At 46.9% G+C, this 110536-nt stretch carries 81 protein-coding genes (1 of these 81 only partly in view); 47 read left to right on the forward strand and 34 right to left on the reverse strand.

Translation table 11 applies throughout. The features are described 5' to 3' along the window. Together NF543_RS11180 and NF543_RS11185 are read left to right on the forward strand one after the other, a co-directional pair. On the forward strand, positions 1-393 hold the 3' end of the coding sequence (locus NF543_RS11180) for a RagB/SusD family nutrient uptake outer membrane protein (protein ID WP_257668212.1). It extends 1206 nt beyond the left edge of the window; 393 of the gene's 1599 nt are visible here — the last part of the coding sequence; the start codon falls outside the window, past its left edge; it ends in the stop codon at positions 391-393. A gap of 181 nt (positions 394-574) precedes the next feature. Beyond that, positions 575-988 (forward strand): hypothetical protein, encoded by a 414-nt coding sequence (locus NF543_RS11185; RefSeq protein ID WP_257668213.1) that lies wholly within the window; start codon positions 575-577, stop codon positions 986-988. Between the two features lie 349 nt (positions 989-1337). Here the strand turns inward: NF543_RS11185 and NF543_RS11190 are convergent, their stop codons facing one another. Together NF543_RS11190 and NF543_RS11195 are read right to left on the reverse strand one after the other, a co-directional pair. Further along, entirely contained in the window at positions 1338-1511 is a 174-nt protein-coding gene (locus tag NF543_RS11190) for a hypothetical protein (protein WP_257668214.1), read from the reverse strand. Further along, positions 1501-1701: a hypothetical protein gene (locus NF543_RS11195; protein ID WP_257668215.1), complete on the reverse strand. Its 201-nt coding sequence runs from the start codon at positions 1699-1701 to the stop codon at positions 1501-1503. Before NF543_RS11195 ends, NF543_RS11190 begins: the two co-directional genes overlap by 11 nt. A gap of 477 nt (positions 1702-2178) precedes the next feature. On the opposite strand from NF543_RS11195, the gene NF543_RS11200 reads away from it, so the two are divergent. Then, on the forward strand, positions 2179-3339 hold the full coding sequence (locus tag NF543_RS11200; RefSeq protein WP_257668216.1) for an IS4 family transposase: 1161 nt from the start codon (positions 2179-2181) through the stop codon (positions 3337-3339). Between the two features lie 1796 nt (positions 3340-5135). Here NF543_RS11200 and NF543_RS11205 read toward each other — a convergent pair. Continuing rightward, positions 5136-6386 (reverse strand): ROK family protein, encoded by a 1251-nt coding sequence (locus NF543_RS11205; RefSeq protein WP_257668217.1) that lies wholly within the window; start codon positions 6384-6386, stop codon positions 5136-5138. Positions 6387-6738: 352 nt separating this feature from the next. Between NF543_RS11205 and NF543_RS11210 the strand changes: the two genes are divergently transcribed. The 17 genes from NF543_RS11210 (at position 6739) to NF543_RS11290 (ending at position 32458) form a co-directional block, all read left to right on the forward strand. Further along, positions 6739-10068 carry a SusC/RagA family TonB-linked outer membrane protein gene (locus NF543_RS11210; protein ID WP_257668218.1) on the forward strand — a complete coding sequence of 1110 codons (3330 nt, stop codon included), beginning with the start codon at positions 6739-6741 and terminating at the stop codon, positions 10066-10068. Between the two features lie 7 nt (positions 10069-10075). Beyond that, positions 10076-11842: a RagB/SusD family nutrient uptake outer membrane protein gene (locus NF543_RS11215; protein WP_257668219.1), complete on the forward strand. Its 1767-nt coding sequence runs from the start codon at positions 10076-10078 to the stop codon at positions 11840-11842. A 74-nt stretch (positions 11843-11916) separates the two neighbouring features. Then, the gene (locus tag NF543_RS11220; RefSeq protein WP_257668220.1) at positions 11917-13188 is read left to right on the forward strand and encodes a Gfo/Idh/MocA family oxidoreductase; all 1272 of its coding nucleotides are present in this window, start codon (positions 11917-11919) and stop codon (positions 13186-13188) included. A gap of 27 nt (positions 13189-13215) precedes the next feature. Further along, entirely contained in the window at positions 13216-16623 is a 3408-nt protein-coding gene (locus tag NF543_RS11225) for a 3-keto-alpha-glucoside-1,2-lyase-like domain-containing protein (RefSeq protein ID WP_257668221.1), read from the forward strand. A gap of 275 nt (positions 16624-16898) precedes the next feature. After that, positions 16899-17288, forward strand: a complete 390-nt coding sequence (locus tag NF543_RS11230; protein WP_257668222.1) for a response regulator — start codon at positions 16899-16901, stop codon at positions 17286-17288. Beyond that, on the forward strand, positions 17272-18357 hold the full coding sequence (locus NF543_RS11235) for a sugar transferase (protein WP_257668223.1): 1086 nt from the start codon (positions 17272-17274) through the stop codon (positions 18355-18357). The genes NF543_RS11230 and NF543_RS11235 overlap by 17 nt, the downstream gene beginning before the upstream one ends. Positions 18358-18517: 160 nt before the next feature. Next, positions 18518-19090 (forward strand): TolC family protein, encoded by a 573-nt coding sequence (locus tag NF543_RS11240; protein WP_257668224.1) that lies wholly within the window; start codon positions 18518-18520, stop codon positions 19088-19090. 25 nt (positions 19091-19115) lie between these two features. Beyond that, positions 19116-21254, forward strand: coding sequence for an exopolysaccharide transport family protein (locus tag NF543_RS11245; RefSeq protein WP_257668225.1), 2139 nt, complete (start codon positions 19116-19118; stop codon positions 21252-21254). A 2-nt stretch (positions 21255-21256) separates the two neighbouring features. Next, the gene (locus NF543_RS11250) at positions 21257-22675 is read left to right on the forward strand and encodes an O-antigen ligase family protein (RefSeq protein ID WP_257668226.1); all 1419 of its coding nucleotides are present in this window, start codon (positions 21257-21259) and stop codon (positions 22673-22675) included. Continuing rightward, positions 22672-23511, forward strand: coding sequence for a sialate O-acetylesterase (locus NF543_RS11255; RefSeq protein ID WP_257668227.1), 840 nt, complete (start codon positions 22672-22674; stop codon positions 23509-23511). Before NF543_RS11250 ends, NF543_RS11255 begins: the two co-directional genes overlap by 4 nt. 134 nt (positions 23512-23645) lie before the next feature. After that, positions 23646-24260, forward strand: a complete 615-nt coding sequence (locus NF543_RS11260; protein ID WP_257957473.1) for an acyltransferase — start codon at positions 23646-23648, stop codon at positions 24258-24260. Continuing rightward, positions 24245-25465, forward strand: a complete 1221-nt coding sequence (locus NF543_RS11265) for a glycosyltransferase (protein ID WP_257668229.1) — start codon at positions 24245-24247, stop codon at positions 25463-25465. The genes NF543_RS11260 and NF543_RS11265 overlap by 16 nt, the downstream gene beginning before the upstream one ends. A gap of 48 nt (positions 25466-25513) precedes the next feature. After that, positions 25514-26635, forward strand: coding sequence for a glycosyltransferase (locus NF543_RS11270; RefSeq protein WP_257668230.1), 1122 nt, complete (start codon positions 25514-25516; stop codon positions 26633-26635). Between the two features lie 7 nt (positions 26636-26642). Then, positions 26643-27779, forward strand: coding sequence for a glycosyltransferase family 4 protein (locus tag NF543_RS11275; protein WP_257668231.1), 1137 nt, complete (start codon positions 26643-26645; stop codon positions 27777-27779). Between the two features lie 85 nt (positions 27780-27864). Next, a complete protein-coding gene (locus NF543_RS11280; protein ID WP_257668232.1) occupies positions 27865-30186 on the forward strand; it encodes a hypothetical protein in 2322 nt (773 codons plus the stop codon). Between the two features lie 60 nt (positions 30187-30246). Next, the gene (locus NF543_RS11285; protein WP_257668233.1) at positions 30247-31074 is read left to right on the forward strand and encodes a glycosyltransferase family 2 protein; all 828 of its coding nucleotides are present in this window, start codon (positions 30247-30249) and stop codon (positions 31072-31074) included. Positions 31075-31099: 25 nt separating this feature from the next. Further along, positions 31100-32458: a lipopolysaccharide biosynthesis protein gene (locus tag NF543_RS11290; protein ID WP_257668234.1), complete on the forward strand. Its 1359-nt coding sequence runs from the start codon at positions 31100-31102 to the stop codon at positions 32456-32458. Positions 32459-32492: 34 nt separating this feature from the next. Here the strand turns inward: NF543_RS11290 and NF543_RS11295 are convergent, their stop codons facing one another. The 3 genes from NF543_RS11295 to NF543_RS11305 form a co-directional block, all read right to left on the reverse strand. Continuing rightward, positions 32493-34088, reverse strand: a complete 1596-nt coding sequence (locus NF543_RS11295) for a hypothetical protein (protein WP_257668235.1) — start codon at positions 34086-34088, stop codon at positions 32493-32495. A 295-nt stretch (positions 34089-34383) separates the two neighbouring features. After that, on the reverse strand, positions 34384-40023 hold the full coding sequence (locus tag NF543_RS11300) for a non-ribosomal peptide synthetase (RefSeq protein ID WP_257668236.1): 5640 nt from the start codon (positions 40021-40023) through the stop codon (positions 34384-34386). Positions 40024-40026: 3 nt separating this feature from the next. Further along, positions 40027-46665 carry a polyketide synthase gene (locus tag NF543_RS11305; protein WP_257668237.1) on the reverse strand — a complete coding sequence of 2213 codons (6639 nt, stop codon included), beginning with the start codon at positions 46663-46665 and terminating at the stop codon, positions 40027-40029. Between the two features lie 354 nt (positions 46666-47019). Between NF543_RS11305 and NF543_RS11310 the strand changes: the two genes are divergently transcribed. Next, the gene (locus NF543_RS11310) at positions 47020-47940 is read left to right on the forward strand and encodes a glycosyltransferase family 2 protein (protein ID WP_257668238.1); all 921 of its coding nucleotides are present in this window, start codon (positions 47020-47022) and stop codon (positions 47938-47940) included. A 5-nt stretch (positions 47941-47945) separates the two neighbouring features. Here the strand turns inward: NF543_RS11310 and dapA are convergent, their stop codons facing one another. From dapA to NF543_RS11340, 6 genes are all read right to left on the reverse strand, one after another. Further along, positions 47946-48830 carry a 4-hydroxy-tetrahydrodipicolinate synthase gene (dapA, locus tag NF543_RS11315; RefSeq protein ID WP_257668239.1) on the reverse strand — a complete coding sequence of 295 codons (885 nt, stop codon included), beginning with the start codon at positions 48828-48830 and terminating at the stop codon, positions 47946-47948. A gap of 1 nt (position 48831) precedes the next feature. Continuing rightward, positions 48832-49365 carry a DUF6913 domain-containing protein gene (locus NF543_RS11320; protein WP_257668240.1) on the reverse strand — a complete coding sequence of 178 codons (534 nt, stop codon included), beginning with the start codon at positions 49363-49365 and terminating at the stop codon, positions 48832-48834. 2 nt (positions 49366-49367) lie between these two features. After that, a complete protein-coding gene (gene ligA / locus NF543_RS11325) occupies positions 49368-51395 on the reverse strand; it encodes an NAD-dependent DNA ligase LigA (RefSeq protein ID WP_257668241.1) in 2028 nt (675 codons plus the stop codon). Between the two features lie 48 nt (positions 51396-51443). Next, a complete protein-coding gene (locus NF543_RS11330; protein ID WP_257668242.1) occupies positions 51444-52175 on the reverse strand; it encodes a hypothetical protein in 732 nt (243 codons plus the stop codon). Between the two features lie 232 nt (positions 52176-52407). Continuing rightward, complete coding sequence (locus NF543_RS11335) at positions 52408-53481, reverse strand: glycosyltransferase family 2 protein (RefSeq protein WP_257668243.1); 1074 nt, start codon at positions 53479-53481, stop codon at positions 52408-52410. Next, positions 53436-54266: a lysophospholipid acyltransferase family protein gene (locus NF543_RS11340; protein WP_257668244.1), complete on the reverse strand. Its 831-nt coding sequence runs from the start codon at positions 54264-54266 to the stop codon at positions 53436-53438. Before NF543_RS11340 ends, NF543_RS11335 begins: the two co-directional genes overlap by 46 nt. A gap of 119 nt (positions 54267-54385) precedes the next feature. On the opposite strand from NF543_RS11340, the gene NF543_RS11345 reads away from it, so the two are divergent. Together NF543_RS11345 and NF543_RS11350 are read left to right on the forward strand one after the other, a co-directional pair. Further along, positions 54386-54997 carry a WbqC family protein gene (locus NF543_RS11345; protein ID WP_257668245.1) on the forward strand — a complete coding sequence of 204 codons (612 nt, stop codon included), beginning with the start codon at positions 54386-54388 and terminating at the stop codon, positions 54995-54997. Between the two features lie 79 nt (positions 54998-55076). Then, on the forward strand, positions 55077-55733 hold the full coding sequence (locus NF543_RS11350; protein ID WP_257668246.1) for a hypothetical protein: 657 nt from the start codon (positions 55077-55079) through the stop codon (positions 55731-55733). A 40-nt stretch (positions 55734-55773) separates the two neighbouring features. Here the strand turns inward: NF543_RS11350 and NF543_RS11355 are convergent, their stop codons facing one another. Continuing rightward, a complete protein-coding gene (locus NF543_RS11355; protein WP_257668247.1) occupies positions 55774-56415 on the reverse strand; it encodes a hypothetical protein in 642 nt (213 codons plus the stop codon). A gap of 56 nt (positions 56416-56471) precedes the next feature. Continuing rightward, positions 56472-59105 (reverse strand): valine--tRNA ligase, encoded by a 2634-nt coding sequence (locus NF543_RS11360; protein WP_257668248.1) that lies wholly within the window; start codon positions 59103-59105, stop codon positions 56472-56474. Positions 59106-59315: 210 nt separating this feature from the next. On the opposite strand from NF543_RS11360, the gene NF543_RS11365 reads away from it, so the two are divergent. From NF543_RS11365 to NF543_RS11385, 5 genes are all read left to right on the forward strand, one after another. Beyond that, positions 59316-60674: a PQQ-dependent sugar dehydrogenase gene (locus NF543_RS11365; protein WP_257668249.1), complete on the forward strand. Its 1359-nt coding sequence runs from the start codon at positions 59316-59318 to the stop codon at positions 60672-60674. Between the two features lie 91 nt (positions 60675-60765). After that, positions 60766-61629, forward strand: a complete 864-nt coding sequence (locus NF543_RS11370) for an EamA family transporter (RefSeq protein WP_257668250.1) — start codon at positions 60766-60768, stop codon at positions 61627-61629. A 6-nt stretch (positions 61630-61635) separates the two neighbouring features. Then, the gene (locus NF543_RS11375; RefSeq protein ID WP_257668251.1) at positions 61636-62118 is read left to right on the forward strand and encodes an IMPACT family protein; all 483 of its coding nucleotides are present in this window, start codon (positions 61636-61638) and stop codon (positions 62116-62118) included. Positions 62119-62242: 124 nt separating this feature from the next. Then, on the forward strand, positions 62243-64696 hold the full coding sequence (locus NF543_RS11380) for a penicillin acylase family protein (protein ID WP_257668252.1): 2454 nt from the start codon (positions 62243-62245) through the stop codon (positions 64694-64696). 6 nt (positions 64697-64702) lie between these two features. After that, positions 64703-65071 (forward strand): hypothetical protein, encoded by a 369-nt coding sequence (locus NF543_RS11385; RefSeq protein WP_257668253.1) that lies wholly within the window; start codon positions 64703-64705, stop codon positions 65069-65071. Positions 65072-65165: 94 nt separating this feature from the next. Here NF543_RS11385 and rodA read toward each other — a convergent pair whose 3' ends face one another. The 5 genes from rodA to NF543_RS11410 all read right to left on the reverse strand — a co-directional run bounded on the left by rodA (position 65166) and on the right by NF543_RS11410 (position 70863). Continuing rightward, positions 65166-66437, reverse strand: a complete 1272-nt coding sequence (gene rodA, locus NF543_RS11390; RefSeq protein WP_257668254.1) for a rod shape-determining protein RodA — start codon at positions 66435-66437, stop codon at positions 65166-65168. After that, the gene (gene mrdA / locus NF543_RS11395; RefSeq protein ID WP_257668255.1) at positions 66430-68385 is read right to left on the reverse strand and encodes a penicillin-binding protein 2; all 1956 of its coding nucleotides are present in this window, start codon (positions 68383-68385) and stop codon (positions 66430-66432) included. The genes rodA and mrdA overlap by 8 nt, the downstream gene beginning before the upstream one ends. A gap of 66 nt (positions 68386-68451) precedes the next feature. Continuing rightward, positions 68452-68967: a rod shape-determining protein MreD gene (locus NF543_RS11400; protein ID WP_257668256.1), complete on the reverse strand. Its 516-nt coding sequence runs from the start codon at positions 68965-68967 to the stop codon at positions 68452-68454. Beyond that, positions 68960-69793 (reverse strand): rod shape-determining protein MreC, encoded by an 834-nt coding sequence (gene mreC / locus NF543_RS11405; protein ID WP_257668257.1) that lies wholly within the window; start codon positions 69791-69793, stop codon positions 68960-68962. Before mreC ends, NF543_RS11400 begins: the two co-directional genes overlap by 8 nt. A 47-nt stretch (positions 69794-69840) precedes the next feature. Next, positions 69841-70863, reverse strand: a complete 1023-nt coding sequence (locus NF543_RS11410) for a rod shape-determining protein (protein ID WP_257668258.1) — start codon at positions 70861-70863, stop codon at positions 69841-69843. Between the two features lie 243 nt (positions 70864-71106). Between NF543_RS11410 and NF543_RS11415 the strand changes: the two genes are divergently transcribed. Both NF543_RS11415 and NF543_RS11420 read left to right on the forward strand, forming a co-directional pair. Then, on the forward strand, positions 71107-73098 hold the full coding sequence (locus NF543_RS11415; protein WP_257668259.1) for a transglutaminase family protein: 1992 nt from the start codon (positions 71107-71109) through the stop codon (positions 73096-73098). Then, positions 73095-75002 (forward strand): DUF3857 domain-containing protein, encoded by a 1908-nt coding sequence (locus NF543_RS11420; protein ID WP_257668260.1) that lies wholly within the window; start codon positions 73095-73097, stop codon positions 75000-75002. The genes NF543_RS11415 and NF543_RS11420 overlap by 4 nt, the downstream gene beginning before the upstream one ends. Before the next feature lie 2 nt (positions 75003-75004). Here NF543_RS11420 and NF543_RS11425 read toward each other — a convergent pair whose 3' ends face one another. The 7 genes from NF543_RS11425 to NF543_RS11455 form a co-directional block, all read right to left on the reverse strand. After that, positions 75005-76663, reverse strand: a complete 1659-nt coding sequence (locus NF543_RS11425) for a M1 family metallopeptidase (RefSeq protein ID WP_257668261.1) — start codon at positions 76661-76663, stop codon at positions 75005-75007. Positions 76664-76676: 13 nt separating this feature from the next. Then, complete coding sequence (locus NF543_RS11430; protein WP_257668262.1) at positions 76677-78863, reverse strand: S9 family peptidase; 2187 nt, start codon at positions 78861-78863, stop codon at positions 76677-76679. 62 nt (positions 78864-78925) lie between these two features. Continuing rightward, positions 78926-80323, reverse strand: a complete 1398-nt coding sequence (locus tag NF543_RS11435; protein WP_257668263.1) for an aminopeptidase P family protein — start codon at positions 80321-80323, stop codon at positions 78926-78928. Between the two features lie 275 nt (positions 80324-80598). Beyond that, the gene (locus NF543_RS11440) at positions 80599-81747 is read right to left on the reverse strand and encodes a type II secretion system F family protein (protein WP_257668264.1); all 1149 of its coding nucleotides are present in this window, start codon (positions 81745-81747) and stop codon (positions 80599-80601) included. Continuing rightward, positions 81744-82253 (reverse strand): PulJ/GspJ family protein, encoded by a 510-nt coding sequence (locus NF543_RS11445; RefSeq protein WP_257668265.1) that lies wholly within the window; start codon positions 82251-82253, stop codon positions 81744-81746. Before NF543_RS11445 ends, NF543_RS11440 begins: the two co-directional genes overlap by 4 nt. Then, a complete protein-coding gene (locus tag NF543_RS11450) occupies positions 82250-82612 on the reverse strand; it encodes a type II secretion system protein (RefSeq protein WP_257668266.1) in 363 nt (120 codons plus the stop codon). The genes NF543_RS11445 and NF543_RS11450 overlap by 4 nt, the downstream gene beginning before the upstream one ends. A 5-nt stretch (positions 82613-82617) precedes the next feature. Then, positions 82618-83958, reverse strand: coding sequence for a hypothetical protein (locus NF543_RS11455; RefSeq protein ID WP_257668267.1), 1341 nt, complete (start codon positions 83956-83958; stop codon positions 82618-82620). A gap of 399 nt (positions 83959-84357) precedes the next feature. On the opposite strand from NF543_RS11455, the gene NF543_RS11460 reads away from it, so the two are divergent. The 7 genes from NF543_RS11460 (at position 84358) to NF543_RS11490 (ending at position 95024) form a co-directional block, all read left to right on the forward strand. Then, positions 84358-85029, forward strand: coding sequence for a hypothetical protein (locus tag NF543_RS11460; RefSeq protein ID WP_257668268.1), 672 nt, complete (start codon positions 84358-84360; stop codon positions 85027-85029). Between the two features lie 166 nt (positions 85030-85195). Next, complete coding sequence (locus NF543_RS11465) at positions 85196-85360, forward strand: hypothetical protein (protein ID WP_257668269.1); 165 nt, start codon at positions 85196-85198, stop codon at positions 85358-85360. 605 nt (positions 85361-85965) lie between these two features. Beyond that, positions 85966-86811: a hypothetical protein gene (locus NF543_RS11470; protein WP_257668270.1), complete on the forward strand. Its 846-nt coding sequence runs from the start codon at positions 85966-85968 to the stop codon at positions 86809-86811. Between the two features lie 64 nt (positions 86812-86875). After that, the gene (locus NF543_RS11475) at positions 86876-87511 is read left to right on the forward strand and encodes a hypothetical protein (RefSeq protein WP_257957474.1); all 636 of its coding nucleotides are present in this window, start codon (positions 86876-86878) and stop codon (positions 87509-87511) included. 25 nt (positions 87512-87536) lie between these two features. Continuing rightward, a complete protein-coding gene (locus NF543_RS11480) occupies positions 87537-91025 on the forward strand; it encodes an RHS repeat domain-containing protein (protein ID WP_257668272.1) in 3489 nt (1162 codons plus the stop codon). 36 nt (positions 91026-91061) lie between these two features. Beyond that, positions 91062-94523: a DUF6443 domain-containing protein gene (locus NF543_RS11485; protein ID WP_373275005.1), complete on the forward strand. Its 3462-nt coding sequence runs from the start codon at positions 91062-91064 to the stop codon at positions 94521-94523. Positions 94524-94526: 3 nt separating this feature from the next. Then, positions 94527-95024 (forward strand): hypothetical protein, encoded by a 498-nt coding sequence (locus NF543_RS11490; RefSeq protein WP_257668273.1) that lies wholly within the window; start codon positions 94527-94529, stop codon positions 95022-95024. Positions 95025-95057: 33 nt separating this feature from the next. On the opposite strand, the gene NF543_RS11495 is transcribed toward NF543_RS11490, so the two are convergent. Further along, positions 95058-95186: a hypothetical protein gene (locus NF543_RS11495; protein ID WP_257668274.1), complete on the reverse strand. Its 129-nt coding sequence runs from the start codon at positions 95184-95186 to the stop codon at positions 95058-95060. Positions 95187-95360: 174 nt separating this feature from the next. On the opposite strand from NF543_RS11495, the gene NF543_RS11500 reads away from it, so the two are divergent. From NF543_RS11500 to NF543_RS11510, 3 genes are all read left to right on the forward strand, one after another. Then, positions 95361-95579 carry an RHS repeat-associated core domain-containing protein gene (locus NF543_RS11500; protein ID WP_257668287.1) on the forward strand — a complete coding sequence of 73 codons (219 nt, stop codon included), beginning with the start codon at positions 95361-95363 and terminating at the stop codon, positions 95577-95579. Continuing rightward, on the forward strand, positions 95551-96099 hold the full coding sequence (locus tag NF543_RS11505) for a hypothetical protein (RefSeq protein ID WP_257668275.1): 549 nt from the start codon (positions 95551-95553) through the stop codon (positions 96097-96099). Before NF543_RS11500 ends, NF543_RS11505 begins: the two co-directional genes overlap by 29 nt. Before the next feature lie 260 nt (positions 96100-96359). Further along, complete coding sequence (locus NF543_RS11510; protein WP_257668276.1) at positions 96360-97061, forward strand: hypothetical protein; 702 nt, start codon at positions 96360-96362, stop codon at positions 97059-97061. Positions 97062-97614: 553 nt separating this feature from the next. On the opposite strand, the gene NF543_RS11515 is transcribed toward NF543_RS11510, so the two are convergent. Continuing rightward, on the reverse strand, positions 97615-97845 hold the full coding sequence (locus tag NF543_RS11515; protein WP_257668277.1) for a hypothetical protein: 231 nt from the start codon (positions 97843-97845) through the stop codon (positions 97615-97617). A gap of 365 nt (positions 97846-98210) precedes the next feature. Here NF543_RS11515 and NF543_RS11520 point away from each other — a divergent pair, with 365 nt between their 5' ends. Both NF543_RS11520 and NF543_RS25535 read left to right on the forward strand, forming a co-directional pair. Continuing rightward, positions 98211-98447: an addiction module protein gene (locus NF543_RS11520; protein ID WP_257957475.1), complete on the forward strand. Its 237-nt coding sequence runs from the start codon at positions 98211-98213 to the stop codon at positions 98445-98447. After that, a complete protein-coding gene (locus NF543_RS25535) occupies positions 98447-98746 on the forward strand; it encodes a type II toxin-antitoxin system RelE/ParE family toxin (RefSeq protein WP_373275004.1) in 300 nt (99 codons plus the stop codon). Before NF543_RS11520 ends, NF543_RS25535 begins: the two co-directional genes overlap by 1 nt. A gap of 350 nt (positions 98747-99096) precedes the next feature. Here the strand turns inward: NF543_RS25535 and NF543_RS11525 are convergent, their stop codons facing one another. Both NF543_RS11525 and NF543_RS11530 read right to left on the reverse strand, forming a co-directional pair. Further along, a complete protein-coding gene (locus tag NF543_RS11525; RefSeq protein WP_257670964.1) occupies positions 99097-99312 on the reverse strand; it encodes a DUF8507 family protein in 216 nt (71 codons plus the stop codon). A gap of 99 nt (positions 99313-99411) precedes the next feature. Continuing rightward, complete coding sequence (locus NF543_RS11530) at positions 99412-99594, reverse strand: hypothetical protein (RefSeq protein ID WP_257670963.1); 183 nt, start codon at positions 99592-99594, stop codon at positions 99412-99414. A 1417-nt stretch (positions 99595-101011) separates the two neighbouring features. Here NF543_RS11530 and NF543_RS11535 point away from each other — a divergent pair. The 3 genes from NF543_RS11535 to NF543_RS11545 are packed head-to-tail and all read left to right on the forward strand — an operon-like array spanning position 101012 to position 107011. Then, positions 101012-104302, forward strand: coding sequence for a SusC/RagA family TonB-linked outer membrane protein (locus NF543_RS11535; RefSeq protein WP_257670816.1), 3291 nt, complete (start codon positions 101012-101014; stop codon positions 104300-104302). A gap of 17 nt (positions 104303-104319) precedes the next feature. Further along, positions 104320-105687 carry a RagB/SusD family nutrient uptake outer membrane protein gene (locus NF543_RS11540; protein ID WP_257670815.1) on the forward strand — a complete coding sequence of 456 codons (1368 nt, stop codon included), beginning with the start codon at positions 104320-104322 and terminating at the stop codon, positions 105685-105687. Between the two features lie 34 nt (positions 105688-105721). After that, a complete protein-coding gene (locus NF543_RS11545) occupies positions 105722-107011 on the forward strand; it encodes a TlpA family protein disulfide reductase (RefSeq protein ID WP_257670814.1) in 1290 nt (429 codons plus the stop codon). 76 nt (positions 107012-107087) lie between these two features. On the opposite strand, the gene NF543_RS11550 is transcribed toward NF543_RS11545, so the two are convergent. The 3 genes from NF543_RS11550 to NF543_RS11560 form a co-directional block, all read right to left on the reverse strand. Next, positions 107088-107318: a hypothetical protein gene (locus tag NF543_RS11550; protein WP_257670813.1), complete on the reverse strand. Its 231-nt coding sequence runs from the start codon at positions 107316-107318 to the stop codon at positions 107088-107090. Positions 107319-107447: 129 nt separating this feature from the next. Next, a complete protein-coding gene (locus NF543_RS11555) occupies positions 107448-108002 on the reverse strand; it encodes a Crp/Fnr family transcriptional regulator (protein ID WP_257670812.1) in 555 nt (184 codons plus the stop codon). Positions 108003-108168: 166 nt separating this feature from the next. Further along, complete coding sequence (locus tag NF543_RS11560; RefSeq protein WP_257670811.1) at positions 108169-108552, reverse strand: hypothetical protein; 384 nt, start codon at positions 108550-108552, stop codon at positions 108169-108171. 181 nt (positions 108553-108733) lie between these two features. Between NF543_RS11560 and NF543_RS11565 the strand changes: the two genes are divergently transcribed. Then, on the forward strand, positions 108734-108964 hold the full coding sequence (locus NF543_RS11565; RefSeq protein WP_257957476.1) for a hypothetical protein: 231 nt from the start codon (positions 108734-108736) through the stop codon (positions 108962-108964). Between the two features lie 65 nt (positions 108965-109029). Here the strand turns inward: NF543_RS11565 and NF543_RS11570 are convergent, their stop codons facing one another. Then, positions 109030-110133 carry a hypothetical protein gene (locus NF543_RS11570; RefSeq protein ID WP_257670809.1) on the reverse strand — a complete coding sequence of 368 codons (1104 nt, stop codon included), beginning with the start codon at positions 110131-110133 and terminating at the stop codon, positions 109030-109032. Between the two features lie 206 nt (positions 110134-110339). Between NF543_RS11570 and NF543_RS11575 the strand changes: the two genes are divergently transcribed. Further along, a partial coding sequence (locus NF543_RS11575; RefSeq protein WP_257957477.1) for a hypothetical protein occupies positions 110340-110536 on the forward strand: 197 nt, incomplete at its 3' end.

Here is a 110536-nt window from a genome sequence, read left to right on the forward strand (position 1 = left end):
GCCGAGGCGAAAATCATGCTCAATGATATGGACGACTTGGCCAAAAGCTGCATCAACCAGATCAGGGAACGTGCCGGACTGGATATGGCCTACGCCGATGTAACGTTGCCGGAATTTGCAGTATACACACAGCAACAGTGGGTAGACCTGATCCGCAAGGAGCGCCGCATCGAATTGGCTGGTGAGGGCGTACGGTACGACGACATCATTCGTTGGCGTATTGCAGAAGATGTACTGAACCAACCTGCGCTGGGCCACACCCGGGAGATCGATGGTCAACTGCGATCGTTGCATATCGAAGACCGATCATTCGCGCCACACAATTACCTATGGCCACATCATGAACTGCAGTTGAAAGTTGAGCCCGATTTGCGGCAGAATCCAGGGTATTGAAAGGCGTCAGGAACAACGACAAGTATTGATGTCAATAATCAGTCTAACTTTAGGGGCTATCCAGATTGTGGATGGCCCCTTTTTTATCGTGTCTTGGTATGACCGAACAAGGATGTAAATCTTTAGGTTTTCAATGCCGATTTTGCTTTTTGGGAGACCCGCTTACCCGTGCTAGCCGGTGATGTTACGGCTATTCAGCAATATCCTTGAGTCGCTCCATGATATCACGGAACCCTCCAACAATACTGTTGAGCCTCTAAACAATACTGTTGAACGTTTCCGTGATATTGTTAAGCCATTCAGCAGTACCCTTGAGCTGCTCCATGATATCACGGAGCCCTCCAACAGTGCTACGGAGCGATTAAACAATACTGTTGAGCGTTTCCGTGGTACTGTTAAGCCATTCAGCAGTACCTTTGAGCTGCTCCATGATATCATGGAGCGTTCCAACAATATCGTTGAGCATCTAAACGATACCGTTAAGCCTCTAAACAATACTATTGGGCATTTCCGTGATACCGTTAAGCTATTCAGCGTACCTTTGAGCTGCTCCATGATACCATGGAGCGCTTCAACAATATCGTTGAGCATCTAAACGATACTGTTAAGCCTCTAAACAATACTGTTGAGCGTTTCCGTCATACTGTTAAGCTATTCAGCAGTACCCTTGAGCCGCCCAGGAATACTCCTAAGCTTTCCAGGAGTATTCCTAAGCAGCAATGCAGTACTACATAGGCGGGCATTAGGGTTCCAAAATGCTCGGTTTTTCGTTTGCGCGGTTGCGGCTTTCCAGTTTTAGGGCATGAAATAGAACGGGAGAACTCAAATGGAAAGGGGGGGCATGGAGCCATATGCCCTAAGGGAAATATCTATAAACAATTTTCCTAGGTAAGACACGTACTAATTCGATAACATTGTCTTGGAAATAAAAACAGATGCGATAGTCATCGATCCGCATCCCGCGCAGTCTTACCACCCTTCATGGCTTTCACGTTATTAAGTTCAGTCAAGGATTCTGCATTTGTCATTTCCCTGATGGCCTTTGCAATTGCTTCCTTCACCGTTTGTGTACACTTTTTTACATCGCGGCTAAAGGATTTGCGGATTTCAATCTGCATGGGTCAACGATCTCAAAAACGCATCTTTCTCGTCCTTAGTCAGCAGGGGGCTTTTTTCTCCCTCCTTCATGGCATCCAGATAGTACCGGTCGTCCTCAATCCCCTCTATGACTTCAATCTTAAGGGTCCTGGCCAGTTCAGTTATTAATGCCAAATGCTTTTTCTGTACCTTATCAAGAATAATCTGCATGATATTTGATATTTAAAAATCAACCGTTTGCTTCCCCTTAATATTCCTCACGTTACCATCCGTTGCCAAGACTTCAAGTGAGTGGGCTGCCAAGGGTACATACAAAAATACGAAAACTATTGGACATAATTTTGCTTACGCAGAATTGCGAATTTAATTGTTGCTGGATAATGGGCTAGGATTGGGCTTTAGCTTTTCGATTTCTTCCCTAAGCTTCTTGTTTTCTTTTAACAGGCGCCCGTATTCTTCACGCTAAAAGTCACGATCTTTTTCTAATTCAGCGAAAGTTCCAATTGGAGATGATTCGAATCGGCTGGAAGTCCTACCCGTGATTTTGCTTTTTTAGCGTCGAGATCATAACTGTCCCATTAAAATTTAAAATTGTTCTTTGAAATATTTGAAATATAGTTAGTTACAGGGCTTTTTCGATTAAACGGATTTCAATTTCAACCTTTGCAATTCTTATACAGATTTGCAATGCACAAGGATAAATTCGTTTTCGCTCAGCTTGTTTCGTTTTTGGATAGAAATAGGTTCAACTACATCGTTCGCACGTATTGTTGCGACAAATATGTGAAGCATTTCACCTGTTGGAATCAACTGCTTGCATTGATGTTCGGTCAATTATCCAATAGGGAAAGTCTGAGGGATTTGGTTGTCGCTCTTGATGCTCATCGGTCCAAGTGCTACCACTTGGGATTAGGCAAGAATATTTCTAAAACTTCCCTTGCAAGAGCCAATCAAACACGTGATTACCGTATATTCGAGGAGTTTGCCTACTTTCTTGTAAATGAAGCACAACGCAAGCGTTCCATAGACATTCCCAACTTAGGCGGAAACGTGTATGCCTTTGATTCGACCACAATCGACCTGTGCCTGAATGTGTTCTGGTGGGCCAAGTTCCGCAAGAAGAAAGGCGGCATTAAAATTCACACGTTGTATGATGTGGAGACTCAAATCCCTACCTTCTTTCACATTACAGGAGCATCCGTTCACGACACAAAGGCCATGGATGAGATACCTTACGAACCAGGATCTTACTATATCTTCGACCGTGGATACAACGACTTCAAGCGCTTGTACAAGATTCATCTTATTGATGCCCATTTTGTAATAAGAGCAAAAAAGAACCTTCGATACAAGCCTGTTAAGTGGAAACGAAGGTTAGCCAAGAACGTACTGTCGGACACGACTATTCTGTTTACCGGATATATGCCGGGCAGGAACTATCCTGGACAACTTCGTTTAGTCAGGTACCGGGATGAAGACCAGCAGCGGGAGTTTGTGTTTTTGACCAATGCCATGGACATATCCGCTCTTCAAGTGGCAGAATTGTACAAAAACCGATGGCAAGTGGAGCTCTTCTTCAAATGGCTAAAGCAGCACCTCAAAATCAAAAAGTTCTGGGGAACCACAGAAAATGCTGTAAGAATACAAATCTATGCCGCTATGTGCACCTATTGTTTGGTAGCAATCATTCAACACGACATGAAACTGAACAGAAGTACATACGAAGTGCTCCAAATCCTAAGCATATCACTGACGGATAAAACCCATCTGAAAGACCTCTTTAACAAAACTAATTTTCAATATGACAAAGAACGAGTTAGCCTTAATGGGCCAAGTTTGTTTGATTAATTTATAGCCCCAATTTTAATGGGACACTAATGCGTCGAGATAATTAAATTTACCTCATGGATACTATTTAGTTAGGAATCGTGCCAAAAAAAGTTGCCTGCTGTAAAAAAGTTGGCACGATAACGAACGTCGCTCTCCAATATTGTTCCGACCTTTATAATATACCCCGGGCCTGAAAGCAATTTATAGCGGAGATTCTTTGACATCCAGGTATGGCTTGGTAGCCACAGGCGAGCGAGTTGCCGCAAGCGGGGAGCACGATTCCGCTTTAAAGGGAAAACATGTTCCTTACAAGGTTTGGCGTTCCCCTTTAAAGGGAAGGGGCTCCGCTTTAAAGGGAAAACATGTTCCTTACAAGGTTTGGCGCTCCCCTTTAAAAGGAACAGGCCCCGCCTTAAAGGGAAAACATGTTCCTTACAAGGTTTGGCGCTCCCCTTTAAAGGGAAGGGGCTCCGCTTTAAAGGGAAAACATGTTCCTTACAAGGTTTGGCGTTCCCCTTTAAAGGGAAGGGGCTCCGCTTTAAAGGGAAAACATGTTCCTTACAAGGTTTGGCGCTCCCCTTTAAAAGGAACAGGCCCCGCCTTAAAGGGAAAACATGTTCCTTACAAGGTTTGGCGCTCCCCTTTAAAGGGAAGGGGCTCCGCTTTAAAGGGAAAACATGTTCCTTACAAGGTTTGGCGTTCCCCTTTAAAGGGAAGGGGCTCCGCTTTAAAGGGAAAACATGTTCCTTACAAGGTTTGGCGCTCCCCTTTAAAAGGAACAGGCCCCGCCTTAAAGGGAAAACATGTTCCTTACAAGGTTTGGCGCTCCCCTTTAAAGGGAAGGGGCTCCGCTTTAAAGGGAAAACATGTTCCTTACAAGGTTTGGCGTTCCCCTTTAAAGGGAAGGGGCTCCGCTTTAAAGGGAAAACATGTTCCTTACAAGGTTTGGCGCTCCCCTTTAAAAGGAACAGGCCCCGCCTTAAAGGGAAAACATGTTCCTTACAAGGTTTGGCGCTCCCCTTTAAAGGGAAGGGGCTCCGCTTTAAAGGGAAAACATGTTCCTTACAAGGTTTGGCGTTCCCCTTTAAAGGGAAGGGGCTCCGCTTTAAAGGGAAAACATGTTCCTTACAAGGTTTGGCGCTCCCCTTTAAAAGGAACAGGCCCCGCCTTAAAGGGAAAACATGTTCCTTACAAGGTTTGGCGCTCCCCTTTAAAGGGAAGGGGCTCCGCTTTAAAGGGAAAACATGTTCCTTACAAGGTTTGGCGTTCCCCTTTAAAGGGAAGGGGCTCCGCTTTAAAGGGAAAACACTTCCCCTACAAGGTACGGTGATCCCCTTTAAAGGAAAGAAGCACCGCTTGCAAGCAAAACCGAAAATCCTCAGAAAATGAAAAGAAACAAAACGAGCGATAGGCCGCCCAAACGGAATGCTTTATTATCAACGATGAGCCAGCCTTTTTTGATGGCGTTGCTTGCCTCCTGCCAATCTTTTTGGTGCCTCTTCGAAATATGTAAGTTTCCAAGCCATACGGACGATACAGTAAGCGATCGAGTTCGGCCAAAGGTCCTTCTATCGGAAGTATCTTGCTTTCGTCTTTTGTGATCGCATCCAAGCGTTTACCCATTCAAATGACCTGGTATTCGCGCGCCATGGACGGGAAGTTTGTGATTACTGCGGTCAGGCATATTAACGCAACGGGAATCCTTTGACAATCAAACACCGTTCCCATACGGACAACACATGTATACAACACAAGTGGAAACGTGAATAATACGTGGCTTATACGTGGATAAGGGGTGGGTATACCGGGTTGCATTACCTCTCCACATACGCAATCTGCTCGTTGAACAGCTGGTCAAGGAATACGCGGGCAGCTCCCATGGCTCCTGCTTCGGCTCCAAGCTGGGAAAGTTCCACTTTCACTATATCCCGAATGGGTTGCATGCAATAGGTATTGATGGATTGCTGGATCGGGATGGTAATGTATTCCTTCGCTTCTGCTATTTTACCGCCAAGGATAATTAGCTCTGGATTGAATAATTGGATGAGCGTAGCGATGCCCTTTCCTAGTTTTTCCCCTAAATAAGAAAGGATGCTGATGGCATATTGATCACCCTGATTGGCGGCATTGATCACCAAATGCGGTTCTATGTTTTCAATCTCCCGATCGGATAGCGCATTCAGTAAAGAGTCTTGTCCTGATTGAATACCTTCTTTGGCCATCCTTGCCAAGGCGATACCTGAAGCAACCGTTTCCAAACAACCCTTTTTACCACAATAACATAGTGTGCCGTCTTCTACAAAAGGCATATGTCCCATCTCACCGGAAAAACCTGCGGTGCCATTCATTAACTCCCCATCCGTGATAACCCCCAATCCGATACCCCAATCCATTAAAATCACCAATACATCTTGCTTGTTCTTGGCCAAACCAAATTTATGCTCTGCTATCGCGGCACATTTCACATCATTAATGATGAAGACCGGTTTGTTGAAATGTTTTGAAATGCGTTCTTGTAAGGAATCCTCTCCATCACTATTTACTAAATAGGTATAATTCTTGCCTTCTTTATGGTTTACCAAGCCTGGCATACTGATTCCTATTCCAACAATCCTATTCCAGGACAATTCGGAATACGCAATAAAATTTACGATGAGTTCGTGTAGCTTGGGAATAGACGATTGGTTTTTGGACAACAGAAAAGAATGAGACTGGGTGCTTTTTAGCCGATTATTGTTGTCCACAATGGTCAGTTTAACCTTGAACCGTTCAATTTCGATGCATAAAATAAGGAGGGACTCATTTTTTATGGTATTCAATACGGGTCTTCGACCTCCTATGGAACCCGCTTTTTCCTTTTGTTCGAGAATGCCTGCTACAATGAGCTCATTGATTAATGCAAGTGATTTTGGCGAACTGATATTGAGATGTCGGCAGATGTCGGCATTCGTCATGCCATTTTTTTCAATGATTCCCCTTACCAATTTGATTTTATAACTGTAGTTTTTCTTTTCCATTTTGGACATGCCGTCCAATTTATCCATCCCCAAAAAAAATGATTCCATGATTTAGCTTTAGTGATTTGACAAAAATAGTTAATATAAGTTTATTATAAAAACAACACTATATACATAATAAAAGATGTTAATATATGATACTTTTAGAAAAAAATTAAAAAAGTTTTTGTATTTCTAATAAAATAGTAATTTTGATGGACGGTTGCCGGTTTGTCATCGGTAGGGTAATTATAACCAATTTTTAAGCTGTATTAATTGAAACATAAGGTTTTGAGAGCATGTAATCGGATGCAACAGGTTTTGTCCATTGGTAAATCAGGTTGCTACGATTCATTAACAAGTTGCTTTATTCAAGGTATAGGAATATGAACAAGTTAAACAACTATTAATTCAAGCTTACATGATGGATTATTTATCTATTGGGCAATACCGGCACGGTGCGGGCAGGTATTCTTCAAAAAAAACGCGATTAATTATTAACCTGGTATGCACATTCTTCGTTTTGGTTTGCATTAGGGGGTATGCAAGTACTGCCGGAAAACCCATGGATAGCGCCTTCGAAAACGCTACCAAGAGCGGATTTCTTATGAGCAACTGGCAAGAAGAAGTAGTGGTAGGAAAGGTTTATAATGTGGAACGTTCACCCATGCAGGGTGTTTCTGTAAATGTGTCGGGAAAAAGTATTGAAACGGTAACCGATGAGCAGGGCGGGTTTAGGCTTGTCGCCACCATGGGAGATAGCCTTGTGTTTTCCTATTTGGGCTACCAGTCGACCACAGTGGTTGTGGATGGGAAACCGATTACGGTGACCATGATTTCCGCTGATGCAACGGACTTGGAAGAAGTAGTCATCGTGGGATACGGTACCCAGAAAAAATCAAATTTGACGGGAGCCGTCTCAGCGGTAGATGCGAAAGAATTGACGAATATAGCGCCTTCCAATTTATCCAACACCTTAGCTGGTCGGGCACCCGGAGTAAATGTGACCAATACTTCCGGTTTGGCAGGGGCTACGTCACAAATCCGGATAAGAGGAAGTTTTGGTGAACCGCTTTATGTTATTGACGGCATGGTAAGGGATAAAGCTGCTTTTGATGCATTGGAGGCTTTTGAAGTCGACCAAATGAGCTTTCTAAAAGATGCGGCAACGGCTTCGATCTATGGATCAAGAGCAGGAAATGGGGTCGTGTTGGTGACCACCAGAAAAGGTGTCGAACAAAAACCTACATTCAATTTCCAATCCAATTACACGACCGGAAGACCTACCCAGACCTTGTTATCAGATCTGACAACAGCTACCGATGAGTTGATCTACCAAAACCGAGTAGCGGAGTTCAATGGAACACCCATCCCTAATGGCGATGAAGAGTTTGATTATTTTAGCAACAGAAGCTACAATGTGCATGACTTTATCTGGAGAAACTCCAATAGCCATCGGCAGTCGATAAGCGTAACGGGTGGGTCAGATAAAATCACCTATTACTCACTATTGAGCTATCGTGGGGAGCAAGGCTCTTATAAATCATTGGACCATGGTAAGGTTAATCTCCGCAGTAATGTATCGGCCAAGATAAACGAAAGCATATCGATCGATCTGAATTTATCGGCCTACCAGCAAAATGGCGACCGGTTTTACTGGCCTTTTACCGATGATGATGATTACGATGTTTCGGATTTATATCGGGTCACCTTCAATTGGCCTAAGACGTATCCTTTCTACACGGAAGCGGATGGCACACCGGCCAATTATGTCACGGATTATCCAGTTCAGACCCCCATGGGGAGTTGGTTAGCCTGGAGCGTAATCGACCAGGTTATTGGTGACCGGTATATCAAAACCAGGGAACGGCAGTTTAACCCCATCTTGTCACTCAATGTTGGGTTAGATAAATTTATACCGGGCTTATCCACTAAGGTGGTGGGGAGCTATTTGGGTGAAGATTATATGCGGAAGAAATACCTGACGTTCCAGACCAACTATGTCTTCAACCAGGCGGATCCAGACGGCAATCGGTTTATTCCCGCGCCACCTGACCCCAATAGGACAAATACGTTCAATTTCAGTCAAGATCTACCCTTTGTGGATTATGAGATCACAACCAATTGGGCTTATCAGTTTAACTGGTTTGTTAATTATAACCGAACGTTCAATAAGCACAGTGTCGACGCCTTGTTTGTATATGAGCAAGCCGAAGATGGACTATATACAGCATACGCCAAGCGGGAGAGCCCACTGACACCATCAGACCAGATGTTTGCCTATCCCTATGGTCGCGCATTTGAGGAGGCTGATGGATTGGAGGAAATCGGTGCCAGGCAATCCTTTATTGGACGAGCCAATTACAACTTTGACAACCGTTATATTGCTGAATTTTCGTTTCGGTACGATGGGAATACGCTCTTTCCGGAACATAAACGCTGGGGTTTCTTCCCGTCGATGTCCGCGGCATGGCGTATATCAGAGGAAGCGTTTTTCCAAAATGCTTCCACAGCGGTCAACGAGTTGAAGCTACGGGCTTCTTATGGTACCACCGGTAATGACCTCATGATCAATACGGATGACAGGATAGAGCCTTTTTCGTATGTGAATAGATACCTCAATTCAGGGGGGTACATGTTTGGTGATCGCTACTACGGAAGCATTGCCGTCCCAGTGACACCCAATCCCAATCTGACTTGGGCAACTTCTACCAGCTACAATGCCGGGGTGGATATCGCGGTGTTCAATAACAAATTGACCGGCGCGCTCGATGTGTTTTTGCGAGAAGAGAAGGATATCTTGGGCACACGGTTGGTGACGTTACCCGATAATTACGGACAAGCACTTGCTCCTGAGAATTATGCGGCCCGATCATGGCGTGGTGGCGAACTGAGTGCCCAGTGGAATGATCAGTTGTCCGCTAACAACGAAATTAACTATTCGGTGATGGCTAATATCGGCTATTCAAAAGACAGGTGGGATATTTATGACGAAAGTGCGGCTTTTGGGCCAGGTGGGAACCGTCATTTTGAATCACGTATCGGACTGCCCCATGAGCGGATTATTGGATTGAAGGCACTAGGAATTGTTCGTACACAGGAACAATTGGATGAATTGCTTGCCCAGGGATTCAAACAATACGGCCGAGATCCTTATCTCGGAGGATTGTATTTTGAAGATGTACGTGGGGATGGTTATGCGCCAGGGGCAGACGGCAAAATTGATGGAAATGATATACAGCTGTTATCGACGAAAGCCGATCCCCGGATTAATTACGGCTTTGGCTTCAATATTTCGTACAAGAACTTTGCTTTGCAAACGCATTTTCAAGGGGTGATGAATTACGACCGGATCATCAGTAACCAGGAAGGAGCTGGGATGCGGCAACATGGCGGCGCCGTAAGGCCATACTATCCCATATGGGCATCGGATGATGTGTGGACACCGGATAACATCGATGGTAAATACCCCAGGCCCATTGGCCAGAATTGGTATGAGTCCGGCACGGGAGCCTCGTCCTTCTGGATAACGAATGGGGCTTATTTACGGTTACGGACATTGAATTTTGCATACAGCTTACCGGAAACATGGGTGTCTGCGCTGCAACTGGAGCATGTCCAACTGTTTTTTAACGGTACAAACCTCTTTGTGCTTTCCGCCATGACGGAATTCCATGACCCTGAACAGAAAAACTATGATTCATACCCCGTCATGAAGACATTCACCTTTGGATTAGATGTTAGATTTTAAAAAGACGATGATGAAGAAGATATTTTATATGATGATAAGCCTTGTTTGGATGTCGACATCCTGTAACAAGGTGCTGGATATTGAAGATTTAAATAGCTATGACCCAGATTTGGTTTGGCACGATGCGAATCTCGCCAATGCCTACATGGCCAATATCTACCCGATGTTCGGCAACTGGAGTACCACCGCCGAACAAAAAAGTGAACAGATCATGGGTATCCATTTCTACCCAGACCGCATCACCATTTCAAATGGTGAATATAAATCTTGGGATTACAATCGCATACGCTTGATTAATCAAGCCATTGTGGATGTAAACGAGGGGACGCTAGACCAAGATTTAAAAGACAATATTACAGGGCAAGCCTTGTTTATGCGCGCGTATGCTTACTTTCAGATGGTTATGTATCACGGGGGCGTACCCTATGTCACTGTACCTCAAGACCGATTTGAAGATGATTTATATGTTCCGCGCAACACGACCAAAGAATGCTTCGATTTTATCATTCGTGATTTGGATGACGCCATTGCCAAACTACCAGCCCAGCTAGCAAAATCATCGCCCGAATACGGCAAGATCGATGGCAAGTTTGCCTTGGCATTTAAGGCCAAAGTTTTGCTATATATGGCCTCCCCGCAATTTAATCCTTCCAATCCTTGGAATAACCAATATTGGGCAACGGCGTATGAAGTGAATAAGATGGCCTACGAGGATTTGCTGGCCAGTGGGTATGCGCTTACGGCGGAGTATGCCGATATCGCATTGGCGGAAAAGGGTCCAGAAGTTGTTTTTGCCGTCATCAATTCCTACCCCAATAAAGTAGCCGTATGGGACCATGGCGTACGACCTGGCTCGGAAAGCCGTGGAGCAGCCAATGCTTGCCCTACTTGGGAATACATCAAGGAATTTCCAATGAAGGATGGCAAGTTGTATAACGATCCCACCAGCGCTTATTATAAAACGGAAGATGAGTTTTTGCAAGGTTATTGGGAAGATCGCGATCCGCGATTTGATAAATCCATCGTGTGGAATGGAAAGCTGTATGAAGTATCAGGTAAAACAGGAAAGCGCCAATACACTTCCCTGGGGATTGCACATGAGTTGGATGATTTTGGAGTAAATCCTATAGCGGGTGTCAATTCTACGAATCTCAATCGTTATAGTGGTTTTTTCATTGAAAAAAATAGCTTACTTAGGCTTACCCAAGAGCAGGTGCAACAATATGATGTGGATTTTGTGCTGATGCGATTTGCAGAGGTGATGTTAAATTATGCCGAGACGGCCAATGAAATAGACAGGCTGGATGAAGCATTGGCCATAGTAAAGCAAATCCGGGAACGTGCCGGCATCGAACCCGGAGCCGATGGAAATTATGGAATTATCGCTACCTCTAAGGCAGCGATGCGGGAAGCCATCTTGGCCGAAAGAAACATTGAGTTTTGTTTTGAAGGTCATCGTTTTTGGGATTTGAGAAGGTTACGGATGTTAGATCGCCTAGATGGTACCACTAAACATGGTGTTGAAGCCATCGCCATCAATGCCGATGGCACAGAGATGGCTATGGGAACTGCAAGGGCCAGGGCAAACGATTATGAATTGGAAGCCCAGGATTTTAGATATAGCTTATTGCAAGTACCATTGTCAGGTGTGAAAGTCAACGCCGTACCCGATAGCTATTATTTCTTTCCGATTCAGGAAAGCGTGATTGACAGAAACCCGAATATCGAACAAAACAACAATTGGGGTGGAGCGTTCAACCCGACATTGGAATAGGTATTTTCACAAATAACTCCTATTTTAGACAGCGCAAATACTAAATAGTTCATATAAATACCTAAAACAAACGAATGAAAGAAAAAAGTACGTCCCGTAGGGAATTCATTAAGAAATCATTGGTGGGGGCAGCGGCGTTCAGCATTGTTCCCCGTTTCGTATTGGGGGGCAATGGCTTCCTTGCCCCGAGTGACCACCTCACAAAGGGTGTGATCGGGGTGGGAGCCATGGGTCGGGGGCATTTTGGATATGCTAGCACCAAAACCGTGGCCATTTGTGATGTGGATGCGCGTCACCTAGCGTTAGCCGTAAAACAACTAGGTGATAATGGGGTCAAGCAATTCGCGGATTTCCGAGAGCTGATCCAATTGCCGGAAGTGGATATCGTCCATATAGCCACCCCACCACATTGGCATGGTCTCATGGCCGCGGAGGCGGCGCGCATGGGCAAGGATATTTGGTGCGAAAAACCCATGACCCGCACCATCGGTGAAGGCAAGCGGGTGGTGGAGGCGGTCAAACAGCATGGCAACATCTTCCGCCTAAACACCTGGTTTCGATTTGATGCCAATTTCTATGGCATGAACGTGCCCGTAAAAAGAATCAAGAAATTGGTGGATTCAGGCATGTTGGGTTGGCCGCTCAAGGTAACCATCAGCAAACATACCGGATTCGATTGGAAGTTCTACTGGGTGGGACGTGAAGACCTGCCCGTGGAGCAGGTGCCAAGCGAATTGGATTATGATATGTGGCTGGGCCCCGCTCCCTATAAACCGTATAGCGCACATCGGGTGCATACAACATTCAGGGGTTATTGGGACTATGATGGAGGCGGATTGGGTGATATGGGACAACATTACATAGACCCTATCCAATATTTTCTGGGCAAGGATAATGAAAGTCCCATATCGGTAGAAATAGATGCGCCGCAGCAACATAATGATGCCGTAGGTACTTGGAGGCGTATCGAATACACGTATGCCGATGGTTGCAAGATTATCCTTGATGGGGAGGGTAAAGATGTGGGTATGCCCTATATCGAGGGGCCGGAAGGGAAGCTTTATCGCGGCTTCAAGTCTGATATTCCGGATATGGAACGTAAACTTGCTGCGTTTCCCGATCCCGAACCCCAAGTGACCGATTTTGTGGAGGCTGTGAAAACCCGCCAGAAATTTGCACTTAACGAAGAGAACGGACATCGTTCATGTACGATTGTTAATATGGGATTAGCGGCATTACGCCTTGGGAGGTCGTTGAAATTCGACCCGGAGAAGCAGGAATTTGTGAATGATGAAGCAGCAAACAGGTTGGTAGACCAGCCCATGCGCGGCCCATGGTCGATATAGGACAGATAATTATAAGCTAAAAAACCAATGGTAAAAATGATATACGCGCTTTTAGCGCTTTTCTTACTGCAACCCTATGTGTATGCCCAACAGGATGATACACGGACTGCCGCCACCAAGATAGCCGACCTCCTTGCACAGCAACCTTCGGAAACTTCCGAACGATTCCAAGAAGCGATGGGACAACTGGAGCGGTTTTCCGCTTCAGAAATTTCAGCTTTGCTCCAACGCCTTACCCCGCCAGGAGAAGGTGGCAATGCTGGCATCGAATACGCAACCAATAGTTATAGCTATTACGTGCTGCTGCCCGGCAAGGCCAGCCAACGTGCCACGTTCTTGAAGGGAGCCATGGAGGCTTTGGGGGCGATAGCCAATAAAGATAACAAAGGCTATGTCATCCAGTTGCTACAAAACGCCGGGGATGATACGGCAATAGAAGCACTTAGCGGTTACCTCATCGATGAATATTTGAGTGAGAAGGCTGCACGTGCATTGGCGTGCATTGGTACGGAATCGGCAGGTGCAGCCTTGTTGGAGTCATTGCCTAATGCCACCGGCGTTGCCACCATCCATATCATCAATGCACTTGGCTTCATGGCCTATGCACCAGCCGAGCCATCCATTTTGGCCATGACTGAAGCAACCGACGTGAACCTGCGTAGGGTTGTCCTTGATGCGCTTTCGAAGATTGGCGGAAAGGACGCTGAACAGACATTACGAAAAGCGGCGCAAGACGCCGGATTTGTGTATGATGTGACGGAAGCGACCTCGGCATACATCAATTACGCCCATTCGCTGATAGCCAAAGGGGAAGTCAGGGCTGCCGCCAAAATCGCTTCTCGGTTATTCAAAGCCTCTAAAGAAGCCAACCAAGTGCATACCCGTATTGCGGCACTGGGACTGCTCACCGAGGTAAACAGGACCAAGGGGGTCAAGTCACTTGTAAAAGTTGCAACCGATGATAATGGTATATATCGTAATGCTGCCTTGTCGTTATTGGTGCCCCACCTTGATAGCCGAGTATCTTCGCAATTGGTGAAGAGGTTATCGAGGACCGATGAGCAGGTGCAGGTTGATATCCTACGGTATTTGGGTAACAACAAGCAAAGCGCGGCGCTCCCTGAAGTCAGAAAAGCATTGGATACCGGTTCGCCCGCGGTGCGGGGAGCAGCCATAAAAGCCATACATAAACTCGCCGGTGATGCAGCTGTCCCGGAATTGATAGGCAGACTTTCATTGAACGACACAAGTACAAGACACGCAATCAAACAGGTATTACTTACTTCCAAAAACAAGCAATTGCCAACATTGGTTACCGCTGCATTATCAACGGAGAAGGATCCAACTACTCAGGTTTTGTTGATGGATGTGCTGGCCAGCAGAGGAGCTGGAGAAAGCGTACCTGCCATCCTTGACATCATCCAGGACGATGGGCCTAAAGAAGTGGAAACCACTGCATATAAAACCCTGCCGCAAGTGGCACGTCCAGAAGATTTGGGAAAACTGCTGGATTTGCTATCCACAGCAGGGGGCGAAAATGCAGTCTTTGTGCAGGAAGCAATCGTGGCTGCTGTAACCCGTAGCAACGATAAGGCCGGCCAAACACAACAGGTTATCGCTCGCATGATAACGATGGATGCCACCTCGCAACCGCTCTTCTTTCCAGCATTATCGGGAATTGGGGGCAGTGAAGCGTTGAAGGTAGTATCCGACTATACCCATCATAGCGACCCCAATTTGCAGGGCGCCGCGATAATTGCATTAGCAAACTGGGCAGATGCCGAGGCGTTACCAACGCTAATAGCGCTCAGCCGAAAGGAAGTGAGGGATTCCAATCAGCAGGATGCCATCATAAAGGGGTTGGTGCGGATAATTGGCATTACGGATGTCCCTGTTGACCAAAAGGTGCTGCATCTACGAGATGTGTTTGAAGTGGCCAAAACGGTAGACCAGAAAAAATTGGTACTGAAGTCGTTAGAAAGCAATAAAACCTATAACGCATTGTTGTTTGCCGGCAAATATCTCGATGATGAACAACTAAAAACAACAGCGGCGACTACCGTAATGAATATTGCGTTGGAGAACAAGCGATTTTATGGAGCTGATGTTACCCGGTTGCTGACCAAGGTCATCGAGCTGCTTTCCGGAAGTGAAAGCAGCTACCTTAGGGAAGCAATACGTAAACATTTGGATGAACTACCCAAGGGCTCCGGCTACGTATCGTTATTCAATGGGAAAGATTTGGAGGGCTGGAAAGGCTTGGTGGCCAACCCCATCAAACGTGCAGCTATGGATGCCAAAACATTGGCAGCTGAACAGGCAAAGGCTGATGAAGCCATGCGACAGGGTTGGTATGTAAAAGGTGGTGTGTTGCATTTCAACGGTAAAGGCGATAATATTGCCACGGTGAAGCGATATGGGGATTTTGAAATGCTGGTGGACTGGGAGCTAGCGAAGGAAGGTAAGGATGGCGATGCCGGCATCTATTTGCGGGGTACACCCCAAGTACAGATATGGGATACATCGCGTGTCAATGTAGGGGCGCAAGTCGGCTCTGGCGGGTTATACAACAACAAAAAGCATGAAAGCAAACCCCTCAACGTAGCCGATAACCCATTGGGCGAATGGAACACCTTCCGTATCACCATGGTGGGTGAACGGGTGACCGTTTACCTCAATGGTGAATTAGTGACGGATAGTGTGGTACTTGAGAATTATTGGGACCGAAGTTTGCCGATATTCCCAACGGAGCAAATCGAATTGCAAGCCCACGGCACGCATGTTTCATATCGGGATATCCACATCCGTGAGTTGCCGCGTAAGGATGTATTCACATTGAGCGAGACGGAAAAACAGGAAGGTTTCGAAGTGTTGTTTGACGGTACCAATTTGGATGCATGGACAGGTAATACCACGGCCTATGTTGTGAGTGATGAAGGTACATTGGCTATCTATCCCACGGAAGGGTCGGGAGGCAACTTATATACCAAGGAAACATTTTCGGATTTTGTATACCGCTTTGAATTCCGGTTAACACCCGGGGCCAATAATGGCATAGGCATCCGTACACCGATGGAAGGGGACGCAGCCTATGCAGGGATGGAAGTGCAGGTGCTTGACGACAACGCCGACATGTATAAAGATTTAGCCGAATATCAATACCATGGATCTGTCTATGGAATTATTCCGGCAAAACGTAGACACCTAAAACCCGTTGGTGAGTGGAATGAGCAGGAAATCCATGTGCGGGGCAACAAAATCAAGGTCACATTGAATGGTACAGTAATCGTGGATGGAGACTTGGCCGAAGCGACTAAAAATGGAACCTTAGACAAAAAAAACCATCCCGGTTTAATGCGTAAATCAGGTCATATTGCCTTCCTTGGACATGGTTCAGAGGTGCATTTCCGACGTATCCGGGTAAAGCATTTGTAATATTAGGCTAATAAGGGATTTGAAAACCGGTATCGCTGAATAGGTGATACCGGTTTTTGCGTTTTTATCGATGATACCTATCTGAAGATTTTGTATTTACTCCAACAGTAATTCTTTTTTGAGCACCTAAAAAGTTTTTTATATGATGTCTCTTCCTGTCTTGCCCAATTGTAGCAGAATGGCTACAAATGGACTTAATTGTGCGTTTTCCCCCTTGTTTTTATAAAAAAACGTGGAGATTTGCGGTGATAAATTACCCAGATCCTAGTGCAGGCATGAAGAAAAAAATACTTCTAGTAGAAGATGAACCAACGATACAAAAACTATTGCACTTCGTGCTTTCCAAAGAATTTGATTTGGAAATAGCCAGCAATGGATATGAAGCATTTCTTTGGTTGGAAAATCGACAGATTCCCGATCTGATCATCATGGACTGGATTATGCCCCAAATGGATGGGAAGTCTTTTCTCAAATGCATTAAAGTAAGTGGTTTATACAGCGAAATTCCCATTATCGTATTATCCGCGTCCGATGATGTTGCCGATGAATTGAGTAACCTGCCTTATTCGGTAAATCAATGCCTCAGCAAGCCTTTTGACCCCACCGTACTTAAACAAACAATAGCAAACATTTTTAAAGACAAAGTACATGGACTTATTAACTGAACTAAGACTGCAAAGCAAATTTCTGACAATTTCTATTGCATATCTTGGGACGAAATTTGTTGATGAACTTGATTACAACCTCAACGAAGATATTGATGTCAACAGATTTGATAGTTTAGAGAACCTGAAAGATCATATTAACAGTCAATCCTTATTTTCTGTGCCAGATGTTTTTTTGCTCGAAATAGAGGACAATATTTCGGAGATTTTGTCATTTGTGTTGGACCTAAGGGAAAACCCATTGACAAGGGGAATCAGTGTCATCCTGCTCGGATTTAAAAGCAATAAATCAATTGTGACCCAAACATTCAGTCCATATGTGAATGATATTTATTTCTATCCCTTTAATGTACTGAATATCCAAGAGCGCCTTCAATTTATCTTTAAGTTTAAGATTATAGGGAATAAAACCTCATTATTGGACAAACAAATGGCAAGGGAGGAGTATAAAATGCCCTTAGCCAAACGTTTTTTTGATATCATGGTGTCGGCTCTGGCCTTGTTATGCGCTTCACCACTTTTGGTGATTATCGCACTCTTGGTGAAACTGGATTCGAAGGGTCCGGTAATCTATAAAAGCGAAAGGGCCGGATGCGGCTATAAGATTTTTGACTTCTACAAATTCAGATCCATGAAGGTAAACGCCGACAAGGAATTGGATAAACTGTCGGCATTGAATCAATATGCAATCAATGGCGGCAATAGCGCTTTCATCAAAATCAAGGACGACCCCCGAGTTACCAAATTGGGTGCTTTTCTCAGGAAGACCAGTTTGGATGAGCTACCTCAGCTTTTCAATGTGCTCAAGGGAGACATGTCTTTGGTAGGTAATAGGCCTCTGCCATTGTACGAGGCCCAATTACTCACATCGGATGAATGGGCCATGCGGTTTCTAGGGCCGGCCGGCATCACCGGCCTTTGGCAGGTAAGCAAACGTGGTAAAAGCGAAATGTCCGATGAGGAACGTAGACAATTGGACAATTACTACTCCAAACATTTTTCGTTTTGGGTAGACGTGAAAATTCTGTTGAAAACGGTACCGGCGTTGCTGCAAAAGGAAGCGGTTTGAAACAGGGCGATAGACGCCTTGGCATTTCATTAATGTAACTGAAAAATATAAGATTTTGATGAGAAAGATTATTGCACTGCATATATTCTTGGCCGCATACTGTATGGCATCAGCCCAAGAATCATTAATTACATCAATTAATCAGGAACATTTAAATCGAATGATTGAGCTGGCCAAAGAACATATGCCCCAGCGGGAAATCATGGCGTTAAATGAAGAGAAAGCCAAATCCGCTGCAAATGCCGAAGTGGTCAATTACCTTGATTTATTGAATGTATCCTATTTCTACAGGCCCGACGAGAGGGCTGCGCTGGGCATGGAGAATCCATACGTCGTCAATGGTTTCCAGTTTGGTGTCAACCTTAATTTGGGGTCGTTCCTGCAGAAGCCATTCCAGGCCAAACAAGCCAAGGCCGATTATAAAATTGCCCAGTTGGAACGGTTGGCTTATGAAAGTGAACTCGAGAACGAAGTGAAGCGTCGATATTATGTATATGTCCAGGCATTCAACGAACTGCGCATCAGATCCCAAGCGCTGCAGGACAACAAGGCGCTTAGCGATGATTTACAATTTCGCTTTGAAAAGGGTGAAGCAACCCTCAATGAGTACGCTGAAGCCAAATCTGCTGTCTCGGAGGCAAGCTCAGCCAAGCTAGAAGTAGAAGTCAATTACCTTGTCGCCAAGGACGCCCTGGAACAGCTTATAGGTGTCAAGGTAGAAGACGTGAAGTAAGAATGGATTTTTGCCAAACAACAGCATGATCAATATCCCAGATTTTTTGAAATATGTATGGCGGTACAAATGGTTGGTTGCCATCGTACCATGCATCTGTGGGGTTACTGCCTTTTTTATCGCCAAAAATTTGCCGAGGACCTACAAATCGAACGTACAGCTATCCACTGGCATCACAGACAGGTCGCAGGAGATTTTATCGGGTGATCAATTGGATTATTTCCGTGTAAGCCAGCAGTTTGGAAATATCATTGAAATGATGAACACCAAACGTGTATTGAATATGCTTTCCTTGCATTTGATATTGCATGATTTGGAAAATCCATCATCAGCACTGGGTGCGCTGCCGGAAGATGTAGCCAAGCTCCCTGAAGGTGAAGTATCCGAAGTCGTTACGTTATTAAAGGAAAAGCAAGTTAACAATGAATTTATAACACCAGCCGACAATGGAAAGTATGCATTGTTTGACTGGATTGAATACATGGGGTATGACGAAAAAACCATTGCGGATCAGCTTACTATTTATCGGCATGGGGAGAGTGATTTTATCAATGTGGAATATACTTCTGAAAACCCCCAGTTATCTGCGTTTGTGGTTAACACATTCGCCAGGGAGTTTATCTACTATTACGGCCATGTGACTTCTACCAGCAAGCAAGCTACGCTGCTGCTGCTCGACTCGATACTTACGGCCAAAAAGGCGGTAATGGACGAGAAGAACACGCAATTGAAAAGTTTTAAGGCCGGAAGTGGGGTGTTGAATCTTAGTGCTCAGTCGGATATGATTTATCAGCAAATTGCCGAACAGGAGGGCAGGAGGTCGCAGCTCATCGGCGAGATTCAATCCTTGCAGGGCGGCATCCGAAATATCAATGAGAAGCTGAACGATGAATCACTAAATGGTGGCAATAGCTCCATCAAAGAAAACAACGAAATCGTCCAAATAGGCCGGCAACTGGAGCAGGCAAATAAGCGCTATTTTGACAATAATTTTGATCCTGCCGACAAAAAAATCGTTGATTCATTGGAATTGCTTCGTACCACCAGGATCGCCTCTATGTCCAGGCAGTCGACAACGAGTCCATACGAAGTCAGACGTGGCCTGTTGAAGGAGAAATCTGACCTCGAAATCGCTTTGGCTAGGGCCGAAAACTCGATTTCTTCCATCAATGCCGAATTGGGGAGCCTGCGGGCAAGATTTGGTGCGATGATGCCGGCTGACGCAGGGGTCCAAAATCTGGAGCGGGAAGTGGATCTGGCGGTTACCGAATATACGGAAGCGATGAAACGATATAACCAAGCAACGCTGGAAAATTCGGCGTCGTTAAATCTACGGATCGTCGAATCTGGTTTCCCCGGCATGGCCGAACCTGCTAAGGTCATGCAACTTACTGTTATATCGGGGTTTGCAAGCCTGATGTTTGTCATCACGGTATTGCTGTTGCTGTTTTTGTTGGATAATGCTATTCGGACTTCAAATCAATTGGCAGCGGCAACAGGAAACACTGTAATCGGCGGAATTAATCTGATACAAGGAGGAGATAAGGATTTAAGGGTAATATGGGATGAAGAAAACCCTAGAAATGATTACGCCTTTTACCGTGACCTCCTGAGATCCCTGCGCTTCGAGATCAACAAGTCGTTAAACGGCAGCGCTAATAAGGTGCTTGGCATTACCAGTCTTTCGGAGGGCGAAGGGAAAACCTTCATAGCATCAAGTTTAGCCTATGCATTTGCATTGATAAATAAGAAAGTATTACTGATCGGGGATGATTATCCCAATCTTACCGAATTGATTTCCAATAAGCAACAAAATGGAAGCCAAGCATTTGAATCCTTTTTGGTAAAGAAGGAGATAAAAACGGAAGATATGATCACTGTCTTGAATAAAAATCCAAACAACAAGTCATTGCTGGAAATCAACGGTTCGAACAACCTGATGGCGGCATTCGATGTCTTGAAAGGCGAGTTCGATATCATTATCATTGATTTGAACAGCCTCAAAAATATCAATCAGGTGAAGGAATGGCTTCTGTTCGCAGAAAAAAGCGTGGCGATTTTTGAAGCTGGAAATAAGATAAGTGCACATGATAGGGAATTTTTGAAACAAGTGAATGCTCACGAAGGATTTTTGGGTTGGATAATCAATAAGGTTCACATATAGCGGTGGAAAGCATCAGGAACATAAAGAGAGATTCGGTTATTTGGCTTTCCCTTACCGGATTGTTAGGAATAGCCATTGCTTTTCTCGTCGCCTTCAATGGTGCGCTACCCATTCTCGTCATCCTATCCTGTATTTTTGTTATGTATGCCATTGTTGTGTACCATAAGCCCATTATAGGGCTTTACACGCTTACAGGATACTGCTTCATGTTTGGATTGTTTGGGCGTGAGTTCTCCAGTATTCCGTTCGGGATCGGCATCGAGTTTTTGGGCATTTTCACATTGAGCATCGTATTGGTTCAATATCAGCGATTTAATTGGAATAGGCTTAACTGTAGCCTTTTCTGGTTATACGTATGCTGGTTTATACTTAGTTTGCTTCAGTTATTCAATCCTTCAGGTCCGAGCTTTATGGGATGGTTGCAGGAGTTTAGGAGTGTGGCGTTGAATCCATTGATTATTATTGTATTGTCGTTGTTGTTGTTTGAATCCAAAAAGGAGTTGCGCACGTTTGTCATACTGGTATTATTCTTTGGTTTCTTGGCTGTACTTAATGGGATAAAACAGAAACACTTCGGTTTATTCCCCGGCGAACAACTTTTTGCCGAAACATCCCCCACGCACATGATTTGGGGGAGGTTACGCGTGTTTTCATTTTTCAGCGATGCCGGCCAATTCGGTGCTGCACAGGCCGTGTTGGCTGTGGCAGCGGTTGTATTGGCGCTTGGCCCCTTCAATTTCTTCAAGAAGCTGGTGTTCTTTATGCTTTGTGGATTGTTTTTGTATGGCATGTTGATTTCGGGAACTCGTGGAGCGCTGTTTGCACTTTTTATCGGTGGCTTTTTTGCGGTATTGCTGAGCAAAAACTACAAAATCTTGGTCAGCGGTATCTTGGCGGGTGCACTGTGTTTTGGAATGCTAAAGTATACAACCGTTGGCAATGGGAATTATGAAATCATGAGAATCAGGTCAGCGTTGGATCCCAACGAGGCTTCCCTAAATGTTCGTTTGGAAAACCAAAAGATACTCCGTGCTTACTTAGCAGATAAACCTTTTGGAGAAGGATTAGGGGTTATCGGTTTCTGGGGCCATGAATACAACGCCGACAAGTTTTTGTCCACAATAGAACCGGACAGCTATTGGGTCAAAATATGGGCGATGTATGGGATTACGGGATTTGTCTTTTGGTTTTGCATGATGATGTACCTGTTTGGGAAAGCAGGTGGAATGATCTTCAATATAAAAGAAACCGCACTCAAAGTAAAGCTTGTGTCCCTGTTGAGCATGGCCATGGGCCTGTTTGTATGTAGTTACGGCAATGAAGTGATGAATGCCATGCCCTCATCGCTCATATTTTTCACGGCATTATCTTGGGGGTTCTTGATCCCACATATAACTGATAAAGAAAGTGTGCAGCCATGAAGAACCTGTGGTTAATGCAAATTGCTTTACTAATAGTGACTTTTGTGCTTGGCTCACTTGCACACCGGTATAGAAGTCACTTGGTCGATGGCCAGTTCCTGAGGGATCATTTTCATTTCCGGCAATCGCTCCAAACCGCAGACAGCATTATGCACGCAGAGCGGCTGATGGTCTTTTTGGCTCTTGGCCAATCCAATGCGGCCAACTATGGCTTAGGTGATTACAAGCCCAGAAACGAGGTGTACAACTATTACAAAGGTAAACTCTATAAAGCGGAGGAACCTTTGCTTGGCTCGGATGGGAAAGGCTCAAGTGTATGGACCAGGGTAGCTGATATTGCCATAGACAGCGGATTGTACGATAGGGCCATTATTGTGCCCTGCGGTATTGGTCAGACATCGGTAAGCTGTTGGTCAGAAGGTAAATGTGGTGATAAACTCAACGGAGTACTTGATGATTTGGTAGCGGACGGGATAAACCTGACACATATTTTCTGGTGTCAGGGAGAAACAGACAATGTGGATAACACCACTACCGAAAGGTATGAAAGCGAGCTGGGTAAAGTTGTCAATATATTCAGGGATAGAGGTATTGACGCACCTTTCTTTATCGCCTTGACGAGTTACTTCCCTTTCAATAATGAAAACCCGAAAGGTATATCCCAATCCATCATCCAAGCGCAAATGGGTGTATTGGACAGTGCAAATAATATATTGCAGGGTCCAAATGTAGACGCATTGAATTTGGCTTACTACCGGTATGATGCGGTGCATTTTAGCGAAAAGGGATTGGATGCTTTGGCTATGAAATGGTTTCAGAAAATAAAGCGTTTTTAATAAATAGGAGTAGGTATGCCATTTGAGATTTTTTTAGTGCCCGGAGTGGTCTGTTTCCTTTGGGGGTTTATTGCAGCCGCTCGGAAAATGGCTAAGGCGGATAGCACCGACACTGGTTTTCAACGTTGATGGATATGGTATTCACGGAATATATCAAGCGCAATCCCGGGTTGAAAAGGTTGTTTTTATGGATGATGATTCCCGCCAACCAACAGCGTCCCAGGATATGGGTAAAATGGTTCATCAACCCTTTTGTGCACAAAAAAGGGAAAGGCGCGCTTATCCGGAGGCGAACCCGAACGGATGTTTTTCCCTACAATGCGTTCAGCTTGGGAACTCATTCCGTTATCGAGGATTTTGCAACCATCAATAATGGGGTGGGCGATGTGTCTATAGGCGCACGGACGATTGTTGGCATCGGCAATGTAATCATCGGACCTGTATCAATTGGCAACGATGTCATGTTGGCCCAGCATGTGGTGTTATCCGGCTTGAACCACGAATACGAACGCGTGGACGTGCCACCAAGCAAGCAAGCGGTTGAGCGACAAATGATCTCCATTGAGGATGAGGTATGGGTTGGCGCAAATAGTGTGGTGACGGCGGGGGTGACAATAGGTAAACATGCCATTATAGGTGCAGGTAGCATTGTTACCCGTGATGTTCCTGCGTTCTCCGTTGCCGTTGGTAATCCTGCAAAAGTAATCAAGAAATACAATGAAGGAACCAAGCTATGGGAACGTGTCTAATGAATGGAGATAAGGCTGAGCTGAGTGGATTTGATATCGTCATGGTGGGCCAACAGGCTTGGGATACCGATATCGGCAGCAATTGCAAAAACATTGCCTTGGAATTATCCAAGACAAACCGGGTTTTGTATGTAAATTCTCCACTTGACCGGAGTACACGTTATCGCAAAAGAAACGACCCTGGGGTGGGCGAAAGGCTGGCGGTGATCAACGGTAGAAAAACGGGACTTGTAAAAATCCAGGAGAATCTGTGGACCCTTTATCCCAATTGCATGGTTGAATCCATCAATTGGCTAAACCACGCGTGGTTATTTAATTTTTTCAACAGGCGCAACAATACGAAGTTTGCACGGGCCATTAAAGCATGTGTGGCTACACTGGGGTTTAACGATTTCATCTTATTTAACGACAATGAAATTTTCAAGGCCTTTTATTTAAGTGAAATGTTGTCTCCAAAATTGAGCGTTTATTATTCTCGAGATTATATGCTCGCAGTGGATTATTGGAAAAAGCATGGGGAGGTATTGGAGCCGTTGTTGATTGCCGATAGCGATTTATGCGTAGCAAATTCGGAATACTTATCAGATTACTGCGGCCGCTATAACCCCAATGCCTATTACGTAGGGCAGGGCTGCGACTTGGAGCTATTCAACCCCGACCGGATTACCTCCGTTGCAGGTATGCTGCCCGCTGGTCGTGCGCTTATCGGCTATGTGGGGGCATTGCATGAATTGCGGCTGGATTTAGGGGTGCTGGAATACATCGCGCGAAGCCGGCCTGAATGGGTACTGGTATTGGTTGGTCCAGAAAGTGAGCTGTTTGAGAAAAGTCGATTGCATGATTTGCCTAACGTCATTTTTACCGGGAAGAAGCCCCCTGAGCAGTTGAGTGCCTATATACAGGCTTTTGATGTATGCATAAACCCACAGTTGGTAAATGAAGTGACCATAGGAAACTATCCCAGAAAGATTGATGAATATTTGGCAATGGGAAAACCTGTTGTGGCCACCAAAACCAGGGCAATGGAAATTTTCAGCGCACATATGTATTTGTGCACAAGTAAGGAAGACTATGTAAGCCAGATTGAAATGGCGCTTACGGACAATTCAGGCCAGAAAGAAAACATGCGAAAGGCATTTGCGGCCACCCATACTTGGGAACACAGTGTCAATGCCATTAAAAAAGCGATAGCAAATCATATTTAGTATATGAAGGTTTTGACTGTTATAGGTTTAATTTTTCAGCTGTGCATCATGATACAGCTGTTAATGCCTCTTTTTCTCTCAGTTCTAAGATTATTCAGAAGGAAAAGTAAAGCGGGGCACGCCATTTCTTCATCAGCCGATTATGCGATTATTGTAACGGCCTATCAGCAAACCGAACAACTGTCGTCCGTAGTGGATTCCATTTTGGAATTGGATTACAAAAATTACCTTGTTTACATCGTTGCTGATGATTGCGATGTGGCGGGTCTCGCATTCAATAGCGAGAAGGTAATCGTATTAAGGCCTCCACAAGTGCTTGCAAGTAATGTCAAATCTCATTTTTATGCCATTGAACATTTCCGGAGATCACATGAACGGCTTACCATCATTGATAGCGATAACTTGGTAGACCGTGCATACCTAACGGAATTGAACGCGTTCTTTGACATGGGCTATCAAGCCGTGCAGGGTGTGCGAAAGGCAAAGAACTTGGATACGCAATATGCCTGTCTGGATGAGGCGGGGGATACATACTATCGATTTATAGATAGGAAATTATTGTTCGAAGCCGGTTCATCCGCGGCCTTATCGGGTTCAGGGATGGCCTTTACTACTGCCCTCTATCGGCAATGCCTAGCGCATAGCGAGCTCAAGGGGGCCGGGTTTGACAAAGTGCTTCAATATGAGGTCCTGTCAAGGAATCATAGCATCGCTTTTGCCGAACAGGCCATCGTATATGATGAGAAGACTTCGCGGACAGGGCAGCTGGTCAAACAGCGGTCGAGGTGGATTAATACATGGTTTAAATATGCCTATTTAGGGCTAAAAATGTTTATTTCTGCTATCTATAAGCCTAGTGTTAACCGATTGCTGTTTAGTTTCATGCTACTTAGACCGCCACTGTTCATTCTCACCGGAACAGCTATATTCTGCATGGCCATCAATATATTCATTATACCTTGGCTGGCAGTACTGTGGGTTGCATCGGGATGCGTTTTCTTTGGTATTTTTGCCTATGCACTGTACTATTTCAACGTAGACCGCGGGGTATACCTGTCGCTGCTGTCAGCGCCGAAATTTATTTTCTATCAGATGCTTGCGCTGGTCAGGGCGCGTAGGGCGAACCAGTTGTCTGTGGCCACAGAGCATTATCATGATAAAAAGGATTAACTTATCTATGAAGAGAAAAAGACCAAAAAGGATTGGAATCGAGGTTCAACGGCTTTTCCGGCCCAAGAAACACGGCATGGAAGTGGTAGCGTTGGAGCTAGTCCGCGAACTTCAAGTAATGGACCGATACAACGAATACACCCTTTTCGTGAAGAATGATGCCGATTGGTGCATAGAGGAATCAGCAAACGTAAAAATCCGGGCGCTTGATGCACGGCCCTATCCGATTTGGGAACAGATAAGTCTGCCCCTTTCAGCAAAAAGTGCGCAGCTGGATATACTGCACTCCACATGCAATACGTCCACACTGTTTCCTCCTGTTCCTTTGGTATTGACACTGCACGATATCATATACCTCGAAAAGTTGGATATGGCCGGTACATTATACCAGAATTTTGGCAATGTTTACCGACGGCTGGTTGTTCCGGCCATTGCTCGGAAAGCAGCAGCAATCATCACCGTTTCGGAATTTGAAAGATCGGTCATGGTAGATCGGCTTGATATCCCTGAAGAAAAAGTCAAAGTAATCCACAACGCAGTTCACAATCGGTTTAATAATCGTTATGCGCATGATCAGGTGGAGGCTTTCCGGAAGTCAAAGGGGTTACCTGCTCATTTTCTGTTGTTCTTGGGTAATACGGCGCCCAAGAAAAACACCAAAAATGTGATAGAAGCATATGTCAGATATGTGTATATGGTAGCGTCGCCGCTTCCTATTGTTGTCCTGGACTACAGCGAAAAACTTGTAGTGGATCAATTACTGACATTGGGTGCTGCAGACCTCTTCAGTAACTTTATTTTTCCCGGCTACATTCATCCCGACAATATGCCATTAATATATAATGCGTCAACATTGTTTGTCTATCCATCGTTGAGGGAGAGTTTCGGACTGCCTATTTTGGAAGCAATGGCCTGTGGTGTTCCTGTTATTACGTCCAACACTTCTGCAATGCCTGAGGTTGCAGGCGATGCAGCGGTACTAGTAAATCCTTCGGATACTTTGGCTTTGGCAGAGGCGATGCAACACATTTTGGATAACCCTGACGTCAAAAAAGAATTGGTTGCGAAGGGATTGAAAAGAGCTACAGAATTTACTTGGCGGAATGCAGCACTGAAGTTATTGAATTTATACGAAACGATATAGATTAATTTGGTTTTTATGATCGATAGCATTCTTGCTGGATAATTTTGTATCCGACTGGCTTAACTAACATAAAATTAATCACATTATGAACACAAAGACTTTCAATGTTTCCGTAGCATTTGACACAGCACCTTCGATGTCAACAGCGAGTATAGCTGACTTGAAATATAATAAACAAGGCGTATTTCAAATGGATTGGGATGGCAATGTGCTCACTGCAATAGATGGGCGCACTCTATTTGATACGTTAATCTTTGATGATGGTACTGGTGCGCAGGTTAATTGGAGGGGAACCTTAGCGGTCATGGGGAAGGGTAATTGGACGGATAACGAGATCGGCGACGCACCAGGAACCTATGTGACATATGCACAAATGAGCGATTTCGTAAATTCGGGGTGGGATATTGCGAACCATGCGATGTACGGAACCGATACGGGTCCCTATAACAATGGTGGAGACTTGGAATGGGATTTATCGTCCTTAGTTGATTTGATAGCACTGAGAACCGACTATATTGTAAATACGATTATAAACCCCGCAAGCGCAACCGGCTATAGTATAGCTGGAAATGCCACGGGCCATATTGCAAATACGGGCACTAACAAGGAACCGGCTGACACATTCCCATGTCTTCCAGAGGAAGGTTGGATGCCTTTAACGGATATCTCCACTTGGCCTCCTGGATTCAAATATTTAATACGTGATTTTAGTGATTTATGGGATGCAAGTACGCTTGTTGCTTTTAAAGCAAAAATCGACGCTCTTTTGTCTGATTCTACAACATCCGTTCATAAATTATTTCGAGCTGGTACGCATGATTCATCACCTTCCGGGTGGGGAGATTTTATCGAGTACATTGTTTCCTCGGATACAACAGGCAAACTATGGATATGCTCCCTACGCGAGTTAATTGAATATTTGGCATTAAAGGATAACGCTGTTATACAAACCAACCTAATTGGCAATATGCTTAATATTCAACTAACGATTCCAGATATCACAAATTTTAGGTGGGATGATTTGACGTTGATTGTTAGTGGAGGCACTATTACAGAAGTCACTTGTGATGGATATGACAGGGTTACTTTTAATTCAAGTGGGCTAATAAATTTATTCAACGACAGGTTTGTGACAACACCTGCAAATGGTAGAGTGTTTGATGTTGGAATAGGTAGCGGCCATCTTGTAATCGACGGAGATTTAATAGGAGGAGGGGTGTTGGCCGATGATACCATACGAATATTGCCAGGAACGTATGACACAATAACTATACAGAATATCGAGCTGAATCTGGGGCGTGTGACGGTTTTTGGAATGCCCGCGACCAACGTAGCGGAAGGTACTATCTATGTGGGAAACGTAAATGGCCTTAATCTATCTGATATCAATATATACGGTGGCTATAGAGGCTTGGTGTTCACAGGCGAAACGCTTAAAAACGTAACTGTATCTGCTATTAACTTCAGTGACATACAAAACTATTGTGTGTATTGGGATGGTCGGGGAATTTCCTATGATGGTACAGATGGTACCTCAGCAATGAATGTTAAATTTGACGACTGCTTATTTGATAACACTTGGGGCATTACGTTCGATGGCAATGTGAATTTCGATGCCAATGTATATACCGGACACGCTAAAAATATCGAAATATCAAATTGTGTCTTTAAAAATCATGATGATTATTCTAATCAAGTAAAATTATATAATGCAGAGGACATTAACATCCACAATAACGTATTCGAAAACCTATATCCCACTAACGCCACACATTGCCGCATAATACATATACAAGGAAACGGCAGAATATATAACAATATAGGTAAGAATATTTACGGTAATCTAGCTGTATTTTGGGGGTTCTCTCATGGAACAACACCCATGAGCGCGATGATATATAACAATATTGTTTACAATAGCAGGTGGTATTCTCTAAGTGAGGTGCAGACACAGCTTAGTTTGATAGATTCAGCAAATAATAGATCCACATATGTTAATCCGATTATTGCATTTAATACAGCAGTTAATATGGGATTAGATGGCCCTGGCTTCCCAGCTGTTGTAGTCGACGTGTATATGTTGCAAGGAGGCATCCCTGAAATTTATAATAATGTCGGTGTAAATGCCTCGCCTGCGGGCAATGAGTGGGTTGGTTATAATTACGTGACGAATTTGGCTGGTTTCGTAGGTACTCCAATCCAATCAAATAATTTACCGGCGAATAACACTACGGGTATTAACCCATACCCAACTATAACCGACGCCGGTATAGCTGATACAATTTATTTTAAACCGCTTGTCACAAGCCCTTTGTTTGAATCCGGTATTGCAGTCGCTGGGATAGCGAGTGATTTCTATGGAAACGAAAGACCCATGTCACCATCAGTCGGAGCATGTGAGCCGTGATATTCCAAGAGGAAAATCAAATTTGGGCTAATTTTCATTAATAAACTGTTAAGGAATAATATGTTTTTAAGACCATTGATAACACCCGGCTATGTTAGAACGCATTTGGCGCAATCTAATCAGCAATACCTGGATCAGAAAGATTTGATCAAAGCCGGTATTTCCAAATTGTATTCCTCTTCACCTGATATTAGCGTTGTTATTCCGGCATATAATGAAGAACAAGGCATATTGAGAACCATATCCACCTTATCTCAATCCATTACCAATCAAAAAGTGGAATTTATCGTTGTGGATAATAATTCCAATGATAGGACACAGGAATTTGTAGAAGACACTGGCGTAACGTTATTGGTAGAGAAAAACCAAGGCGTGAAGCATGCCAGAAATACCGGCCTATTCTATGCAAGGGGTAAAGTGGTATTGAATGCAGATGCTGACACCCTGTATTCGCCGTATTGGATTGACCAGATGAGTGCACCGCTTTCAGACCCCAATGTGGCTTGTACGTATGGGTGCTTTGCTTTTTATTCCGAAGAAAACAAAGCTCGTTTCTTCCATTTTCTCTACGAGTCTTTTGGTGATATATATAAACAGATTATCAATAGAAACAAGGAGGAAGCCATGTATGTATATGGCATAAGTTCAGGGTATAGGAGGCAAGATGGGCTTATGGTTGATGGTTATGAGCATCCAGTAGGGGCCAATGAAGACGGTTACCTTGCCCTGAAATTGAGCAAGGCGTTTGGGAAATTAAAGCGAGTAGAAGGCAATAAATCACTGGTTTGGACATCAGACAGGAAGCTTCAGTTGGACGGAGGTGTTTTTCGCGCCTTTACCAAAAGAGCAAAACGCTTCTTGGATTTTTCCGGCAGATCAGACAACTAAATTTAGGGAAGGGCGCTAATTATAGATGATAAGCTTAATCGGGAAAGTCGCTGGACTCTTTAGGAATAAATACATGCTGTCATTGCTCAGCAATGGCTCCAATGCGTTGATTGGTCTCTTGACCATGATGCTGTTGTTGAGGAGTTTGTCACTCCATGATATGGGAGAATATGGTTTTTTTCTAACGGTACTGTTGTTTTTTGATACATTCCGATCTGGCTTCTTATCAACTGCATTCATTAATTTTTACGCTGGCGCCTCCGATGTAAAAAAGGATGAAACTGCCGGCTCGGCGTGGGTGATCGCCTGTTGCATCACCGTTTTATTCTTGTTATGTAATGGGGTCGCTTATTTTTTTATAGATCGGGTACAGGATTCAAGCATCCGCTTATTTCTGAAGTATTTTGGGATTATCTTTACCTTGTCATTACCCTTTTTTATGGCCAATTGTGTTTTGCAGGCAAAGCAGCTTTTTGGTAAATTATTAATCCTCAATCTGACGAACCAAGGTTCTTTATTGATCTTCATTATAACATTAACCCTAATTGATAACCTGGATGTCACTAAGGTAATCTATTGTTACATGGCGGCAAATTTACTATCCAGTATCGTGGCAATAGTTTGCGATTGGTCACTCCTGGGTAAACTAGGATCTAGCACCCTTGCTACGATCAGGGAGTTGTTCAATTTTGGAAAGTATAGTGTAGGCACGAGTATAACATCGACCTTGATGACGCTTTCTAGCACGTTGATTGTAAAATTCTTTTTAGGAGTGGCTCCTCTCGCCATCTATTACGCGGGATCCAAGTTGATTCAGATCGTGGAACTACCACTGAGGAGTGTCGCTTTCGCTGCAATGCCCGGCATGTCCGAAACATACAATAGGGGGGATCAATCCGGTGTAATAAAGATGATGCAAAAATATATCGGCGTATTTTCCCTATTATTGGTTCCACTATGTTTAGTAGTCATTGTTTTCGCGGATTATGCCATCCTTCTCCTTGCAGGAGAGAAATATGTTGATACAGAGGCCCCACAGATCCTTCGTATTTATATGCTTATCACGTTATTATATCCAGCGGAGCGGTTTTTGGCATTGACTATCGATGTGTTCCGTATGCCAAAAATAAATTTTATAAAAGTCGTCATTATGGTGGTTGTCGGTGTGCTTTGTAGCTTTGTTGCCGTTTACCTTTCCGGCAGTATCTATGCAATCACGCTTTCCTCGGCCATAAGTACCCTCATCGGCCTAGTTATCGGCCTTGGCGCATTAAACAAATATTTCCAATACATCCATTTTTGGAATATTTTTCGATTAGGGTATGCCGAAATAATGAGCAAAACCAAAGTTACTTGGCAGAAATGGTTTGCCCCTAATTCGTAGATCATGCCATTACTATCACTGAAGCAACCAGCATTTATAACACTTCCACAAATAGGGGTGTTTCGGTGACTTTCACTTCAATCGCTCCATTGTTTACCGATTTCTTTTCGGAGCTCATCGTGTCTGCACCTTTTCTGGGTGTATGGATGTTTACTTCCTTCACATTTGAATTTAGCTTAAGTGTGTAGTTTTCTTCTCGCCCAGTTTGATCAGGCACAGTGAGTACATACATCTTTTTTTCATCCATTACATAGACATCTACCAAGGGATCTTCATGAACGGTTTCTGAATATGAATACGCTCCCAATAGATTTCTGGCCTGTAACAGGAAATCCAAAGCAGGCCTTCTTTTGTTGTTTCCTGCCAGACCGGAAGAAGCGTATTGTGTTTCAATATTAATGTCCACATCGTTGAGCATATAAAAGAAAACCCGATCGATCCCCTTGCGCCCATATAATAAGGCCGTTCTGAGGATCCAATCCGCTTGGGTGTCGAATATGGTCTTATTACCAATAGTTAATGCCCGTTGGATGCTCCGTTCGTTCACATCGAACCCACATTCCGTTACCCAAACTTCCATGCTTCCTACTTTTTCCTTACTTAGGTTTACGAAGGCCGTTGCTACATTGCCTACATCCGTTAGTTCAGGAGCCATGCCGTGGTTTACAGTGAGGTCTGGATTGCCCCACCACTCCCCCTGCCGTTTACTGGAATATTCATGGTAATTAATGACATCAAAACATAGGGAATAATCGCCATCCTTTACCCGGTTTTTCTTGCACCAGGCAATCATTTTATCTACCCATTCAGGATTAGGAAATGCAATGCCCGCCATGACGACTTTCATGTCTGGGTCGGCATTTTTAACACCTACTCCCTCACCCAGTGTTCCCATATGCCCGTCATAGAAAGCGGAGAGCTGGGCAGCATATTCTTCAGGGCTTTGTTGTGCATTAGGACCCCTCCAGTCTTTATCGGGTTCATTACTGCATTCAATATATTCCAATGTGCCTAAGCCGATTTTTATATCTTCCCGGTCGCCCCAGGTTACTGCCTTTACCAGATTGCGTGGAATGTCTGTATTTTTTCCATACCTAGCCGCTACCTGGAACCCAAGTTTGGCCATAGCAGTATAGGAAGCTGGATCGCTTTTGTTGGCTCCTTTTGGAATGGGGGTATAATCCCTCAGGCTGTTGTATGGATCGGCAGGATTATATTCCCCTGGATAATATTTGGACCTAAACCATGTTGGTACAATTTGCAAACATACCAATGTGGCAATGTCATGTTGTTTATTCCGCTCATAGATTTTGTCATAGCTAAATCGGTAATATCCTTCTTTTTCCTCTATCCGTTCCCAATCAAGGTATTGCCGAAAGCCAGTAAAGGGCTGAATAAGCTGAAATTTCTGTTCATCAATGACATTTACACTACTGGTATATTCCCAGTCAAAACCATTGATTCCGAGCATGTTTTCAAAAGGGATACCTGTTGAAGGGGTGTTTCCGTTTTGCGGATTTTCAATTTCCCCTTCTTCATCAGATAGGCTAGGAGGGATGATTTTTGAACAACTTGCCGAAAAATTCATTCCGATGACAGCCAGGTATATGAAAATCTCTTTGTATAGCATTTTTTATGGTTTTATTAACGATTAACGTAAGCAGTTTTGATCAACCTATTCCATTGCGCCTACAGAAGGAGGGCTACTCCACATATTCCCGTAAAAGTCTTCTTTGAGCAATGGAAAAATTCTATTGTTAAGTGTTTTAAAAGAGTAGACTTCCTTAAAAGAACGTAAACATCGATATTTTATTTCAACAATCCATACAAAGAAAGGAAATTTATGATAAAAAATGTCTTTATCCTTAACTGGGTTTCGATTAAGTTTAGGTTAAGTTATGGGGGATCAGCGACAGTAAATAGCTTTATGCTATATCATGGGTAGTATGGTCTCGCTGAATCTTTTCATCTAAACACCGTTGGAGCGCAATTGCCAATGCTTGGTCATGAGGTGGGAGTATGAACGTCTTGTGGTCGCCCGGCACATCGTGTACCTTAACACCCTTTTTCGCGAAGTTATTCCATCCAAGGTATTCGGGATCGTCCAAGAAGTATAACCGTTTGGTCACCCTAAACAAGTCAATTTGAATATCCAATGGCTCAATCCAGTAATTGTCATAAGCATTGAGGTAGCTCACCAAAATCTCTTTGTTGTAGGTGAAAGACTCCAGTTCGTTGTATGTCTTTTCGGTCACCATATCTTTAATTTTTTCCAACAGGATCAGCCGCTGATAGGCTAGTGTCTCGGCTGGGTAGGCCATAAACGTCTTGACAAAGAATGGAATTTTCCTAAACTGCCTGACGAGTTTCTGCGTAAACCACTTCAACCGGTTTTCATGGTGGATGTCATTGCTGGCCACGGTGTCGAAAATACCGACCATCTCCACCTGTTTCCCCATGGCAAGTAGCTGGCGTGCCATTTCGTAGACGATTTTGCCCCCGAGGGAATAGCCCGCTAGGCAGTACGGTCCATCTGGGTTGCCGACCAAAATCTCTTGGATGTATTTGTCGGCTATCTGTTGCATATTGTCAAACAGCGTGGCCTCGCCGTTTAGGCCCAAAGCCTGCATGGCATATACCGGTTGGTCCTCGTCGAGGTACTTTGCCATCGACTGGAAAACCAGCACATTGAGGCCCCCACCGTGTACCAAGTAAATAGGGGGCTTAGTGCCTTCAGTCCGTATGGGCACTAGGGAATCCCACTTGACCTGCTCATCATCGCCGCTTATGAGTTTGGAGAGCTTGGCAATGGTGGGGTTTTCGAATAGGCTGGAAAGTGGCAGCCGGATACCGCGTTGTTTTTCGATGGCAAGCATCACTTTCACAGCTATTAACGAATAACCACCAAGCTCGAAGAAATCGCTATGTACACCCACCACCTCAAGCCCCAAAGCTTCTTCCCATATGTCGGCAAGGAACAGTTCGGTGGCATTACGAGGGGCAACAAAATCAGCAATTTGTTGGCTTTGGTCCACGGAAAGCAGCGATGGGGAAGGAAGCGCTTTCCGGTCAATTTTTCCACTAGGGGTCGTGGGGAAATGGTTGATAGCAACGATGGTATGGGGAACCATATAGTCGGGCAATGTCCGCGCAAGCGCGAGTTTCCATGTTTTAAGTTGCGTCTCCGCTATGGCCTCCGGCAAGATGGCGGGCGATGATCCGGGAGAAACGGATGTTGGATGGTTTTTCAATAAGACATAGGCTACCAATCGCTTCACGCCTGCGGTATCTTCGATCAACTGCACTACCGATTCGCCGATGCCTTCCAGTTTGGTCAGCTCCGATTCGATTTCACCCAATTCGACCCGATACCCTCTAATTTTCACTTGCGAATCGCCTCTTCCAAGGAAGACAAGGTTTCCCCCGCCATCGTATTGGGCAAGGTCCCCGGTACGGTAAATGCGCGTAGCCTTGCCATTGGTGGTGATCTCCATAAAACGTTCTGCGGTCAAGTGGGGTGCCCCGAGGTATCCATCCGCTAAGGCAACGCCCTCTACGCATAATTCGCCTATTTCCCCGGCACCTACGGGTTGCTGGTTTGTATCCAATAGGTGGATGCGGGTGTTGTATATGGGTGTTCCAATTGTGGGTATGGCTGGCCAATTGGCAGGATTTCCATCCAATTTCAATGCCGTCACCACATGGGTTTCGGTTGGTCCATAGTGGTTGCTCAGTGAGGCGTTTGGCAGGTGCGAAAAAAACCTAGCCACCTTGTCGGTAATTTTTAGTTGCTCACCAGCGGTAATCACTTCCCGCAGGCCGACTGGGAAGATATCGCTCGTACAGCCGTATTCTGCCAGTGCATGCAGCGCCACGAAGGGTAGGAATATCCGGTTGACGCTTTCCTTGTCGATATGCCTGAGCAGTTCCGGTATGTCGTAACGCATTTCCTCGGGGATGAGGCATAACGTGCCTCCTGTGGTGAGGGTCGAAAAGATTTCCTGAAAAGAGACATCGAACGTAATGGGTGCAAATTGTAGGGTCTTTGTATGCATATCTGCATTGGAATGTTCCCGATGCCATAGTAGTAGGTTGGTCAATGCGCGTTGGCCCATGGCTACACCTTTGGGTTTGCCCGTAGAGCCTGATGTGTGCAGCACGTAAGCCATCGCATCATCGGGGATTGCAATGTCCGAAAGTTGATCCAAAGCGGTTTGTGCTGCTCGGGCAAAGTCTTCCAACGACACGATCGGTTGGTCACAATCATGTTGATGGATCAATGCTTGGTGTACGACGATGCATTTCAAATCGGCTTGGGCCGTGATGGCCGCAATACGCTGCTTAGGGAATGTGATATCTAGGGGTACATAGGTAGCACCTATCCGGAGGATGGCGGTCACCATGGCCACCAGGTCAAACCCTCGGTACAGCGAGATGCCAACACGATCACCCGTATTTACCCCCATTGCCAACAGTTGGTTGGCATATCGGCCAGACATGGACAATAGCTCTCCATAGGTCATCGATTCGCCCTCATGTTCCAATGCGACGCGTTCACTGTATTGTTGCAGCGCAGTATTTATCCAGGTCGTTAACGAGGTCTCGAGTGCGCGTTCTCGGTAAAGCTGGTCTGCCCACCATGCCGATGTATGTTGTGTTTCCTTGGTTTTTGGTGGTAGGGGAAACGTGGCAGGGAAATACTTAAGCAACGCCCTGCGGTCTATTACGTCTGATTTGTTTTTAGGTAATTTATCGAGTTCGATCCATTTTTCGGGGATGGACAGTGTGGCATCATCTTCGCGCAAGGCCGATTTCCAGCCGTTAACGATTTCTTGTGGCAGAAACGGCGTGCTTCCATGTGGAAGATTGGTGAATGTATCCAATGCCACTCCTGCTAGTACGATGCCAGTAGGGGGGGCTGGAACGGCTTTTCCGAGGGACTGCGGAATGAATACGGCTTCTATAAGTCCGTCCGTACCGTCCGTCGACCAGCGTACATGGGTGTTGAACCCGTGTTTTTCGCCAACACGCCAAAGTGTATTGGGGAGAATTCCTTCACCTTCGGCAGTTGCTTGAAATTGGCCGATGGTATCGTCATCTGCCGCTGCCACCATGAAATGGTGCAATGCCACATCCCGGCGCAAACGCGGGTTGGGGATATGGGTAAGGCAGATGATCTCATTGTGGTTATGTGTCAATAAATGGTCTAGCGCTTCAGCAGACTGCCAAGAGTTGGTAAGAGTAGGGGAAACCACGCTTATTTCATCCGTGGTATGCAACCACACGTCATAGTGGTATTTGGTGGTTTCGTTATCCAGCATTCCCTTGCGCAACTGCACGTCCACCGCCGTTATTTCAGGTATAAATGTGGGCAATAGGTAAAAATATCCAGGGTCTATGGTCAACTCATGTTCAAGCTTCACCCGGTTTTGGACGATTTTCTTGAATTGGCCTACCATGGTCTTCGGATTGGAGCGCTGCAACTGGTCACCTGCGTGGAACAGGGGTAGCGAGTTTTTACCCTGCACATCCCCAATAAATACGCAGCCCTTTTCCATATGACTTACCGCCTGAATAATCAGGTTGTATAGATACTGGTAATTGGGGAAATATTGACTTACACTATGTACAAGTATAAGATCAGTAGGTTGTTCCGGAAGATGGCTGAAGTCATCCGCATCGCGCACGAAAGCGGTGATATGGTTTAACGGCCTATCCGCGTCGCTGGAAAGCTTGTTTTTCAGGTCGGTGATGGCCGTTTCCGCATAGTCGGTTGCGATATACGATGTCACGTGTGGAGCAAGCTCAAAAATGAGCTGCCCGGCCCCACATCCTACTTCCAATATATGCCGAGGTGCCACCGCAAGAATCCGCTCAATGGATTGCTGCATCCATTCTTCGGCTTGTTGCTTTACTGTTTCATCTTGCGACCCTAATTGTTCGGCCACGACCAAGTCAAGGTTCTGTCCCTTGTTCTCGGCCGTTCCACCGGCGTTGGCGGCCATGTCATACAGCAAGTTCCATTTTTCTTTCCATGAAGACTGCCCGGCCTCCAACGTATCATGCCTCATCGTAAAGTATGTCACCATCTGTCCACTATCCCGGGCAACAACCGCTTCGTTAATGCCTGGAAGTTTGGTAAGTGCCAGTTCGACGGTGGTGTCCGCTATACCGCTTTCAGATTGGTTTACGGAATTGGTAGATCCGATGGTTGAAATGCTCGCTTCGGGATGATCGGCAAGTTCTGCCAGGAAGTTAATGAAACGCCGTATCCAGCGTTGAATGGTTTGTTCTTTAAACAGGTTGGTATTATATGACCATTCCAATACCATGGATCCCGCAGACCCGGTCACATTCAAATACAATTCAAAATTCTCGAACGACCGTGGATTGGAGGCCAATTCGTGTTTCAGTTCCGCAAAAGCAACGCGGCTATCCATTCCCATATCCACATTGAAGACGACCGAGACCAACGGTATATAGCCGGGTTTCCGTGGGGGATTGAGCTTTTTCAACAAGCTACCGAAAGTAATCCGTTGATAATCGAGGTCGCTAAGCAATTCGGACTTTCGCTGTTTTATGTAGTGTAATACGCTCTTCGCTTGATCAATCCTGGCGCGAATGGGTAGGAAATTGACGCAATGGCCAACCAGTTCAAAGCGTCCGGTTGCGGCCTGCCCAGAGGCAGGCAAACCCACTACCAGATCATCCTGATGGGTGATGTCGCGAAGAAACAGTTCGAACGAAGAAAGTAGTGTGGTCACCAAGTTGGCACCAGCAGCTAAACCCAGTTTTTTGATCTTGTCGACTAGTTGGTTGTCCAAAGGCCGGTCTATCCGGTTGCCATTGTAAGTCCGCATAACTGGCCTTGGCAGGTCAATAGGCAATTCGACCACCGGTACGACATCCTCAAATTTCCGAAGCCAATACGCTTCTGTTTCCTGGTATTCAGGAGTACGGAGGTAGTTTTTTGCATCCAACGCATATAAGCGCATGGACTCCGGTGCATCCAATTGAGGTGCGTTAGCGCCCACAAGCGACGAATAGATTTTGCCAAGGTCTTCAAGGAGGATGCCGAAGGACCACCCGTCGCAGATAATGTGGTGTGCTGTGATGCGGAGTACGTGCTTGATTTCATGGAGTTTTATCACATGGAACCGGATAAGTGGCCCTTTTTCCAGATCGAATGGAAGGGAAGAGTCCTCCTCCGCCAGTTGCGTCAGTTCTTGTTGGCGATCGGGAGAATCGGCGAGATCCACGTGTGTAATTGACGGATGCTTTTCGTTATAGACGAACATTTCCTCCCCATCGTGGCTGAAGGTAGCCCGCAAGGCTTCATGCCGCCCGATGACAATAAGGATTGATGCCACCAGGCTAGGAATATCCAATACGCCGTCGAAGCGGATAGTTATCGATTCGTTATATGCACAGTTTGCGTCATCCGCACCCAAGGCGCATGCCAACCAGATTTCCTGCTGCGATTCGCTTATAGGGATGACTTTCTCCAATTCTCCGTCCGCAAACGGATTGAAATCAACGGGTATGAGCTTGTAATCCAGTTCCATGAGTTAATTAAGCTGTTCGACTTGTAGGTATTTGCCCGGATGTTGTTCATCCTCGATGAACCATGCGGGGTTCCCCGCCATATCCTTACCAAGCCTTGCGTTGGCTATGGGCGGTAGGTTATCCAAATCGAGCTCGCCCATGGTAGGGATAAATCCCACCTTCACCAATTCATGAACACTACCCTCGAAGGCATGGACGATCTGCTTGATATCTTCATCGGTATGTGCCGTGGTCAGGAAGCAAGGGAAACCATCAAGGATATGGATACCGCGGATACGCATTGCCGTAAACAGCAATTCACCATAGGCGTATTCCCCATGGTATTTTACTTTCCACAATGACCCAAATTGGGCGATGTATAACGGTATCTGGTACTTTTGGCAAACGCTATTCAGCTCATCGACGAGCGCTTTTGTTTGGTTAGTGAGGTTTTCTTGCAGTTGCGGGCCCTGAGCCTTGAGATATTCCAATGAGGCTTTGGTGGCAGCCAGTGCCAAGGGATGGCGCACAAAGGTGCCCGCGAAATAGGTAACACCTACTTCTGGCACGGAATCGTTGCCGTATTCCCAGTATCCGCCATCCAGCGCATCCATGAATGCCCGTTTCCCAGCGATTACGCCGACCGACATTCCTGAGCCCACCACTTTTCCGTAGGTAGCCAAATCGGCCTCGATTCCCCAAAGGTGCTGCATGCCATGTAGGTGCATGCGGAATCCTGTGATGACTTCATCGAAGATAAGCGCTGTGCCTGATTCCGTAGTGATTTTACGCAATTCCTTTACAAATTCGACCGGTTGAAATTCCGGTCTGCGACTTTGGACGGGTTCCACCAATACAGCCGCCAGCTCATGCGCGCGCTCACGGATAATTTGGAGCGATTCCGGTGTGCCGTAATCGAGGATGAGCATGTTTTGCACGGCTTCGGGCATGATCCCGGACGCAGCAGGGAAAGTTTTCAGTTTCTTCGTGCCCCGCACGATCACTTCATCCACAATACCATGGTACGAATTTGAAAAAGCGACAATCGTAGACCTTCCGGTTATGGTGCGGGCTATTCGCATAGCACCCAATACCGCTTCTGACCCGGTGTTGCATAAGGCTGCGCGGTCCATATGCGTCAATTCACATATCAATTCACAGACTTCGCCGGCCTTCTCGTGTTGCGGCCCGATTTCATAGCCTTCGTCGATCTGTTGGTGCAGGGCGTTAGCGATAAAGTCGGGCTGGTAGCCGAGCATGTTAGAGCCGAAACCATTCAATGCATCGATGTACTCATTCCCATCAATGTCCCACAACCTGCATCCTTTTGAACGGTTTACCACGATGGAATACACCATCTCCTTAGTGGCGGGCTTGAAGCCCGATACTACCCTCGGGTCGGCCATGCGCGTGCGATGCGCCTGTGCATAGGCTTTACTTTTTGCGGTTTTGGCTACATACCGAGCGATGAGATCGGCCAGGTACCGCTCTTGTTCTTCGTTTAGTGCGGAGGATTGCCTTTCAATGCGTGCTGTCGCCCCGAAAGGCTTCTTGAGCGCTGCCATTTCTTCTGCGGCCAACGTGGTATCGGTAGGTGTGGTGCGGGTTTCGCTCACTACAGATTGGATAACTGGTACCGGTTTCCCGTTTTGATGTGCAGCCATCGGCTGTTGGAAGCTCATCGATGCCGACCCTTGCAGTAAAGCAATCTGTTGAGATATTAAACTGATTTGTTGTGATATAAGGCTTATGGGATCCAGTTGTTGTGTAGCTGTATCGGCCACCTTTTGCGGAATACGGTTCATAGCGTTTGAGTACGAAGGCATTACGGGAGCCGTATTGAATTCCTGAGGCAATGGCGTCGACGGGCTCACCGGTGGTTGGTAAGACTCGGTAGGTAGGTGCTTATCTAAGTACTCGCCAAGCAAGTTAAGGTTGTGGTATTCTTCGTTTAGCTTACGGAATGTGATAGGCAGGCCAAATTCTTTCTTTAAGCTTTGGGCAATTTGGGTCAACAGGAGTGAATCAAAACCGATTTCGATAAAGGTGGCGTGCAGCGGTGCATCTGCGATATCTATGCCAGAAGCTTCCTCCAATAGGGTCTTTACGTTGTTGATTAATAAATCTTTCCTCATGATTATATTACCTCTTAATTTACTATCTTCTTTGATGATTTTGTCGGTATCTTTTTCTGGTCCTATCCAATGATACTTTCTATCATGCGCATAGGTAGGCGCCGTATGGATGGTCTTAGGTTGCGCTGGGAGATGAATTTCATCCCAATGCGGTACGATGCCATGTGTCCATAATTGTCCGAGCGATTGGTACATGGCGTAGTATTCGCCGCTTTCGTGAGCATATAGGCCTCCTATGGATTTTTGGGCCAATGCGGCTCCATGCTGTTTAGCCAATGTGGAGGTCACCTGGCCGGGCCCGGCTTCAAGATAGATGGGGTGTAATTCCTGTTCGAGGAAGAGGAGCGCTTCAGAAAACCGCACGGTAGCCACTATGTGATGCGCCCAATACGCGGGATCGGTAGCCTGCTCATCTTTCAGCCAGCTTCCGCTCACCGTGGATACGATGGGCATTTTGGGAATATGTAGGGATATGCGGGCTACCTCCGACTTGAAATCTTCCAAAATAGGCTGCATCATGCTGGAGTGGAACGCGTGACTCGTATGCAGCGGTTTGCAGGCAATCCCATGGCTTTCCAATAGCGCTGCGAAATCGGCAATGGGCTGGTCTGGCCCAGTCACCACACAGAGGTTTGGGGCATTGATGGCCGCGATGGATAGCTCGGCAGGTAATATCGTGGCTACCCGATCGGCGGCGGCGCGTACGGACAGCATGCTCCCGTGATCAACCGAACTGGTAAGTCTGCCCCTCGTGGTAATCAGCCTCAATGCATCTTTCAATGAAAACACTCCGGCAAGGTGGGCAGCAACGAATTCTCCGATGCTATGGCCAATGTAGGCCGTAGGCTTGATGCCCCAGCTCATCCATAGTTTTGCGGTAGCATAGGAGGTGATGAATAGCGCTGGCTGTGTATAGTACGTGTTGCGCAAGATTTCGGCGGCTTGTGCTTGATCGGTTACAGGGTCATCGGTGAAAATAACTGCCCGTATATCTTCACCCATTTCCTGTAAAAGGATTTCGGCACATTGGTCGATGGCCTCGCGGTACACAGGCTCATGGCGGTACAGTGTGAGCCCCATATTGATGTATTGGGCTCCTTGCCCCGGAAACATGAAGACGAGTTGATCGGTGTTTTCCTCCAGGTCGCCATAGATCCATTGGCCTCCAATCAATTTGTTGCTCAATTCTTCATGGCCTTCGGCAACGATCGCATATCTTTTATTAAGGTCTTCGCGCGTAGTCTGTAATGTATAGGATAATGCGTCCAAGGGTACCGTGGGATTTTTGCTCAGGAAATCCACCAACCTGCCGGCATACGACCGTGCCGCCTCATCGGTTTTTGCTGACCAGTTAACCAGCACCGGACGTTTGGCAAGCGGCGGTGTAGATTCATCAGTCGGTTCGTAGACATGTGCTTCCAATAGCACATGTGCATTGGTGCCACCTACGCCAAAAGAACTTACACCGGCCCTAAGGCGCTGGTCAATGTTCCAATGGAAAGGCCTTTCGTTTACGACAAAGGGGCTATTCGAGAAATCGATGTTTGGATTCGAACAATCGAAATTAATGGATGGGGGGATGACTCGGTGGTAAAGTGAAAGGGCTACCTTGATTAGCCCGGCGACTCCGGCGGCATGGGTGAGGTGACCCATATTGCTTTTGATGGATCCGATCCGGCAAAACTGCTTTTCCGGTGTGTCACCAAAGGCTAATTTTAGCCCTTCGACCTCTATGGGATCTCCCAACGGGGTGGCCGTACCATGGGCTTCGATATATCCAATGGTCTCGGGCAGGAACCCTGAGTCGTCCATAGCCATTTGGATGGCCATAGCCTGGCCTGTCGCCGATGGTGCCGTGAAGCTGCCCTTGCCGCCGCCATCGTTACTCAACCCAACACCGCTAATGATCGCGTAGATTGTATCGCCGTCAACTTTGGCATTTTCCAGATCTTTCAATAGCACCACTCCCGCACCATCGCTGAACACCGTACCGGTTGCTTGTGCATCGAACGGGCGCGTGTGGCCATCGGTGCTGAACATCGCTCCTTCTTCGTAACGTTGCCCGCTATGGATAGGTACTGTAATGGAAACACCCCCGGCAATGGCCATGTCGCATTGGCCATTTCGGATGGCTTCAACGGCTTGGGAAATAGCTACCAATGAGGTGCTGCAAGCGGTATTGAGGCTTACCGCTGGACCCTTCAAGTCCAGTTGGTAAGCAGTGCGCGTGGCGATGTAATCTTTTTCGTTGGCAACCATCACCTGAAACGCACCAATCTTTGCTATTTCTTCAGGATGGTGTTGCAGGTTGTTGATGAAGTAGGTGTTGTTGCCTGTGCCTGCATATACGCCAATCGAATGTTGGGCCCTTGAAGTGAGGTACCCCGAGGCTTCCAGCACATCGCGGCTAATCTCAAGAAATATGCGCTGTTGCGGATCCATAAGTCTGGCCATTGTTGGGTTGATGCCAAACAACGCGGCGTCAAACCATTCGGCTTGATCAACTATGCCCCGTGCCTTGACATAATCAGGGTCATTGAGCAACTCATTGGGGATGCTGCCGTCCAGTTCCGCATCGGAGAAAAATTTAACCGTCTCTTTTCCAGAAAGCAATATGTCCCATAGCTCTTCCACCGACGCGGCGCCCGGAAATTTTCCTGCCATGCCGATGATGGCAATAGCCTTATTTTTGTTCCCTTTCCTCACATTATGCCTTTTCGCCATCGGAGTTACCGATTCCGTGCCGTCTACGATGACAGCGAGTGCAGCCGCTGTGGGGTATTGGTAAATTTTGGTGACCGTTATTTCGATGTGGTGTCGCTGTCTAAGTTGCGCGACAGTCTGTTGTGCGAGCAACGAGTTGCCACCCAGCTCAAAAAAATTGTCGTTTACGCCTACCTTATCAATCAGCAACAACTCACACCAAAGTGCTGTGATTTCCCTTTCCCTTTCGGTAGACGGCTTTTTGAACAACGTGCCGATATCCGGTCGGGCCACCTCTGGCGTGGGAAACGCATTGCGATCCACTTTGCCACTGGTGGTCTTTGGGAAGGATTCCAGCCACACGAAAGCAGCAGGCACCATATAATTGGGGAGCTTTTGCCCGAGATATTCCCTGATGGGAGATATGTCATGCAGATTGCCGTCTTGGGATATGAGGTAAGCAACGAGCCGCTTGATGCCTGGAGAGTCTTCACGAAGAACAACGACACTTTGTGCGATTTCAGGCAACTCAGCAAGGCAGATTTCGATTTCGCCAAGCTCTACCCGATTTCCCCTGATTTTTACTTGGTGGTCGGCCCGCCCATGGAATTCGATTTCACCGTTTGGCAGGAATCTGCCTAGGTCACCGGTACGGTACAAACGGTGTTTATGACCTCGGGAATCCTTCCAGGACAGGTATCTTTCGCGTGTCAACTCCTCGCGATTCAGATAGCCTTTCGACACGTTGACGCCACCGATATAGATTTCACCGACCTCGCCCTTTGCCACCTCATTCATTTGCGTGTCTAGTAAGAAAATATCCGCATTGTCGATGGGTGCGCCAATGGTGGGGATATCCGGCCAGTTTTCCGCGTTGCCTGTAAGCCTCAAATCCGTGACCCAGATGCTTGTTTCCGTGGGGCCATACACATTTACCAAGGTGCAGTCCGGCTTTTGCACAAAAAACTCACGGATCGCGGGCGTAATTTTCAATAATTCGCCCCCAGTGGTGATTTCCTTGAGCGATGGTGGATAGCATTTCAAGTTCCGAGCTGCTTCAGTCAGGTATTGCAACACGACATAAGGCACGAAAATCCGGTTGATGGACTGCTGCTCGATGTACTTGAGCAACTGTACGGCATCAAGGCGGATGTCTTCGCCGATGACGTGTAGGGTGCCTCCAGATGTGAGACTTACGAATACTTCCTGGAAGGAAGCATCAAAACTTAGATGCGAGAAAAGGAGGTTTTTCGAACCCCCACTGGCCTTGCTGTCGCGCAATTGGTGTTCAATGAGGTTGCGCATGCCCACATGGGTCATGCATACCCCCTTGGGAATGCCTGTAGAACCCGATGTATACAGCAGCGCAATCAGTTCGCTGTCAACAGCAGGAGAGGGGGCCCCCAATTCTGAAGGGTCACTGCCTTCGCCAATAGCCCATGATGCGGCCAACGGTGTCAATTCGAATTTGGAGAAAAACTCGTTTTCAGCATGCTCGCAAACAACGAACTGTACACCGGCATCTTGTACCATCTGCCGTATTCGTTCTTCGGGATAAGTGATGTCTAGTGGTAGGTAAGCCTTACCGGATTTGATAATTGCCAGCATCCCCACGATGGTACCGATGCTTTTGGTAGCACTTAGGCCAACGAAGGAGGCTAGACTATTTTGTGAAATAATTAAATGCGCTAACTTATCAGCTTTTATGTTTAATTGATGAAACGTCAAGGCATCCTCCCCGCAGTGGACGGCAATACGGTCTGGTGTTTGTGCTACCCATCCATGAAAATAGTCTAGTATCGATACATAACTCGATTTTTCCATACTTTTCTTGGTTCTATATTGAACGGATGGTAGGTCGACGGTCATTAAGTAATATTTAATTTAAACAAGTCGCAAAGAACGCTATTGATCAACCGTATTTAGCACGTAGAGCTACCTAACTCAAATTACGATTGGTACTATATAGCTGCAAACCACCCCTGTTTTAATACAAGCCAAAAGTAAGGTCGATAGATAACAAAATGATTGAAATAGAGGCGGAAAATGTTGTTTTGTAGCGTATATGCTACATATAATGCATGGACAATCGACCGTACTATTTTCCGGTTAGCTTACTTCAAAAAAAACAATTAGTTTTGCGCCATCTGATAAGGAGCATCCTTTCGTTTTTAACTAATGACATTAACATCCATTATTACGGTCAACTACCGGCAACCAGCGCTCACTGAAGATTTCCTACGTTCACTATCGACGTGTGCCAATGAACAGGAAGTGGAAGTGATTGTAGTGGATAATGGCGCTGAAGAGGATAACGGGGAGCGTTTCAGGGTAATTTATCCATCGCTCATCTACATCCGCTCCGAAAAAAACCTAGGCTTCGCTGGTGGCAATAACCTGGGCATCCGGTATGCCCAAGGCGACTATCTACTGTTCCTCAATAACGATACGGAGATTACCGGAAATTTCATCCCTATATTGCGCGATGAGCTTCACTGCCATCCGGATATTGGCCTGCTTTCACCGCTCATCTTGTATTTCGAAGATAAACGCAAAATTCAATATGCCGGTTATACGCCGATGAATTACCTCACCGGCCGCAACAACGGCATCGGCGTTATGGACGATGACGACGGGCAATACAGCTATATGACAACCCAGACGGGGTATTGCCATGGGGCAGCCATGATGTGCCGAAAGGCCGATCTCGAAAGCGTAGGATTGATGGAGGAACATTTCTTCCTTTATTATGAAGAATTGGATTGGTGCGAGAAGTTCAAACGTGCCGGTCTTAAAATCGGTTTCACCGGAAAGGCTAAGATTTACCATAAGGAATCCATGAGCGTAGGCAAGGAAAGTCCCCTGAAGAGCTATTTCATGGTTCGAAACCGGTGGCTTTTCATCAGGCGCAATGCCAAATGGCCTGCGGCGCTCCTCTTTGGTTGCTATTACCTGTTTATAGCCATACCTTACTTAATCATCAAGCGCCTGATCCAGGGTAAGGTTGGATTAGCGAAAGCTGCGCTGAGCGGAATATGGTGGAACGTTACCCATTCTACTGATAGCAGCGACCTGGGCATAGAACTACCTGCAACCTGAGCAGATTAGGTAGTCAATATTTTCGCTAATTCGTCACGGACAGCCGTCTCCAATTGGGCACTTGCTTCCACCAATGGCAATCTTACCGCTGCGCTACATATACCCAACTGTTCGAGGATGGCCTTTACCCCGGCCGGGTTGCCTTCCAAGAAGCATAGCTCAGTCAATCGGATTAACTTGGAATGGATATCACGGGCCTGTATATAGTCGTTTTTGAGACATAGCTGTGCAAGTTTGGCCACTTCTGCGGGGAATGCGTTGCCCACCACGGAAATCATCCCTACTGCGCCCAATGCCATCATGGGGAGGGTCATCGCGTCATCGCCTGAAATCATGAAGAAACCATCCGGCCTATCCCGCATGATTTTACCAAATTGGTCGAAGCTACCGGACGCTTCTTTGGTGGCGATAATGTTATCACAATCTTTTGCAAGCCTTACGGTTGTTTCAGGGCTGATGTTGCTTCCAGTACGCGCCGGTACATTATATAGGATGATTGGTAGTGGGGATGCCGATGCCACCGCTTTATAATGCTGGTAGAGGCCTTCCTGTGTGGGCTTGTTGTAATACGGACTCACAGACAAGATGGCGATATAGCCACTGTAGTCAAAGGACTTGACATGGTGCACGATTTCGGCGGTGTTATTGCCACCTATACCAGCCACAAGCGGCACACGTCCGCTTACTTTTTCAACGGTAAACTTCCATATGGCCTTTCGTTCGCTCTCGGTAAGGGTAGCCACCTCGCCGGTGGTGCCCAATGAAACAAGATAATCCATTCCTCCATTGATCTGGTACTCAATGAGTCGTTCCAAACCCGCGAAGTCAATCGTTCCATCAGAATGGAAAGGCGTAATTAATGCAACACCTGCGCCGTGAAGCTCGTTCATGTTAATGTATTTTGACTAAATAGTGTTTTATTGCTTTTAATAACTCCCTGCTGTCCACAAATTCACCTTTCACCATCAACCCATATGCCTTGTTCAGCCTAGGCTCATAACGCCCTATTCGGAATGTAGCCGGTGTCTTGATGGCAACATAATCCAAGGCCAAGTGGTTTCCGTCTGTACAGAGGTTCAACAAGAGGTCAAAATTAATGGAAATAAATGATTTTATTGCATGCTCTTTAGGAATGAGGTTCCAGGCAAGGGCCTCAGGTTCGAGGATGATGATATTGGGGTTGGTTGGTATCTCAATAGGCGATTCCAACAGACCTAATACGACGCATTCCTTGCCGTCTTTGGAGAGTTGGTTTAACACGTCATCCACCCATTGTATGTCGTCATTTTCTCGTAAAGGCATGAGTAAACCGATTCGCTTAATCTCTTCATAAGCAATGGTTCGTTGAGGTTCGCTATGCCGACGAAGCATGGAAAGCAATGTTATTTCGCCAGCTTTCTTACGGAGGCCCATCAAGATTCCCATATTTAATCGGTATTGGCCACTAACTGAAGCAAATCCTGTTCGGAAATGATGGGGATACCGAGTTTTTCAGCTTTTGCCAGTTTAGATGGCCCCATTTTATCGCCAGCCACAAGATAATCCAGTTTGCCGGAAATGCTACTAAGCAGCTTGCCCCCATGGCCTTCAATGAGGGCGGTCAACTCCTCACGACTGAATTGTTCGAAGACACCAGAGATGACGAACGTCTTGCCCAACAGATTATCGCTAAGATGTTCGGTTTCATCGACGATGAGGGCCAATTGCAGACCATGTCGTTTCAACAGTTCTATTTGTGAATGGTGCACCTCTTCAGCGAAGTATTCATTAACACTTTCCGCAATCCGTTCGCCTATTTCATGTACTGATTCAATTTCCTCCTTTGAAGCGGAGGCCAAGGCATCGATGTTTTTAAAGTGGGCCGCCAGTTTTTTGGCAATGGTTTCACCGACATAACGAATACCAAGGGCGAAAAGTACTTTCTCAAAGGGCTTTTCCTTAGATTTTTCAATACCTGCCAACATGTTATCTATGGATTTCTGACCGAAACGTTCAAGTCGCACCAAAACATCCTGCTTATCCTTGAGCGTATAGATATCCGTAATGTTGCGGAGCAGCCCTTGTTTGAAGAATGTATCGATCGTCTCGTGACCCATCCCCTCGATATCCATGGCCTTGCGGCTAATGAAATGCTGCATGCGCCCCACGATTTGAGGAGGGCAGCCTTCGTCGTTAGGGCAATAATGTACGGCTTCGCCTTCTTTCCTTACTAGCAGGGTACTACATTGTGGACAGGTGCTGGGATAAATGATGGGTTGGGCACCGGCTACACGTTTCAAAAAGTTTACGCCCATGACCTTGGGGATGATTTCGCCACCTTTTTCCACATATACGGTATCCCCTTCGTGGAGGTCTAACCGGATGATTTCATTGGCGTTGTGCAGACTGGCTCTTTTCACTGTGGTGCCAGCCAATAACACGGGCTTGAGGTTGGCCACTGGTGTCACCGCCCCTGTACGGCCTACTTGGTAGCTGACGGATTGGAACACCGTTTCTACCTGCTCGGCCTTGTATTTATAAGAGATGGCCCAGCGGGGCGATTTGGCTGTAAAACCCAATTCTTCTTGTTGGCCATAGTCATTCACTTTGATGACAATCCCATCGATATCATAGCTGAGGCTCAGGCGCTGTTCTTCCCATTTGGTAATAAAAGCAAGCACCTCGTCGATGGAGCGGCATAGCAATGTATGTTCGCATACATGGAATCCCCATTTTTTTATGGCCTGAAGGCTATCCCAATGGTTTTTGAACAACTTGTTTCTATTGTCACTGTATAAGAAATATAAAAAGCAATCCAGTGGTCGGCGGGCTACTTCAGCAGAATCCTGTAATTTGATGGTTCCAGCAGCGAAATTTCGAGGGTTGGCATATGCCATTTCGCTATTTTCGATGCGCTCATTGTTTAGTCGTTGGAATGCTGGGCGGTGCATGAATATTTCACCCCTGATTTCAAAGAGGTCGGGATACCCATTGTTTTTCAGGCGATTGGGTATGCTCCTGATCGTGCGCACATTAGTGGTCACTTCATCACCCTGCGTGCCATCGCCGCGGGTCACTGCTTGTTTGAGGATACCGTTTTCATAGGTAATGCTGATGGATAATCCGTCGAATTTCAACTCACATACATATTCGAAGTCGTTGCCGATGGCTTTGCGCACGCGTTCATCAAAATCGCGCAATTCCTGCTCGCTGTAGGTGTTGCCTAATGAGAGCATGGACCATCGATGGCGCACGGTTTTGAAGCGTTGCGTGATATCACCACCTACCTGCTGCGTAGGGGAATCAGGATCAAGAAATTGCGGAAATTGCTGCTCCAGCGCTTCCAGTTCCTTGAGCTTCTGGTCGAAGTCGTAGTCCGAGACGGATGGATTTGCCAACACATAGTATTGGTAATTGTATTCGTTGAGTTCCCTGGTTAGCTCCTCAATGCGGATTGCTGCTTCTGCTGGTGACATGGCAGCGAAAATACGAATTTTATGGTTTTCAGCAATCGTTGACCACCACTATTCCTCGAGCTTACCCCATATTTCATAGATTGGGGCTCCCGCTGAACTCAGACCGGAATGGTGCCATTGGCCGTTTTCGATTTTGCCATCGAAAGTGAGTGAAGCGCCGACACGGTCGTTGTCTCGGGAGAAAAATTCGATGTTTTCAGTGTACTTGCCGTTTTCAAATGTGTATGTGCCACCCCCGGTACCCGAAAACTCACCGGTTTTGATGTTGATGGCCACCCATTGGAAGCGTTTACCGCTTAGTATTTTCAGGGTTCTTCTATCCCTTAAAGGCATTTGACTCATACCATCTTCTTGTTTTCTGCCTGATATGCGCCACACACCAGCCATTGAGCCTTCGTTGCTATCAATTCGATTCCATGTAGCATTGGTGCCAGATAGGTTGGTGGTTAAGGTATTCGCGACTTGGTAGTCAAAGGTGCTCGATTGGCCCAGCCAGTTTTCGATGGGGGTTTTGTTCGCTGCATTTTCGGTGTCATATTGCCAAGTGACGATAAGTTTGTTGCCATCGGTGGTATATGTACCACCTCGTGTAGCAATGAATTTTTTGTTTTTGACATCGTATGTGCTGTGCGATAAGTAGCCGTTAACAAAAACCGCTGTTTGTTCGATATCGCCCTGTTGTGTATGCCAGGACCCAGCTAAAGGGTCGGTTTGCCGTGCTTGGATATTCAGGCCAAATACACATATGGCCAACAAAAAAAGGAGTGCATGTCTTTTCATAATTGCGGTTGTTGAGTTGTTTTGGTTTACAATTTACAATACTGTTTACAATTTACAATACTTAAAATACATTGCGGAAGGAACGCGGATTTAACGAATCTATGTGCAGCATGCCAGCAAGATTGATTGGCAAACCAGCAAGCATCAGCCAGATCAGCGTTATCTGTGTTCAGTTTCCATCCATGCTAAAATAACAACTATTTATCCAAAAAGTTGCCATGTAGCCGGTATTTTACAAAAACCGCTTGAGATTGAGTTTGTTGAAACGGGTTTTGGCATGCATGTAGAACGCCCAAACAATGCTGCCCCGATACATGCCGGTAGTGTCGAATGTAGGGGGATACCGATTCCTTTTCTTTGCTGTTTTGAAAAAGTCGATAAAGAAACGTTGGTGGGAGCGACTGACAGCCCAAGCATCGCGGAATTTGCCGGTCAAGAGGAAATGGATGAGTGCCGTAAAGTCAATCCACATGCGGGCAAACACCACCCAAGTGGCTTCCAGAAAGGGTAGATTTTTTTGTAGCATAAATAGGCTATTGCGGAAGTTGAGGTAGGTCTTCCTGGGATTACTGGTATCTAGCGTGCCACCCCCAACGTGATAAACTACCGAATCCGGACAATATCCAATACGGTATCCCGCACGTTTAAGACGCCAGCAAAGATCTATTTCTTCCATGTGAGCGAAGAAATCCTCATCAAACCCACCGGACGATCGCCAACATTCACGTTTTATGAAAAATGCGGCGCCACTGGCCCAAAACACTTCACATGGGTCATCGTATTGTCCGATGTCTTTTTCCGTCACATTGAGTATCCGTCCGCGGCAAAAAGGAAAGCCATACCGATCGATATATCCACCAGCTGCCCCTGCATGTTCGAAGTTATCTCGCTGATAGAATGAGCGGATTTTAGGTTGAGCCGCAGCCATATCAGGATTGCTTTCCAACAAGTCGACAACAGGCTTTATCCAACGGGGTGTTACTTCTACGTCAGAATTGAGCAACACAAAATAATCGGCTTCTATTTGCGTGAGGATGCTGTTATACCCCCCAGCAAACCCTAGGTTTCGATCATTGCGGATAATGCGGATAGTCGGATAATGTGTGGTTACGAAGGATATCGAATCGTCCGTGGAGCCATTATCACCCACGACGAACTCGATGTTTGGGTAGCATGTGTTAAACACGGAAGGTAGGAATTTCTCTAGGAAAAACCGACCGTTCCAATTCAAAATCACGACAGCTACTTTTGGATAGTGTTTCATTGTTTGGGTTTCCTTTTCCATCGCCTGTGTGACCAAAGCCATAGTTCTGGCTTATTGCGAATGATATCTTCTGTGAATTTGTTATACAGATCAGTAACCTCATGCTCCGCTGTTTCGGCAGGATTCTCGACAAGCGTCGTAAATGTACAGCAATAATATCCCCGCTTAATTCGATCAATATGACAAAATATTACTGGGGCATTTGTCTTTCTGGCAATTTTTTCAGCCCCCATAAATACCAAGGTGTTTTGATTGAGGAATTGAACGTAATAGTCGGATTCTGTGTAACTCGGCGTTTGGTCGGCAACAAATACACTGATATGCGGCCTGTTACGGTATTCCAAAACTTTTCTTAACGTCTGTTTCATGGGCACCATAATCGCCCCGAATCGGCTGCGGATGCGGTTATAGATTTCGTTAATGGTTTTGTTGCTGAGCGGTTTATAGATGATCAGCGCTGGGTTTTTTGTGGATACACTAATTTTATGGATTCCCCATTCCCAATTGCCGTAATGTGCCGTAAGGGCGATGATGTCTTTTCCGAGCTCAAAATGCCTTTCAAGCTCTTCGGGTTGACGATATGCCATTCTTTTGTTTACCTCCTTCGCCGACATGCTACGCATCTTAATGGCTTCCACTATTAAGTCTGGCAGAAAGCGGTAGAATTTCCGGGCGATTTCCATACGCTCTTTATGGGTTTTGTCCGGAAAAGCGTTCGTCAAGTTTTCATATACCACCTGCCTTCGGTAACCGATGACATAGTATAGCAATACAAACAGCACATCCGAGCATGCATATAACACCCAAAAGGGCAATAAGGATATCAAGTAAATAAAGAAAGATAACAACGAAGTTTTTCGCATTACGGCCAATGATCGAGCGTGATGCTGCAAATATCCTTAATTTAAGTTATTTTTACGGCACAAAAATAGATTTCTTGCAATCCATGGATAACTATCTGATATTACCAGCATTATACCTTCCTCCGATATCTTTTTTCAGTACCATCCGGTCTTCCTCGGAACCGATTTTGTTGGACCGATATGAGCATTTTCCTAAGCAGACGTACCGTAACCGTGCTTCGATTTATTCAGCCAACGGGAAATTGGATCTGATTATACCCATACGGAAAGGACGTCATGAGCATACCAAAATGAAGGATGTGCGGATTAATGATGAGGCGGATTGGCAGCGACTACATTGGATGAGCTTGCAGACTGCATACCGTAGCTCAGCCTATTTTGAGTATTATGAAGACGATTTTGCCGTGTTCTACCAACAACAGCATGAACTGCTGTTTGATTATAACGTATCTCAAATCAAGCTATTATTAAGATTACTTAAAATAAATAGGCAGATCGGATATACTGATAGTTATCGGGAAGACTATGCGCCGGAAATTGATTTCAGGAAATCCATTCATCCAAAAAAAGAAAATCCCGGTGGGGCTAATAAACCGTATTATCAGGTATTTGACAACAAACATGGTTTCATCGCCAACCTGAGTATTGTGGATTTGTTATTTAACCATGGACCACAGAGCAAAGGGTATTTATAAAGGTTTAGTCCGCGTTCACTACCACTAAAACATTTGTACGCATTTTCTGTTGTAGCATACAATATTCATTCAAAATGATATGGTAAAACGACTATTATTTTTTTTACTGCTACTTGAGGCAGGAAATGCTATTTCGCAGACAGCCACTGATACTACGCTGCACCAGCGGAAAATTTATGTGGTCAGCGGGATGGGGTGGGGATTTGCTCTAGGAAAAACCAAGGAAGTGTTGCACGCTAAATTTTCCAGTAACCTGGGATTAGATATTTCGTTGGATAACCGTCATTACTTCATATATCCTTCGCTTGATTTCCTTACATTTGGGTATAACCAGCAGGTGCATGATCCCGACTATGCCTATGATTTAGAAGAGGGAAGGAGCAATTTTTATATTCTTAACCTTGCAGCGGGTGTCCGTAAACAATTTGAACAACTAAGTGTATATGCGTTTGCCGGACCGGGAGCAGGTGTGATGGTAGAGCCACGTGCAATGGTGCTGCCTGACCAACATAAAGTTACTATCGAAAATATTGTTCATGTTACGCCCTCCATGCGTAGTGGCATGGGGGTCGATTACAAACTGGGAGGGTTTTTCTTGTTCATTGAAGGTGGGTGGCTGTACAACTTCAGGAATATACAGGACAGACCGGTCAACGTGATTTCATGTTACGGAGGTCTAAAGACGGATGTAACACGCCTTGGAAACCGGGTCTCTCAGGCATTGGGGATTGAATAATAACCTAACAGGTTTCAAAAACCTGTTAGGTTTATCACGATTACTTCGCCGAAATACTCAGTTCCACTACTTCTACATCCAAGCTATTAAATAGCTTATGCGAAGATTTAAGCTCAGGGTCGCTCTTTACTTCATCCAATATCCGTACATCTACTCCACGTTGTTTCACAATATCCAATTTACCTCCCAAGCATGGGTTGTTCGTTTCGATATCGCCACCATTAAAACTAGTTATGTCGGCAAATCCATCCAGGCTATTGTAGAAATTGGTCATGGTCAATGGCATGAAATTGTTCAATTTCTTGGTTTCATCCAAGGTAGACCCAACACGCAATCCTTCGGCGGTTTGGTATGGTCCGAAATTATTGCCTACAGACAGTTTTGTGGCGGTTGAATAAGGTTCTTGGCTTTCCGCCCAATAAACGGCGATTTCTTCCGCCTCATTTGGAAATACCCTAGTGATATGTACGGTATTTCCGTTTACTTCTATCGTATCATTATCCAATTTATCCGCCCCGATTTCATTTACTAAATCGGCATAAGCATGGCTGAGTTTGACAGGGCCGATGCCCTCGCAGGTAATGGCATTGGGATCCGTAGCCGTTTCTTGGTCTTCTTCCTTTTGTCCTTGTTGGCATGCGGTAAGCAAGCCAATCAGTGTAATACTTAGCAATTTGTTCATAATTGTATGGGATTTTCAGTTAAGCTTGCTAAACTAATAAAAAAACCTCACAGGTTTCAAAAACCTGTGAGGTTTAAAAGATTTTCCTGAAGAATCTTTATTTTTATTTCGGCATCCGCCTTCTTGTTCCGTTCATTGGCCACGATTTCAGGCTTGGCATTTTGTACAAAGCGTTCGTTGGCCAGCTTGGCATTTACTGATTTCAGGAATCCATTGAGGTAATCAATTTCTTTACTGATACGTTCTTTTTCGGCTTCCACATCGATGTTTTGGGCAATGTCAATATAAAACTCATCTTTGCCCACCAAAATGCTTGTCGTGCCGGTTTGTTTTCCGTCGATAAAACTGATCTCGGAGATGTTGGCCATTTTTTGGATGCACTCGGCATAACGAGCAAAGTCGGTGTCGGAAGTGGCATAAATGGCCATAGGCAACGGTGTTTTCGTAGAGATTTGCTTGGCATTACGCAGGTTACGGATTTCAGACACCACCTGTTGCAATGATGCGAAATCGCCCAATTCTTTTTCGTCAAACACACCTCCTTTGGGGTATTCGGCCACAATACAGCAATCACGTTCGCTGCGTTGCCCGAAAAGCTCATCATGCCACAGCTCCTCACTGATGAAGGGCATGAAGGGGTGGATGAGTTTCAGTACCGCCTCGAAGAAACTCTTGGTTGTTTCAAAGGCTTCTCTGGCAATGGGCTGTTGGTAAGCTGGTTTCACCAATTCCAGGTACCAGGAACAAAAGTCGTCCCAAACGAGTTTGTAGATAGCCATCAGGGCATCCGATATGCGGTAATTGGAAAAGTGTCCATCGATCTCGGCCACGGCTTGGTTAAACCGATGGCCAAACCAATTGGCAGCCTCTCGTTGTGCGGAGGAAGCCGGAGCTTCCGCTACTTCCCAGCCTTTGACTAAGCGGAATGCATTCCAAATTTTGTTGGCAAAATTGCGTCCCTGCTCACAGTAAGCCACATCAAACATGAGGTCGTTGCCAGCAGGGGAGGAGAGCAACATCCCTACACGTACACCATCGGTGCCGTACTGTTGCATCAGCTCAATTGGGTCGGGTGAATTGCCGAGCGATTTCGACATTTTACGGCCCAGTTTGTCGCGCACAATGCCAGTGAGGTATACATTCTTGAATGGTGCTTTGCCCCTATATTCATGCCCGAAAATTAGCATGCGCGCCACCCAGAAGAACAGGATTTCGGGAGCCGTCACTAAATCGTTGGTGGGATAATAGTAGCGAATGTCTGCATTATCCGGATTCCGCGTTCCATCAAATACCGACATGGGCCATAGACCTGATGAAAACCAGGTGTCCAATACGTCATCTTCTTGCCGGATACCTTCGGTGGATTTACCCTCGGCTTGGAACAGGGCTTTGGCTTCATCACTGGTTTTGGCCACTACCCATTCGTTCTGAGCATTATACCATGCCGGAATACGTTGTCCCCACCACAGCTGGCGACTGATGGTCCAGTCCTTGATGTTTTCCATCCAATGTCGGTAGGTGCTGATGAATTTATCGGGAATGAGTTTCACCTCGCCATTGTTTACATACTCGAGGGCAGGTTTTGCCAATTCAGCCATCCGGCAGAACCATTGCATGGAGAGCCTAGGTTCAATGGCGGCATCGGTACGTTCGGAAAAACCCACTTGCGACGTGTATGCTTCGGTCTTTTCCAGGTATCCGGCTTCTTCCAGCAACTTCACGATGTGTTTGCGGGCCGCAAAGCGGTCTTCACCCACAAGAATCTGCGCTTTTTCATTGAGCGTACCATCGTCATTGAGGATATCGATGACTTCCAGGTTATGCTTTTGGCCCAGTTCATAGTCGTTCAGGTCATGGGCCGGAGTCACCTTGAGACAGCCTGTTCCAAATTCCACATCCACGTATTCATCTTCAATGATCGGGATTTCACGATTGATGAGCGGTACCAAGGCTGTTTTGCCCTTCAGGTGGGCATACCGTTCGTCATTGGGGTTGATGCATACCGCTGTGTCAGCCATGATGGTTTCAGGTCGCGTGGTAGCTATGGTGAGGTAAGTGGGTCCATCATCAATGCCTGGAACAGCATAACGTATATAGTACAGCGTCTGGTTTACCTCCTTACGGTTCACCTCTTCGTCTGATAAGGCGGTACGGCCTTGTGGATCCCAATTGACCATGCGTACCCCGCGGTAGATATAGCCCTCGCGGTATAGCCTGATGAATGTGTCGATGACTGCATCGCTCAACTCCGGATTCATCGTGAATTTAGTGCGGTTCCAATCACAGGAGGCGCCGAGTTTTTCGAGTTGCTTGAGGATGATGCCCCCGTATTTTTCCTTCCACTCCCATGCATATTCGAGGAATTGTTCCCGGGAGAGGTCTTTTTTGTTGATACCCTTTTCCTTGAGCATGGCCACCACCTTGGCTTCCGTAGCAATGGATGCATGGTCTGTACCCGGTACCCAGCAGGCATTTTTACCCTGCATACGGGCACGACGGATAAGCACATCCTGGATGGTGTTGTTGAGCATATGCCCCATATGCAATACGCCGGTTACATTGGGAGGAGGCATCACAATGGTATAGGGTTCGCGCTCATCCGGAATGGACCGGAAAAAGCCCTGCTGCATCCAATAGGTATACCACTTGTCTTCAGCTTCCTTGGGGTCATATGTCTTTGATATACTCATGTAATTGTCTGCATTTTAAAGGGACGCAAACTTAGGGAAACTTGCGAATTAAAGCAAATTTTAAGGGCCTTGCATGGTATCATTTCTTTTTGGTGGTTATTGTGTAGCACAATATCTACAATACAATTTTTCTATAAGAAAATATATAAACTTATTTATTATGGTGTCGTTACTTTGATGGGATTTATATAGTCATTAGAAATGTTAGTTATGTATTTCAGTAGACGTGTATTCCTTCAAATCCAGCGGCCTGCTACGCTGGGTATTTCCGTGCTATTGTTGTTGGCTTCCTGTGTGTGGGGTTCTCATCAACCGGCAGATCTGTCATACAAACCGAATCCGGGAGACCCTGTAGAAACGCGTCGCGGAAACAGTGCTGGGTATCAACCTGTGTTCGAGGGCCAGACTCGCGGACCAAGTGTTATCACCGCTACCCCGATTGAAATCTCATTGATTGCTGCGGACGCGGAGCTCTACAAGCCATGGAGCTTAAAATTTATTTCTCGCAGCGAATTCCTGGTTGCCCAGAAAAATGGTTTTATTCGTGTTGTTTCTACGGACGGCACGATTGGCACGCCTATCTCTGGTGTGCCGCCCGTATTTTTCAACGATGATATTCCCGGGAGTAATGCCGGATTGTTTGACATTGCCCTCGACCCCGATTTCCTAAGCAACAGAACAGTGTATTTTTCGTACGCCAAGGGGGATATTAATAGGAGCCGGCTCACCGTGGCACGAGCAACGCTTGATTCGGCCAATAATCGCTTGGAAGATGTCAGGGATATTTATCAGGTAACGCCCGCAATTGCTGGTGCAGCCGTGTATGGCGGTAGGCTGGTGTTTGACCCATCCGGCTTTCTCATGGTAAGTGTCGGCGACCGGCACCGAAACGATAGCCAGTATATGGCACAAAATCTCGATGCATCCGTCGGTAAGATTTTGCGCATTGATAAGGAAGGGAATCCCGCTCCAGGCAACCCATTTGTGGGCAAAGCAGGTGCACTACCAGAAATCTGGGCATACGGCATCCGCAGCCCGTTAGGACTGGCTTTCCATCCCATGACGGGTGAGCTTTGGGAAATTGAACATGGCCCCAAAGGTGGTGATGAGGTCAACATCATCAAGCCCGGTGTCAATTACGGATGGCCGGTTATTAGCTATGGCGTCAAGTCTGACGGTTCGATAGCCAGTAGCGGTATTCATAAGGAACCGGGTTCCAATCCGGCAAGCTACTACTTTGATCGGGAGAACACGACCGGAGGAGGCATCTCCCAGTTCGAGGGAATGGAACAACCGAGGTATTACTGGGATCCTTCCATCGCCCCTGGCGGCATGACATTCTATCGATCAGATGTGATTCGCGAGTGGAAAAATAACATCTTTGTGGCGGCATTGAGTGGGAAACACCTCATCCGGCTGATTGTGAGAGATGGGAAAGTCATCGGAGAAGAGCGCTTTCTTGCCGATCAGGGCGTACGGCTACGTGATGTGCAGGAAGGGCCGGACGGTGCGTTGTACGTCATCTGTGACATGGCGGAAGGCCGGATCTACCGGATTAGCAAAAAATAGATCCGTATTCTTTTAAAGAATAGGGTCAGCCACTTCCCTGGTTACCCTTTTTACATTAACTTCGCCGGCATAATATCCAACAAATATCGATATGGGTTACGTATTGCTCAGTGTTGTTTGCAGCGTCACCGTCTCCGTCATCTTGAAACTGGCCAGGCGTTATCAGGTAGATACGTTCCAGATTATCGTGTGGAATTACCCAATAGCGGTATTGTGTACCTGGTTTTTACTCCAACCCCAGTGGGAACCCGGCATCCTGTCGGCAGCTCCCATGGCTTTATACCTTGTGCTTGCCATCCTGTTGCCGACTATTTTTTTTGCGCTTAGCGCTTCCATTCGCTATGCGGGCATTGTACGCACCGAGGTAGCTCAGCGCCTCTCCCTCTTCATTGCGTTGGTGGCAGCGTTTTGGCTGTTCGGGGAAACCCCGCAAATCGGCAAGCTTATTGGCGTTGCCATCGGCATTGTGGGCATACTATGCAGTATCGGCTGGCATAAGGGGCACAATCAATATGGGCGCAACAACCGAATGTGGCTATTTCCCCTGTTGGTATTCTTCGGCTATGGCGTCATCGATATCCTATTCAAACAAATCGCCCAACATGCCGGTATACCCTATACCACCTCGATGCTCTTGGTATTCAGCATGGCCATGGTGGCCGCGTTTTGCTATTTGGGCTATCGGGTTTTCATTGCCCAGAAGCGGTTTTCGGTCCACGCTATATTTTGGGGGATGGTTTTGGGTGGCTTCAATTTTGCCAATATCCTATTTTACATGAAGGCCCATCGGGCATTGCCTGAAAATCCATCCATCGTGTTTACGGGGATGAACGTCGGGGTCATTACCCTTGGTTCCCTTGTTGGGATCTTCCTTTTCAGCGAAAAATTGTCGTTTATTAATAAAATTGGGATACTTTTGGCGATCATGTCCGTTTTAATCATTGCCTATTCGTGAATTTGTTTGAAGATACGTACAAGACAATCGCCACTCCTTCCGAGGGCCTATCGGATTACGCCCGACCGCACAGTTTTTCGCATCAATGACGATGGCGAACCCTCAGGAACCGCCGGCCGCCCCATCCTCAATACACTATTGTCTTATGACGTGACCAATATCCTTGTCGTGGTGGTACGCTATTTCGGCGGGACCTTGTTGGGGGTGCCGGGTCTTATCCATGCGTATAAAACCGCTGCGCAAGAGGCTTTAGCTTCGGCCAATATCGTGGAACTCACCGTTAATGATATTTATCGTGTATCCTTCAATTATGTACAATTAAACGAAGTGATGCGCATCGTGAAAACGGAAAACCTGGATATATTGAAGCAAAACTTTGACAACAACTGTGTCTTGGAGTTGCAAATCCGACAGACTCAAGTGAACAGCATTTTGGATAGGCTGGCAAAAATCGAAAGTGTGGAAGCGGCTTATCACTATACACGGTGATTCCTGAAATCGACCTGATTCAAACAAAACCATTTGTTACTAAAATTTATTTGCATAACTGTTTGGGTTTGGTTAAGTTTGGAGGTATAAAGAGACCTTACAAGATACAACGCCTAAAAAAATTATGAGATTCATCGCGCATTTTTGGCCATTGTTCATTGCGGTGGCCCTTATTTATTTGTTCCATCATTCCTGGGGTGTAGTGCCACCATTGGGGAAAGTATTCAACCCCTTTCAGGGTTTCCTCCAAAACGAAGGGACTAACCTCATCAAAGAAAATGAAGCCATCTTTATCGAGGGGTTAATGGACGAAGTGGTTGTCCGCTATGACGACAATGCGGTACCCCATATTTTCGCCAATAGCGATGACGACTTATATTTTGCCCAAGGGTATGTGGTTGCCCGTGACCGCCTATGGCAAATGGAATTCTACACGCTTGTCGCTGCAGGACGGCTCACGGAAGTGGTGGGTGAAGGTGCATTGGAGTACGACCGCTTTAACCGGCGCTTGGGTATGGCGCGCTCAGCAATTGCCATCACCAAAAATTTGGAAGCTGATACCTTGGCCAACCGGATCCTGCAGGCCTATGCGGCTGGTGTGAATGCGTATATTGACCAATTGGCGTATAAGGATCTGCCTGTGGAATATAAACTCCTGAATTATAAACCTGAGCACTGGTCTCCTTATAAGTCCATCCTGATGCTGATGAACATGCGCAACACGCTCAATGGTGGGAGTAATGATTACCGACTTAGCAATGTGTTGGCCCAGTATGGTCCTGATGTTGTGGCCGACCTGTTCCCGGACTATCCTGCGGTGGAATCGCCCATTGTACCCGAAGGGACAGATTGGACCTTTTCACCATTGGCCATCCCCGCCGTGCCGGACACCGTGTCGGCCTTGCCTGACAGCAACCTGCTGGCTTTAAATGTTCCGGCTCCCCGTCCCGAAGTGGGCAGTAACAACTGGGCGGTAGCGGGGAGCAAATCGGCCACGGGCCTGCCTATCCTCGCCAACGATCCGCACTTGCAATTGACCTTACCATCTATTTGGTACCAAATACAGTTGTCTTCACCCCATGTCAACGCATATGGTGTGGCTTTGCCGGGCACGCCAGCCATCATTGTCGGCTTCAATAAAGACGTTGCGTGGGGAGTCACCAACGTCGGATCGGATGTGATGGATTTTTACCATATCCGGTTCCGCGACACCACATTTGAAGCATATTGGCATGATGGGCAGTGGAAACCTACTACCATGCATATGGAAACCTTCAAGCTAAAAAACGGGAAGGAAATACAAGACACGTTATACTATACGCACCACGGACCCATTGTGTACCATGAAGCGAAACCGACCAATTACGCTAAAGGCCTACCAGTGGGCTACTCCATGCGTTGGGTTACCAATGAAACCGATGGTGCCGATGTGCTTACTTTCCATTACCTCAACCGTGCAAAAAACTATGGTGAGTATCGCCGGGCGTTGTCCTATTTCACCGCACCAGCCCAGAATTTTATCTTTTCGAGCAATGCCGGTGATATTGTCATCACCTCCAATGGGAAGTTGCCGTTAAAGTGGAAAGGCCAGGGCAAATACCTGTTGGATGGCACCTTGGCAGCGCATGATTGGCAAGGGTGGATTCCCAATGACCAAAACCCCGAGGTGAGAAATCCTTCCAGGGGGTATGTGAGTTCGGCCAACCAATTTCCCACGGACACCACCTATCCCTATTACCTCGACTGGAAATTTGCGCACTCCAGCCGAGCCATCCGCATCAATGAGCGCCTCGAAGCGATGGTAGGCGCCACTACCGATAGTTTACGCGCATTGCAAAACGATGTTTACAACGTGGATGCACGGCGGATTCTACCGCATTTGCTTCCAGTTTTATCCTCGAATGAATCCACTCGGAAATCGGAGGCATTCCAAGCCATTGAGCAGTGGGACTACCTGAATGCCGCAGATGCCGTAGGCGCTTCCATTTTCGAGAACTGGTTGGATGAATTGCTTGCTGGAATCTGGGATGATGAGTTCCCCAAGGATAAACGACTGGTATACCCGAGTCTCGACCGCACATTTGAGCTCATCAAGAACGAACCGGATGCCAAGTGGTTTGATAATGTAAACACGATGGATACGGTGGAAACCATGGACGATATCGTACGGGAGAGCTTTAAATCCGCCTTGATGATGTTGCGTGATCGGTATGGCAATATTTCCGAAGGCAATTGGGCCTGGGGAACCGTGAAACGGACACGGATTATGCATTTGGTACCCAATTTCACCTCCTTTGGCCGTACAGGAATTATTAATGGTGGCGGTGGTGGTATTGTCAATGCCACCACGGGTACCCATGGTCCTTCGTGGCGAATGGTGGTGCAGCTGGACACCGAATGGCCGGTGGCCTATGGTTTATATCCGGGTGGGCAATCTGGCAACCCCGGGAGTAAATACTACGATAATATGATTGACCGCTGGGCCAACGGCGAGTTGGATACGCTCCTGTTTATGAAACATGACGATGAGGAATCGGAAAGGCTGCAACATCACGTTTCATTGAAACCAAAAAAATGAGCTAACATGCTATATCTACTAATTGTGCTTATCGGAGGGCTGTTGTCCTATTTTGGTCCTTGGTGGGTCATTGCTCCTGTTTGTTTCGCCGGCTGTTGGTGGAGGTCGCCAACGGCATCCTATGCCTTTTGGGTATCGGCTCTGGCGGGACTTACCCTATGGTTAGGTTATTCAACCTATCTTCATGTGTTGTCCGAAGTGGATTTGGTAAGCAAGGTTGCCGGTGTTTTCACCGGCGGCGCGCCGGCATTAGCGAATGTGCCCGGCACTATACTGGTGTTCGTCATCGCCGCATTGGTCGTCGGCCTTGTAAGTGGGTTTTCCGGATTGGCCGGAATGAAAGTGGGCCGGTTTATACACCGGCCTGCCGAATAATCTCGAGATATACATGTGGCAGGTGTCCGGTATGATTAAGGCATCGGGATGATCGGCGTCAAGTGCTACGCCATTTGCGTAGTGTCCTGCATCCTTAAACAATCCCTTTCCTGTTCGAATCGAATTTAAGCATAATGAAGAGCAAAATGGTGAAACTCCATAGCGAGGACCCTCCATAGCTGAGGAAGGGTAGGGGAATGCCGATAATGGGCACGATGCCGATGGTCATGCCAATGTTAATGGCGAAGTGAAAAAACAGGATGCATGCCACTCCATAGGCATAAATGCGTGCAAAGGCCGTACGTTGTCGCTCAGCAATATTGACGATGCGTAACAATAGCGTGAGGTAGATGCCAATGACCACCATGGAGCCTACAAAACCCCACTCTTCGCCAATGGTGCAGAAAATAAAATCCGTGCTTTGCTCAGGTACGAAATTATATTTGGTTTGGGTACCTTGAAGGTAACCTTTGCCCCAAAATTGCCCGGATCCAATAGCGATTTTGGATTGATTGAGGTTGTATCCCTGTCCCCGAGGATCATCTATTTTGCCTAGAATTACATCAATACGGTTGCGTTGGTGCGATTGTAATACATTATCGTATACAAATTCCACACAGAATACATAGGCGGCGCAGATGGCAAAGAGTACGACCAGGTTGGTGATTATTTTCCGTTTCTTCCGAAAATAATATATGCCTAATCCACAAATGGCAGCCAAGGTGAGGATGACGGCCCAATGGCTGAAGGCCAGTGTAAGGACAAATAACATAATGCAAAGGCCGCCAAACAGCAACCAAGGGCCAGAGATATAGCCTTCTCTATAGAAAACGAACACGAGGGCAAAGAAAGCTAGCGCCGAACCTGTATCGGGTTGGAGCAACACCAGCAATACGGGAAGCAATACAATGGCCGCACCGAAAAACAAGGTTTTGAGATTGGGATTTCTATTGCTGTTGGCGCTCAGGTACCTAGCTAATAATAAACAGGTGGCCAATTTGGCAAATTCAGCGGGCTGTAGGCGGAAACTGCCGATGGGTATCCAGGCTTGGTTGCCCCCCACGTTGCGCCCCACAATGAGTACGGTCACTAATAACAGTATGGTAATGGCATAAAGGACGGGAGCAATGGAACTGTAAAACTTAGCATCGACAACGAGCATGGTTACGGCAATAAGCATCGCCGAAAAGATATAGATGGATTGCTTGCCGTAATTGGTATTCATGCTGAACAAACTTGGATAATTGGGGTCAAAAACCGCCGCCTGAATATTGAACCAACCAATGATACACAGCAATAGCCAAAGGAGGACGGTGAACCAATCCACGTCTCCGCCAAATAGTTTATTTCGATGCGGATTATTCATACCTGTTCATGATGGCACTGTGGTGAACAAATAAGACTTCTTCCTCTTTTCTCGGCTCTTCCTTAGGCTTGGCTTGCCGTTTGGGCGCTGCCATGGTAACCTCTTGCGGTTTCTCCGTTTCCAGTTTGGGCAAGAGATCGGCGTTATATATCCGGTCTTGGATATATTTGGGAAGGGTAACCGTGTCTTTCAAATACTTTTCGATTAGCATGCTGGCAATGGGGCCGGCCCATGTGCCGCCATAACCTGCATTCTCCACGACTACGGCAATGGCAATTTTGGGGTTTTCACGCGGGGCGAAGGCGAAAAATACAGCATGGTCTGCTCCATGTGGATTTTGCGCGGTCCCCGTTTTTCCACACATTTCGATATCAGCAATCCGTACGGCATATCCGGTGCCACCGGGTATATTTACCGCCCGGCTCAACCCTTCTATCACGGGTTCGTAATACTTTCCGTCTACACCGGCAGAAATTTTTTCCGTAAATTCCTCCTTAACGATTTTTTGCTCCCCAATGCCCTTAATCAGATGTGGGCGATAGTAAAAGCCCCGGTTGGCCACAATGGCCATGATATTGGCCATCTGTAAGGGAGTAATACCCATTTCACCCTGACCAATGGATAAGGATATGTTATAGCTCGAACCCCACTTGGCATTGCCGTACGCCTTGGTGTAGTAATCCGCCGTCGGTAGCAACCCTGACTTTTCTCCCGGTAAGTCAATACCAAGGGTGTGTCCGATACCAAATTTCATGACAGCTTCGCGCCACAACTCGTATGCCTCCGCGCTAGGCATATTGCGATGGTCTATCATCCGTGCATAGGTATGCCCGTAATAGGTATTGCAGGAGCGTTGGATGGATTTGATTAATGCGGTGGCCCCATCCACATGCGTGCATCGCATGATGGCCCTGCCACCACCATATCGGTATCCGCCCGGACAGTTGAATACGGTATGCTCGTCTATGAGGTTTGCTTGCTGGGCGGTGAGGGCGCTCACTACCTTGAACACCGAACCCGGAGGGTACTGTGCTTGTATGGGGCGGATAAACATGGGCTTGTGTGGATCATGGAGCATGGTCATGTAATTGTTGCCACGTTCGCGCCCCACCATCAGGTTAGGATCATAGCTGGGACTGCTCACGAATGTGAGTATCTCGCCCGTGTTGGGCTCGATAGCCACTACGCTGCCGATTTTATTACGCATCAGCTTTTCGGCTAGGATTTGCAGTTCCTTGTCCAATGAAGAAACCAAACCATCCCCAGCCATGGCCAAGGTATCATATTTCCCTTCAGCGAAGACGCCTTTGGGTCTGTTGAAAGCATCCACCAACACATTCTTCACGCCCCGCTGGCCTCGTAATAGGTCTTCATAGGCATATTCAACGCCGCTGGCACCAATGTAATCGCCGGGACGGTAAAAGCCGTTGGAGCGTTCGATATTTCGATCGTTCACCTCTTGGATATATCCCAAAAATTGTGCGGCAATACTATCGGGATAGCTGCGTACCGTCCTGTTCTGTACATAGAATCCCCTGAACTTATAGAGATGTTCCTGCAATGTGGCGTATGCGGTGGAAGGTATTTGCTTCTCAAATTGCGAGGCTTTGTATGGGGAATAGTTGCGCGCCGTTGTCATCCGTCGCTCAAAGCCTGCTTTGTCTATTCCCACCAGTTCACATAGCAGCGCCGTATCGAGGGCCTTTACCTCGCGCGGTGTCACCAGTAGGTCATATACCGGTTCATTTTGCACCAATACTTTTCCATCGCGATCGAGAATAACCCCCCTAGCGGGGTAGATGACCATTTTTCGTAACACATTGTTATTGGCGGAGAGCAAGTAGGACTGATCAATCAACTGAAGGTAAAACAGGCGGGCAGAAATGATGACCGCCACAACGATAAAAATGCCTTGAATGATGTATTTCCTTGCAAATAGACTATTCATTTATTGTAAAATGCTTATACCAATACCAAAAGGGCAATTGGCCGCCCAAATCCACTCCATTCCAAATTAACGCTGCTTCTTTCGATAAAACAGCAAACTGAATAACAAAATGGTAATGACCGTAAATATACAACTTAAAAGAATACGGATGATGGTGTAATGGAATTGATGGAAAGTAAAGGTTTCCATCATAAACAATACGGCATGATGGAATAAGGTGAGCACAAACACATAGAGGAAATACCATCTGAATGGTACGGTACCCCATGACGGGGTCATGTAATTTTCATAATGGTCTGTTTGCAACGTAATGCGAAGGAACATGATGCGACCCCAGGCGAGTGCTACACAGGCGGCTGCATTGACTCCTAAGGTATCATAGAAGGCATCGATGGTAATGCCGGTGACAAATGCGAGAAAATATAAGATGAAATTAGGAATGCCAACCGGTAATAACAGGATAATCAGGATATATGGAAATGGTGTAGCGAGGTTGTAATAGCCAATATTTTTGAACAAAAACACCTGCAAAATGACTAGCGCGATAAAACGGACAATATTGTATGAGAGTAGCTTAGCCATTGTCGTCGTTTTGGGCTTCTAAATCTGCTTTTTCCTCTGCAAACAAGTCTTCCACAATATATACCTGCTGCAGATTGTGAAACTGCGTGCTGAGTTCTATTTTGATGTTTAGAAAACTGTCGCCACCTGAATTCCCCGTTTCAATAACTTTACCCACCGGTATGCCTGGGGGGAAGAGGGAAAACCCCGACGTATAGACCGATTCGCCTTTCCTCACCTTCACATGGTTCGGTATATCTTTCAGGGTGGCCATACGGGCATCATAGCTGTCTCCCCAAACCAATGACCCAAAAGCCTGGCTGTCTTCCAGTGAAGCACTGATGCGGCTTTCGCTGTGCAATAACGATTGTACGGTGGAAAAATGGTCGGACACATTAAGGACAATACCCACGATGCCACTGGCGGATATAACCCCCATGCCTTTTTGGATACCATGTTTCTTGCCCTTGTCTAGGGTAATGTAGTTGTTTTTTTGGTGGATGCTGTTGTTGGTCACCTTGGCAACGATGTAATGATATTGCACATCACGTGCGCTGTCAATGACCAGATCACTTTCCACACTATCCGGTGCTATAAAGTACTGCAATTGTTTGCGCAGCATTGCATTTTCTTCGGCCAGTAGCGCATTTTCCTGACTGAGGTTTAGGTAGCTTTTCCATGCGTTTATCTTGGCGTAAGTAGCACCTATGAAGTGGTTTGATGAGTTGACGGCCGATGCGCGCTGGAATGTATTATTCCGTATAACTAGATAAAAAGCAAACCCAAAAAACCCAACAAAAAGAAAAAAAGCATTGTATTTATTGATGAGTATCCAAAGGTTCTTCATGATAGCTTAATAGCTTATATGCATACACCAAAAGCTGATCGCTGATTTTACTGCATCAAAAACTTAAACGTGCCGATATTTTTCAATGCGATACCGGTGCCTCGTACTACCGCACGTAGGGGGTCTTCTGCCACATGTACGGGCAGCTTGGTTTTGGCTTGAATGCGTTTGTCCAAACCGCGCAACAATGCGCCGCCACCTGTCAGGTAAATCCCTGTTTGGTAAATGTCAGCCGAAAGTTCGGGAGGAGTGATTTCCAAGGCTTTTAATATGGCCTCCTCTATTTTTGAGATCGACTTATCAAGGCAATGTGCAATTTCAGTATAGGAAACGGTGATTTGCTTGGGCACACCTGTCATCAAATCACGGCCTTGCACCGCGAAATCAGCCGGCGGATCTTGGAGCTCGGGAAGGGCAGACCCTACCTCGATTTTGATTTTCTCCGCTGTGCGGTCGCCAATCATGATGTTGTGTTGCCTGCGGATATATTGAACAATATCTGAATCGAAATTGTCGCCAGCCACGCGGATGGATTGATCACAAACAATCCCCGAAAGCGCAATGACTGCGATTTCCGTAGTACCTCCACCGATATCGATGACCATGTTTCCCATCGGTTCTTCCACGTCTATGCCGATGCCGACCGCGGCGGCCATGGGCTCATGCACAAGGTACACTTCCTTGGCACCTGCTATTTCGGCCGAATCGCGTACCGCTCGTTTCTCCACCTCGGTAATACCCGAAGGGATGCAGATGACCATGCGTAGCGAAGGAAAAAACCAACCTTTGCCATTGTTTACCATCTTAATCATCCCCCTGATCATGTGCTCGGCAGCGTTGAAATCCGCAATCACACCATCTTTCAATGGTCTTACGGTGCGGATATTGTCGTGTGTTTTACCCTCCATCTGCATGGCCTGCCGGCCAATGGCGATGATCTTATTGGTCGTGCGATCAAATGCGACAATAGAAGGTTCATCCACCACTACTTTATCATTATGGATAATCAGTGTATTGGCCGTACCTAAATCAATAGCAACTTCTTGAGTAAACCAGTTAAACAACCCCATTGGCAAGTATATAATGCAGTTTCAAAGAATGTGCAAACCTAACCAAAAAACTTATATAATTCATCAGAATTATATGATTTTTTTACCTCCGGATATCGATATCATCGGAACCTCGAAACCTAGAACTGCGCAAACCTGTCGAGTTTAGTCCAAATGGTATACAAGTGTTAAAAAAATGATAAAATTTAGCGATAAGCCTCAAGTTAATTATATTGCGAGCGAATCATCTTATACTATCAATAAATGAAGACAACCTATCTAACCTTAGCTCTTCTAGCGTTGCTCCAATTGAGTTTGCTCGGACAGGATTTTGAATTTGGCTCAGTGACCGCTGATGATGTCAAACTTAGCAAAAACGATCTGGATAGCTTTTCCAATGCGGCCGTATTGAACGAATACGGCAAAGCCTATATGATTTACAACGATGCAAAAAATATCACCGAATTGATTGTGGAGTACCATGTGCGTATCAAAATTTTCAATAGGGATGGGTATAAGTATGCCAACATTGTGATACCTACCTATCGGGATGATAGCGGTAACCGCGTGGAAACGCTAACTGAAATCAAGGCAACCACCATCAACATTGTCAATGGACGTATTGTATCTATTCCGTTGGATAAGAACCAGGTATTCAAGGAAAATGCTAACAAATATTTGACCAACAATAAGTTTACCTTCCCGGATCTGCAGGATGGGAGCATCGTCGAATACAGCTATCGTTTGGTTTCGCCCCATATTTTCAATTTCAAGACCTGGTACCTGCAAGACGATATCCCGAAGGTCAACAGTACATTTGTAGCATCCATCCCCGGAATGTATACCTACAATGTGATCCTGAGGGGACCGTACCCCCTCGCTACGCAAGATGCCAAATTGGATAGAGGGTGTTTCCGGATTGCGGGTCGGGACATTGATTGCTCGCGCATGACATATGGAATGCGCAATATACCCGCTTTTGTAGCCGAAGATTATATGACGGCTCCAAGCAATTTTAAATCAGCTATTTATTTTGAATTATCAGATATATATCGACTCAATGGAACGAACCTCAAGATCACCAAGGAATGGCGGGATGTGGACCGTGAGTTGACTAGTGACGGGGATTTTGGCGGGCAGATGAAACGTGAAAACGTATTCAAATCGCTCCTGCCGGATATTTTGAAGAGCGCGTCGGACGACCTCAGTAAGGCAAAGGCCTTATATGGCTATATCCAAAAGAATATCAAATGGAACAACTATATTGGGAAATATGGTGAGCATGGTATCAAAGACGCATTGGAGGACCGATCGGGTAATGTGGGTGATATCAACCTTGCATTAATCGCGGGATTACGTGCTGCGGGCTTGGATGCGGAGGCGGCGATCCTTTCCACTCGTGATAATGGTGTGGTCAACGACATACACCCCGTGCTGAGCGATTTTAACTATGTAGTGGCCAAAGTGAATATCGCCGATGACTATTACCTATTGGATGCTTCCGACCCATTGTTGCCTTTCGGGTTGCTGCCCTTGCGTTGTATTAATGGCAAGGCACGGGTGATTAACCTTAAAAACCCTTCCTATTGGATCGAGCTTCACGCATCAGAGAAGTCCACTACCGACTATACATTGACCGCAGAACTCGCTCCCGATGGTATGCTGAAAGGGAAGATGATAACCAGAAGCCGTGGGTATGCCGCTTATAACAAACGGAGGGCCATTGCCAAATACAATACCGTGGCCGAGTACATTGAACACATCGATGAACAGATGCCGAGAATAAACATCATGGATGGCGAAATCAGTGGGGTAGATATCGTGGAACAATCCTTAATAGAATCATATGAGGTGGAAATGAAGCTGTACGACAATTTGAATGCCCGAGAGATGTTTTTCAATCCGTTTTTTATTAACCGATTGAAAAGCAATCCCTTTAACCTCGATGAACGCACCTATCCTGTAGATATGGGTACTGCCAGCCAAGAACGGGTGCAGATGACCATCAAGTTGCCCAGCACTTATGAAATCAAAGCGAAACCCAATGATTACAATTTGGCGATTGAAAACAAGGGGGGAAGGTATCTGACGCAAACCAACTTGGTTAACGGGGATACGTTTACGTTTTCGCAACTGATGGCACTCAACCAGGCTATCTATTCTCCCGAAAGTTATTTTTCGTTGAAAGAGTTTTTCAGTCGGATTATCCAGCATGAGAAAATTGATGTGGTTTTACGTAAAACGGAAGAAAAATGATGGCAAAAATAGGATGGATCATCATGGTCTTGTTGTCGGTAGGATGCCTCGCCCATGCGCAACAGGATTATGCGGTGGCACAGATTGCCGATAGCCTAAAGAGCAGGGCGAACGCAGTGGTACGCCATCAACACATTGTGGTAGACATGCTGGCACCCACCAAGGTGCGTTATCATGTTAAAGAAGCGATTACCGTATTTAACAAAGGCGGCGAACGCAAGGCAAGGATGGTCATTTATTACGACAAGAGCACGGCCATCAAACGCGTTTCGGGGCGGGTATTTGATGCCGATGGCTTCCAGATCGGCAAATTCAGCCACAAGGACTTCAGTGACGAGAGCGCGGTGAGCAGCTATTCGCTATATGAAGATAGTCGGGTAAAACACTTCCTGCCTTCCGTGACTTCTTATCCATATACGGTTGAATATGACTGTGAAATAGAACGCAAGCAAAACCTCATTATCCCCGATTGGCGGCCCAATACTTCTCGGGATGTCGCTGTAGAAGAGAGCCAATATACATTCATGTGTGGCGCCTCGGATGCGGTACGCACTAAATCCATAAACTACGCTGGCGAGCCCATCGTGGGTAGCCTCGATGGGCGGACAACCAGGACCTGGAAAGTCTCAACTATTCCTGCGCAACGGCATGAACCCTATAGCCCCGACCCCGAGACCTATCAGACCATCGTAAGAATAGCCCCGGTGGATTTTGTATACTACAAGCACAAAGGGAGTTATTCCAACTGGCAGGAGCTAGGGAAATGGATGCATCATGCATTGCTGACTGAAGGTTCGGCACTTCCTGCCGGGACTGTACAGGAGGTAAGGTCCTTGGTGGAGGGCGTGGAGACTGATCAAGAAAAAGCTAGGGTGCTGTATGAATATATGCAGCGTAAGACACGGTACATCAGTGTGCAAATCGGTATTGGTGGATTCAAGCCCATGGCTGCGAGCGAGGTGGATAGGCTTGGGTACGGCGACTGCAAGGCGCTGGTCAACTACATGCAGGCTTTATTAATGGTTGTGGATATCCCCTCGTACTATTGCGTGGTCAATGCCGGAAGTGCCAAGCGGGATATCCAGCCCGATTTTGCAGAGATGGACCAAGGTAATCACATCATCCTATGCCTACCATTTGAAAAGGACACCATATGGCTGGAATGCACCAACCAACGCGTTCCATTCGGTTTTCTGGGTTCCTTTACAGACGACCGCACAGTATGGGCATGCACACCGGAGGGTGGACAACTCTTGCGGACACCTCGCTTTGATGAGGCGGAAAGTTCGCAAATCAGGCATGCCGAATTGGTGCTGGATGGCGATGGAAACCTCTCGGGCAAGGTGGAGACGATGTTTGCCGCCGGACAGTACGACAACCATTTGGAAATCGCCGAAAGCAGTGGGATGGAACAGCTAAAATTGCTGAAGGAGACCTATGATATCGACCACATCGGTTTTAGGAATATTGACTATCAAAAATCCAATGCTGAACGGCCAACATTGGTCGAAGCATTTGATGTGACATTAGCGAAGTATGCACCCGAAAACAACCGCCAAATTTTCATGGTAGCCAATGTATTCAATCGACGAGGAACCATTCCTACCATAAAGAATCGGATACTTCCAGTTTATATCAATAGGGGATATACTGATGAAGATTATATTGTGTACACACTTCCAGCTAATTATGTGATGGTATCGCCATCCTTTGATGAAGTGATTGAAACACCGTTCGGCTACTATCATGCCATCTTGAGCCAAGATGGTGACCGCATGACGTATCATCGAAAATTCATCCTCAATGAAGGGACTTTCCCTGCTGAGCAATATATCGAATTCAGCGCATTCATCAATCGGGTGAGTATGCTTGACCAGTACAAAGCGGTGTTGGCCAAGGAATGAGGTTATTCGTTCATCAAAACACCGATGTAGAAATTGAAGGTGTCTACCTCCAGGTTATCCCGCGACAAGCCAGGTAAGTCGACTAGGGTCAGTTTGCGTGTGGGTTGGATGAATTGGTACTCACCACCTTTTGTGCGGATGCGTACCGGCATGTCGAAACCCGGCTCATCGGCAATCCATCGGCAAAGAACCTTGTTTCCTTCATCGAAATAAAATTCCAATGTGGGGATATTGGCATGCCGCACGTATTGGGCAAATACCGCGCTAAGGTCTTTCCCCGCATGCTTGCTGATGTAACTAACGATATCCTCATAGTCTACTGTACTGTGATGAAACGTTTTGTTTAGCCCCCGAAGGATCTGCCGCCATTTCTCGTCGTCATCGATAATGGTGCGCACCATATTAAGCAATACGCCACCTTTATTATACATGTCGCCGGAACCTTCGTTGTTTACGTGGTAGTTGCCGATAATGGGAGTGAGGTTCTGGATGCCGCGGCGGTTGCCGTGCACGTATTCCTGTGAAGCCTTTTTGCCAAAATGATAGTTGATATAGAGGGCTTCAGAATAGTTAGTGAAGCTTTCGTGAATCCACATGTCGGCAAGGTCGTTGGAGGTGATGTTGTTTCCGAACCATTCATGGCCGGCCTCGTGCACGATGATGAAATCCCATTTGTTGCCCCATCCCGTGCCGGAACCGTCTCTACCCAAATAGCCATTCTGGTACTTGTTTCCATAAGCAATGGCGCTCTGGTGCTCCATACCGAGGTGGGCGGTCTCTACCAACTTGAAGCCATCTTCATAAAAAGGGTAAGGCCCAAACCAATGTTCGAAGGCACGGAGCATGGGTTTTACATTGGCGCCGAAATGGGGCTTCGCCTTGGCCTCATTCTCGCGGAGCACCCAATAATCCAGGTTGAGCACGCCGTTTTCGCCATTGAAGGTATCTGCAAAATGCACGTAGTCGCCGATATTGGCGGATACGTTGTAGTTGTTTATCGGATTGCTCACAAACCAGTTGAAGCGCATGTACCCATCACCGAGGTCTTCACTGCCACGGAAACGTCCGTTCGATACATTGGTCAATCCATTGGGTACGCTGATGCTGATGAGCATGCTGTCCACTTCATCCGATTGGTGATCTTTATTGGGCCACCACACACTGGCACCCAGTCCTTGGCAGGCAGTGGCAATCCAATGTTTACCGTTGCTGTCTTTTTTGAAGTCGAACCCCCCGTCCCAGGGTGCCCGTTTGGCCTGCACGGGATGTCCGGAGTAATGGACGGTGAAGGAATCCGATTGGCCTTTACGTATCGGTTGCGCGAAATCGATGAATACCGCATGGTACTCCCGTTTGAAAGGTAGCTCCTGTCCGTTGTACAGCACTTTTTCGATTTTCAGGTTGTCGAACAAATCAAACTGTAAGCGAGAAAAATCCTCCACCGCTGTAAACTGAAATAGGTTGGAACCGCTAATATGCCGCTTATCTGGATCCACCCTCACATCAAGGTGGTAATAATTGATATCATAACAAGTACGCAACGGAGTGAGCTTTCCGCGCAAGGAATCCGCACGGTTGAAGATTTCACGGGCTTTCAATAATTGCGTGTGGCCATCCACCGCTACGGATATCAAAAGGAATAGAATAAATAATCGTTTCATCGTGTTGTAGGGATTATTTCCCACCCGGTGGGCAATGTTGCTTAAGGAAGTTGGTATATAACGTAGAAAGGTGTTCCCCCGTTCCTTCTCCTTCACTGATACCATGGCTCCGGTTTGGGTAAGGCATCATCGAAAATTGCTTATTATGTTTGATCAGTTCGTTTATCAATAGCTCCGCATTTTGGTAATGCACATTATCATCGGCGGTACCATGGATATAAAGTAGGTTTCCCTGAAGGTTTTTGGCGTGCGTGACAGGTGAACCGTTCACGAAATCTTCGCGGGCCTCTTGGGGAATACCCATATAACGTTCTTGGTAGATGTTGTCATACATCAATTGATCAGCCACCGCGGCCACCGCAATGCCGGTTTGATAGATTTCAGGATATTGGAAAAGGAGGTTGAGTGTGGATGAACCCCCTCCACTCCATCCCCATACGGCGATGCGGGAGGAATCTACAAAAGGCCATTTTACTATCTCCTTGGCGGCCATGGCTTGGTCGCGGATGTTGAGGATGCCAATGTTTCGATAGATGGATTTCCGCCATTCCCTGCCCTTCGGGGCTGGAGTTCCGCGGTTTTCCACGGAAATATATAGATAGCCATCATCCGCCATGCTACCTTTATAAAGCCGGTTGCCACCCGCACCATATGTATCGGTAACGGTCTGTCCGGCAGGCTCACCATACACATAGAAAACCACCGGGTATTTTTTAGCGGGGTCAAAGTTAGTCGGCTTAACCATCCAGCCGTCCATTTCCACACTGTCTGCAGTGGTTACCTTGAAAAACTCAACTTTCGGGGCATCGTCTGGCACTTGCATAACCTGCCCGCTGAGCAATGTTTTGTGGTTGGGCAGGCTTATCACATGGCCCCTGCTCATGCCGGTGTGGCTGCTGAACTGGTGTAAAGCAACCGTGCCGTTTGGCGAAAGCGTATAACTATGACTGCCGTTCTGCCCATCGGGGGTTATCTTTTCGGCTTTGCCGCCGGTCAGCTTTATCCGATAGAGGTATTTTTGCGTAGCATTTTCCGGCGAAGCCGAAAAGTAGATGTAGCCGTTTATCTCATCGATTAAGTCGATGCCAATGACATCAAAATCACCGGGAGATATTAATTTTTCATTGCCTTTGCGGTCGATACGATACAAATGACGCCATCCATCTTTTTCGCTCATCCAGATGAACGCTTTGCCATTGTCTATCCATTCCCATTCCGAGGGGTCATCATGGTTCCATCGGGCTTTGATATCAATCCAAGCATCGTCTTTTTCATGGTAAATCATGGTGCACGTTCCATCCATGGCATGGGCAATATAGATATTGCTTTCCTGCTGTTTACGGTTGAGTTGCTGAATGATGAGTTCATCCGAATTGGCCGCCCACTCCATACGGGGCAGGTAATGTTGTACCGGATCGCCGGGGATATCCATTTTAACGGCATGTCCCTCATCGATATCCACGACAGAGACAAATGCGCCACTCGGTGCTTCACCTACTTTGGGGTATTCCACAGGAATGGTGTATGCGTATGCCGAGTCCGTATTGTTTATCATCAGGAAATTGCGGATCGTACGCGCATCTATTGTCCAATACGCGATTTTCTGGCCATCAGGTGACCAGCGGAAGCCATCCCTGCATCCAAACTCTTCTTCATACGCCCAATCAAAGGTGCCGTGGATGATGCGATCGCTGCCGTCTTGGGTCAATGGGGTGATTTTGCCGGAGGCAAGGTCCTCTACATACAGGTTATGCGCGCTCACATAAGCGGCCTTGCTGCCATCTGGCGATAATTTGGCATACATCAACGAAGATTCAGGGAGGCTGCCTCCCAGTTTCCTGAGTGATTTATCGCGTTGGTCAAATACCCAGTAGTCACCCCGGGTATCATAGCGCCATACGCGCTTCGTATTGGTGTTGATCAATATTTTATGCCCGTCGTCCGATAAGGCGAAGCGTCTTATGGATAAGGGTTCACGGCCACTTGGGGTGAGGTCTGTTTTAGATGCCAGCGTATCACGCTGTTCCGGATTGGCTACCGTTTCCCTTATCACTTCGCCTTGCGCTACTTTGATGATGGCATTGCCATCTGCCGACCACTGTGTGCGTTGCCCGAATTGGGCATTAGCAACGCAGAATAGGGCCATCATCACGAAGGTTACGTAGATTCGGAGTATCACAATATTTCCTGTTTTATTCATGGTATACTTAATTGTTATTAGCAATTAGTTGTTAGCAAAGTCTTCCGCGTTCCATCATCAACTCAATATGCCCCATCCCTGATAGCTTCAATCTCCGCCACGCTTTTGGCCAGCGGTTTCCCCAATATACGGTAGCCTGTTTCAGTAATCAGTATATCATCTTCTATCCGGATGCCCCCAAACCCCCTAAAAGCCTCCACTTGGTCATAGTTGATGAATTGCGAAAGTTTATGTTCGGCTTTCCAGCTGTCGATAAGTTCTGGAATGAAGTACAGACCAGGCTCCACGGTCAGCACATAGCCCGCCTCCAATTCCTTGGCCAACCGTAGCGATTTCAATCCGAAGGTGGTGCTGTCTTTCTTTAAGGTATCCGTATAGCCCACATACTGTTCACCGAGGTCTTCCATGTCATGCACATCGAGTCCCATCATATGGCCCGTTCCACATTGGAAAAACAAAGTATGCGCACCATGTTCTACCGCTTCCGCCGCATCGCCATGCATCAGCCCCATTGCCTTCAACCCCTCCACCAGCGTGCGGCATGACAGGAAGTGGATGTCGAGGTAGCGGACACCGGGTTTAAGTGCCGCTGTTGCCGTTTCCAATGCCGTTAATACGGTTTCATAAGCCTCCTTTTGCAGTGAGGAGAACCGCTTGCCCACAGGAAGGGTACGGGTGAGATCACCCGCATAGCCCATGGCCGTTTCGGCACCCGAATCATTGAGTACCAGCTGTCCCTCCCGCAGTATGTTGCCATGGTAGTGATTGTGGAGCACTTCGCCGTGTATAGTCATGATGGTAGGGTAAGCCAACGTGCCACCGGCCTCTTGCGCAATATGCTGTACCTTGGCTGCGAGGATGTGTTCAGGCATGCCTGGCTTTGCAAGCTGCATGGCCGCCAAGTGCATATCCACGCTGGTGTTCACGGCCTTTTCTATTTCATCAACTTCTTCTTCGGATTTTATGGAACGTTGGGACACCACGACCTTGATGAGTTCCACTGATGCCGATTGGGCTATGTGTTCAAGGGGTATGTCGAGGAGTCTGGATAACCTGATGTGATTATCAGGTTGGTAGGGTGGGAGGAAATGGATGGGACGTTGCTGATGCATCGCATTTTGGATCACTTGTGCCAATGCATTGGAGGGCAAGGTTTCTGTCACCCCAACTTTGGCAGCTTTTTCATGCAGCGGTTCCAACTGTCCCATCCAAACGATATCGTCCATGCTGAGCTCATCCCCAAATATGATCGTACGGCCTTCGTCCACATCGATAATAGCTGCCAAATGTGGGGCACTGATTCCAAAATAGTAAAGGAACGTGCTATCTTGTCTGAACGGGTAGGTATTGTCCTTGAAGTTGATGGGTGATTCACCGTTGCCAAGGAGGAGTATCACACCTGTAGTGATCCGCTCTTGGAGCGTTTTACGACGTGATTGGTATGTTGTCTGGTCAAACATTGCGTTGGATTCGTTGGAATCAAAAGTAATAAAAGAAGCTGGATAAAAGTAAAAGGAGCAGTTGAATGCGACTAATCATTTTTTGCTGAATCGTTCTCAAAAATGAACGTTGTCTTTCATCTGTATAAATTTGTTTTTAAAGGTGACGAAGCTGTCATGATTTTTCACAAGTGTTTACTAAATGGGTGTTCAAGAGCTCGCAAGCTCGGTTTATTCATTCCACTATGTGATTTTGAAAATCATGACGGTTTCTTGAAGTCAAACTTTTTCTTCTATCACGCAAACATATCACCCATCTGGAACATCGGCAGGTACATGGCAATGAGGATGAGCCCCACGAAGAGTCCGAGGAAAATGATGATGAGCGGCTCCAGTAAGGCAGCGATGGTGGCCGATTGATATTCTACTTCGTCGTTATACTGATCGGCCACCTTGCCAAAGAAATCGGCAAGCTGGTTCACTTCCTCGCCCACCTTCACCAAGGAAATCAGCTTGGAATCATAGATGGCATAGGCGGCGAGGCTACTGTGTAGCGAATGGCCATGCAGTATCCGGTCTTCCACGGTGACGAGCGAGCGCTCGATGGGATAGAAGCCCACCATCTGCTTGCAGAGCTGCAGGGCACGGATCAGGGGAACCTTCGCGCCGGTCAGCAACGCCATCGAATTGCAAAAGCGCGCAAGGTATATTTTGCGGACCATGCTACCGAAGATCGGCAAGTGGAGCATCAGCTGGGCCATCCATTTTCGGTACCAACCGGTAAGGCGTTGGGTGTATAGCCATATGGCCAATGCCACTAGGGCGAGCAAGGTCAGTGGGAGATATTTCCGGGTGAAAGTCGACACCGAAACGATGAATTGCGTAATGGGAGGCAGGTCACTGCCCGATCGCTGGAAGATATCCGCAAACATCGGCACGATGAAATTCATCATGAAAAAGATGGCGCCCATGGAAGTGAGCACCACAATGCAAGGGTAGGTGAGGGCGCTGGTAATCTGGCGTTTCTGCTTCAGCCGCTTGCGGAAATATAAGGCCAGATCTTGCAATACTGGAGCAATTTTGCCCGTTTCTTCACCGATTTGAACGCTATGGTACTCGTATGCACTGAAGGGAGTGTGTTGTTGCATGGCGCCGGATAGCGAGCTGCCCTGCACCACGGCCTCCTGCACTTGGCTCAGCATGGCTTTGTTTCGTTTGTTCTGCTGCTGTCCGATGAGCATATCCAGCGTCGATTTGAGGTCGATGCCCGCCGTAAGCAGGATGCCTAGCTCATGGTAGAATGCCTCTTTCTGCTTATCGCCAAAGGTAGGAAACAAGGCGTGGTCTTTAGTAAGCCATTCCGATAGTCCCCCTTTGTCGTGGTTTTTGTGGGCAGGTTGTGTTGTTTTTGCCTTGAATTTTTGGATATCAATACCGTTGCTCATTGGAGATTGGTTGAAGAGGTTAGATCGATCAATGTGGCTGCGTCATAGACCTTTTCCAAGGCGATGGCCAATGGATTGCCAAATACGGAGACATGGATGGCAGCTCGGTCAAGCGGACTTCCGGTTCCCTCCAGCCTCATTCCTTCAAACCAGCAGGCCATGCTATCCACCCGGATATTAAAGGTGTCGGCCGCGACGCCGGACACTTCGCGTATGCATACCGAATCGATGGGGATGAAGCTGACGGCTTTGTCTCGCGACTGGAAGTCGATACCCGTACCATAATACCGGATTTCATCGGCGCCATTGGCATCCGATTGCAAGGCCCTATGCAGTCGGTTGAACTCATCAAAATGGGCCAGTTGCTGTGTAAGCGCCGTGTTTTGCCGGTGCACAAACCGTATCCCAGCATATACAAAAGAGATGGCCAGGGCCGTAAGCACCAGTGCCACCATCAGCTCGATGACGGTGAATGCCTTTAGCCGGATATGTTTTCTATTGGTCATGGTATATCCTTGATAATGATTTCGCGGTAGATGCCCGTTTCACCCGTGCCCTTTTTTTGGCCGGTCAGTTCGAGCAACAGCAGCAAAGTATCCCCGCGGTAAGGCTCCGTATGTCGGTCGATGAGTAAGTTGTCATCCGTTTCATAATGAGCGGTCTCAAAATCCCCCTCCCGCTTAGCCTCCTGCGCCAGCGCTTTCAGCCGGAGTTGCAAGGCTACCGTGTTATCCGGCCGTTTATAGGCGATTTTAGCATATAGTGTAGCGGCAAGCGCCATTACAAGCGTAATGATCACCAAGGCCACCAGCACCTCCACCAAGGTAGAACCCTTTAGCTGGGTATGTAGACATCGTTTCTTCATCAGCGTCATTCTCCTCCTTGTTTATCCCCCCTTGAGGGGGGTAGGGGGGTGTTCAACCATTTCATTACCGCTCCCCGTCTTCCCCCATTCAACAGCGGGCTCCCCACATAGTGAGGCGATAGCCGCGAGTAATCCATCACCCCATTGAGCACAAAGTTTTCATACAAACTCGAAGGAGTTTGCAGCGTAAACCGTCGGCAGGAGGTCATCCCCTGCACCGTGCCGCGCAATTCGAGCAAGCCATCGGCATACACCTGTCCATGCACGGTGGTCTCCTTACCAAGCTGTATTTTCGCCAAGAGCAGCTCCTCATCTCCCGGAAAATGTGTAAACACGATGCCATTTACCGTACTGGCGCTATCCACGCGTAGTAGGGGTTGGAATTCGCTGAAGGTGCTATCGACAGGGATGTTTATCAAGCCCAATGCCGAGGGATAACCAAAAGAGCAATTCTTACCTACAGAAATGGAATCACGCGCGAATACCTGCAGGCGACCCGAGAAACCATCGACAAAGGTGATGCTAGGCGCAAACACAAGGATATCTTCCAGTTGGGCTGAGGGCATGATGGTGACGGGCCCTTTAGCCAGTACCAGTACATGTCCTTTCAGTATATGGGCATCGATAACGAGGCTATCTTCATACAGCAACAGCAAGGGCTGCTCGGCAAAAGCGCGGTATATGGGATTGGGGCCATAGGCAGGGAAGTCATCGATGGTCATGCCCGCCCAAGTTTCATCCTCATCGGGATAAAGATAAGCCGTTAAGCGATCGATGATGGCGCTATTGAGTGCTGGCAAATCGGGATTACTCGTGTAGCTAGTACCACCAGACACCACCTCTTCGCCCTCATACGCCTGGTTTTCGATGTAAGCCTTGCGGATACCCGCCTCTGGGAGGAAAGCATCCCCTTGGATGCGCGTATGTCCCGATAGGGAAAGCGGTCGGTGTTCATCAGCCAGATACAGCGCGTATCGCTCCGTTTTATCGGGCACCAGGCCAAAGAGGAACCATTTGCCCAAGGTATCCCGGCCTTCCACGGCCTGCACGGACCCTACGTCATAGATGCCCCATGCATGTTTGGTCAGTATGACCGAGTCCTGCGTGGTGTTGTATAAGCTTAGTGAGACGGTATCCTGGTCGAGGTCGCCTTCATGGGTCAGCAGCAGGCTGATGCCAGAAGCCAAATGCTGTTGCAGCCGCTCCTGCCGCAAGGTTTGGGCACCATATTGCCGGTGGTATTGCAGCAATAGCAGTAGCCCGGCGGTTACCACCGCGATGATCACGGTCAGCATGAGGGCCAGAAGCAGGGCTCCGGCCTTGAGGTATCTTGGAGGCTTTAGCATCGTTAAGGATATCGCCTGTGAAAATAAACCAAAAGCTCCGGAAATCCAATGTTTTTCTTATCCGATATTAATCCATTGTCTAAGCCTGTTGTTATCGCGAGATTTCCATCTAGTCAATGGGAGCTATGCCACATTGAGCGTAGTCGAAATGGAGCACAATCGAAATAAACATAAACCCACTACAAAAAGTTAAAACTTAATTTGGAATTGTGGGAATGTATCCCGATAATTACAGTGGATTAAACATCAGCCTAAACGTGTGTAAGATTCCATCAGGATGTGTTTTCGGCTAATGTGTGCGGGGGTGAATGGTCCCAAGGGCATATTATAATGATTAAACCGGCTTGTGTAAACCAACAGATCAACTTGAGGAATTAACATACATCAAATTAATAATTTATGAAGCCCATACTCACCTGCATTGCTTTGCTATGCGCATGTACTGTGCATCTTTCCGCCCAGAATTTATTCCCAACTGCCAAAAACACCTATGTAAAGATAGACGGTGGGGGAGTTGATTTGATTAGTCCGGTTACAACGGGCGGATGGGCAAGGGGGATAAGTTTTTATACCAACCAGCAACCGAGCATACGAGCTATGGCAATGGGAATGTTCGGATCCGCTGAAGAAGTCCAGCGTTTTTACATGGCTTTCGGTTCATCGCCTTATAATAGCAAATTAGGTCTTTATATTCTGCCGAATGGCAATACCGGCATCGGCACCATTGACCCACAAGCGAAGCTGGCTGTTGATGGCAACATCTTAGCCAAGGAGGTGAAGGTAAAGACAGATATCACCGTCCCAGATTATGTATTTGAGCCGGACTACGAGCTACCAACCCTACAGTATATAGAATCCTACGTGAAGGAGCATAAGCACCTGCCGGAAATCCCTTCGGCGGCAGATATCCAGCGCGATGGGTTGGATTTGGCGGAAATGAATCTGCTATTGCTGAAGAAGGTAGAGGAGATTACTTTGCTTTTAATCGAGAAGGAGAAGGTAGAAAAAGTGATGAAAGCCGATTTCGAGCGCATGAAAATTGAGATAGAACAATTAAAAACCAATAAATAATTCTACGACATGAAGAGTTTCCTATAACGAGTACGGTTTTGAGGTTATTGGGGGTATACCTGTGACCTCAATAGCAACTTCCCTTTCTTCCTTTCGCCTATCTTATACCCTACCATTTCCTTATCGGGCTTGTTTGACGTTAAAAAATTTTCTTGTATCTTTGAACATGCGTAAAGTTAAAACAGATAAAGTAAATTATGCGATTCCTGGAGACCCAATGACCCCGGAAGAGTTGCAGCAGATGATCCATGAGGCTGAAAATGGAAAGTTTAACAGCATGCATGCCGTTAAGCAAAAAATTGAAGCTTGGAAGCGAAAATACGCGAGGTAGTTGTCAGTGACCTCGCCTTACAAAGTTTGGAGCAAATCTATGAATACGGAATAGAGACATTTGCTTATAATGCAGTTACCTTCTATATCTAGGAAGTTTATAACCGCATATACCAATTATCGACTGAATACCTGATGCACCCCGAATGCCGGTTTCTTCGCACTAAAAAGAAAATATACCGAAATCTTATACAGGGCAATTATTTGGTCATCTACCGTGTCATTACCGGACGAATTGAAGTCTTGAATATCATAAACATGGAATTGCAACACAACCTACACTAATTCCAAAAAAGCCGAAAGAACCTTGCCACCGTCAACCGGCATTTCCAAGGCAATAATGAATTACGGAACAGGAAACCCCGAAAAAAAGTCAAAATTTAATTTGGAATTCTGGAAATGTATCCCGATAATTACAGTGGATAAGACATCAGCCTAAACTTGTAAGATTCCGAAGATAACGTATTGCTAGGCCTGTCAGTGAAGAAGAGAGCGTGCAAACCACCTGTTGGCTTTGGCTTAGCCTGTGCCTGTAGGGGGGAGGTTGTACGATGGCCGTTTGAACAACGAAACCTTGATAATTGACGTTAAACCAAAAAAAAACATATGCAAGTAAAATACATGTTATCGATGCTGCTTCCGCTGGCCCTCACCTCGGTATGCCTGGCACAGACACCGACCAACAAGTTTCCGGACTCGGGGAGCGTGGGCATCGGCACCACCAGTCCATATCTCAACAGTGTGTACAGCGTACTGGACATCACCGGTAAGACAGTATCCAATGGAGGCTATATCCGCTTCGCTACATCCGATGGATCCGGGACAGCCCGGATATTCAATACCCATCAGCGTTTACTATTCGACCTGCAGAGCGCGAACATGTACTTCCAATGGCGCAATTCGGATTCCAAGGAGCTCTACCGTGTCAACTCGGACGGCTCCGCAAAATGGAGTGGCAACGAATCCAGTTATACCGAGGTTGCGTCCAACGCGTCCGGACCGTTCATGCGGCAATATTCGAACAACGGCACCACGGTGAGCTGGCTGATCCGTGGATATGCATCCAACGGCATCCAGGCACAGTTCCACTTGGGTGGCATCGAAGTCAATGGCCGGGTGCGCGCAAAGGAGGTCAAGGTGGAAACGGCCAACTGGCCGGACTATGTGTTCCACGAGGATTACGCCCTGCCTACCCTGCCCGAGCTGGAAGCCTACATCAAGCGACACGGCCGCCTGCCAGGAATTCCGAGCGCACAGGAAGCGGAAACCGAAGGCATCGATTTGGGCGAAATGAACCGCAAGCTGCTGGAGAAGGTGGAACAGTTGACGCTTTATCTGCTGGCACAGGAAAAACAACTGAAAGCCAACGATGAACGGGAGCGGGAGCAAAACCAACGGATGGAACAACTGGAAAAGCTAGTCCACGGCCTACTGCCGGAAAGCAGCCAATAGTATAAAAATAAACGCAGTGAACAATTCGAAACCAATGAGTATAACCATTCAAAAAATCGTTAAAATGACATTTGTATTGAAGTCATTATCGATAGTCGTGGTAGTCACCCTGGCAACAACGGCCATAAATGCCCAGACCTACACGGGATTGTTCCGCACCACAAGTGGTAACACCACTTACCACCAGTTCAACAGGGACGGGGCTGGCGCGGCGGTATATATTAACCAAGAGAACACTACCAACGCAATATTGCGGCTATCCAGCGGAACCGCACAGGCCAATGTAAATGTGCGGTTTACGGTGGAGAACAATGGCAACGTCGGCATCGGCACGACCACCCCGCAAGCGAAGCTGTCGGTAAACGGCAACATCCTTGCCACGGAAGTGAAGGTGAAAACGGATATCAATGTGCCGGACTATGTCTTCGAGCCGGACTACGAGCTGCCTTCGCTGGCTGAGGTGGAGGCTTATGTGAAGGAGCATAAACACCTGCCGGAAATCCCATCGGCGGCGGACATCCAGCGTGATGGGTTGGATCTGGCGGAGATGAACCTGCTGCTCTTGAAGAAGGTTGAGGAAATGATGCTGCATTTGATAGAAAGGGAAAAGGAACACCAGGCCTTGAAAGAGCAAGTAAATATCCAAAATGTTCTTTTAGAGGAATTAAAAGTAAAAGTGAGTCAGATTTCGAATGATTAATTTTTTATAGAAAGTGTAAATTCCAATGAGATATAAATCAGAATTAAGAATAGCCAGCATTTTTGCATTATTTTATTTTGCCTTCTTCGCCACTGCTTATTGTCAGCAACAGGGTCAGGCGATTAGTATCCCGCAGATTATTCCGTCGGCACCGGAAGCGGATAATTTAGGAAGATACGGTGAAATTGGTGTGGGTGAATATACCGGGAATCCGAACATCAGTATACCGCTGCACACCGTTAGATCAGGAAAAATTGAGTTTCCTATTAGTCTCTATTACAATGCCACGGGTATAAAAGTTAATCAGGAAGCTACATGGGTTGGACTTGGCTGGGAACTAAGTGCTGTAGCAGGTATCACTTATATCCCGGCTGAAGGTAATGATCAATCAGTGGTAAGAGTGGCAACATGGAATGACTGGCAAGGGTTGATTGATTATATAAATCCATATAAAATTAATCCAATAATGGGAACTGAACATATTCCATGGGGTGAATGTCCTTATAATGCCCCAATTTCTACATTGACACCAGGAACTGTCATCGGAAATGCCATTGCTGGTTTAGGGGCTGTGGATCTTTTTCATGTCAATTGCATGGATCTGTCGTTTAAATTTTATATTCATCCAGGTACAGGGGAACTTAAAATCTATGGGGAACAGCAAGATGTTAAAATAGAAAAGGTTAACACTACAGGATTTCAAATCACCGATAGATCGGGAGTAAAATATTTATTTCTTGCCCAGGAAGGTACTCCCTATTTAAAGGAAATTACCTGTTGGTATCTGTCAGAAATTAGAAGGCCTGAAGGTGATTGGATGAAATTTAAATATCAAAATTTTGGATTGATAAAAATGATTCCGGCCCTTAGCGAACAATCGCTATACAATGCCAATGCAACCGTCTCGCAGGGATTAGGATATTCTCCAAGACGGATTCACACAAGTACTATACAAAATCTGTATTTGGTTGAAATCGAGTCTTCTCTGGAAAAGCTTGTATTCAATTTAAGTGCAAACAGATTGGACTTGGCGGGTGAAGGGGCAAGAAAGTTGGATTCTATTTCGGTTAGCAGTAAGATTTCTGATAGTAAAAAGACTTATGTGTTTGAATATAGCTATTTCGACAGTAGTACCATTGGAGCCAATTACTTAAATGATGATACCTTTTCTGCTGGCATCTGGAATGGTCTGGGAATCAGCGAAGAAAATTTAAGAAAAAGGCTTAAACTGGTTGGTTTAAAACAAAAAGATCCACGTACATTAAAAACAAAAAATTATAGTTTTGAATATGATGAAACCAATCTTTTACCTTATAAAACATCATTTGCTATCGATCATTGGGGCAATTACAATGGAATGGAAAATAGTAGCAACTTGCTTAATTATAACGGGTCTTCCCATACAACAATACCTTACTTGTTCTCAATCTTTTATTCCGGGGGTGCCGGAGAAGACATTGTCACAGGAAAAGACTTTTACCTGGGCGCTGCAAGGGGAGCAAGCAGTAAATTCATAACTGCGGGAACCTTGAAGTCTATAACCTATCCAACGGGAGGCAAAACGATCTTTACTTTTGAACCCCATGATTTTCATAATCAATTAATTTTATCGGCGGAGGATGAAAAGAAGATAAAGGAAAGTATTTCAGCTTATACGGTTATGGATTTTGGGAATGATACAGGAAAACAGGCAGAATTTCGTTTAACAGAACAGACAGAAATACAGTTTTCTGGGCATATGAATAACAAAAATGGCAGTTATAATTGTCAGCAGTTAGCGAATATGTACATACGGTTGATAAGAGTTCCTGAAGCCAATCCGAATATGGTATGGAGATTTAATTGCTCAGATTTTCCATCTGGGGTTTACAATAAAACATGGAATGAAACCATCACGCTTCAACCAGGTATATATCAATTAAGTTGTGCTATCGGTAATTCCTCTTTAGGATTTCAAAATTATGTACCCCTTGTAACTGCTACCGTAAAGTCTAGAAAAAGCCCTTCAGATATTATTCCCACTGAAAACTACAGGTCAATCGGTGGTGGGCTTAGAATAAAAGAACTCAGAAATCTAAATAGTGATGATGGTTTTATCTCATCTAGAACATATGAATATACAAATAGCGATGGCAATTCAAGCGGGAAACTGATGGTGCCGATGAGTTATAGCTATAGTAAATATTATAAATATAAGATTCATCCTGATGATTTTGCTTTCAGATATGGTGTAGGGCTCCTTGTGAACTCGAATAATTCTTTTTCGCAATCTACCTCACCGGTAAAAGCTTCGATTGGATACTCAAGCGTAACTGTTATCGATAAGAATGCTGCTCTGTCAAATAATGGAAAAATTATAAAAAAGTTTATTAATGAAAATCCGATGGGTCATTTTTTTGGCAATATTATAATGAATGATGCCTCACTCAATGGAAATGTTGCGACAGAAACTTACTTTAATAGTAATTCCGAAATAGTCAAGGTCGATTCATCTGTGTATGAAAGCGCCGATGTTGAACGGGACTGGATAAATGTAAAGATTGAACGAATAGTAGCCGGACCCATCCCATGTTCCGTAGAAGGTCGTATGGATACTGAAGGTGCCTATTTTATAGGTGTTTATCCTTATGTGAGATATAAAAATTTATTAAAGAAAAGATTTGAACTTAATTACACGAAAACAGCAGTCAATAAAGTGGAGATAGAATACAGGTATGATAATCCATTATTGCTACAGCCAAACGGTGTTATTGTGACCAAAAGTGATGGTAGTAAGGAGATCAGCTATACCACTTATCCAGATGATTATCCAGCTGGCAATATGGCTATTGACAATATGAAAAAAGCTTATGGGCATTTAGTGTCTTATCCGATTGAGCAGGTGACATATAAAGAGGTGGGAACTACTAGAACTATCCTATCGGGAACTATCACAAAATATCTTGCAGGAGGAAGGGGGCGAATCGATCAGGTGATGGCGCTGGAGACGGCTGCGCCAATCGCTTTGAGTTCGTTCAAGTTTAGTAACCGCGGGCAGGGTGTCCTTCCGCCATCGGGAACCGCCTCGACATTTTCTCCTGACAATTTGTATCAAACAAGGCTTGTCTATAGTAACTATGATAGTTATGGCAATCCACGACAGATCACACCAACGCTGGGGGCGCCTGTCACTTATATTTGGAGCTACCTAGGTCAATATCCTGTTGCCGAGATAAGGAACGCAGACTTTGCTACTGTACAATCGGCCTTGGGAGGTTCTGCCGCTGTGACGAGCTTTACAGGCAGTAGTCCTGCAGACGTGGATTTACGGAGTAAGTTTAATGGCCTTCGTGCACCATTGCCGAATTCCTCACTGACCTATTATACTTACGACCCACTCAGAGGCATGACCAGCTCCACGGACGCCTCGGGGCGCACGGTGTGGTACGACTATGACGGTTTTGGCTGGCTGTGGCGGGTAAGGGACCATTCCGGCAATGTCATCGAGGAGTACAAGTACAATTACCGTCCATAGAAACCGACAGCTATGAATATCCAAGAAATGAAGACCATGAGATACCCGATAACCGCGCTGCTTTTTGTATGCCTTTCGATAACGGCCAGCGGGCAGCTGGTTCTGAACCAGCCCGGCGCGACGGGGGAATACACGGCGCCGACGACGATCACGCTGTCACCTGGATTCCACGCCACGGACAATTTCCGCGCATACATCGCGGCATCGCTTCCCGCACTGGGCAGCGGTGGGAGTAGCACGCAGAACTATGTCCAGGTTACGCGTTACCTCCGGGGCTATGGCACACCGCCTCCGGCCACCACGCTCACGGTTGCCGATGCGATGCGTGACATCACCTATTACGACGGGTTCGGCCGCCCGCTGCAGGAATTGGCAGTCAAGGCGGCACCGAACCACCGGGACATAGTGACCCCCATGACATATGACGCCTTTGGCCGGCAGGACAGGTCCTACCTGCCCTATGCGACACCCACGGGTGCCGGGGGTGCCTTCAAGGCCAACACGGTGTCCCTCCAGGCCACGTACTACAACAGCCCGCCAACAGGGGTGGTGCAGATCGCCCCTTCCGGTGGCACGACGCCATCCTTCTCGCAGACGGTCTTCGAGCCCTCCCCGCTCAACCGGGTGCAGAAACAGGGTTTCCCGGGGCAGGCCTGGCAACCGGCCGCCGCGAGGGGCACCACCACGGGCCGTACGGTCGATACCGAATACGCCACCAACAACGGCACCGCCTTCGGCACGTTGGCCGGCACCAAACGGGTGGCGCTTTACCGGGTGACGCTGTCCGGCACGGGAGTGCCCACGCTTGCCCTCACGGCAAGCCAGGCCTATGCCGCAAACGAACTCCATGTGACGGTGACCACGGACGAGAACTGGGCCGGGGGCAGCGGCACCTTCGCGAGCCGATTGCATACCACCGAGGAGTACACGGACAAGCAGGGACGCGTGGTGCTCCGCCGGACCTTCAACGACAACGGCGGCACGCCGGAGATGCTGAGCACCTATTACGTATATGACGACTTCGGGAGGCTAAGCTACGTGCTGCCCCCGGGGGCGGATCCGGACCGCAGCGACCTTCCGGCTGCCGGTGCCACGCGCACGGCATGGTTGGCCGACCATGCCTACCAATACCGGTACGACGGGCGGGGCCGTATGGTGGAGAAACAGCTGCCGGGCAAGGGGCGGGAGTACATCATCTACAACAAACTGGACCAAGTGGTGGCCACCCAGGATGCGAACCGGCGGGCCGCCAAGGAGTGGCTGGTGACCAAATATGACGGTCTTGGAAGGGTGGTGCTTACGGGCATCTGGACCAACGGTGGCACGGCGATCGGCAGGGAAGCCGTCCAGGCGGCGGTGGACAACCAGACGGGTTCCAACGCCTGGGAGGAACGCACGGGCACTGCTTACACGACCCGTTCGTGGCCGGCGGGTGCATCGGCCATCGCCACGGTGCTGACGGAGCATTTCCACGACGATTACAACGTCGCGGGATTCGTGTCATTGCCATCGGTCTACCGTCCCACGGCATACAGCGCGATGACACACGGACTGCCCACGGTATCCCGGGTCCGGGTGCTGGGCACATCCACCTTCCTGTGGAACGCGGTTTACTACGATGACCGGGGGAATGCGGTGCGGACGTTCTCGCAGCATTACCAGGGAGGGGTGTATTCGACGAGCAAGTTCGACGACACCGCCAAAGAATACAGCTTCACGCGGCAGGTGAAGAAGGAAACCAGGAAACACCACACCACGAGCGCCACCACGCCGGCGGTGACGGTGACCACGGAGTACGGATACGACCACCGCGACCGGCCCGTCGATACATGGAAGACGGTCAGCCCCGGAAGCACCCGGACACTCATCGCACGCAACGGATACAACGAGGTGGGGCAACTGATGAAAAAGGGGCTGCACGTGGACGGCAACGGGTCCGCCAAGCAGACGGTGGCCTACACCTACAACGAGCGGGGCTGGCTGCGTACCTCCACGGCGGGGCTTTTCGCCATGGACCTGAAATACGAGAAGGACGTGCCGGACAACCAGAAGCAATACAACGGCAACATCTCCCGCCAGGGCTGGGGCGTACAGGGCAACCTGGACAAGGTGTACGACTACCGGTATGACAGGCTGGACCGGCTGGTGCTGGGCACGATGGCCGGCAACGGGGCCCGGGAGGCGGTTGCCTATGACCGGATGGGCAACATCACGGCACTCAACCGGATGGACGCCACGGGCACGCGCGTGGATTCGCTCGGATACGACTACACGGGATGGGGCAACCGGCTTAAGGGCGTGGCCGACCGGGTGACGAACAACACCGTGGCACCCTACCAATTGCCGGGCACGACGGGTTACACCTACGATGCCAACGGGAACCTGCTCACGCGCAGCAACGCGGCCAATGATGGCAATAACCTCACGGTAAACGGATACAACCACCTCAACCTGCCCCAACAGGTAACGACCCCCTCGGGCACGGTGAACTACACGTATGATGCGACGGGGCGGAAGCTCCGCAAAACGGTGGGATCCCAGGCCACGGAATACATCGACGGCATCCACTATAACGGCACGGCCATCGAATTCATCCAGACGGAAGTGGGCAGGGCCTACAAGGGGAATTCTACCACATACGGCCACGAATACACGCTCACGGACCACCTGGGCAACGCGCGGGTGGGTTTCGACCTCAATGGCGGCACGGTCCGCAGGATCCAGGCGGATGACTATTACCCGTTCGGGTTGGTTTTCAACAGTTACCTGAACGGAGTGAAAAATAAGTATCTTTACAACGGGAAGGAGCTCCAGGACGAGCTGAAGCAGTACGATTACGGCGCTAGGTTCTATGACCCGGTGATAGGCAGGTGGGGAACGGTGGATCCGTTGGCTGAATTATATGAAAATGTATCCCCATACAACTATACCTTAAACAATCCTATCAGATTTTCAGATCCGGATGGGATGTCTGTAGCGGATAGTGTAAAAAAAGATGAACCAAAGGCTATCGAGTTAGAAGAAGTGGCGGTGACAAGGCAAGCACCTATGTCAGCTAAAATTTATTTTGGTGGAGAACGGGTGATGGGGCCAGTGTATGGATTAGGGTCTAATATATATCATTATTTCTTTAGGAGAGAATTTATTGATAACTTGGGCCAAACAGTATATGTTGATAATGATGGAAAAACAATAACCCCAGTATTAGGAGGTACGGCCCCTACTCCAGGGATGCCTAAGCTAAATCCTACAAATGCTCTTAAACTTGGCAAAGCATTGAAATCTTTAACAAGAAAAGGTAATATGCCTAAACAGGTTGATAGGGTAGACATTCCTAAATTAGATCCGTCTGGAAATCCAATACACGGTCAACAGACCCACATTCATTTAAATGATGGAAGGGCTTTGAATATGGATGGAACATGGAAACATGGGAGTGGAGAGGTTCCTAACGCCGTTCTTAAATGGATTGAAGATGTTGCAAAAAAAGTATTATAAATAATGGATAAGAATAAAATTATAACATCGGCGCTGGATAGCTTCTATGAAACAAAAACTCCTTCCTTCCTTCATTTAGATGAGATATATCCGAAAAACGAGTTAATGTCAAAAGGCCAACTTTTTGTAAATGGCATAAGTTTGTTTAATGAAATCGTTCACTTATGTGTGGAGCGGAGGATGTTGGATTGCATGATTGATTTACAGATCGAATTGGAAAGCAATTCGACTAATATTGTAAGGGTTCCAAATGATGAACAGTCATTAATTAGTATGGTTGACACGTTGTCAATGCCAGAGATAACAGTCTCCGTATGTAAGACCCCGATTTGGCCTCCAAAAATTGAGCTTTATATTGCTCCATTACCTTTCAAAATAAGTAATATGTTAGATGGCGGTTTCGCTTTGTATGAAGAATATAGGACTTTAGAAGAGCTTGTGAGCAATATGGAATACAGTCGATGGTTGACGTTAAGCTTCGAACAAAACAAACCTGATTAATGCCTGTCAAGCCTGGCTCTTGCGTCTGGCTTTTCATTTGAGTATGGCCTGCATCTTGCTTTTTGCAAGGAACGCACCAATCAGGGCGAAGACATGTTCCCTATCGCTCTCGTCGAGGGTGACGCCGCGCGCCAGCTTCTTGGCGACCTCAATGGATGGCATGACCTCTTATTATGCGTGCTATGCCGATTTCGGGGGCGAGTTTGCCCTGTGACAGCCCTAAGCAACCTAAACCCAAGTGGCTTATAAATCCGCAAAAATTCTATCTTTGAAGTGTTAGACGTTCTTTGAGAAAGGCAAAATTTCGCTGTAAGGAAAACGGCGGGAACGCAAAAAATCCGTGGAAAGCAGTATGACTACGGCGCTAGGTTCTATGATCCGGTGATCGGCAGGTGGGGGACGGTGGATCCGCTGGCGGAGCAGGGCAGGAGGTGGTCGCCGTATACATACGCGATGCGGTACAACATGGAGAGCACGGCCCACTACAACGGAAATATCGCCGACCAGGTGTTTCGCGCAAGCACAGATGGCAACGATTTTAAAAGAAACAATTAAACATTTTCCTTTTGATTGGGCAAATCTTAATTCTTATAGGGAAAGTTCCGCTCATAGAAAGGAAATATATTTAAAGGATCAAAATAGCTTAATTGAAGGTTTAATGTTTTTATTTTATTCTTTGTTTGGAGATTCCAAGGGTAGATTGATAATTTATAATAAGTCATGGTGGGACTTTTGTTTGGATGCCTGGGATTTGGATAAGGATCAGTACAATTACGATTTAGAAGGAAAGTCTGCCGAAACTCAAGAATATTTGAAAATATTAAAGGAGTCTGGAATACAGGCCAATTATTCTGGTTGTTGTGTATGTATGGATTGGGACAGATTTCTGTTTGTTGTTCTTGAATGCATTATTAATCGTAAAGCGCCTTACATTCCATTATTTTGTGATGTAGAAAATAAATACTTTTTCTCCTTTCATCATACAGGAAGCATTGGTATTTATTATAAGGAAGAAAACAATGTAATAAAACAAATTTTATCAAAAGCTTACGAGAGGTGTGCCGTGGACGATTGAAGCAGTTGCCGCTAAGACGGGAAGAGGGTTAAACCTTATATCCGATTCACCTTTTTCCTATTTTTTATGACGGCATGTATCATAAAACATATAATTCTTATGATACCAAATGGGCCTCGCTACCGCACAGACGTAGGAAATTCATCGGAAGCCAGAGGGGGTTACATCACAATTGGAGGTAGCCATGTTAAAAGCAGCATGCCTGCGCACTCATTGCAAAACCCGACAAATTCCCTAAATTTGACGCTATAACAAAAAAAATGAAGCCCATGACCTCGGCCAAGCCCGTCCATATCGAATATGATATCCATGCCATTGACCTGGCGGTCATTGCCTATTTGCAGCAATGCCGGGAAGAATGGGGCTGGATGGCCAGTGAGATCACTTTCCTGATTGGCAGCCGCAACAACCAAGAAATCGAAGCCATTGAAGACCCCTCGCTCAAACTGGCACCCAATGCCCGCATCAAACGGAAAACGGGCCATTTTGCCCTCTCGGAACGGCAGGTATCGGTCTATGACCTGGAAACCTTCAATACCCTGCGGCTTATTTTTGGATTCGCACTGGAAGCGTGCTTTCCGAATCCTTATTTTGACGATGACCTGCTGCATGTACTGTTCAGCAAAGTGCCCGATGAACATGGGGCAATGGTGCAGATACAGAGCCTGGGCGGTACGCCTGTCGAATACACCTACCGGTTGCAACGGGAAGACCTGTTCGTGGCAGACGCCCCCGAAGCCCAAACCACTTTCAACCACGTAAAGGAGTTATATGGAAACGGCTATTTCAAAACACCCCAAACAGCATTGGATATACTGCTTGACTTGCGCGAAGCCGGGAAAACCGCCAGGCCCTACTACCTGGAGCAAGCCCTGCGCACGCTGACCGGCAAGGGCAAGGAAGGCGGCAAGCTGAAAAGGAAGCGTACCGCGGGCATCCGCCTGGAGTATGAGGAGAAGTAAGCGGTTAAAGCCCTTTGAAAACTGCCCTAAATGCGTTACATTTCTGTGATGGCAACAAATTAAAGCAAAACCAATATTTGAATTGAACCTCAGACTTTCGCCTTATTGGAACGTTTTTACGATTGCGTTGCCATTAATTACTGAGTATATTCTTAAGCATGACGTCAAGCCCGCTTGTTACATCAAGGAATAGGATTGATACATTTTAATTTTTTAATACGCTCAAAATCTTTCAGGTTTCTGGTGTATAAGCTCAGATCATGCACTAATGAGGTTGCGGCAAAATACTGTCACCCAGCTTTAAATTATACTTTTGACGAACCTCTATTGCCATATCAAATATCTCCTTTGTAGGTGTTATGACTGTCGTGTAGCTAAATATATCCAGAAAATACTTTTTCTGAACTTCGTTTAAACCATGATAGCCTAGTACCTCTACCCGTGAAATTTCAGAAACATTGGAACTTTCATCAATAAAAAGCTTCCGCAGATATTCGTATTCGTCAGAAAACGAATAGGTAATGATATTGCTGTCTAAAAGGAACGGCAGTCGTTAGGAAAATGGAAGCTCCCGGTCTGCACGCTGTTCTCTTTCCCAAGTAGCAGCATCCCCGAACGGAGAGGGGCCACTTGACTTGAAGTTTAGGATGCGGTTTTTTATAGCTTCCCGGTCACTTTTCCCCGTGTCCATGTCTTTCTTCTCAATAATAACATGGAGTTTCTTAGCCAAGGCCAATATCTTAGCCATGCTCTGCTCATTGTTAGTTTTTAAGATTAGTTCCATATCACTGCTATTATTAATTACACAAATTTAACTAAAGGGAATGGGAAAAGCAAAATTACTAAAATCCTCATTTCTTATTTCCCACCTAATCCAACCCCCTCACAACTTCCAGCCCCGCACCCACTTTCAGCACAAACTGATCTTTTGCCATGGACGTGCCGTCGCCTTGGATGAGGATGCCGGATTCGAGCAGGCTTAACTTGATGGCCCCGAAATCGGAGAGCTTGTACGGGCGGCAAAAAATGGATTCTGCATAAGTGACTATTTCTTTCCAGGTACGGGGTTCGACTTACCAAGTTTAGGGCATCTTTGACCTTAAAAAATATTTTCTTAAATTTGCTTTATCAAAAACTAATAATAAGGCTATGCCTCAGTTGAAGATCAGGGAAAAATTATACGATTATATTCGTTATGCCGATGAGAAGAAGGTCAAAGCCATCTATACCATGGTGGAGGATGAGATTGAGGCCAAAACCAATTTATGGGAAGATCCTTCGTTTCTGGAAGAACTTGATCGCAGGGTTGATGACTTTGAAAGCGGCAGGGTTAAGGCTTCAAGCTGGGATGAGGTAAAGGCAAAGGCACTTGCCCTAAGAAAGTAATGCCAAGTCTCATTCTTTTTCATCCCGAAGCGGAAAAGGAGTACCTAAAGTCTATTATATGGTATGAAGAGCGATTAGAAGGTCTCGGGCGCAGGTTTGAGAGAATGATTGAGGCTAAAATAGAGGCAATAGCAGAAAATCCGCTCCACTATCCCGTAAAAAAGAAGGACTTTAGGGAATGTTTGACTCCGATTTTCCCTTTTTTAATTGTTTACAAATATTACCCAAAAAATAATACTGTATTTATTGCGTCGATATTTCACAGCAGCCGAAAGCCAAGCAAAAAATATAGAAACTAACTTATCACAACTTCCACCTCCGCACCTTCTTTCAGCACAAACTGATCTTTTGCCATGGACGTGCCATCGCCTTGGATGATGATGCCGGATTCGAGCAGGCTTAACTTGATGGCCCCGAAATCGGCACTAAATTGCTTCAGCCAACTTTTTTAAAGTCGTGGTCTGCAAACTGATCGGTTGGGGTATAAAACTTGGAGATCACCTTCTGAATGAGGGAAAAACTTTGGCGTGACTGTATAGAAGGAGAGCTAAATGAAAACGACCGCCGACCAAAGCTTTATAAATATCATGGTACTTAGACCCTGAAGAAAGGCACATGACCAGGATATTACAATCCAGCACAACGAGCATCAGTGACTTTGTCTACGGAAGTGCTCTTTCTTCCAACTTTCAAAAATTGCGCCCGTATATCCCTTCTCATCAAAGGCGGCATCAGCCTCACGGGTTACTTTGTCAGCTAAATAGGAAATCAATAAAGATTTGATCTCCTTCAAATCCTGTTCAGACTGATCATCCCTGAATAATTTTAAAATTTCCAACTGTATATCATTCAATGCAGTCGCCATATCCGTATAAATTAAAGATTGCTGGCCATCCAAGCAATGCTGCTAAAGCAAAGATACTAAATTTTCTATTATTCCTTCTCTTTCTTATTTCGCTTGTCCTCACAACTTCCACCCCAGCTCCGCACCTTCTTTTAATACATATTTGTCTTCGGGGATGCTTGTGCCGTCGCCTTGGATAAGGATGCCGGATTTAGTCAAATCTTTCAATACATAGTTAAAATTCTGAACTTCATAACTGCGGCAAAATATTGTGGATGCATAATCAGAAATTTCATTCAGCATTTTAGGGGCTTCCAAGTGGCCATTTAAAATCAATGCTTTAAGGGCGAGAGCAGGCCCAAAAGACTCNGGATGAGGATGCCGGATTTAGTCAATTCTTTCAACACATAGTTGAAATCCTGAACTTCGTAGGTGCGGCAAAATATTGTGGATGCATAATCAGAAATTTCATTCAGCATTTTAGGGGCTTCCAAGTAGCCATTTAAAATCAATGCTTTAAGGGCGAGAGCAGGCCCAAAAGACTCGACTGAGCTGATGATGAACTTTGGATATAACTTGTTTGAACGATGTGGCTTTGTAGGTAAATAATCGGCAATATTTTGTTTGTTTCCCCGGGCAAGTTTATTAATTAACGCAAAATTGTATTTAGCTGTATTGAATTGGTCTTCAATACTATTTATTGTCGATTCATGGATGTCATTATTAATTGCTGTCTTTGCTTTTCCTGCAGGGCGTAAATTTCGTCCCCTATTAATAGTCTCCATTTGCGCCTTGGTAACATTCTTCGGCTCTTTTTTTTTGGTTTTTTTACCCATGGAAGCGAAAAAGTTTAAAATTTATTTTAAAATCCATCACGTAATTTGTTTTTATCAAAATATTTATTACATTTGCATTGTATTTCAATTCATTACCGACCACATATTAAAAGACCAACAGAAAAATAAATAAGAAAACAGTGTTCTGGGTATAGTATCTGGGAGCTGAAAAGAGATAGTTTTCATTTATAAAAGAGGTATTATTTAAAGTCTTGCGGTTTCCGTTCTCAGGTCCAGCAGCAAGGCAGCAGAATTTTACCCCGCCACGATCAACAAATAGTGCCTATTTTTCGCTATTTTTGACCCGTGCGGGGGCTGCTGTTCACCCGTTGCGACGTGACCTGAGAAATTATGGAACCACGGGATGCAGTCTCCGCACATTTTTTGTTTCTGCACCCCCCGCGCAAGGCTTGTTTTAAAAAAACAGGCTATGAACCACGTTTGCAAAACCATTTCCCCGTTGCTGTCTTTTCCTGCTTTCACAAGCAAGCGGACCATATTATACCTATTCAAACCTATCCCACCCACCCACAACAAATCCCACCAACCCGTATCAAAAAACGTGATTTGTGCACCGGAATAAATTCATATTCAAAACACCAGACTGGAAATGAAATGGGCTAGGATCTGCATTTGGCTGCGCCACGCCCATAAAGGGGCTAAAAAAATGCCCCCGTTTCCCGGTCTGTACCGACCCTAACGCTGAATGAAAAACCCGTTTTAGCTCAGGTTGGAGAAGATGTCTATTTTCGGTATATACAATTTTCAACAGCTAAAAATAGGCGCTTTACTTCAAATCTGCAAGTTATAACGTGAAATTTTCTTCGGCTTGGCGGTTGGTTGTTGAAATGAATATTTCTTAAACGACTTAAAACCAATGAAAAATGAAGCGATTATTACGCTTAGTGGCCATGCTTTGGCCAATACTAACGACCATGTGTTTGGAAGCCCGCACGCAGGCGGAGCGAAGCGAAGTCCCGACCAAGGTCGGGAGCTCGACTCAACGCTCCCCTGTGCTGTCGGGTATTGTGACCGATACAAGCGACAATCCGTTAATCGGGGTAACCGTAGCTGTATTAGGTACCATGGCAAAAACCCAAACGGATGACCGCGGCCGTTTTACCGTTAAGTCACCGTCCATTGAAGGAACATTGGTCATATCATTCCTCGGATACAAAGCCATACGGCAGCCATTTGGCAAAGGCAACATCGGGGCGTTCAACCTTGTCATGAGGGTTGACCCGACCATGTTAGAAACCGTCGAAGTAAGCACCGGTTACCAGCACATGGCGAGGGAAAGATCCACGGGTAGTTTCGAGGTTGTGGGCAATAAGCTATTGAACAGGAAAATCAGCACGGATATAATCAGCCGGCTGGAGGATGTCGTAAGCGGGCTGGCAACGGAAAAAATCACCCGCAATGCGGATAGGGGCGCGATGAACAGGGGACGGATCCTGAATGTTGGCATCCGCGGCGAAAGTACCATGCGCGCTAATAAATGGCCACTGGTCGTTGTCGACGGGTTTCCATACCGCGGGGATATCAACAACATCAACCCGAACGATATAGCGGATGTCACCGTATTGAAGGATGCGGCGGCGGCCTCGATATGGGGAGCAAGCTCGGCAAACGGGGTCATCGTCATAAAGACGAAGCGGGCGTCGATCAACAGGCCACCTGCGGTGGAGTTTACGGCCAATTTCACCATTGCCGATAAACCTGACCTGTTTTACCTCCCGCAGATCAATACAGGGGATTTTATCGATGTCGAACGATTCCTATATGGCCGGGGATTTTATGAAAGCCGGTTTAACGGCATCTACAGCGGTATCAACCCCGTGCCCCTGTTGCTCCGGCAACAGGAAAAGGGCATGCTAACATCCGCGGAACTGGAATCCGAAATCCTGCGACTACGCGGGGTGGATATGAGGGATGATTTCCTTGAGTACATCTATCGGCCATCATCCAAGCAGCAGTATCACGTGAGCGCATCGGGAGGAAACGAGAATTTCAAACTCATGGGGAGCTTGGGTTACGACGGCAACAGGAATGAGGTGGTTACATCGACTTATGAAAAGTACAACATCAGGTTAGCTTCGGATTTTGGCATTGGCGCAAGATTGCGCGTGAACATGGGGCTGTATTTCACCTCCAATGAATACCATGATACGGGCAATGAAAGCCAAGTCGAGTACCATAGGATGGGATTCGGGTTGGGGAACTACCCATACATGGAATTTGCGGATGAACGGGGTAATCCACTGGCTGTTAACGTGGTTGGGTTCAACCCTGTTTTCAGGGATACGGTGGCTGGGGGGCGCCTGCTCGATTGGCAATACAGGCCGCTTGCCGAATTGGGCGCAAGCTACAACCTGAACCGCACCAATGAGGTGATGGCTACCCTGGGCGCCGACTATAGGTTGGCTGAAGGGCTCACCGCCCATATGGCCTATTCGTACCAGACGAGCGGGGGTGAAGTCCGCAATTTGGAAAGCCTGGAATCATTCAACCAGCGGTATCTCATTAACTATTATACCGAGTGGGATGCAAACAACCTTAAACACAATATCCCGGTGGGGGATAGGATGGATCTCACGAATTACAACCACCATGCGCATAATGGAAGGGGGCAGCTCTCGTATCGGAAGAATTGGAATGGAACAGGCCAATTGGATGGGTTAGCCGGTGTGGAAATACGGGAAACAGGCCAACGGCATACCAACCGTCGTATATACGGCTACAATGGGGACCTGCTCGCTTACACACCCGTGGATGGGATCAATAGGGTAAAAGTCCTCAACGGACTGGATGGCACCGCGCTCATCCCGGATGGTACGGCTTTGGGTGACATACTGCAACGATTCGTTTCAACTTACGTCAACCTCGGCTACGACATGTACAACAGGTACACGGTTACCGCCAGCGCACGTACGGATGCTTCCAACCTTTTCGGTGTGAATACAAACGATAAATGGCAGCCTTTCTGGTCGGTGGGCTTCGGGTGGAAAATATCCAACGAGCCCTTTTTCCGCACGACATGGATCCAATACCTCAGGGCCAGGGGCACCTTTGGATACAACGGCAATGTCAATAATGGCATTTCCGCATATCCCACCATCGCATATAGCCCGTCACCCCACCCGGTAAGTGGCTTGGGGTACGCATCGGTGAGGAATCCGCCGAACCCGGACCTATCCTGGGAGAAAGTTGGAATGGCAAACTTCGCCCTTGAGTTCCAGACAATCAATTCCCGCGTCCATGGAACCATCGAATATTACAGGAAATGGCCTACGGGTCTATTGATGGCCAATAGGCTGGACCCAACACTGGGCTTTACCTCACATACGGTCAATAGCGCGAGCCTGAATGTCAACGGGGTGGACGTAAACCTTCACGGCAACATAATCAATCGCAGCAAGTGGGACTGGAGTGCCGATGTGACCTACGGTTTCAATCGTTCAAAAGTGAAAGAAAGCTACCTGTCCAGTGAATCCGGCGCTAACTTTGTCGGCGGTGTATCAGGCGTATTGATGACACCTGTGGAAGGGAAAGACCTTTATGGTCTTTATGCGTATAAATGGGGAGGCTTGGATCCGGAAACAGGGGATCCTATTGGCTACTTGGACGGCGAACCCAGCAAGGATTACATTGCCCTTTACAATCCGCGGTTGGCAGACTTGGAATATCACGGCCCAACCAAACCGGTGCATTTCGGATCGGTGAGGAACACGTTGCGTTATGGGAACATCGAAGTCTCGGCCAACGTAATTTTCCACCTGGGGCATTATTTTGCTAACGCGGGGTTGAATTATACCAACCTTTTCAACTCGGGGTTAGGCAATGCCCAGTTCGCCAGCCGCTGGAGGCAGCCCGGCGACGAACAACATACGGATGTGCCGTCCATGGTTTATCCGGCCAATATATTCCGCGACCGGTTTTACGAATTTTCCTCGGCTTTGGTGGAGCGGGCTGATTACGTCAAACTACGGGATGTAACGTTTTCTTATACGCTGCCTGCAAACAGCATCCCCATGTTTGAACAGTGCCGCATACACTGCTATGCAAGTAATTTCGGGGTACTTTGGAAGGCCAATAAAAGCGGTATCGATCCCGAATTCGGCCGCTCAATGCCTGCTCCACTGACAATCGCCCTCGGCGTCAATTGCAAACTTTAACCTATTACGAGATGAATATGAATAGATTTGGAATCCTTTTGTGGTGTGTACTACCGGCCATATTGGCTGCGCCTTCCTGTAACCGATACCTGGACGTGAAGCCTGACAAAAGCTTAGCCGTACCAAAAACACTCGCCGATTGCCAAGCTTTGCTAAACGATTATAACACCATGAATATCGGCTATCCGAGTGTCAATATCGCAGCCGCCGATGACCATTACCTGGCACTGGAAAGCTGGAATGCTGTTTCGTCGGTGGAATCACGTGAGAACTATGTTTGGTCACCACATGTACCGCCGGTGGTAAACCACTGGTTAGGGCCATATAAGGCTGTCTATCAAAGCAACCAGGTTCTGGAGATATTGGAAGGAATGGAAGAAAAGACCCGGAATGCCAGTTATTACCAGGCAATGGCCTCGGCCTTGTTTTTCAGGGCTTTTGCTTTTCACCAGCTCGCAACCGTTTTTGCTCCGGTTTATGAAAAAGAAAGCGCAACGATGGTGCTGGGCATTCCCCTGAGACTGAATGCGGGGCTAGACTACAAAACAAAAAGGAACACATTGGAAGAAACCTACGTGCGGATCGTAGAAGACCTCAAAGCCGCGCTACCACATCTGCCGTTCAAAGCAGAGCAGAAAACCAAGCCGAGTCAGGCGGCGGCGTTCGCCGCACTTTCCAGGGTATACCTCGATATGTCTGATTATGCGAACGCTGGTAAGTACGCCGACTCTTGCTTGTGGCTTCACGATGATTTGATGGATTTCAATGGGCTGGATGCGGAGGTGTCCGTTCCCATAGGGCGGTTCAATGCCGAGGTACTGTTCCATGCACTGGCTTATCCGGACCCTGCTTTATCGCCCAGTCTGGCCCTGATCGACAGCAACCTAATAGCTACATATGCCGCCACCGATTTGAGAAAACCGGTTTTTTTCGGAGCTGGTACAAACCCCGATATAAACACACACCGGTTTTTTAAAGGCAGCTATGATGGGTCCACCACGGGTCTATTCATCGGCCTGACGACATCCGAAATCCTGTTGGTACGTTCGGAATGTAGGATGCGGTTAGGCGATGCCGCCGGAGCGATAAGTGACCTGAATACATTACTGACCAAGAGATTTGAGTCCGGTCAGTTTGAACCGATTTCCGCTTCTGCGGATGATCCATTGGATATCATATTGAAAGAACGGAGAAAAGAGCTGGTGTTCAGGGGTAGGAGATGGGCGGACCTGCGGCGATTGAACATGGAATCAGGATTTGAGACGGAACTGGTCAGGGAATTGGATGAAACTTCCTATCGGCTACCTCCCAATGATCCAAGGTATGTGATGTTGATACCCCAGGAAGTAATCGAAACATCGGACATCGCCCAAAACAAACGATAATCTAATTTAAAACGACAATTTAATTTGAAATAACATGAAGTACATTCTAATATTGGCAACCTATTTCCTGATTAATCATTTTATTCCAACCACCGGCTATGCGCAAACCGACGCTATTGCCCCATTGTCTGTCGGAGACCCGGTACCTAAGTTGACGGTACATAACGTAATCAACGATATGGATAGCGTGATAACGCTGGGGAGCAACCCAGACCAGATTATCATCCTGGATTTTTTTGATACCTACTGTGGCAGTTGCATTTCAGCTATGCCTAAACTGGACTCGTTGCAGAAAGCGATGGGAGATCGGATCAAGATCTATCTGGTTACCTATCAGTCGAAAGAAACAATGGTCAATTTCTTCAAAAACAGCGAATACCTCAAAAAGCATGGGGTGTCTTTGCCTTGTGTTGTTGAAGACACGCTGCTTAGGCAATATTTCCCCCATAAAATCATATCACATACTGCTTGGCTTCATTCCGGATCGGTGCGGGCCATCACCCATTCGGGATATGTGACCGGCGAATCGCTCAATACATTACTCGCCGGCAAGCCCTTGAGTCTACCTATCAAAGCGGATGATGTTGAATTTGACCCCTCGCAAAGGGTATTTGACGTTACTGCTCCATCTTCCTTCAATAACGAACACTTATCTTACAGTGCGATAACGGGCTTCCGAAGCAACATCGATTACAAAAAAGGAACTAAATACTCCGAATACGAGCCGCAGCACAATCGATACAGGAGCTACTTCTATAATCTGTCGCTCTTTGATGCATGTAAGGTACTGCTTTTCAAAATTAGAGGTAAGTCAGATTTTATGTTGACACCGGACAGGATTGTGATGAGTGTAAATGACGAGAATCGCTATCGGTACAATCAGCAGTTTGGGAATTACGATCTGTGGCATCGGGAATATGCTATCTGTTATGAACGAATTGACTACACCGAGCTGGACGGTCAGCAGCAGGCTCAAATCATGCTTGCGGATATCTGCAATGCGTTTAATGTGGAGGCAAGGTGGGAGAAACGCCAAGTAAATTGCTTGGTGATATCGAAGTTATCGGAACCTCCGAAAGGGGAAGTAGACCTTTCAACTAAAAAAGGGAAAGGGATTCGGGTGCAAGGGGCAGATGTTTTAGCATTCACTTTGGACTACAGCGGACAATATCCCCCAGTAATCGATGAAAGTGGCTACAAAGAACATATGGTAATCGAAGACTACGCGAATATCGACGAATTGAATGTCCAGCTTGCGGATTATGGGTTGGTTATCAACGGGGTGATAAGGGAAATCGACGTGATGGTGCTCAATGAATTATAATGCAAAAGGTTGGTCCGGATCCGGACCAACCTTATCAGCTTTTGTAAAGCGGATTGTCTTTCAACCCACTTTTACACTACGGCGTATTCCTTAACAGGACATTGCCGGATTCAACACCTGACGATAACGCGATCAACATCGCATCCCTCAGGGACTCAGTAATTACTGGCCGACCTGAAGCATCCTCGTCCGCGGAAATGGAACAGATGTTCCCGACGCCGGGGCAGGATGGCTGGCTTGGCGAAGCCGGGCCATAATCGCTACTCAATGTCGGGTTTCCGTTCGGATTTAATTGAAACCATGCCATTTCTAATACCTCCTTTCTTTTATGACTTTTTGAACCATAGGATTCAATAGGGCCAAGGTAGGGGGTATTTTACCCGGAAAGTCGGCCATATGGCGCGATTTGCCATGCCATTTGACATCCCAAACCGTGCTATAGATAACGCTGGTAAACCCGTTTGCTCATGCCCAGGAAGGAAGCCTGCCCCTCACGGGTCAGCAGTTGGAAGGGGGTTTGATAGTGCGCGTGGGCATATTCGATACGTGCCTCCGGCCCAAAGCAAGCCAGCATCAAGCTGTGCTCCTCCTGCTTGCGCAGTTGCTCGGCCAGCAGGAAATTGAGTAGGACCCGAGTGTCGTCGTACTTCACCAGCAGCGATTCAAGGGCGCGGTCGGCCATTACGAATACCTCCGCGTCGGTAAGGAATTGGTAGGTATATGGCGAGCGTTCCCCCAGGAACAGGCCGTGTGTGGGGATGGCCGTTTCGCCGCAATTGATGAGCATGCTTACCGTATCCGGGGATTCCGTCCCGTGCCGTACCGCCATGCAGCCATCCTTGACCATCATCAGTTCACGGGCCCGCTGGCCTTGGCCTATCCATATACCGTCCCTTTTGTATCCGGTTTCCTCGGCGGATGACCTGAAATCCACCAGGAAACGCTGCGACAGTTTCATCTTTTGGTTTATCCTTGTAAAAACCCGCTCCATCGTTCCATTCGTTTGGTTTGTTTGCGATGTTGTCAAAAAAACACATATCCCCCGGCCCCGCCTTGCACACCCTGCCATGTTGTCCCGCTGCAAGGGCCTGGAAAACAAAGTGACGGGATTTTGCCGGGAACCGGGGATTGCAAAAGGGGATTTTATGGACAACCCGTTATTTTTTTTCCTGGCTGGGTGGCGGGTGCCGCTTGGGATGCCCCAGTACCGCCCGGTCCACCTCGCTGCGGTGGTAGACTTCCTTGCCGTCCAGGTCGTAAGCGTTGAAATAGGCGCTCCGCTTGAGTTCGCCCAGCTTGGTGTCGCCGATGTTGAAGAGCAGCTTCATGTCGGCATTGTCCAGCCAGGGCCTTGGTGGGTTATGGGCCGATAGCAGCTTCTCAATGCGCTGCAGGCGACCGTCCAACAGCTTCCAGTGCTGCAGCAGTTGCGCGAATTGATCGGTCAAGTGGCCATCGATGGATTTGAGGATGTTTGCACTGTTTGCCAGTTGCTGGCTGATCTGGTTCACCAGCCCGTAGTAGGGTAGATGCGATTCCATAGGCAGCTATATGTTTGGTGTAAGGCAAAGAGAGGTAAGCGATTATGGATTTGGGGATTGTTTTCTGGACTATTTTGAACATCCCCGCTTTTTTTTCTCGATAAACAGCATAAGGCATTGATTATAAAGGAAAAAAATAATAGCTTTGGGGTATGATAACGACCAATTGCTGAGGAATGCCATGGCCCGAACACCCGAGGATGAGACGATATTGGATCAATCGATCGCGGAGTTGCCCCTGAGCGCCGATTTCAAGGAGCGCAGCACGAAGATGGGCTTCGCCACGCTACGGCAGGTCACCGGATGCGACAAGCATTGGCTGCACCACCACCTGTACTTTTCTCGTGCCTGGTACAACGAGCTCGTGCTGTTTTTGAAAAAACAGGGCTTGTTGCGGATGATGAATGGGTAGGAAGTCCGGAAGCTGAGCGTAGCGAAGTCCCGATGAACGCAATGATATCGGGATCCTAAGGTTTCCTACACCGCCACCCCGTATTGCTCTTTTATCCCGGCAGCCAAGCGGAGGAACAGCTCATGCAAGGTTTTTGCATCGTGGTGCGACGGGAAGTTGTAGAAATTATTGGCAAAGGCCACGGGCGAAGGCTTCGCTGTCTTGGCCGTGCCGAAGTGGTTGCAGACAAACTCGAAGAACCGTTTGTGCTTTTCGGTGACGATGACGCCTTCGTCCACGAGCACCCGGCAGAAAAACGCCAGCTGCGAAGCCGAAAGCGCACACTTGGCGTAGATGGGCAGGAATCCCTGGGCCTGCAATTCCGTTGACATGGCGAGCACATCCTTCAGCACGCCGATTTTGGTATGGATATGGTGCACCACCTCTTCCAGGATACCCGGCAAGCCTTTGATGAATGCCTTGTTTTTGAGTTGTTTGTGCTGTGTATGCTCCAGCAGGAGGGTATCATAAGCCCGGATTTGCTCCATCAGTGGTAGTTCGATGGGTACCGCGCCATCCAGCCGTTGGGTGTAGTAGGCATAGTATTCCATGTCATTGAAATTCTGGAGCATCAGCAGCCGCTCCAACTTCCCCTGCAGTTTGGCATCTTTCTTATGCTGTGCACAACAAGCCTCCAGCAGCGGGGCGAGGCTACGTAGGTAGCGCAGCTTATGCAGGGGCACCCGATCACCATCCGGCAGGTTGTTGAACAGGAACGCATCGTCGAGCAATTGGATGAGCCCGCCATCCACCCGTGCCCGCCGCATCATCCGTTTGAGGGGTTTCAGTAGGGCGGCATTATCCCGTTTTTCATTCCGCAGTATTACGGTGGGGAGTTGCGCACGCCCGTCGAGGTAGCGGGCATACTGATTGACCAGGTATTCCCACACATCAAGCAGTGCCTGTTGAAGTGGGCCTTCGGGCGTTATCCCCAGCATAGCGGCCAATGTATATTGCTGGTCGCGAAAGAACGGCTTGAGCTGCCGCGATTTGCAATCCAAAAGCACTTGGTGGTAAGCGCGTTTCACGCGGGCCGTTTCGTCCAAGATTTCCTCCGGATCCATGTTGATGATTTGGCCGTTGGCCTCAAGCTCCACCCACAGTGGGAAATTTTCGATAAGGATATTCATTTCGATGGTTAAGTATGCTACCACTAATATACAAGGTTTCCGACATAGCTTTTGTAACAATCTTTATGCATATGGCTGGTGCCCCAAAAATAAACCACGGAATCCCACGGAATCCACCATATTCCCCCGGAATCCACCGCGTGTTTGCCAGCCCGTGGGGGTAATGCCATGTTTGTGCCATCATTCACTAAAAAGAAAGGAGTACAATGATGGATGCAACGATGCATGGACAATGGCCGGGGGCGATCCCCGGTATACGGAAACCCCGGGAGCGGGTGGTCCGTGGACGCTTTCCCACTAATTGGGGGATGGGCGTATGGGTGCTCGCACTGGCGGCACTGGCATTATTCAACTGGAGCGGGCCACTGCTGCGTTGGCTGGATCCCACGGCTGCCGTGGTTGA

The sequence above is a fragment of the Parapedobacter tibetensis genome (assembly GCF_024704835.1).
Classification (GTDB): Bacteria; Bacteroidota; Bacteroidia; order Sphingobacteriales; family Sphingobacteriaceae; genus Parapedobacter; species Parapedobacter tibetensis.

Excerpts from the sequence above, each read along its gene's own strand:
- NF543_RS11505 (WP_257668275.1), top strand. The coding sequence starts at position 95,551 with ATGGCAACGATTTTAAAAGAAACAATTAAACATTTTCCTTTTGATTGG.
- NF543_RS11490 (WP_257668273.1), top strand. The coding sequence starts at position 94,527 with ATGGATAAGAATAAAATTATAACATCGGCGCTGGATAGCTTCTATGAA.
- NF543_RS11355 (WP_257668247.1), bottom strand. The coding sequence starts at position 56,415 with ATGAACAAATTGCTAAGTATTACACTGATTGGCTTGCTTACCGCATGC.
- NF543_RS11345 (WP_257668245.1), top strand. The coding sequence starts at position 54,386 with ATGGATAACTATCTGATATTACCAGCATTATACCTTCCTCCGATATCT.
- NF543_RS11305 (WP_257668237.1), bottom strand. The coding sequence starts at position 46,665 with ATGGAAAAATCGAGTTATGTATCGATACTAGACTATTTTCATGGATGG.
- NF543_RS11480 (WP_257668272.1), top strand. The coding sequence starts at position 87,537 with ATGAGATATAAATCAGAATTAAGAATAGCCAGCATTTTTGCATTATTT.
- NF543_RS11270 (WP_257668230.1), top strand. The coding sequence starts at position 25,514 with ATGATACAGCTGTTAATGCCTCTTTTTCTCTCAGTTCTAAGATTATTC.
- NF543_RS11290 (WP_257668234.1), top strand. The coding sequence starts at position 31,100 with ATGATAAGCTTAATCGGGAAAGTCGCTGGACTCTTTAGGAATAAATAC.
- NF543_RS11570 (WP_257670809.1), bottom strand. The coding sequence starts at position 110,133 with ATGAATATCCTTATCGAAAATTTCCCACTGTGGGTGGAGCTTGAGGCC.
- NF543_RS11550 (WP_257670813.1), bottom strand. The coding sequence starts at position 107,318 with ATGGCATGGTTTCAATTAAATCCGAACGGAAACCCGACATTGAGTAGC.
- NF543_RS11510 (WP_257668276.1), top strand. The coding sequence starts at position 96,360 with ATGAAGCCCATGACCTCGGCCAAGCCCGTCCATATCGAATATGATATC.
- dapA (WP_257668239.1), bottom strand. The coding sequence starts at position 48,830 with ATGAACGAGCTTCACGGCGCAGGTGTTGCATTAATTACGCCTTTCCAT.
- NF543_RS11410 (WP_257668258.1), bottom strand. The coding sequence starts at position 70,863 with ATGGGGTTGTTTAACTGGTTTACTCAAGAAGTTGCTATTGATTTAGGT.
- NF543_RS11545 (WP_257670814.1), top strand. The coding sequence starts at position 105,722 with ATGAAGTACATTCTAATATTGGCAACCTATTTCCTGATTAATCATTTT.
- NF543_RS11280 (WP_257668232.1), top strand. The coding sequence starts at position 27,865 with ATGAACACAAAGACTTTCAATGTTTCCGTAGCATTTGACACAGCACCT.
- NF543_RS25535 (WP_373275004.1), top strand. The coding sequence starts at position 98,447 with ATGCCAAGTCTCATTCTTTTTCATCCCGAAGCGGAAAAGGAGTACCTA.
- NF543_RS11195 (WP_257668215.1), bottom strand. The coding sequence starts at position 1,701 with ATGCAGATTATTCTTGATAAGGTACAGAAAAAGCATTTGGCATTAATA.
- NF543_RS11515 (WP_257668277.1), bottom strand. The coding sequence starts at position 97,845 with ATGGAACTAATCTTAAAAACTAACAATGAGCAGAGCATGGCTAAGATA.
- NF543_RS11360 (WP_257668248.1), bottom strand. The coding sequence starts at position 59,105 with ATGAGTATATCAAAGACATATGACCCCAAGGAAGCTGAAGACAAGTGG.
- NF543_RS11435 (WP_257668263.1), bottom strand. The coding sequence starts at position 80,323 with ATGTTTGACCAGACAACATACCAATCACGTCGTAAAACGCTCCAAGAG.
- ligA (WP_257668241.1), bottom strand. The coding sequence starts at position 51,395 with ATGTCACCAGCAGAAGCAGCAATCCGCATTGAGGAGCTAACCAGGGAA.
- NF543_RS11530 (WP_257670963.1), bottom strand. The coding sequence starts at position 99,594 with ATGCTGAATGAAATTTCTGATTATGCATCCACAATATTTTGCCGCAGT.
- NF543_RS11460 (WP_257668268.1), top strand. The coding sequence starts at position 84,358 with ATGAAGCCCATACTCACCTGCATTGCTTTGCTATGCGCATGTACTGTG.
- NF543_RS11335 (WP_257668243.1), bottom strand. The coding sequence starts at position 53,481 with ATGGCTTTGGTCACACAGGCGATGGAAAAGGAAACCCAAACAATGAAA.
- NF543_RS11495 (WP_257668274.1), bottom strand. The coding sequence starts at position 95,186 with ATGCCATCCATTGAGGTCGCCAAGAAGCTGGCGCGCGGCGTCACCCTC.
- NF543_RS11310 (WP_257668238.1), top strand. The coding sequence starts at position 47,020 with ATGACATTAACATCCATTATTACGGTCAACTACCGGCAACCAGCGCTC.
- NF543_RS11485 (WP_373275005.1), top strand. The coding sequence starts at position 91,062 with ATGAGATACCCGATAACCGCGCTGCTTTTTGTATGCCTTTCGATAACG.
- NF543_RS11385 (WP_257668253.1), top strand. The coding sequence starts at position 64,703 with ATGCTATATCTACTAATTGTGCTTATCGGAGGGCTGTTGTCCTATTTT.
- NF543_RS11565 (WP_257957476.1), top strand. The coding sequence starts at position 108,734 with ATGGCCCGAACACCCGAGGATGAGACGATATTGGATCAATCGATCGCG.
- NF543_RS11555 (WP_257670812.1), bottom strand. The coding sequence starts at position 108,002 with ATGGAGCGGGTTTTTACAAGGATAAACCAAAAGATGAAACTGTCGCAG.
- NF543_RS11475 (WP_257957474.1), top strand. The coding sequence starts at position 86,876 with ATGACATTTGTATTGAAGTCATTATCGATAGTCGTGGTAGTCACCCTG.
- NF543_RS11225 (WP_257668221.1), top strand. The coding sequence starts at position 13,216 with ATGGTAAAAATGATATACGCGCTTTTAGCGCTTTTCTTACTGCAACCC.
- rodA (WP_257668254.1), bottom strand. The coding sequence starts at position 66,437 with ATGAATAATCCGCATCGAAATAAACTATTTGGCGGAGACGTGGATTGG.
- NF543_RS11455 (WP_257668267.1), bottom strand. The coding sequence starts at position 83,958 with ATGCTAAAGCCTCCAAGATACCTCAAGGCCGGAGCCCTGCTTCTGGCC.
- NF543_RS11260 (WP_257957473.1), top strand. The coding sequence starts at position 23,646 with ATGGTATTCACGGAATATATCAAGCGCAATCCCGGGTTGAAAAGGTTG.
- NF543_RS11400 (WP_257668256.1), bottom strand. The coding sequence starts at position 68,967 with ATGGCTAAGCTACTCTCATACAATATTGTCCGTTTTATCGCGCTAGTC.
- NF543_RS11285 (WP_257668233.1), top strand. The coding sequence starts at position 30,247 with ATGTTTTTAAGACCATTGATAACACCCGGCTATGTTAGAACGCATTTG.
- NF543_RS11365 (WP_257668249.1), top strand. The coding sequence starts at position 59,316 with ATGTATTTCAGTAGACGTGTATTCCTTCAAATCCAGCGGCCTGCTACG.
- NF543_RS11525 (WP_257670964.1), bottom strand. The coding sequence starts at position 99,312 with ATGGCGACTGCATTGAATGATATACAGTTGGAAATTTTAAAATTATTC.
- NF543_RS11330 (WP_257668242.1), bottom strand. The coding sequence starts at position 52,175 with ATGAAAAGACATGCACTCCTTTTTTTGTTGGCCATATGTGTATTTGGC.
- NF543_RS11235 (WP_257668223.1), top strand. The coding sequence starts at position 17,272 with ATGGACTTATTAACTGAACTAAGACTGCAAAGCAAATTTCTGACAATT.
- NF543_RS11215 (WP_257668219.1), top strand. The coding sequence starts at position 10,076 with ATGATGAAGAAGATATTTTATATGATGATAAGCCTTGTTTGGATGTCG.
- NF543_RS11380 (WP_257668252.1), top strand. The coding sequence starts at position 62,243 with ATGAGATTCATCGCGCATTTTTGGCCATTGTTCATTGCGGTGGCCCTT.
- NF543_RS11230 (WP_257668222.1), top strand. The coding sequence starts at position 16,899 with ATGAAGAAAAAAATACTTCTAGTAGAAGATGAACCAACGATACAAAAA.
- NF543_RS11470 (WP_257668270.1), top strand. The coding sequence starts at position 85,966 with ATGCAAGTAAAATACATGTTATCGATGCTGCTTCCGCTGGCCCTCACC.
- NF543_RS11540 (WP_257670815.1), top strand. The coding sequence starts at position 104,320 with ATGAATAGATTTGGAATCCTTTTGTGGTGTGTACTACCGGCCATATTG.
- NF543_RS11200 (WP_257668216.1), top strand. The coding sequence starts at position 2,179 with ATGCACAAGGATAAATTCGTTTTCGCTCAGCTTGTTTCGTTTTTGGAT.
- NF543_RS11210 (WP_257668218.1), top strand. The coding sequence starts at position 6,739 with ATGATGGATTATTTATCTATTGGGCAATACCGGCACGGTGCGGGCAGG.
- NF543_RS11535 (WP_257670816.1), top strand. The coding sequence starts at position 101,012 with ATGAAGCGATTATTACGCTTAGTGGCCATGCTTTGGCCAATACTAACG.
- NF543_RS11440 (WP_257668264.1), bottom strand. The coding sequence starts at position 81,747 with ATGAGCAACGGTATTGATATCCAAAAATTCAAGGCAAAAACAACACAA.
- NF543_RS11295 (WP_257668235.1), bottom strand. The coding sequence starts at position 34,088 with ATGCTATACAAAGAGATTTTCATATACCTGGCTGTCATCGGAATGAAT.
- NF543_RS11520 (WP_257957475.1), top strand. The coding sequence starts at position 98,211 with ATGCCTCAGTTGAAGATCAGGGAAAAATTATACGATTATATTCGTTAT.
- NF543_RS11255 (WP_257668227.1), top strand. The coding sequence starts at position 22,672 with ATGAAGAACCTGTGGTTAATGCAAATTGCTTTACTAATAGTGACTTTT.
- NF543_RS11560 (WP_257670811.1), bottom strand. The coding sequence starts at position 108,552 with ATGGAATCGCATCTACCCTACTACGGGCTGGTGAACCAGATCAGCCAG.
- NF543_RS11185 (WP_257668213.1), top strand. The coding sequence starts at position 575 with ATGTTACGGCTATTCAGCAATATCCTTGAGTCGCTCCATGATATCACG.
- mreC (WP_257668257.1), bottom strand. The coding sequence starts at position 69,793 with ATGAAGAACCTTTGGATACTCATCAATAAATACAATGCTTTTTTTCTT.
- NF543_RS11300 (WP_257668236.1), bottom strand. The coding sequence starts at position 40,023 with ATGGAACTGGATTACAAGCTCATACCCGTTGATTTCAATCCGTTTGCG.
- mrdA (WP_257668255.1), bottom strand. The coding sequence starts at position 68,385 with ATGAATAGTCTATTTGCAAGGAAATACATCATTCAAGGCATTTTTATC.
- NF543_RS11415 (WP_257668259.1), top strand. The coding sequence starts at position 71,107 with ATGAAGACAACCTATCTAACCTTAGCTCTTCTAGCGTTGCTCCAATTG.
- NF543_RS11450 (WP_257668266.1), bottom strand. The coding sequence starts at position 82,612 with ATGAAGAAACGATGTCTACATACCCAGCTAAAGGGTTCTACCTTGGTG.
- NF543_RS11220 (WP_257668220.1), top strand. The coding sequence starts at position 11,917 with ATGAAAGAAAAAAGTACGTCCCGTAGGGAATTCATTAAGAAATCATTG.
- NF543_RS11245 (WP_257668225.1), top strand. The coding sequence starts at position 19,116 with ATGATCAATATCCCAGATTTTTTGAAATATGTATGGCGGTACAAATGG.
- NF543_RS11445 (WP_257668265.1), bottom strand. The coding sequence starts at position 82,253 with ATGACCAATAGAAAACATATCCGGCTAAAGGCATTCACCGTCATCGAG.
- NF543_RS11320 (WP_257668240.1), bottom strand. The coding sequence starts at position 49,365 with ATGGGAATCTTGATGGGCCTCCGTAAGAAAGCTGGCGAAATAACATTG.
- NF543_RS11465 (WP_257668269.1), top strand. The coding sequence starts at position 85,196 with ATGCGTAAAGTTAAAACAGATAAAGTAAATTATGCGATTCCTGGAGAC.
- NF543_RS11190 (WP_257668214.1), bottom strand. The coding sequence starts at position 1,511 with ATGCAGATTGAAATCCGCAAATCCTTTAGCCGCGATGTAAAAAAGTGT.
- NF543_RS11425 (WP_257668261.1), bottom strand. The coding sequence starts at position 76,663 with ATGAAACGATTATTTATTCTATTCCTTTTGATATCCGTAGCGGTGGAT.
- NF543_RS11350 (WP_257668246.1), top strand. The coding sequence starts at position 55,077 with ATGGTAAAACGACTATTATTTTTTTTACTGCTACTTGAGGCAGGAAAT.
- NF543_RS11420 (WP_257668260.1), top strand. The coding sequence starts at position 73,095 with ATGATGGCAAAAATAGGATGGATCATCATGGTCTTGTTGTCGGTAGGA.
- NF543_RS11430 (WP_257668262.1), bottom strand. The coding sequence starts at position 78,863 with ATGAATAAAACAGGAAATATTGTGATACTCCGAATCTACGTAACCTTC.
- NF543_RS11240 (WP_257668224.1), top strand. The coding sequence starts at position 18,518 with ATGATTGAGCTGGCCAAAGAACATATGCCCCAGCGGGAAATCATGGCG.
- NF543_RS11275 (WP_257668231.1), top strand. The coding sequence starts at position 26,643 with ATGAAGAGAAAAAGACCAAAAAGGATTGGAATCGAGGTTCAACGGCTT.
- NF543_RS11205 (WP_257668217.1), bottom strand. The coding sequence starts at position 6,386 with ATGGAATCATTTTTTTTGGGGATGGATAAATTGGACGGCATGTCCAAA.
- NF543_RS11265 (WP_257668229.1), top strand. The coding sequence starts at position 24,245 with ATGGGAACGTGTCTAATGAATGGAGATAAGGCTGAGCTGAGTGGATTT.
- NF543_RS11370 (WP_257668250.1), top strand. The coding sequence starts at position 60,766 with ATGGGTTACGTATTGCTCAGTGTTGTTTGCAGCGTCACCGTCTCCGTC.